This is a genomic window from Thalassovita gelatinovora (genome assembly GCF_001458355.1).
Classification (GTDB): domain Bacteria; phylum Pseudomonadota; class Alphaproteobacteria; order Rhodobacterales; family Rhodobacteraceae; genus Thalassobius; species Thalassobius gelatinovorus.
Genome location: NZ_CYSA01000005.1, coordinates 1 through 115,343 on the forward strand (window position 1 = coordinate 1; position 115,343 = coordinate 115,343).

Here is a 115,343-nt window from a genome sequence, read left to right on the forward strand (position 1 = left end):
CCGGCTGGACCTATTTTGGCTACAACCTGCCCTATCATACCACCGCCGGGCACTGTGCCAGCAAAGCTTCGACTGTTCGGCGAAAGCAGCTGCGGCGCTGGTACGGCATGGTGCGGCGCGTGCCTTGGTCACCAATGGCGCCAATCCGGCCAGTGACGGCTGTTCCCAAGGCGTGATCAGTGCACCTCCACCCGAGGTACTGGTCACACGCATCACGGGCGCCGGGGATACCTTCATGGCCGCTCATATGGCCGCAGAACGCGTTGGCTTGCCGCGTGAACAGGCCTTGCAACGCGCGCTTGTAATCGCCGCGACCTACGTTTCCGGAGAACAACCCGCATGACCCTTGTCCCCGTCCTGTCCCCCGAAGTGGCCGCAGCCAAACAAGCCGGTAGTGCCATCGTCGCGCTGGAAAGCACCATCATCACCCATGGAATGCCCTTTCCACAAAACCTGAAAACCGCCCGCCGGGTCGAAGCCGAACTGCGCGCGGCCGGGGCAACCCCGGCCACAATCGCCGTGATCGACGGGCAGCTTTGCGCGGGCCTGACCGATACTCAGCTGGAAACACTGGCCCAGGCTCAAGGCGTTGCCAAGCTCAGCCGCGCCGATCTGGCGGCCTGCATGGCCTTGGGGCATACCGGGGCAACAACCGTCGCCGCGACCATGATTGCGGCCCATCTGGCAGGCATCGCCGTATTTGCCACCGGCGGCATTGGCGGGGTGCATAAGGGGGCCGAGCACAGTTTCGATATATCTGCCGATTTACGCGAACTGTCGCAAACTCCGGTCACCGTGGTCGCCGCCGGGGCTAAAGCGATCCTCGATGTGCCCAAGACGCTGGAAGTGCTGGAAACCTATGGCGTGCCGGTGATCGCCTATGGTCAGCAATCCTTCCCCGCCTTCTGGTCGGCCACATCCGATCTGATCGCGCCGTTGCAGATGGACGATGCCGCCAATATTGCCGCCGCGCACAAGATGCGGGCGCGTCTGGGCCTGCCCGGTGGCCAGTTGGTCGCCAACCCGATCCCGATCGAAGCCGAAATCCCGCAATCGGTGATGGCCCCGGTGATTGCCCAAGCCACGGCCGAAGCAACGGCCAAGGGCATCAGCGGCAAGGCGGTCACGCCCTTCCTGCTGCAACGGATTTTCGACCTGACCGAAGGCCGGTCGCTGGACGCCAATATCGCATTGGTGCTGAACAATGCGCGCCTGGCCGCCGCAATCGCCCGCGAATTGATCTGATACCACATCAAGACCAATCCAAACGCCATCGGGTCATTGTGGTAACCGCCCAAAGCGCCTAGATAGGCGCAACGCCCTTGACCATGCGGTGCTTTCCAAATGACGACCCCTTTCGACGACGAAATTCCACCGCCCCACCGTCCGGGGATGTTTGCCCGTCTGCGGTCCAGTTTCCTGACCGGGATCGTCGTCATTGCGCCGGTCGGATTGACGATCTGGTTTATTTGGTCGTTTGCCGGCTGGGTAGACAGTTTCGTTCTGCCGCTGGTGCCCCAAAGGTTTCAGCCGGAAAAATATGTCGGCATCAACCTGCGTGGCGTCGGCATTTTCTTTTTCCTGTTCTTCACCATTCTGGTCGGTTGGGTTGCCAAGGGGTTGATGGGTCGATCGCTGATCCGGTTCGCGGAATCCTTGGTTCAGCGCATGCCGGTGGTCCGTTCGATCTATTCCGGTGTCAAACAGATTGCCGAAACCGTGTTCGCCCAGTCTGAACGCAGTTTCGAAAAGGCCTGCATGATCGAATATCCGCGCAAAGGCATCTGGGCCATCGGTTTTGTTTCGACCGAAGCAAAAGGCGAAGTTGCGGCTCGCGCTGGTCATCCCGATGACGATGATCTGCTCAGCGTTTTTGTTCCGACCACACCAAACCCAACCTCGGGTTTTTTACTGTATTTCCCGCGTGCGGATGTGATCGAACTCGACATGAGCGTCGAAGACGCCGCCAAATTGGTGATATCGGCCGGTCTGGTCTATCCCAGCGACAAGAAAAAATCCGGCGACAAGAAACCGCCGAAAACCGAGGTCGGCAAAGCCTAGCCGAACATCGCGTTCAGATCGACGCTGCTGCGGGTGTTCAGATCGTCGAAATGCGCTTTCAGGAACTGATCGGCCGCCTCGCGCCCCGCCGATTTCAGCTTGAGCAGGACGAACGGGCTGGGCAGCATTTTCGTGCTCACCGAAAGTTCATTCATCAACGCATCATCCGCGATCATGTGGATATTCAACCGTGCCATCCCGTGTTTCGGATTTCCGGTCTGGCTTTCCAGTTTCTGCGCATAGGAAATCACCCGCAATTCTCGCAACAGCGACGTGTTGAAACTGATTTCATTGATCCGGTTGTTGATCTGTTGCGGCGTGACCGGTATTTCGTCGCGTTGCAGCGGATTTATATTCACGATCAGAATGTCGTCGGGCAGATCATTTGAAAACAGCGGAAACAGCGCCGGATTACCAGTATAGCCGCCATCCCAATAGGCCTCGACCTTTCCGGTTTTGCGGTCTTCGATCTCGACCGCCTGAAAGATCGTCGGCAAACAGGACGACGCGAGCAGAACATCGGTCGAAATCTCCTGCCCCGAAAACACCCGCACCGCACCGCTGCGCACATTGGTGGCCCCGACAAACAAACGCGGCCCGCTGTCACCACAGACCTTGTCATAATCGAATTCCCGCGCCACCGGTTCCAACGGATTGCTGTAAAACGGTCCAAACCCATAGGGCGATGTCATCCGGGACAGGGATTCTGCAAATGTGTACGGAAAGGACAATTCCATCGCCGCATTCAGAAAACCGGCATCGGGAAACAGATCGGCCATCCAACCGGTCATCCGCATGTCCTGAATGGCCCCCAGCCGGGTCCAGAGCCAGTTCAGCCGCGCTGCAGCCCCTTTTGCCCCGTCTTCAACCCACCCCGCCTTCAACGCCGCCCCGTTCATCGCCCCGGCCGACGTGCCCGAGATCGCGGCGATTTCCAGATCAGGCTGCTCCAACAACCGTTCCAGCACGCCCCAGGTAAAGGCACCATGGGCCCCGCCCCCTTGCAAGGCCAGATTGATCCGTTTCTTTGCCATTTGATCTTCCTGCCCCTGGCTCTGCCAGTTTTATTTTATGCGATTGCACCCGGCCGGACCATTCCGCCGCCGGGTGCATCCATTCAAAGCGCGGTCCAGCCACCATCGACGCTGATCGTGGTGCCGGTGATCTGCGCAGCCGCGTCGGAACACAGGAACACCGTGGTGCCGCCCAACTGTTCCACCGTGGCAAATTCGCGGCTCGGCTGGCGTTCCAGCATGACCTTCTTGATCACCTCATCCCGACCCATGCCGTATTTTTCCATCGTGTCGGGAATTTGCGCTTCGACCAACGGTGTTAAAACATAGCCCGGACAGATCGCATTGCAGGTGATCGGATCTTCTGCGGTTTCCAGCGCGGTCACTTTGCTCAGCCCGACCACCCCGTGCTTGGCCGCAACATAGGCCGATTTGAACGGCGACGCAGTCAGCCCGTGCGCCGAGGCGATGTTGACCACCCTGCCCCAGCCCGCTTTGCGCATCATCGGCAAGGCTACGGCGGTGGTATGAAACACCGACGACATATTGATCGCAACGATCGCATCCCATTTTTCCACCGGGAAATCTTCGATCGGGGCTACATGCTGAATACCGGCGTTATTGACCAAGATATCGCAGGTCCCGGCCTGTTCGATCAGCGCCCGGCAGTCGGCGGATTTCGACATATCCGCCTGAATGTAGCGGGCCATCACACCGAATTCTTCTGCGACCTGCTGTGCCAGCGCATGATCTTCCTCCCGGTCGGTGAAGGAATTCAACATGATATCCGCCCCTGCCCGCGCCAGTTCCCGCGCCACGCCCAGACCGATGCCGGAATTCGACCCGGTGACAACCGCAGTCTTGCCTTTCAATGCCATGACCTTCAGATCCTCCTGTCATTATGCATCCGCAGCATACATGACCAAAACGGCGCTGGCGATTAGGTGAAACTACGAAAAAAAACGCCGGCACGAAGCCGGCGTTAAGTTATTGAGGCAGGTTTCATACAGGCAAGAAACCTATCGAGCAGTGATCCCTTTATAAGCCTTCCCGGCCTCGCTTCCAAGCTAAAAAATTGAATTGGGCTGAATCCACCGATAGGCTAAGTGATAAGAAACAAAGGGCTGAGCAGGATTGTTGCCAAAATGCGACCACTGATTTTCCAACCGCTGAGACGACTGGGTTGCGCTTTCGCGCTTGTTTTGCTGGGTTCCGCGCTTACCGCTGACCCGGTGCATGGAATCGCCATGTATGGCGAACCGGCGCTGGCAGCGAATTTTCAAAATTTACCCTACGCCAATCCCAATGCCCCCAAAGGCGGCCGCCTGATCGAAGGAACCACGGGAGGATTCGATTCGTTGAACCCGTTCATCCGCAAAGGCACCGCCCCCTGGATGCAGCGATTCCTTTGTTTCGAATCACTTATGGGGCGAAACTGGGACGAACCGTTTTCACTTTACGGGCTGCTCGCCGAATCGATCGAAGTGCCCGAGGACCGTTCTTGGGTCGCATTCACCCTGCGCCCCGAGGCCCGGTTTTCCGATGGCAGCCCGGTCACCATCGAAGACGTGATCTGGTCGTTTGAAACCCTCGGCACCGAAGGTCACCCCCGCTATCTTGGCTTTCACAACAAAATCGACAAGATCGAACAGACCGGGCCACAGTCGCTGAAGATCAGCTTCAACACCGAAGACCGTGAATTGGCGTTGATCGCGGGACTGCGCCCGATCCTGAAAAAAGCACAATGGCAGGATCGGGATTTCGCCGCCTCTTCCCTGCATGACATCCCGGTCGGGTCAGCCCCTTACGTGGTCGGTGATTACGAACAGGGCCGCTTCGTCAGCTTCCGCCGAAACCCTGATTACTGGGGCAAGGATCTGCCATTGCGCCGGGGCACTGCCAACCTTGATGAAATACGGTTGGAATTTTTTGGCGATGACAGCGTCATGTTCGAAGCGTTCAAGGCCGGTATCCTGACAGCCCATCGCGAATTCAACGCCGAAAAATGGGCCGCGCAGTATGATTTCCCTGCCATTACCTCCGGCAAGGTGGTGACGTCGGAAATCCGCCATCAGCGCCCCACCGGTATCACAGGTTACGCGATGAATGCCCGGCGCGGGCCGTTTTCCGATTGGCGGGTGCGGCAGGCGATGCTGCTGGCGTTCAATTTTCCCTATATCAACGCCACCGTGACCGGCGACCGTCAAAGCCGCATCACCTCGTATTTTTCCAATTCCGAACTGGGATTGCGACCGGGCCCGGCAGACGGCAAGGTCCGCGACCTGCTGCTGCCATTCGCAAACATCCTGCTGCCCGGCACACTGGAAGGCCTCGATCTGCCCAAGGGCGATGCCTCGCCGCGCAATCGTGGTGATCTGCGCAAGGCGGTAAAACTGCTGGAACAGGCGGGCTGGACGGTGCGGGACGGACAATTGGTCGATGCTGGCGGTGCCCCGCTGCGGTTCGAAATCCTGCTGCGCCAGGGTGATCATGGCGGTCAGGCGGTGATGTCGATCTATCGTCAAGCACTGCAACGACTCGGCATCGATATGACGATCACCACCGTCGACAACGCCCAATACGCCGCCCGCGAAAGAAATCAGGATTTCGACATGATCCCGATCCGCCGCGATCTGTCGCTGAGCCCGGGCAACGAACAACGTCTCTACTGGGGCAGCGCGGCGGCCGATGCCGAAGGGTCGCGCAATCTGCCCGGCATCAAACACCCCGCCATCGACGCGATGATCGACACCATGCTACAAGCAACTGATCGGCAGGATTTCATCGCCGCGACGCGTGCGCTGGATCGGCTGCTGACTGCCGGACGCTACGTGATCCCGATCTGGGGCTTCGGCCCCGACCGCATCGCCCATGACGCATCGCTCGCCTATCCCGATACCGTTCCGATCTATGGTGCACGCTATACTTGGATGCCGGAACTGTGGTGGTCGGACAACTAGGAATTCATCGTTCCCAAAATATTCAAACCGATGTCAATCCTGAGACAAAATCCGGGGCCGAAAATCAACTCAGTGACGTGACCCACAGGATCAACGCATCGTCCTGACTGACCGACACCACGTTGTGGCCCATGGTCGCGTCGTAATAGGCGCTGTCGCCACGGCGCATTTCGACCGGTTCATAAAATTCGGTATAAAGCCGTATCACCCCGGTCAGCACGTACAGAAACTCTTCGCCATCATGACGGACCCAGCCGTCGAATTCTTCCATCGATCGCGCCCGCACCCGGGCGCGATAGGGCAGCATCTGTTTCTTGGTCAAGGCCGAGGCCAGCAATTCATGCTCATAGGTGACGGTGGCCTGCGCAACGCCTTCCTCTGCCCGGGTCACCGCCATGCGACCGTTCACCTTTTCACGACTTGGCGGGGTGAACAGCTGCGGCACAGTAATTTCCAGCCCGGTCGCCAGCTTTTTCAGCGCCTCATAGGTTGGCGACATCTGGCCGTTTTCAATCTTCGACAGGGTGGAGCGCGCCAATCCCGCCTGACCTGCCGCCTGTTCCAAAGTCAGCCCGCGCGATTTGCGCAGCTCACGCACCCGCGTGGGCAGGTCCAGCGGTTCCGGTGCCGTCTCGGGCCCGCATTCGCGGGCAATACGGATCAGGGATTTTGGATCTCGATCTTCCGTCATACGGCTTTCATAGCAGCACCGCGATTTCTTGCAACGGGCGGCAGCTGTGTTTAAATCACCTCATGATCTCGATTTTTGACGAAGGCGCCCCCGCGCCCTGCCCCGACACGTTCAACCTGACCGCCCATGTTCTGGCCCATGCCGATGATCTGCCTGACAAGATCGCGCTTGCCGTGCTGTCACCAACCGGGTCGGACCGGTGGAGCTATGCCAAACTACAAGCTGCGGTGCTTGGCACCGGTACCGGGTTGCTGCAAAAGGGTTTCAATCCGGGCGATATCCTGTTGATGCGGCTTGGAAATACGGTTGAATTCCCGATTACCTATCTGGCTGCAATCGCGGTCGGTCTGGTGCCGGTGCCGACCTCGTCGATGTTGACCGCGCCGGAAGTTGCAAAAATGGTGGCGCAACTATCACCGGCAGGCATTTTACATGACGCCGGTGTCGCCTGTCCGAACGATACCGGGTTGCCGGTGATCGATACCGCTGAATTGCTGGCAATGCGCGATCTGCCGCCCGCCGATTACGCGATGGGTGATCCGAACCGGCTGGCCTATATCATCTACACTTCGGGCACCTCGGGCAATCCGCGCGCGGTCTGTCACGCACATCGCGCGATCTGGGCCAGGCAAATGATGCATGACGGCTGGTACGGGTTGCACCAATCCGACCGGCTGCTGCATGCAGGCGCGTTCAACTGGACCTTTACTTTGGGCACCGGGTTGATGGACCCGTGGAGCGTCGGCGCAACCGCTCTGATCCCCGCCAAGGACGTCCCGATCGAGGCATTACCGCTGCTGTTAAAACGTCATGATGCGACTATTTTTGCTGCAGCACCGGGTGTTTACAGAAAACTCCTAAACCATCACGAAAATCTCGATCTGCCCAAATTGCGGCATGGATTAGCCGCGGGGGAAAAGCTGTCCACTGCCCTTTGCGACCATTGGCGCAGAGCCACCGGCACAGAGATTTTCGAAGCCTACGGCATGTCGGAATGTTCCACGTTCATTTCCGCCAGCCCCGACCGGCCCGCCACGGACGGATCGCTGGGCCGCCCGCAAAAGGGCCGCCGCATCGCCATTCTGGGCCCCGATGGTCCCGTCGAACGCGGCGAGGAAGGCACCATCGCCATCGATCGCAACGATCCCGGTTTGATGCTGGGATATTACGGCGCCCAAGAAGAAACCGAAGCCCGTTTTCAAGGTGATTGGTTCATGACCGGCGATCACGGCACGATGCGCACTGACGGGCAGATCGATTATGCCGGGCGGGGGGATGATATGATGAATGCCGGCGGTTACCGTGTTTCCCCCTTGGAGGTCGAAACCGTGCTGCATCACTGCCCCGGCATCCGCGACATCGGTGTTACCGATGTCGAAATCAAGCAAGATACCAGTATCGTCGTGGCCTTCTATACCGCCGATGCCACCTTGCCCGAGGACGCACTGAACGCCTTCGCACAACAAAACCTGGCCCGGTATAAACAACCGCGCGCCTGGGTCCGGCTGGACAGCCTGCCGACCAATCCCAACGGCAAGCTGTCGCGCAAAGCCCTGAAACCGCTGTTTTTACCCACCAAGCAACCTGATTGAACCGCCTGCCCCTTTCCAAAGGCTGCAATTCGCCCTAGTTGAGGGCGCATAACAAAGGACGTGAATGATGGACAAAGCGGTCAAGCTCGATATTCTTTCCGACCCGATCTGCCCGTGGTGCTATATCGGCAAAACCTATCTCGATCGGGCATTGGAACAGCGCCCCAACCACCCCTTTGTTGTGGAATGGCATCCGTTTCAGCTCAATCCGGAAATGCCGCGCGACGGCATGGACCGGCGCGGCTATCTGGAAAGCAAGTTCGGTGGTAAGGATGGTGCGATCAAGGCTTATATGCCGGTGGTCGACCACGCCAAACAAGCCGGGTTGCAGATCAATTTCGACGCCATCGAAAAAACACCGAATACGCTCGATGCGCATCGCCTGATCCGTTGGGCAGGGATCGAAGGCATGCAGACGGCGGTGGTTTCTGCATTGTTCAAAGCCTATTTTCAGGATGGCCGCGATATAGGCGATCACGACACGCTGGCCGATATCGCCGACAGTTGCAGCATGGATGCTGCCGTCGTTCGGCGCCTGCTGGCCACTGATGCCGATGAACAGGAAATCCGTGACCGTGACACTGCCATGCGTGAAATGGGGATTAATTCAGTCCCCACCTTCATCGTGGCCAGCCAACACGCAGTCCCCGGCGCGCAGTCAACCGATCTGTGGCTGAAGGTGATCGACGAAATCATGTCCAGCGCCAACGACTGACTGAGCGACATACCACCAATTCAATTCGACAAGACACCAGCGATCAATCGGAAAGGATTGATCGTCAAAAGCGACTGATCCCGTCATAGAAAAAGACGCAAACATGCGCCTTATCGTCAGGCGGAATCATCTGCAAAATACCGTAATTGTCCCATCTGGCCCCTGTCTACCGGCTGTGATAGCGCCAGAGTGACTTAAAAACCGAAGGTTTTGCATGACACCCCGTGCCCCCCTGTCCCGCGTAGAATTCATTGCCCTGCTGGCGATGCTTTTTGCAACTGTCGCCTTTTCGATCGATTCGATGCTGCCCGCCCTGCCCCAGATCGCGCTGGAACTCAGCCCCGACAACGCCAACCAGGCGCAATTGGTGCTGACCAGCTTTGTATTCGGCATGGGGGTGGGGACGTTCTTTACCGGTCCGCTTTCGGACAGATTTGGACGTAAACCAGTGATCTTGGCCGGGGCCGGGCTGTATATTTTTGGGGCTTTGCTGTGCTTCGCAGCACAGGGGCTGGAACTTGTTCTGGCCGCACGGATCATTCAGGGGCTCGGTGCGGCCGCACCCCGGGTTGTCGGGCTGGCGATTGTCCGCGATCTTTATGCCGGGCGTGGCATGGCACGGATCATGTCCTTTGCAATGATGGTGTTCACCTTGGTTCCCGCCATCGCGCCGCTGATGGGGTCGTGGATCATAGCGCTGTCCGGTTGGCGCAGCATTTTCCTCGCCTTCATCCTGTTCGCGCTGTTTTCCGCTGGCTGGTTGGGCCTGCGGCAACCAGAATCCCTGCCCCGGGACGCCCGCCGGCCGCTGCATCTGCAAACCCTTTGGCAGGCGGTGCTGGAAATGTTCGCCCATCCGACGGTGCGGTATTCCATTCTGGCGCAAACGCTGAGCTTTTCGTTGCTCTTCATGGCGATCAGCCTTATTCAGCCGATTTTTTCCGATGTTTTCGATCAGTCGGAACATTTCGTCTACTGGTTTGCCGGCATCGCGTTGTTTTCCGGTTCGGCCAGCCTTCTCAACGCGGCTTTGGTGATGCGCTATGGGATGCGGGCACTGGCGACGCTGGCACTTGGCGTTCAAACGGTGTTGTCCGTGCTGATGACCGCGATCTGGCTTTTCGGCCTACGCGGTGACCCCATGTTCTATATCTTCCTGATCTGGATGACCTCGATCTTCTTCCAAGTCGGCCTGACACTGGGCAATCTCAACGCCATCACGATGGAACCGATGGGGCATATCGCTGGCACCGCAGCCAGCGTCAGCGGCGGTCTTGCCACCGTCTTCGGTGCCGCGATCGCTGCCCCTGTTGGTCTGGCCTTCAATGGCACACCTTTGCCGCTTTCGATCGGCATTGCCTTGGCGGCCGGCCTGGCCTTCATCACGTTGCAATATATGCGCAGACTCGAAATCCGCGGCTTTGCCTGATCGCTTGGGTAAACCCGATATAGCGGTTGCGCCAAAATGTATACATTTGTATACAACCCCAGGCCAATGCCATTGGCCGCCTAAAATTTGTATCCCTTTCTGAGACAGAGGCCCCAAATGTCCAAGATCAAGGTAGACAATCCCATCGTCGAAATGGACGGCGATGAAATGACCCGCATCATCTGGCAATTCATCAAGGACAAGTTGATCCTGCCCTATCTCGACATTGACCTGCTTTATTATGATCTGGGTATCGAAGAACGCGACCGGACCGATGATCAGATCACCATCGACGCCGCCCTGAAAACCAAGGAAGTCGGCGTCGCGGTCAAATGCGCCACCATCACCCCGGACGAAGCCCGGGTCGAAGAATTCGGCCTGAAACAGATGTGGAAATCGCCCAACGGCACCATCCGCAATATCCTTGGCGGGGTTGTGTTTCGCAAACCAATCATCTGCAGCAATGTACCGCGACTTGTACCGGGCTGGACCAAACCGGTCGTGGTGGGCCGTCATGCCTTTGGTGATCAGTACAAGGCCACCGATTTCCATTTCCCCGGCGCGGGCAAGCTGACGATGAAATTCGTCGGCGAAGACGGCACCGAAATCGAACGCGACGTCTATGACGCCCCGTCGGCGGGCGTGTTCATGGGGATGTATAACCTCGATAGTTCAATCATCGATTTCGCCCGTGCATCGCTCAATTACGGTTTGTCGGTGAAATGGCCGGTCTATTTGTCGACCAAGAACACCATCATCAAGGCCTATGACGGCCGCTTCAAAGACCTGTTCCAGCAGGTCTATGAAGAAGAATTCGAAGACCGGTTCAAAGAGGCCGGCATCTGGTACGAACACCGGCTGATCGATGATATGGTTGCGTGCTGCCTGAAATGGTCCGGCGGCTATGTCTGGGCGTGCAAGAATTACGACGGCGATGTGCAATCCGACACCGTGGCGCAGGGCTATGGGTCGCTGGGTCTGATGACGTCGCAGCTGATGACGCCCGATGGTAAAATCGTCGAAGCCGAAGCGGCCCATGGCACCGTGACCCGCCATTACCGCCAGCATCAGGCGGGCGAAGCGACGTCGACCAATTCGATCGCTTCGATCTATGCCTGGACCGGCGGGCTGAAACACCGCGCCAAGCTGGATGACAATGCCGCGCTGATGGGCTTTGCCGACACGTTGGAAAAGGTGATCGTCGATACGGTCGAAAGCGGCTTCATGACCAAGGATCTGGCGCTGCTGGTCGGACCCGATCAAGGTTGGCTGACCACGATGGGATTTCTGGAAAAGATTGACGAAAATCTCAGCAAAGCGCTGGCGGGCTGATCCCGCTGGCACGGTCGGATAGATATCCGAGATTGTTTTGCTTGCACTCGCACCGGTTTTCTGGTCGCTACTGGGTGCGCGATCCTGGCTGTCGGGATTGGTACTTTGTGCGTTAGAATTTTAGGACACCAATGCCCAAAACATATCTCATTCTATTGGCGGCAGTGGCCACCGAAACCATCGGCACAACCGCGTTGCAAGCGAGCCAGCAATTCAGCCGGCTTTTGCCGTCGCTGTTGGCGATCGCGGGCTATGGGTGCAGTTTCTGGCTGTTATCCCTGACCCTTAAGATACTTCCTGTCGGTGTCGTCTACGCGCTCTGGTCCGGCTTGGGCATCATCCTGATTGCCCTGATCGGTTTTGTGGTCTTCGGCCAGAAACTGGACCTTGCCGCAGTGCTGGGCATGGGCCTGATCCTGGCCGGGATCCTTGTCATTAACCTGTTTTCACATACAGGCCATTCCTGATCAGGATGGCGTACGAAGCCGTTTGATCAGGCTGGACGTGTCCCAACGCCCACCGCCAAGCGCCTGCACATCCTTGTAGAACTGATCGATCAGCGCGGTCACCGGCAGTGTGGCCCCAATTTCATCTGCCGTCGACAGGCAAATGCCCAGATCCTTGCGCATCCAGTCGACCGCGAAACCATGTTCAAACTGGTTTTCGATCATGGTTTCATAGCGGTTCACCATTTGCCAACTCCCGGCAGCGCCGCCGCCGATCACCTCGACCACCGCGCGCCCGTCCAGCCCCGCTTGTTCGGCAAAGTTCAGCCCTTCGGACAGGGCCTGCACCAAACCGGCAATACAGATTTGATTGACCATCTTGCACATCTGGCCAGCACCGCTTTCGCCCAACCGTTTGCACAGCTTGGCATAAGCGCCGATTACCGGTTCAGCCTTGGCATAGGCACCTTCTTCGCCGCCACACATCACCACCAGTTGACCGTTTTCGGCACCAGCCTGACCGCCTGAAACCGGCCCGTCGACAAAAGACACCCCCTGATCCTTGGCCACTGCGCTCAATTCAGTGGTCACCTTGGCCGACACAGTGGTGTGATCGACGAAAACCGTCCCCGCGGCCATGCCCGCGAAAGCCCCGTCATCGCCCAAACAGATGGCGCGCAAGTCGTTGTCATTGCCAACGCAGGCCATGACGAAATCGCAGCCTTCTGCGGCGTCTTTCGGCGTCTGCGCCATCTGGCCGCCAAATTCTGCCACCCATTTTTCCGCTTTTGCAGCCGTACGATTGTACACCGTGACCGTATGGCCGGAGTTTTGCAAATGCCCAGCCATGGGATAACCCATTACGCCCAGACCCAGAAAAGCAACTTTCGCCATATTTACCCCCAATTGTTTGTCTTTCCCCAAGTTTGTGGCTAGCTATCGGCGCGAAGGCAAGGGCGAACTGGATCAAATTATGACGATGCTATTCAAATGGCTGATGCGGCTGACAAGCGGGCTGATCGTGATCGCATTGCTGGTCCTGCTGGCGGTTTACTATCTGGCGTCGCGATCCTTGCCCGAATACAGCAAGGACCTGTCGGTTACGGGCCTGTCCGCCCCGGTCGAAATTGTCCGCGATCACGCCAATGTGCCGCATATTTTCGGGCAAAGCGATGCGGATGTGTTTTTCGCCCTCGGCTATGCCCATGCACAGGATCGGCTGTGGCAAATGGTGACGCTGCGCCGCACCGTGCAGGGCCGCCTGTCAGAAGTGTTCGGCCCCCGCACCTTGACCATCGACAAAACGATGCGACGTCTCGATCTTTACACGCTGGCACAGAAATCAGTGTCGGCACAGGACGCGCGCAGCCGAATGGCGCTTGATGCTTATGCCAACGGCGTCAATGCCCGGCTCGACGAAATCAACCGCGATGCGTTGGGGCGCGGTGCGCCTGAAATGTTCTTGTTCAATATGCCCGTCGCCCCTTGGCAACCCGCCGATTCCGTGGCGATGATCAAGCTGATGGCACTGCAATTGAGCGGCCATATGGATACCGAAGTGTTGCGCGCACGGGTGTCGCTGCTGCTCGACAATGCCGACCGGCTGTCTGATCTGCTGCCCGATGCGCCCGGCAGCGGCGTTGCCGCCTTGCCCCGCTATGCCAGCCTGTTCGATACGGCGCTGCCGAAATTCGCCGCAACCACCCCGTTACCAGAAAGCCCTTTGTCGCCCTTCCACCGGCGCGATTTCGCAGGCGCATCGAATGGTTGGGCAGCCGCCGCCAGCCGGTCAGCCGCTGGCGGGACACTGATCGCAAATGACCCGCATTTGAATTTCTCTGCCCCGGGCACCTGGTATCTGGCCCGGCTGCAACTGTCGCAGGGCGGTGTGATCGGCGCCACCATTCCCGGCATTCCCGCCATACTGACGGGCCGGTCCGGTGATCTGGGCTGGGGGATCACCGCGTCTTACCTCGACGATCAGGATGTTTTCATCGAAAAACTGAACCCGGACAATCCCGAAGAATACCTGACACCCGACGGTTACAAACCCTTCGTCACCCGCAAATCGATCATCGAAGTGGCCGATGCCAAACCGCTGACCCTGACCCTGCGCTGGACCGAAAACGGCCCCGTTCTGCCCGGCACGATGTTCGATCTGGGCACGATCACCCCCAAGGATCACGTGGCCACGCTGAGCTGGACCGCGCTCAGCCCGCAAGACAGCTCGATCAGTGCCGCAATCGGCCTGATGTATGCTCATTCCACGCAACAGGCGATCGAAACCGGCGCATTGATGATCGCGCCTTCGCTGAACCTGACCTTGGCGGATCACGATCAGATCGCTTTGAAAACGCTGGGCGCAATGCCGCGCCGCACGGCCCGCCACCAAAGCAAGGGCCGTCTGCCCTCGCCCGGCTGGATCGCGGAAAATCGCTGGCAGGGGCGGCATTCCTATGCTGCCAATCCTGAATTCGTCAATCCAATCGGCGGTATTGTCGGCAATACCAACAACAAGATCGTCGACCGACCGTTTCCCTTGCATATCTCCTATGACTGGGGCGACACCCAACGCATTCAGCGCTGGCAACGGCTGATGCAATCGCGTCAGGTCCATACCCGCGACAGCTTCATCGAAACCCAGCTCGACACGGTCAGCCCCGCTGCGCGCACCCTGCTACCGCTGATCGGGGCCGATCTGTGGTTCACCGGTCAGGCCGCCCCCGAAGGCACGGCGGAACGGCAACGACAACGGGCGCTTGCGCTGTTGGCCAATTGGAATGGCGAAATGAACGAACATCTGCCCGAACCGTTGATCTATGCGGCATGGGTCCGGGCATTGCAGGACCGCTTGATCCGCGATGATCTGGGACCACTGGCCGACAGTTTCAACCATGTCGAACCATTGTTCATCGAACGGGTGTTCCGCGATGTGAATGGGGCTGCCAAATGGTGTGACGTGATCCAAAGTGCGCCGACCGAAACCTGTACCGACATGGCACGGTTTGCGCTGGACGATGCGCTTTTGTGGATCGGTGAACGCTATGGCAGCGCCCTTGAAAGCCTGCGCTGGGGCGATGCGCATCAGGCCGCCCATGATCACCCGATCCTGGGCGAGGTGCCGGTTCTGAAAAGTTTCGTCAATATTCGCCAATCCACCAGCGGTGGCGACCAGACGTTGATGCGCGGCGTAAGTTCCGGCACCGGCGACACACCGTTTCAGAATGTGCATGGCGCAGGCTTCCGCGGGGTGTATGATTTTGCCGATCCCGACAGTTCGGTCTTCATCACCGCAACCGGCCAATCGGGCCATTTCCTGTCCAGCCATTACGACGATCTGGGCGAACTTTGGCGGCGCGGCGAATACATTCCGATGTCGCTTGATGAAAACCTTGCCCGCGCCGCCGCTGTGGGGATTACAAGGCTCAGCCCCAGATAGTCCCCGCAGACGCCATTGAACAGTCCTACCGATCTGTAGGTGAAACCCTGAAAGTGCCCACAGCGCCGCAGTTTGCCCAGATTGGAATTCTGCCTATGCTGATACTCCCGCCCCATGACAGGCCTTGTCACAGGTCGCGGAACCGCTTTTCCTGTCGCGCGGTCCAACGAACCGTCAGGTCGAACCCTGTTTCGGTCTGATTTTCCGTCTCGACGATGTCCTGATCAAACAGCCAGGCCCGCTTGCGCCCATCGGAAAACTTCAACGTAACCTCGCTCAGGTGGGTTTCGTTGGCCAGTTGATCGGTGATCGCCTGCATCAGTTCCGGGATGCCTTCGCCGGTGATCGCGGACAGAGTGAAGACCCTGTCTTCACGCGCCGCCCGCTGTTGCAACGCGCTGCGCTGATCCTCGGGCAACAGATCAATCTTGTTCCACAGTTCCAGCACCGGCACATCGGGATCGGTGCCAAGAGATTCCATGATCTCAAGCACGTTGCGGCATTGGTTTTCCGTTTCAGGATGTGAAATGTCGCGCACATGCAGTATCAGGTTGGCGCTCAGCACTTCCTCCAGCGTGGCGCGAAACGACGCGACCAGTTCGGTCGGAAGATCGCTGATGAAACCCACCGTGTCGGACAGGATCACCTCGGGGCCACCTTCGGGCAAGTCGACCCGCCGCATCGTTGGATCCAGCGTTGCGAACAGCATATCCTTGGCCATCACCTCGGCCCCGGTCAGCCGGTTGAACAGCGTTGATTTTCCCGCGTTGGTATAGCCCACCAGAGCAACCACAGGGAACGGCACCTTGGCCCGGGCAGACCGGTGCAGTTCTCGCGTTTTGACCACCTTGTCAAGCTGCCGACGCAGCCGCACCAATTGTTCATCAATGGCGCGCCGGTCGGCTTCGATCTGGGTTTCGCCGGGACCACCGACAAATCCCAAACCGCCGCGTTGACGTTCCAGGTGGGTCCAGGCCCGTACCAGCCGGGTGCGCTGATATTTCAGCGCCGCCATTTCGACTTGTAACACACCTTCACGCGTCCGCGCCCGGTCCGAAAAAATTTCCAGGATCAACCCGGTCCGGTCCAGCAGCTTGACGTCCCATTTCTTTTCCAGATTGCGCTGCTGCACCGGCGACACCGGGCCATCAATCAGTACCAGATCGACTTCGGCCGCTTGAATCCGCGCCTTCAGTTCTTCGATCTTGCCGGTTCCGAACAAAAGCCCCGGATGCGGTCGTTGCAGTCGCACGCTTTCTGCCCCGACCACTTCCAGATCGGGCAATGCCGCGGCCAGCGCAACAGCTTCCGCCAGCGCGTCAGGCGCAGGTCGGCGTTTCGCATCGGATTTCAGGTCGGGATGCAGAACCCAAGCGCGGGTCGCTTCCCGTTCATGCGTTTCCAATTAGCTCTCTTCACCATCGTAAAGGTTGATGGGTTGCGACGGCATAATAGTCGAAATCGCGTGTTTATAGACCAATTGAGATTGCCCGTCACGCCGCAGCAAGACACAGAAATTGTCAAACCAGGTGATAACACCCTGCAATTTGACACCGTTGATCAGGAATATCGTCACGGGAATCTTGGTCTTCCGCGTGTGATTCAAGAATGCGTCTTGCAAATTTTGCTTATCGGAAGCCATTCAAAGTTACCTTTGTTTTTTGTTTTTGGTGCCGCCGTCGGCGTCCCTTGTCAGCCGTCAATGATCACTATGTCGTGGCCTTTGACGAGTTTCCAGCCCAAAAACAGTCTGTTATCTATCTTTAACCCGACAAATGCCTATCGTCGCCACACATCGCTGCTGAGCAAAGCGATGATTGCAAGCATTTCCAGCCGTCCCAGAATCATGCCACCACAAAAAACAAGCTTGGCCGCCGGGGCCAGATCGGCCAGCACGATTTCGGTCTCTGGCGCGATTGAAATCAGCGGTCCGGTGGTGGAAAGCGCCGCCACCGCCAGCACGATCGCGTTTTCAAAGCTCGATCCGAAGCCTGCAAAAACCATTGCCAAGGCGGTCAGCGACAGCGCGAACAACATGAAGAAGATCCAGGCGATATAGGCCCCCTGTTTACGCACCCGCCGCGAATGGCCGACCGACCGGCCGACCGATGACGGATGCACCAGCCGTTCCATTTCCCGCAATCCATTGAGGTAAAGCGCCCAGACCCGCAGCAATTTGACACCGCCAGCAGTGGTGGCGACGCCGCCGCCGATCATCGCCAACCCCAGGAAAATCAAACCCGGCGTGTTGAGCCCCGACCAATCCCGCGCGGTTTCCCAATGAACGCTTTCAAACCCGGTCGTCGTCAAAAAGGACAAGGTGGTGAAAACCCCGCCCCACAGCGCCCGCAACGCCAGAACCAGATTGGATTCCTCCTCTGAAGAATAGGTCGCCAGCCAGTGGCGCAGGAACAGCAGCAGCGGAACCGCGACAACCAACATCAGGCCCAGCCGGAATTCCGGGTCTTGTCGAATGCTGCGCCGATTGGTGTTCAACGTGTCGGTGGAAAATGTCAGCCGCGACAGCGCAAACAGCATGAACAAACCCATCACCGCTTCCCCCGTGATGGCGGATGTGCCGTTCTGCACCCCGCCGATGGGGGAAATCCCGCTGGTCGCCATCACCGACATGGCATGACACAGCGCCACCAGCGCATGATCGCCGCTAACCACCAACATGATCCAAAGCGCCAGCGTCAAACCGGCATAAACCGGGAAAAGCTGCGCCGTCACCCGCAAAATACGACGCTGCGGGTCGGCGCGTTCAAAACGGCCATGCAGCAGATCACTTTGCCCCGGCGCCGCCGTCGCGGTCACTTCGAAACCGCCCAGGTTAAGTGGTGCCAGAATCGCCGCTGCCGAAACCCACATCAGCAGCCCCCCCATCCAGCCGACCAGCGCCCGCCACAGGTGCAGCGTCGGGCTAAGCCGTTCAGGGTCGAACAGTGTCGCCCCTGTCGTGGTCAGACTCGATACCATTTCGACATAGGCATTGAGATAGCTGGTGGTGCGCAACGCTTCATGAAATGGCAATGCAAGCATCAAGGGCAGCAGGCTGAACCCGGCAAACAGCGCCAGCAGATTACCCATCTCGCCCCGCCGCCGGGTCCGCGATGACATCGCCAGCCCCACCATCACCACCAACAGCAATCCCAATGTACCGGCGTAAAAGAAGCTGCGCGCTTCGAAATGGCTTCCCAGCAATCCCGCATGAATCGCGGGAAGGAACATCGAAAATGATCCGATTCCCATCAGCAGTAAAAACAGGGGCTGGCTGAGAATGCGCTCGGTCATCGGTCAGAAGAAATCGATCGAAACCTGAAGCAGGCGCTCGACCTCGGGCACGTCACTGGCCAAGGAAAACAATGCCACGACATCGCCTTCTTCGATCCGAGTGTCTGCACCGGGTTTGACCACCTTGCCATTTTTCAAAATTCCGCCCACCAACACGCCTTCAGGGAAAGCGATATCACGGATTTTCTGCCCCGCCAAAGGCGACGTCGATAACACCTCGGCCTCGATCATTTCGGCTTCGGCATCGCCTATCGAATAGACTTCCAGCACCTTACCGTGCCGGATATGGCGCAGGATCGAACTGACCGTGGTGGCGCGCGGATTGACGAACGCGTCGATCCCAAGCGGCGCCATCATCGGCACCAAGGTCGGATCGTTCACCAGCGCAATCGCCATCGGACAGCCTTCGGCCTTGGCGCGAACTGCGGCCAACATGTTTGTCTTGTCGTCATCGGTCACGCAAAGAACCGCATCGGCCTTATCTATATTCGCTTCGGCCAGCAGCGTTGCATCCAACCCATCACCATGCAGAACGATGGTTCTTTCCAGCGTATCGGCGGCTTTTTCGGCGATCTTTCGACTGCGTTCGATCACTTTGGCGCGAATCCGGTCGGTCTGTTCCTCCAGCGCCAGCGCAACCGACAAACCAACATTGCCGCCGCCGATGATCACGACGCGTTCCCGCTTCTTTGACACTTTTCCGAAAATTTCCATCGTACGCGGAATGTCTTCATTGACGACGAAGACATAACATTCATCGCCGACGAAAATCTGATCTTCGGGTTCGGGGGCAAACAACCGGCCTTCACGGCGTATCCCCACCACAATGGTGCGCAGGGTAGAAAACAGATCGCTCAGTTGTCGCAGCGGCGTGTTCACGACCGGGCATTCTTCCTTGATCGAAATGCCCAAAAGATGCGCCCGACCACCCAGAAATTTTTCCGTATCGAAGGCAGCAGGTGACGCGATCCGTTGCAGCGCCGCTTCGGCCACTTCGCGTTCCGGACTGATCACCACATCGATCGGCAAATGTTCGCGGCGGTAAAGGTCGGAATAGATCGCGGTCAGGTAACTTTGCGACCGCAGCCGGGCAATTTTGCGCGGAATCGAAAATACCGAATGCGCCACCTGGCAGGTCACCATATTGACTTCGTCCGAATAGGTGGCGGCGATGATCATGTCAGCGTCGCGCGCCCCGGCCTGTTCCAGAACATCCGGATAGCTGGCAAATCCCGCGATCCCCTGAACATCCAGCGTATCGGTGGCACGACGAACCAGTTCGGGATTGTTGTCGACAACGGTGACATCGTTTTTTTCGCCCGACAGGTGTCGCGCGATTTGCCAACCGACCTGTCCCGCCCCGCAGATAATGACTTTCATTGTCCCCGGTCCTCTGTTTTCAGAGGCATTGGATGGCACGCCCCCGAAGAATGGTCAATTGATTTGTCAATTTGTCCCGGCGGACGCACACTCATGCGGCTAACGGAGGTCACACATGACACGAATCGTCTTTTTCTCACTCGTCGCCGTGATGATGGCCGGCTGTGCGCCTCTCGGGCTTTATTACCAGGAAGGTGCCGCAGTGTCGCGGATGAACAGCGACGTGACCGATTGTCAGGTCAGCGCCCTGAACAAAGTGCCGGTGGTGCAGGAACTCCGCCACACACCGGTTCGGGTGGTCCCGATTCAGCAATGCGACGCCAAAGGTAAAAACTGCATCCGTGATTATGAAATCGTTGGCGGCGATCCCTATTCGGTCGATGTGAACAAGGACCTGCGCAAAAAAGTCGAAGCCCAGTGCATGGCCGGCAAAGGCTATCAATGGGTTGAATTGCCCGCCTGTTCGTCCTCTGTCGCCTCGGCCGCCCCGAAACAGGCAACCCGGGTTCTGCCTGCACTGTCGGATAAATCCTGCGCCATCAATCGCGGCGACGGCCATTGGCAGATCGTGACCCCCGGTTAGTCACCGCGCCGACTGGACCCCAATACGGCTTCTTGCGCCCCTTTGGGGCTTTATTGTCGTGAAGGTGTCTCTGTCACCCGCTACCAGCGCAATCCAGAATCCAATATTTCTGGGCCTTAACGATCCTACGCCCTTCGGTGATCGCTTCATCGCCGCGGTGGAATTCCAGAACCGTAATCCTGGAAAGGTCAGCATTCAGCAACGCATGCGGCGGCTCTCCTGCCAGGCGGGCGCGACGGATCTGTTCGGTCATCACATCGATGGCCGTCGATACCACCTCGGTATAGCCGGGCGGGCGGTCGCTGTCGGTGTCGGGCAGCAGTGCATTGCTCAGCCAGTCCGGCAGATCGCGCAGCTGGTGTTTCAGCGCCCTCGACGGTCGGTTCCACAACTTGCCATGCAGTTTGGCGTTGGGGTTGACTGCAACGATGACCTCGGCCCCCATTGCGCGGGCGGTCGACACCGGCACCGGGTTGGTCAGCCCGCCATCCAGCATCCAGTGCCCGTCGACTCGGTGCGGGCTGAACACCCCCGGAATAGAGACCGAGGCGCGCACCGCGTCCTTCAACCTGCCTTCGCGCAGCCAGATCTCGCGCCCGGTTTCCATGTCGGTAGCCACGGCAGTGAAAGGGATGTTCAAATCCTCGATCCGTTCGGGCAAGTCCAGTTCGTCCATCAGGGTCATGATTTCGCTGCCCGCGACGATGCCGCCGCTTCCGAGGCGGAAATCGACCAGTCCGACGATCCGCGCGGGCGTCAGATTGCGGACCCATGTCTCCAGCGCGTCAAGCCTGCCACCGGCATAGGCCGCGCCGACGAGCGCCCCCATGGAACAGCCAGCGATCAGTTCGGGATGCACACCGATGTCGTGCAATTCGCGGATCACACCTATATGGCACCAGCCACGTGCGCCGCCCGATCCCAATGCCAATCCAGTCTTTTGCATCGCCCCTACTCTGCCGCGACCTTGCCGCCCGGCAGCATGTCTTTCAGATAATGGCCGGTATGGCTTCGCGCTTCTCCGGCCACCTGTTCCGGTGTGCCCACGGCGACGATTTCACCACCGCCATCCCCGCCTTCAGGACCGATATCGATGATCCAGTCGGCGGTCTTGATCACATCAAGATTGTGTTCAATCACCACCACCGTATTGCCCTGATCGACCAATTCATGCAGGACTTCCAACAACTTGCGCACGTCTTCGAAATGCAACCCGGTGGTCGGTTCGTCAAGAATATACAAGGTCCGGCCGGTTGATCGCCGCGCCAGTTCCTTCGACAACTTGACCCGTTGTGCTTCGCCCCCCGACAGGGTCGTCGCCTGCTGACCGACCTTGATGTAACCAAGCCCGACCCGCATCAATGCATCCATCTTTTCCCGGATCGACGGCACAGCCTGGAAAAAGGACTGCGCATCTTCCACTGTCATATCAAGTACATCGGCGATGCTCTTGCCCTTGAACTTGATCTCCAGCGTTTCGCGGTTGTAGCGCGCGCCCTGACAGGTTTCACAGGTCACATAGACGTCAGGCAGGAAATGCATTTCGATCTTGATCAGACCGTCGCCCTGACAGGCTTCACAGCGCCCACCTTTCACGTTGAAGCTGAACCGCCCCGGTTTATAGCCGCGTGCCTTGGCCTCGGGCAGACCGGCGAACCAGTCGCGGATCGGGGTGAACGCCCCGGTATAAGTGGCCGGGTTCGACCGTGGTGTTCTTCCAATCGCGCGCTGGTCGATATCGATCACCTTGTCGAGATGCTCCAACCCCTTGATCGTTTCGCAAGGCGCCGGTGTCTGCCGCGCCCCGTTCAACCGCATCGAGGCGGTCTTGAACAGGGTTTCGATGGTCAGGGTGGACTTGCCCCCCCCCGACACGCCGGTGACGCAGACGAATTTGCCCAGCGGAAAGTCAGCAGTCACATCGCGCAGATTGTTGCCGCTGGCCTTGACCACGGTCAGGGTCTTGCCATTGCCGTCACGCCGTTCGACCGGGACGCTGATTTCGCGTGTCCCGCTCAGATACTGTCCGGTCAGACTGACCGGGTCGTTGGCGATTTCTTCGGGCGTGCCTTGCGCCACGATGTGCCCCCCATGCACCCCGGCGCCGGGTCCGATATCGAAAACGTAATCGGCTTCTCTGATCGCTTCTTCGTCATGTTCGACCACGATCACCGTATTTCCCTGGTCGCGCAGGTTCTTCAGCGTGCCAAGCAGCCGGTCATTGTCGCGCTGGTGCAACCCGATGGAAGGTTCGTCGAGCACATAGAGAACCCCGGTCAAGCCGCTGCCGATCTGGCTGGCCAATCGGATTCGTTGACTTTCGCCCCCCGACAAGGTGCCGCTGTTGCGGCTCAGCGTCAGGTATTGCAGACCGACATTGTTCAGGAACCCCAACCGTTCGCGGATTTCCTTCAGAATGGCGCGGGCGATTTCGTTTTTCTGAGCGGTCAGATGATCGGGAATGATCGTACACCAATCATAGGCTTCGCGGATCGACATCTGCACCACCTGACCGACATGCAGAAGCTTGTCGGGCCCGCCATTGGCGGGACCGATCTTGACCGCCAGCGCCTCTTGCCGCAGCCGGTAACCGCCGCAGGCGCCACAAGGGCGGTTGTTCTGGTAGCGTTCAAATTCTTCCCGCACCCAGTTGGAATCGGTTTCGCGGTAACGTCGCTCCATGTTCGGAATTACGCCTTCGAAAACGCGTTTGACCTGATACACCCGCCCACCTTCGTCATAGCGGAACTGGATTTCCTCGTCTCCCGAGCCGCGCAAGAATACTTGTTGAACCTTCTTTGGCAGGTCCTTCCAGCGGGTGTTGGTGTCGAAATCGTAATGCTTGGCTATGGCTTCGATGGTTTGCAGGAAATAGGGTGATTTCCCCTTGCGCCACGGGGCCAAGGCGCCGTCATAAACCTTCAGGTTCTGATCCGGCACCACGAGGCGTTCGTCGAAAAACAGCTCCATACCCAACCCGTCACAGTCCGGGCAAGCTCCGAACGGCGCGTTGAACGAAAACAGCCGCGGTTCAATTTCGGGAATGGTGAAGCCGCTGGTCGGACAGGCAAATTTTTCGCTGAAGGTGATCCGTTCGGGATCGCCTTCTTTTGGCGCGGTTTCCAAAACGGCGATACCGTCGGCCAGATCCAAAGCGGTCCTAACACTATCTGCCAGCCGGGTTTCCAGACCTTCGCGCACCACGATCCGGTCCACCACCACGTCGATGTCGTGGCGATATTTCTTATCCAGCGTCGGCGGAGTGTCGAGTTCGTGGAATTCCCCGTCCACCTTGACCCGTTGAAATCCTTGCTTCCGAAGCTCCAAAAATTCCTTTTTATATTCGCCCTTGCGGTCGCGCACGATCGGGGCCAGCAGATAGGCGCGGGTGCCCTCCTCCATCGCCATGACACGGTCGACCATGTCCTGCACCTGCTGCGCCTCGATCGGCAATCCGGTGGCCGGGCTGTAGGGCGTGCCGACCCGGGCGAACAACAACCGCATGTAATCGTAAATTTCCGTCACAGTGCCGACGGTGGAGCGGGGGTTTTTCGACGTGGTCTTCTGTTCGATGGAAATCGCCGGGCTCAAGCCGCTGATATGATCCACATCTGGTTTTTCCATCATGTCGAGGAATTGTCGCGCATAGGCTGACAGGCTTTCGACATAGCGCCGCTGCCCTTCGGCATAGATCGTGTCGAACGCCAGCGAAGATTTACCGGACCCAGAAAGCCCGGTAATCACCACCAGTTGATCGCGCGGAATATCCACATCGATATTTTTCAGATTGTGTTCGCGTGCGCCGCGTACTTCGATTTTCTTCAGCTCAGCCATTTCAGCCCCCGGTGTGCCCGGTCAAGAGATAGTTGAGCGTGACTGAGTCTCCAACACAAAAGTGCGAACATAACATGAACATACCGAAATCAATCTCCATGCGCTCTGGGGCAATGCGCTAAAAACCGTGCCAATACGGCCTGTATGCCCAAAAACAGAACAGTTTCGATCTTCGGACATGTTTGCAGGTGCAGCATCATTGCATTCCATTGTTTGAATGTTATATTCAGGCCAACGCCGCGCCAACGGCTGGACAAACTCGCAAGAAAGGGAACAGATGTTCTTTCAAAGAAAACAGACGCCTCGGGGCATGTCCGCATCTGAAGCGGTAGCCCAAGCGGCCAACGGGTCCATCACCGTTATTGATGTGCGTGAACATGGCGAACTGGCCGGATCAGGCAAAGCACAGGGTGCGATCCATATTCCCTTGATGCGATTGCGCGACATGGCCGATCCGCGCCATCCCGATTTCGTGATCGACCTGAAAGAATGTGGCACAATCGCCGTTTACTGCGCCTCGGGTGCCCGGTCACATAACGCGGAAATGCTGCTGCGTCAGATGGGGTATGACGATGTACATAACATCGGCGGGTTGGCCCATTGGGTGCAGGCCGGTGGCGCGGTTGAACGCGTCTGATAGTCCGGCACGAAATCAAAAACGGCGCGGAATTTTCCGCGCCGTTTCTCTTTGAGCAGGCTCTGCCGACCCCTTACATGTGAATGACCCGGTCAAAGGCATCCAGCACGCTTTCATGCATCATTTCGCTGAGCGTGGGATGCGGGAACACCGTGTTCATCAGATCTTCTTCGGTGGTTTCCAACTGACGGCCCACCACATAGCCTTGGATCAGTTCGGTCACTTCAGCCCCCACCATATGTGCGCCCAGCAATTCGCCGGTCTTGGCGTCAAACACCGTCTTGATCATCCCTTCGGCTTCGCCAAGGGCAATCGCCTTGCCATTGCCGATGAACGGAAAACGCCCGACCTTGATGTCGTATCCCAATTCCTTGGCCTTCGCTTCGGTATAGCCGACCGAAGCCACCTGCGGATGGCAATAGGTGCAGCCCGCGATGCTTTCGGGTTTGACCGGATGGGCGTGTTTGCCCGCGATCAGTTCGGCCACCATCACGCCTTCATGGCTGGCCTTGTGCGCCAACCACGGGGCCCCGGCGATATCGCCGATGGCATAAATCCCCTCGACACCGGTGCGGCAGAATTCATCCGTTACAACATGGGTACGGTCGATTTTGACCCCTAGGGTTTCCAAACCCAATCCTTCGACATTGCCAACGATGCCAACGGCCGAAATCACCGTGTCGAAATCTTCGGTAATCGTCTTGCCACCGACCTCGATATGAGCGGTCACCTTGCCCTGCCCCCGGTCAAGCTTCTTGACCATGGCTTTTTCCATGATCTTCATGCCTTGCTTGACGAATTGTTTTTTAGCGAAAGCGCTGATTTCCGCATCTTCCACCGGCAGCACCCGGTCCATCACCTCGACCACCGTCGTGTCAGACCCCAAAGTATTGTAGAAGCTGGCAAATTCGATCCCGATCGCCCCCGATCCGATGACCAGCAGTTTTTTCGGCATCCTTACCGGCTGCAACGCATGCCTATAAGTCCAGACCAGATCACCATCGGCTTCCAGCCCCGGCAATTCACGCGCCCGCGCGCCGGTGGCAAGGATGATGGTCTTGGCGCTCAGGTCCTCGCCCCCTGCATCGGTCTTGACGCTGACCTTGCCCTTGGCTGGAATGGTGGCGCTGCCCATGAAAACGGTGATCTTGTTTTTCTTCAGTAAACCTTTGACGCCCGCCGACAGCTGTTTCGCCACCCCGCGCGACCGTTTCACCACCGCGTCGAGGTCATAACCGATATTGTCGGCCTTCAACCCGAATTCCTTGGCTCGATGCATCAGGTGGAACACTTCCGACGACCGCAGCAGCGCCTTGGTCGGGATGCAGCCCCAATTCAGGCAGATCCCGCCCAGATGTTCGCGTTCCACCACCGCGACGTTCAATCCCAGCTGTGCCGCCCGGATCGCGGCCACATATCCACCGGGACCAGCCCCGATAACGACAACATCAAATGCTTTGGATGACATCAGCCCCTCCGTTTCAGAAATTAGTTTGATATTAAACTAATTTGAAATCCACATCAATGCAGACAAAAACATCCCGCCACATCATATCGCGCGGCGGGATCAAGGCATTGAAATGCCTAAAACTTAATCTCAGGAAACAGAACTGGAATCAGCTATTTTGCAATTCCCGCACCTTATTTCCGTATCCACCAGAGGCCAGAAATTCGCTTTCAGTCACCGTATCGTGCCGGTGCAAAGCCTGATTCCTGTAGGGAAAACGACCGAATTCCCGGATCACTTCGCGGTGGGCCTTGGCATGGACCAGATTTCCAGCCCCGGAGTCGGGCATCCGTGCGCACATCAGCCGGACACAGCGTTCCTGATCGCACAGGTTTTCCGAATGCATCAGCGGCATATAGAAAAACTGCCGCGCCGGTTCATCGATCTTCAGATCCCAACCGTGATCGATGGCGTTTTTCGCGGCCGCCAAGGCGGCGCTGTCGCTGGCAAAAGCCTCGGCGCTGCCACGGAACATATTGCGCGGAAACTGATCCATCAGGATGGTATAGGCCAACGCCCCGGACGGGTATGTCAACCACAGCGCATAAGTGCCATCACAGGCGGCACGCCATGCCTGTCCAAAACGTTCCCGTATGGTGTCGTCAATATTCTGATCGACAGCATACCACCCTGCCGGACCGACTTCGTCCAACCAATATGACAAAATTTCTTCTGCTCTTACCATTGGCTGCCTCCTGAATGGCCTTTGGTATCTATCTTACATGAAAATGTTACATTCAGATTCTTAGGAATGAACAGTAAAAAATTGCAACAAGACCGTAGTATTAGCTCTCATTGCCCGTTTCCTCATCTTCGTTAGCGCTGTCAAAGGCATATTCCCGCGCAAACTCCACCGCGACCGGCGTCGAGGACGGCATCACCGGGGTATAAGCAGTGGTATCTTCGCTGGGAATCGAAGGCCGTTGCGTCATCCTATAACCGGTATAGACCGACGTCGCGAACAATAGCACCGCGATCAAAGCGAAATACCCTTGCGGTCCGACCGCGGACATCATCCAACCGGTGATCAGCGGTCCGGCAATCGCCCCCACGCCATTGATAAAGATCATCCCCCCCGATGCCGCAGCCATGTCTTCGACATTCAGAAAATCGTTGGTATAGGCAATGAGCAGCGAATAGAGCGGGTTCGACGCCCCGCCGATCACGAAAGCGGAAATCAGCAGCAGGGTAAAGTTCCCACCCAGCAGCAGGCCCAGTATCCCCCCGGCCCCACCGATCGCCGCCACCACCATGATCAGCATACGGCGGTCCATCCGGTCGGACATCCATCCCAACGGATATTGCAGCAAAACCGCACCGATATAAAACGTCGCCACGAAGGTGGAAATTTGCACAAGGCTCAGCCCGACTTCGGCCCCGTAAACCGCAGCCATCCCGAATTGCGCCGCAAACACCCCGCCCAGCAGGAACATGCCGACACAGCCCAAAGGGGAAACATTCAGCAATTCGCGCAGGCTCATCGGTTTGGTGGAGTCAAAAGCGGGGGTCGGATTGACCGACAGAAGGATCGGCGCAAACGAAATCGAAACCAAAACCGACGGGATCACGAACAGAACAAATCCCGACGGATCGGCGGTCAGCAACAATCCCTGCGCCGCAACGATGCCGATCATCTGTACGATCATGTAAAGCGACAGCGCCTTGCCACGGTTTTCATTGGTTGCGGCATTGTTCAGCCAGCTTTCTGCGGTGACATAAACGCCGGAAAAGCAAAAACCGATCAGAATCCGCCCGGCGGTCCAAACCCATGGATCGGCAAAGGTCGGGTAAAGAATCAGAACGGCGGAAATCAGCGAACCAAGCGCCGCGAAAACCCGCACATGCCCCACCCGCCGGATCATTTCCGGTGCCATCCGTGATCCCCCGAGGAAGCCGACGAAATAGGCCGACATCACGACCGACATCTGGAAGGTCGAGAACCCTTCAATCTGTCCGCGCACCCCTAAAAGAGTCCCCTGAAGGCCGTTGCCGACCATCAACAGCATCAATCCCAAAAACAGGGGCCACGCACTGGACAGAATTTGTAACATTTGAACCTCGCTTCAAAGCAGAACCGCTGCATACGTTGTTTACCGCGCCAGACTGGTCGCTGAAAACGACATCCGCGTGTCAGTTTACGCCAAACTTCAATCTCTGTTCGGCGGGACAAGCAATGACGCATCCCCATAAGAAAAGAACCGATATCTTTCGCGCACCGCATGGTCGTAAATCTGCTTGATCCGGTCATGCCCGATCAAGGCGGAAACCAGCATCATCAATGTCGATTTCGGCAGGTGGAAATTGGTCATCAACGCGTCGGCCACATGAAATTCGAAACCGGGATAGATGAAGATATCGGTTTCGCCGCACCAAGCCTCGATATGCCCGCCGCGCGCCGCGCTTTCGATCAGCCGCAGCGCGGTAGTGCCGACCGGGATCACCCGCCCGCCTGCCGCTTTGGTCGCGGCGATCTCGGCGGCGGCGGCTTCGGATACTTCACCCCATTCGGCATGCATCTTGTGACTGGTCACGTCTTCGACCTTGACCGGCAGAAACGTCCCCGCCCCCACATGCAGCGTCACATGGGTGGTCTCGACCCCTTTGGCGCGGATCGCCGCCAGCAGATTTTCATCGAAATGCAACGATGCCGTGGGCGCGGCCACCGCACCGGGATGTCGGGCGAAAACGGTCTGATAATCTTGTTTGTCCTGTTCATCAGAAGCGCGTTTCGCCGCGATATAGGGCGGCAGCGGCATCATTCCGGCGGCGGTCAGCGCGGCATCGAAATCATCGCCCGCAAGGTTGAACCGCAACAGGCCCTGACCGTCCTCTTTGGCCTCCAGTCGGGCCGACAGCGCAGCAGAGAAGTGGATATCTTCGCCCTCGCGCACCTTCTTCAACGGCTTGAGCAGCGCCGCCCATGTGCCATCGGCGCGCGGTTCCAGTAACGTCACCTCGATCCGGGCGCGGGTTTCCCCCTCTGCCCCCTGCCGGCGCCGTTCCCCCGACAACCGTGCCGGGATCACCTTGGTATCGTTCAACACCAAACGATCCCCGGGGCGCAGCCAATCGGGCAGATCATAGACATGGGCATCGCTGATGCGATCCCCCTCCGACACCAGAAGCCGCGCCGACGGGCGCGGTTTGGCGGGCCGCGTCGCGATCAGATGATCCGGCAGTTCGAAATCAAAATCACTCAGTTTCATTGGCTGACCTCGGGGGCTGGGCGGCGGAATATCTCGCGGAACATCCCGGGTGTAAAGATCGACAGCGGATTGACCTGAACCTTGGGGTTGGCGGGATTGCCGCTCAGCCCGTAATTGAACCCGATCAACCCCTCGCCCTTGCGGGTCAGGATCGACCCGATGGCGTTGATCGCATAGATCGGTGACAAAACGCCCTGAAAATCCATCTGATTGCTGGCGAAATCATAAATCCCGTCCATCGACAACCCCATCGATGCCCCCACAGCGCTGCTGCGGCGCAGGATCAACTGGTCCGGGGTCAGCCGGAACCGGGCCTCGACCTCGCCGAACAGGATACCGGTGCCGCTCATCTGTTCCAACAGGCCGACCACGCTGATCGTATTCAGAAGCTCAGCCAGAGCTGGGGCTTCGCGGATGCGGATATTGCTGATATCCAAAGCGCCGTCATATTGGCCGGGTTGGGCCGCAGGGTTCAGCGTCAAATGGAATTTACCATTGTGACCTGTCTTCATCAGCCCCGCCGCCGCAACAACGGCTCCTGCATCGTCGGAATTAATTTCTATCCCACTGCGCCCCGAGACCGGGATCACCTTGCCCGATACCGGCGCTTTGCCATTCACCAGCCCGGTAAACACCCCGGAAAACCCATTTCCGGTGGTGAAATCGCCCCGAAATTGCGTCAGCGCGATGGATTTGGTGATCTGCACCCGGTCCAGAGCCGCGCTGATCGGGCTGCTGCCTGTTGATCCACCGCCATTGGCCACAGTATCCGGCCGCTTGGCCAGATCGACCCAACCGCCTGCGATCTGAACAGCCGGTGCCTGCCCCTTGCCGCGACCGATCAGCGTGACCGGCGCGTTCAGCCAATTGCCCGCTACGACCGAACTGAACCGCATCTGGTTCAGGCTGCCATCCTGTTTCAGCGACAATGCCCCTGCGGTGCGCAGCCCTGGGCCGGTCAGTGCCAGACGATCCACGACCGGTGGCGAAGACAACCGCCCGCTTGCTTCGAACAAACCCGTCGTATTCTGTGCCAATGCCCAACCGATTTCAGGCAGGCGCAACCCGATCCCCCGCAGATCACTGGACAGGCTGAACCGTGGCGGCTGATCCTTTTGCAAAGCGATCTCAAACACACCGTCACCACGCCCCGAAAGGCTGCCAGGTGGCAAAGCGATGGAAAATTCGTCCAAGAACGCGTTCGAGAGATCGGCCACGCCATAGACGCGGGATTTACCTTTGTCCTCTGGGCGCAGATCGTCTTCGAAAACCGCGTCGAAGCCGATCTGGCCGATCTGGCCGCGGCCGGAAATCGTCAGCATTTCATTGGTCGCTTTCAGATCGAGATGCCCCGCCCGCAAGACCCGCTGCGGCACCAGCGTGTCGCTACTGACATTGCTCAGGTCTGCGGCGATATCGAAACTGACCTCCTCCGGCAGCAGCTTTTTCTTCAACATAAGATCAAGCGTACCGCGCGCCTTGGCCCGTCCGTCAGCCAGATCGGCGGTACGACCGGCCTTGGTCATCAGATTGAGCGGTTCGCGGTCCAGCAGCGACAACGCCGCAGTGACCGTGCTGTCCGTGGACAAATTGACATGGGCCGGCGTCGGTTTTTCCGTGGTGTCGGGGATCACGATGGAACTGCCCGATATATCGATCCGCCCTCCCAGATCGGCCTGAATCACACCGTGATCTGCGGCGGCGGTGAAGGTCTTGCCGTTGATTTCGGCATGGCCCGACGCGTTCTTGATCGGTGGCATATGGCGGGAAAATTGGACCTCTGCTTCGTCATATTCGAAACCGGCATAGATATCATGAGGCTGGCCGGGCTGTTTGCGATAGGCCAGCTGGCCGCGCGTCAGGGTCACTTGATGGATATTTTCCTCGATCCATGTCCGGGTCTTGGTCTTCAACTTTTCCGGCCAAAGCGCCAACACCACGTCTGAATCCAGATGTTCCGCTTGCGCTGCCACCGACAATCGCCATCCTTCCGGCTCTGCCGCGGCTTCGCCGCTGACCACAACGATCTGTCCTTGTTCTTCCAGCGTTAACTCCCCCATCGTCATCACGAAAGGGTCCAGCGCCATGCGGAAACTCATCCGGGCCGCATCCAGCGTCAGCGGCACCTGCAACAGATCCTCGGGATTGGCGGTCAGGCCGGTCAGGGTGAATTGGCCCAGCAATTCCTGCGGCAGACCGGTTTCCATCCCGCCCAGGATCGCCTTGCCTTCGGCCCGCGCCGTGATCCATTCACTGCTGACCGACACTTCGTCAAAAACCAGCGTCTGATCGGTCGGGGAATAGGTGAAATAAGTCCGGGCCGAAGTGAACGGGATTGGTTTGGTTTGATCGGTCGGTTGGATTACCCCGTCCGCGATTTGCAACGTGCCGCTGATGTCACCGAACCCGGTTTCGTCCACCGATCCACGCAAAGCGCCGGAAATCGGGGCCCGCACCACGTCGAGCCAGGCAACAGCCGCACTTTGCACCGCGATGTCCTGCGCCGCCATGTCTTCGAAGATCATGCCGAACTGCGCCGCCGCAGACCCGATCAGGCTTTCGAAATTCAGCTCCACCGTGGTGGCGTAATCATAGCCCGCCAACAACGCCAGATCGCCACCAATGCGCAGATCGTCATCGTCCCGGGTCAGCCGCAACCTGCCGCCGTCGATGGTCCAGGCCCGGCCCGACCGCAAATCTTCATAGCGCACGATCATCGCATCGGCATCGACGCGGGACAGATTGGCGAATTGTTCCGATAGCAACAACCGATCAAGCCCGGCAACCAGTTCCTGAATGCTGGCGGATTGTTCGACCTGCGGCAAAGACGTCCCGAAGGACAGGTCGAACGATCCATCCTTGCGCCGGGTAACATTGATCTCTGCCCCCGACAGGCTGATCCGTCCCAGTTGCGCCTTGCCTTTCAACAGCGGCGCCAGCGCCAGGCCGGTTTCCAGATCCGACATCGTCAGGATCACCGGCCCGTCGGACTGCGAAATCTCTACATCGCGCAACTGAACCCGCGGGCGGCCGGTGTCGGTCAGCAGAACGCTCAACGCTCCGAATGTCACATCCATATCCGGCAACATCTGGCCCAGCCGGGTTTCGATTCGCTGTTGCAGCCATTCGGGGGCCCGGATCGGTCGTCCGATCGCAGAATAGACCAGCCACACAGCAAGCGCCAAAACGGCCAAAATCCCGCCGCCAACCCAAAGCGCTGCCCGGGCTTTGCGGCTCAGCCGCTTGCTTTGCTGTCCTTCTGGCTTGGGGGACATGCCCCGGTCTCCTGCTGCTCTGCCTGACGGTCTGTGACTCTTTATTCTTGCGTCCGCAACGCTATACCTAACCGGGACCAGAATCCACTCGATGAGGAAGTGCCGTGACAGATATCCAAGCCGCCCCCGATTTCACCTTGCCGCAAGATGGCGGTACAGCCGTCACATTGTCGGCGCTGCGCCCGGCCCCGGTGGTGCTGTTTTTCTACCCGCGCGACAATACCTCGGGCTGCACCAAAGAAGCCAAGGCTTTCACCGCGCTTTATCCGCAATTCGAAGCCGCCGGGGCCCATGTCTTCGGGATTTCCAAGGATGATATCGCGGCACATGAAAAATTCCGATTGAAACAGGAACTGGGCATTCCGTTACTCTCCGATGCCGAAGACACGACCTGCGAAGACTATGACGTGTGGAAAGAAAAATCCATGTACGGCAAAAAGTTCTGGGGCATCGTCCGGTCCACCTTCCTGATCGATGCCAACGGCAATATCGCCCGCGAATGGCGCAAGGTCAAAGTCGACGGCCATGCCGAAGACGTCTTAGACGCGGTCAAAGCCCTGTGACTCAGACCCTGACCGAAATGGCGGTGGAGGTTCTGACCACCGCCGATGGCCGCGAAAAAACCGCTCTGTCTCATAAACATGCCGCCACATGGTTCGCTGCGCGCAAGGCTGGTGAAACCTTGCCGGTCGGCACCGCCACCCCGCCGCTGCAACCGGCGCGACCGGACAAACCGGAATTGCTGGACCCGCGCGACGTACCACGCCGCCGCCCCGGCAGCCCGGCAGGCCGGATCGCAATCCTGCACGCGGTGGCGCATATCGAATTGAACGCCGTTGATCTGCATTGGGACATCATCGCCCGTTTCGGCCATGTTCCGATGCCGATCGGGTTTTATGACGATTGGGTGAAATCGGCGGACGAGGAATCCAAGCATTACAATCTGATCTGTGATTGCCTTGAAAAGATGGGCAGCCATTACGGGGCCCTGCCCGCCCATGCCGGCATGTGGCGCGCCGCCGAAGACACCGCCGAGGATCTGATGGGTCGGCTGGCGGTGGTGCCGATGGTGTTGGAAGCGCGCGGCTTGGACGTCACACCGGGCATGATCACGATTTTCGAAAAAGCCAAGGAAACCGATACGGTCGAGGCTCTGAAACTGATCTATGCCGAAGAAGTCGGCCACGTCGCCTATGGATCGAAATGGTTCCATTTCCTGTGCGGGCGTCACGATCTGGACCCCAAGGATGTGTTTCACGATCTGGTCCGCACCTATTTCCATGGCTTCCTGAAACCGCCCTTCAACGAAGAAAAACGTGCAGAGGCAGGTCTGCCGCCCGATTTCTATTGGCCTCTGGCTGACCAAACGCCGCCGAATGGCCGCTAACCCCTTCCTGAATCGGCAAGATTTCGCCAGTTCGGCGGTTTTTCACCGCCCGCTCCACCCCTGACCGTTAAAATTGTTGCTCTGTGGTCACGCTCTGGTAAACAAACGCTGCAGTAAATACGCCACCAGAGCGTATCGCTGCGATTGGGGACGGAAAACATAAAGGACGGACGCGTGAGAACACGTCTTACGGCACGTATCGACGCTATTTTGGAACCATGGTTTCCTGAACGGCGACTTTTCCTGAGATCGGATAGCGAAACGCGGTTCATACGCCTGCGTCCGTCAACTCAGGTTCTCGCCTTCGCTGGCAGTGCGGCCATTGTGGCGTGGGCAATTGTCGCGACCGCTGTGTTGCTGATGGACAGTATCGGATCGGGCAATTTCCGCGAACAGGCCCGCCGCGATCAACACACATATGAAAACCGCCTGAACCTGTTGGCCAGCGAACGTGACACCCGGTCCGAAGAAGCCTTGGCATCGCAGGCTCGGTTCAATCTGGCCCTGAACCAGATTTCAGACATGCAGACCGAACTGCTGGCCTCGGAAACCGCGCGGCGCGAATTAGAAACCGGGATCGAGGTGATCCAGACCAATCTGCGCAAAACGATGAAGCAACGCGATGCGGTGCGCAAGGAACTGGACACGCTGCAACAAGCAGCCACCCAAACCACCCCGTCTGATACTCTCGCCGATGCCGGTGAAAACGTCAGTGAAACCGTTGATTTCCTAGTCTCGGCCCTGTCTGATACCGCCTCCGAGCGTGACAAGATCCTCGCCGATGCGCAACAGGCCCTGACCGAAGCGGACGATCTCGCTTTCCAGATCAAGCTGATGCGCGACCAAAACGATGTGATTTTCCGCCAACTCGAAGACGCCATGACCGTTTCGGTCAAGCCGCTGGATAAAATGTTCCGCTCTGCCGGGTTGAACACCGACAGCCTGATCGATCAGGTCCGTCGCAGCTATTCCGGCCAAGGCGGCCCGCTGACACCACTGTCTTTCTCGACCAGCGGCGAAGAACCCAGCATGGACACGTCGCGCGCCAATCGCATTCTGAATCAGTTGGATGCGCTTAATCTCTACCGGATCGCCGCAACCAAAGCGCCCTTCGCCAAACCGGTGCATGCCGCCGTGCGTTATACCAGCGGCTTTGGGTATCGCCGCGATCCCAAGACCGGCGGCCGCCGCCTGCACAAGGGGTCGGATTTCGCCGGGCCGGTCGGCACAGCGATCTTTTCGACCGCCGATGGCGTGGTGACACATGCAGGCTGGCTCAGCGGCTATGGTCGGCTTATCAAGATACAGCATGAGTTCGGAATCGAAACCCGATACGCTCATCTGTCAAAAATTCGCGTGAAGGTCGGTCAAAGGGTCTCGCGCGGGGACCGTATCGGTGATATGGGAAACTCCGGACGTTCCACTGGCACCCATTTGCATTATGAGGTGCGCGTCGGCGGCAAGGCCGTCAATCCGATGATCTATATCAAGGCTGCAAACGATGTTTTCTAAAAGCAAAATCAACGAACCCGGCCCCAAGGCCGCAGACGCTGCAAAACCCGCAGCCCCTGAAACCCCTGCCGCACCGAAAAGCGACTTCAAAGCGCCCGCGCCCAAGGCCAAACCGCCCGCGTCGGTTTTGTCCTCGGATTTGCATGTCACCGGCAACATGAAAACCACCGGCGATATTCAGGTCGAAGGCACCGTCGAAGGTGACATTCGCGCCCATCTGCTGACCATCGGCGAAACCGCCACCATCAAGGGTGAAATCGTCGCCGATGACGTGGTGATCAATGGCCGTATCGTCGGTCGTGTGCGTGGTTTGAAAGTGCGCCTGACCTCGACCGCCCGGGTCGAAGGCGACATCATCCATAAAACCATCGCGATCGAATCCGGTGCCCATTTCGAAGGCTCGGTGCAGCGCCAGGACGATCCGCTGACCGGCGGCAAAGGCGGCGCCGCGAAACCTGCCGCTGCGGCACCGGCCGCAGCACCCAAAGCCGAAGGCTGAACAATCGCCTAGGACCGGAATTGGAAAAGCGCCCTGCGGGGCGCTTTTTTACAGGCATCAGATCAAAACGTTCTGATCAATTCCCTCAAGCGTCCAGTTCCGCATCCCAATACAGAAAATCCAGCCAGCTATCATGCAAATGGTTCGGCGGAAACTTCCGCCCCATATTGCGCAGTTCCTCCGACGTCGGGCGGCGCGGTGGTTTGCGAAGATGCATGCCGGTCCGGTGCAGGCTTTTCGACCCTTTTTTCAGATTGCAGGGCGAACAGGCCGCCACCACGTTTTCCCAACTGGTAATCCCGCCGCTGGCGCGTGGCACCACGTGATCAAAGGTCAGATCGCCCCTGCCACCGCAATACTGGCAACAAAATTCGTCCCTCAAGAATAAATTAAAGCGCGTGAAGGCCACGCGCTTTTGGGGTTTGACATAATCTTTCAGAACCACGACCGACGGTATCTTGATCCTTGTACTGGGGCTTCGCACCTCGAAATCATATTCGGCGACAATATTGACCCGGTCCAGCCAAACCGCCTTGATCGCCTCCTGCCAGGGCCAAAGCGACAGCGGATAATAGGACAAGGGCCGGTAATCCGCATTCAAAACAAGCGCAGGGTGATGCTTCAGCACCCCCTTTTCCCTCACAAAATCGTGCCTGAAATCTCCGTCCATTAGGTTCAAAATCTCCCGACCCTGTCTGCCCCATTGTGACACCAAGGCGGGACACCCCGCCCCAACTCAAATATAACTATATATCGTGTAGCCAATCCGGCAACCCCCACGATATGCAACATCTTCATCCAAAGCTTGCCGGAACATGATGACACTGAGGTGACGGAACTCTGCCTGAAATTCATGCAGTTTGTTCGAAACGGCAGATAGCCGTGCATTCCGAGCCGCCACAGTCTGGGCAATGCCGCGTCGAATGCCCCGGCAAAGGCATGAAATTTCGCGGCCTTACGGCCAGCCCGTGGCACGCCCCCCAAAATCAAATCTTGAAGGGTGTAATCCTCATCGCGCTCCGCCCGCAGCCTTATCACTAGGAATCTGCCGCCCTCCAAGCCCCGTACAGGTCTAAAACCATCGGTGCCTTACAGGCGCAAAAGCGCTGACGGGGATTTAACCCCGGCGCGTCTTCTTCTGTTCAAAAATATCCTCGGGTGAATTGGCGGCACGCCAAGAGGGGCAAAGCCCCTCCGACCTGCCCCGGCTCAAAGCCCCAGCTTGTCGCGCATGAACGCCAAAGCCACCGACAAACCGTCGGGGGCGATGCCGTGGGCGGTGCCCTTCATGATATGGGCATACACCTCTTTGAACCCGGCAGCCTGCAGGGCCTCTGCGGCTTCAGGCAGCGATTGCACCGGTACAACATCGTCCTGATCGCCATGTACCAACAGGATCGGCGGTTTCGACACCGCTTCGTCGGCCAACAATTCGGGCGCCATCAAACGGCCGGAAAACGCCACGATCCCGGCAATTTCGTCTTCGCGCCGTGGCGCGACATGCAACGACATCATGGTGCCCTGGGAAAATCCGAACAGCACCATCTGTTCCGGCAACAGGTCCTCGTCGACCAGGATCGCGTCTAGGAACGCGTTCAGATCCTCGGCCGCCTGCTGCATCCCGCGTTCGGCCTCTTCCTCGGACGAATTGTCAATCCAGGGGATCGGGAACCACTGGAACCCCATCGGTGCCCCGGCGCACATTTCCGGCGCATCGGGCGCGATGAACAAGGTATCGGGCAAATGATCCGATAACGGATCCGCCAAGCCCAGCAAATCGGCCCCATTGGCGCCATAGCCATGCAAAAACACCACGACCGACCGGGTCACACCCGATTTGGGCTCTTTCCGGCCCGCCTGCAAAACCCGTGTCATCTGATCCCTTCCCTGTCTTTTGCCACATGGTAATAGGCCCAAAGCTGGCGCGCCGCAACGGCCCGCCACGGGCTCCAATTTTCGGCCATCTGCCGCAGCGCCTTTTCCTTCGGACGCTCGTCCAAGTCATAGAGAATCCGCGCCGCTTCCTGCAACGCCAGATCGCCGGGGGCGAACACATCGGCCCGGCCCAGCGAAAACATCGCATAGATTTCCGCCGTCCAGACGCCAATGCCGGTGACGGCCGTCAAAGTCTTGATCACCTGTTCGGTCGGGGCTTCTCGCAGCGCGTGGTAATCGATATTTGCCTCGGCCAGCGCCAGCGCATAGCGCGCCTTCTGCCGGCTCAGCCCGATCTCGCGCAGCGCGTCATGGGTTTTTCCCGAAATCGCTTCGGCTGTCAGCAACCCGGCGGTTTCCAACCGCGCCCAGATCGCATTGGCCGAGGCGACACTGACCTGTTGTGACACGATGGCGCTGAGCAATTGCGCGAACCCATCTGGATTACGGCGCAGCGGCAGCGGCCCGGTGGCGGCAAAGGCTGCGGCCATTTTCGGATCGTTGGCGCAAAGCCAATCCACCCCTTCGGTGATGCAATCCTCGGTTTCAATGATCCGCCCGATCATAGCCCATCCACCCAGGCCAGCGCCGCCTCAACCGTTCCTACATGGGGCGTTTTGGGCTGCGGCGGTCGCTCGATCATCACCACCTTGATCCCCAATTCCCGCGCCGCGAGAAGCTTGGCGTAAGACGCTTCACCACCTGCATTTTTCACCACCAGCCAATCGATATTCAAATCCTGAAACAATGCAATTTCACTTTCCACGGTAAAGGGAGGACGTGCCACCAGGTATCGCCCGTTCGGCAATGGAAACGGATCTGGCTGCGGATCGACCACACGCAGGGTCAGATCGCAATCCGAAAGCGGCGCAAAACACCGCAGCGTCTGGCGCCCGGTTGCCAAAAACACCCGTCCCCCGGCGGGAATGACTCCCACCACCCCGGTTTCACCGATGACATGGGTCCAGTCATCCCCCGGTTCTGCCTGCCAGGCCGGACGCAGCAATTGGCAATACGGAATGCCCAGCTGACGCGCCACCTCGGCGCTGCGCAGACTGATCTGCATCGCAAAGGGATGTGTTACATCCAATACTGCCGATATATTTTTATATTCTAGGTAATGTTCGAACCCGCCGCGCCCGCCGAAACCGCCAACCCGGGTCGGAACGGCATAGGTTTCAGGGGATTTCGTTGCCCCTGCCAGTGAAGCTATTGCATCGACTCCCCGCAGCGAAAGCCCCCAGGCAACCTGACGCGCCTCGCCAGTGCCTGCCAATAACAGCAGCGTCATGCCGCGCCCTCAGCCCGGGCCAAAATGTTCCCGGCCCGGTCAATGACAACGATATCGGCCATACTGCTTGCGGGCAGCATGGTTTGAACCTGTTCCAACGCTTTGGTCGCAACTATTTCAGACATTTTTATTCCCGCAATTTCATAAGCTTGCAGCGCGGTATTGCAGTGTCGCATTCGGTCGTCATCCAGCCATCGCGCCAACAGATCGAAATCCACTTGGCTGCGGCCCGAATGCAAATCGCGCGCGCCCTGTGCCAGCTTGGTGATCTTGCCGATGCCACCGCCCACTGTCACCCGCTTTACCGGATGCTTGGCGATGTATTTCAACATGCCACCGACAAAATCACCCATATCCAGCATCGCACCAGCGGGCAGATCGTAAAGCCGCTGCACCACCTGTTCCGACGTCGCGCCGGTACAGCCCGCCACATGGTGCTGCCCTTCGGCCCGGGCCACATCGACGCCGCGATGGATCGATGCAATCCATGCAGAACAGGAAAACGGCCGCACGATGCCGGTGGTACCTAGGATCGATAACCCGCCCTTGATGCCCAGACGCGGATTCCATGTCTTCTCCGCCAACGCAGCGCCGCCCGGAACCGAAACGGTAATGCGAATATCGGGGCGCCGTCCCAATCTTGCGGCCATTTCCTCGACCGTGCCCCGCATCATCTGCCGTGGCACCGGGTTGATCGCTGGTTCACCAACCGCGATCGGCAGCCCCGGCTTGGTCACCGTTCCCACGCCTTCGCCGGCGGCGAATTCCACACCCCCGGCAGATGCTTCGACCCGCGCCCGGATCAGCGCACCATGGGTCACATCGGGATCATCCCCGGCATCCTTGATCACCGCTGCTTCGGCCCAGCCGATCCCTTGTTCCGCCTCGGTCACGGCGAATACAGGCCGTTCGCCGCGCGGCAGGGTAATCCGCACCTTGTCGGGCCGGGCTTCGCCCCAAAGCATCATCAGTGCCGCCCGCGTCGCCGCGGTGGCACAGGCCCCCGTGGTCCAGCCACGGCGCAATGGGGTGTTAGGCTTGCGATCCATCGGCGCGACTATAGGCTTCGCACTCAGCCGCGCCAATATGTCGTTTAGAGACTTCAATGCCGACAAAGAGAGCGGCATAAGGACTGCATGACTGATTCACTCACGATGCCCAAGGGCAAATGGCCGCAATTGGACCCCGGTTGGGTCTGGCTTTGTGGTGCGGGTCCGGGCGATCCGGGGCTGTTGACGCTGCATGCGATCAACGGGCTGCAACAGGCAGACGTGGTGATCTATGACGCGCTGGTCCAAGAATCGATCCTAGACTGGGCGCCGCAGGCTGAACATATCTATGCCGGCAAACGCGGCGGCAAACCCTCGGCGAACCAGCGCGACATTTCGCTGCGACTGGTCGATCTGGCCCAAGCGGGCCATCGGGTGCTCCGGCTGAAAGGTGGTGATCCTTTCGTATTCGGGCGCGGCGGCGAAGAAGCCCAGACCTTGATCCAACACGGAGTGCCGGTGCGGATCATTCCCGGGATCAGCGCCGGGATCGGTGGGCTGGCCTATGCCGGCATTCCGGTCACGCACCGCGACGTAAACCAATCCGTCACCTTCGTCACCGGCCATGATCAAACCGGCGAAACGCCGTCTTCGCTGAACTGGAAAGCAATCGCTGACGGTGCGCAGGTTCTGGTGATCTACATGGGCATGAAACATGCGGACCGGATCGCCAAGGCGCTACTCGACGCGGGGCGCCCCGCCGATGAACCCTGCGCGGTGGTCTGTTCTGCAACGACCGACAAGCAACAGGTGCTGGAAACCACGTTGGGTCAAATGGCCGCCGATATCGCCGCCAGCGGGCTGGAACCGCCCGCGATCCTTTGCGTTGGTCGGTCGGTGTTGATGCGGCAGGTGCTGGATTGGCAGGCGCTGATGCAGGGGGCAGAACCGCGCAACCTTGATCCACTCGGCCGGGGCAACCCCACCGGCGGGTCATGACCGGGCTGATTGTCGCCGCCCCCGCCTCCGGGGCTGGCAAAACCACGGTGACGCTGGCGCTTTTGCGGTTGCTGTCGCGCGAAGGGATCGCCGTGCGGGGTGCGAAATCCGGCCCCGACTATATCGACCCGCGGTTTCACGAAGCCGCCTGCGGCGCGCCTTGCCTCAATCTCGACGCTTGGGCGATGCCGCCCAACCGGTTGCGGTCCTTGGCCGCAGGGGATGGGCTGTTGATCGTCGAAGGTGCCATGGGCCTGTTCGATGGCGCCCCCCCCGATGGCAAGGGCGCGGTGGCCGATCTGGCCCGGTTGCTGCATTTGCCGGTGGTTCTCGTCGTCGATGCCGGACGGATGGCCGGATCGGTGGCAGCGTTGGTTGCGGGCTTTACCCATCACGACCCGGCGGTGCCAATCACCGGGATCATCCTCAACAATGTCGGCAGCGACCGGCATGAATCCATGCTGCGCCGGGCCTTGGCCCCACTAAACCTGCCCGTGCTGGCCGCATTGCACCGTGCGCCCGACCTGTCGCTTCCTTCACGGCATCTGGGGTTGGTACAGGCGGCGGAACGCGCCGATCTGGACGTTTTTTTGGACCGCGCCGCCGATGCGCTGGCGACAACGCTCGACCGCGCGGCCCTGCTGACACTTGCCCGCCCCTTGCCTGTGGCGACGCGCCAAACGCGCCTCGCCCCACCGGCGCAGGTGATCGCTCTGGCCCGCGACCGCGCCTTTGCCTTTTGTTACCCGCATATTCTGGACGATTGGCGCGCTCAGGGGGCCGAAGTGAAAGTCTTCTCGCCGCTGGCGGATGACCCGGTACCACGGGCCGATTTCATCTATCTGCCCGGCGGCTATCCCGAACTGCATGCCGCGCGGCTGGCGCAGAACTCATGCTTCAAAGCCAGCCTGAGAAAAGCCGCACAACAGACCCAGATTTACGGTGAATGCGGCGGCTACATGACCTTGGGCGAAGGCCTGATCGATGCCGATGGAGTACGCCACGAAATGCTTGGCCTGCTGCCGCTCGAAACCTCCTTTGCGACCCGCAAGCTGCATCTTGGCTACCGCGACCTGACTCCGTTGCGCGGCCCCTTCACCGCGCCATTCAAGGCGCATGAATTCCACTATGCCACCACCCTGCGCGCCGATGGTCCGGCGCTGTTCAGCGCCAAAGACGCCGAAGGGATGGCATTGCCGGATATGGGGCTGAGCCTGGGCCGGGTCAGCGGATCATTTGCGCATATTATCGACCCGGCCGGCTAACCCGATTTCTTCTTGGCCAAAATACTCCGGGGGTTTGGGGGCTGGCCCCCAATTGTGTCCGTCACAATTCACACCTTGCACCGCTGCACATCTGCCCTTAGCACTTCACATATGACCCAAACCGCATATGTCCCCGACGATAACCGCGCCCGACGCAACGTGTATATCCTGGTCCTGGCGCAAGCCATTCTGGGTGCGCAGATGCCGATGATTTTCACCATCGGCGGGCTGGCCGGGCAAGCACTGGCTTCCAACCTGTGTTTCGCCACTCTGCCGATTTCGCTGATCGTTCTGGGCAGCATGCTGGCCGCGACGCCGGTATCGCATATCATGCAGAAATATGGCCGCCGCACCGGGTTTTTCCTTGGCGCGGGGGCTGGGGCGATTGGTGGTGCGGTGGGGGCTTACGGGCTCTACCTTGCGTCTTTTCCGATCTTCCTGCTGGGCAGCCTGATCACCGGCATCTACATGTCGGCACAGGGGTTTTACCGCTTCGCCGCTGCCGACACCGCCAGCGACACGTTCCGCCCGAAAGCGATTTCCTACGTAATGGCGGGCGGGTTGGCTTCGGCAATCATCGGGCCGCAGATGGTCAAACTGACGGCCGATGCTTTCGTGGTGCCGTTCATGGGCACCTATCTGGCCGTGATCGCGGTAAACATTCTGGGATCGCTGCTGTTCTGGTTCCTCGACATTCCAAAACCCGCCGTGCCAAGCGCAGATGCCCCAAAGGGGCGGTCCCGGATGGAGCTTTTGAAAACGCCGCGTATCGCGGTCGCGGTGATCTGCGCCATGGTGTCTTATGCCTTGATGAACCTGGTGATGACCTCGACCCCGCTGGCCGTGGTCGGCTGCGGCTTTGAAAAGAACACCGCCGCCGACGTGGTCAGTGCCCACGTTCTGGCGATGTATATCCCATCCTTCTTCACCGGCCACCTGATCGCCCGCTTCGGGGTGGAAAAGATCGTCGCCACCGGGTTGGTGATCTTGGCCGGGGCCGGGGCGGTCGCGTTGCAGGGGGTCGAGTTGGAAAACTTCTTCATCGCACTGATCCTGCTGGGTCTGGGATGGAATTTCGGCTTCATCGGTGCCACCACCATGCTGGCCGGAGCGCATGAACCGAATGAACGCGGCAAGATGCAGGGGTTGAACGACCTGATGGTCTTTGGTGGCGTCACCCTGGCCTCGCTGGCCTCGGGTGGGTTGATGAACTGTTCGGGCGGCACCGCTCAGGCTGGCTGGACCAGCGTCAACCTGGCAATGGCACCGTTCTTGATGCTGGCAGGCGGTGCGCTGATCTGGCTGATTTTCCAGCCCAAGGAAGACTGACGCTTACGATCCATTGCGGACCTGAATTCCGATGACGGAGGCCCAAAGGGGGCGCAGCGCGCATTCACCCTTGGCATATTTTTGAACAGAAGAAGCGTAAAAGCCTACCAGCGCTGCGTTTGCGCACGCCAAAGCAGACCCAGATTCTTGCGAAACTCCGAAGCCCCCAAAGCACCGACCTTGACCCTTTGCGGGGTCTTGGCAGCCTGCGTCAGGATCGCCCCGGCCTGCCAAGCCGAAAGCAATGCCGGAGCGGCCGAAGGCGCGACCCGATCACGTTGCGCCCGCGCCCGCGCCAGCCGCGCCAGCCCGTCGTGGGCCAGTGCCGCGACAGCGCTATCGCGGCCGTCCAGAAATGGCACCCGCCCGGCCTTTTCCAATGCCGGAATCGCGCGCAGAAAATTGGCCAGCCCGCTGGCATAGCCGATATCGCGGATGATCGCTTCGTCGCCACCGCCAAGCGCCTGCACGGCGACCAGTAACAGGTTGGACGAGGTGTTTTGCAGATAGGTTTCGAACGCGGATTCATCTTCAAAAGGATCGCGGTAAATGTCCCAACGACGCGCCACGATCAGATCGTCGAACCATGTCGCCGCCTGAAGATCCAGCTTCTGTGCCAGTAACGTCACCGCCTGATGCCGCCGCGCCGCCTTGCCCGCCCCTATCTCTTCCACAGCGTCGCGCCACCATTGCAGCCGCATTTCCGCGATCATCGGTTCCTGCGTCACCCAAGGCGCGCGGGCAATTTCGACATTGGCGGCAAAGATCGGGAACAGCACCGCCCGCGCGGCCACCGGGGCGGCCATAACGGCGCGAAACCGATCCGGGTCGGCCTGTTCGACCAATTGCGCGCAGGACCGCAGATCGGGATCGTCAAATCCCATCGATGAAGTCCCCGATCGCTGACAACGTTTGCGGCGCGTCAACCACATCGAGATGCGACACCCCGTCGATCAGCACATAGCGCCCCTCTGGATTATGCTCTGACATCAGCGGTTCATACCGTTCTGCAAAGAAAGCTTCGTCCTCGCGGCCCGCAATCAGCAGAAATCGCGGCAGGGCGGCGATATCTTTTTCATAGCCCCGACGCGGCGCAAATGAGCTGTTGAGCCGATAAGAATAGGCCGTGGTCGCGGTCGCCCCAAGCGGCCCGTTCAGCACCGATTCCGGCATATTGAACTGGATCACCGTCAGAGCGTTCAGCGCCTTGATCCCGACCGTGTTCAACATGCTTAACCCGATGATCCGCCGGGTCAGCACATCGGCCCAGCCGCCGGAATTGGGCCGCGTGGTGGGGGCATTGTATTTCAGGAACGGCGCCATCAGCGCGGCCCCCTCGATCAGATCGCCATGCGCCCCACCGGCAAACCGCACCACCAAACCGCCGCCCGAACTGTGACCGGCCAGAACCACTTTCTGCCCCGGCTTGGCTTTGGCACGGATCAGGTCGGCCAGATCGTCTTCGAACTGGCCGATATAATCGACATCGCCGCGCCGTCCCGGATCAACGCCATGACCGCGCAGATCGGGCACCAGAACATCCGCCTTGTCGGCCAGTTGCCGCGCCAACCCGTCGAATTGCCCGCCATGCCAGCCCGATCCGTGGACCAGCACCACAAGCGGCCGATTTTGCGGCCCGGGCACCGACCGCACCGACAGGCCAAACCCATCGCGCATTGTCACTTTTTCGATCGGCAGCGGCGCAGTTTGGCGCGTGATCTGGCGGCTGAAATCCAACCCTTCGCTGCCGGTCATTTCCCCGGGCCGTTGCGATCCGATCAACCCAAGCGCAATCGCCAAAGGAACCGCCGCCGAAATAGCCGCCACCCGGACAAATCCCCATATCATGCGTGTTGTCCTTCGCGCAGCAATTTCCAGTTTATCGCATCCAGCAGCGCCTCGAAGGAGGCATCCACTATGTTCGGCGATACCCCGACGGTGGACCAACGCCGCCCCTGCCCGTCTTCGCTGTCGATGATGACGCGGGTCACGGCTTCGGTGCCCCCTTGGGTGATGCGCACCTTGAAATCGACCAGCCGCATATCTGCCAACTGGTCCGAATAGTGCCCCAGATCCTTCGACAGCGCCTTGGCCAGCGCGTTCACCGGCCCCCGATCACTGCCGGTTTCATCCAAAGATTCCGACACTGACAGTTTCTTTTCACCGTCGACCTTCACCACCACGACCGCTTCGGACAGGCTGATCATCCGGTCATACTTGTTCTTGCGCCGCTCCACCGTCACCTTGTAGCGCTTGACTTCGAAAAACGCCGGGGCCCGACCCAATTCGGCCCGCGCCAGCAGTTCGAAACTGGCTTGGGCGCTGTCATAGGTATAGCCCTCGGCCTCGCGCTGCTTGATGATGTCGAGGATCCGCGCCAGCGCTGGATCGCCCTTGTCGACCTGCAACCCGGCCTCGGCCAATCTGCGGCGCAGGTTCGACTGACCGGCCTGGTTCGACATTGGAATGATGCGGTCATTGCCGACAACACCCGGATCGATATGTTCATAGGTGCTGGGATCTTTCAGGATCGCGCTGGCATGCAGCCCGGCCTTGTGGGCAAAGGCCGACGCGCCGACATAGGGCGCTTGCCGGAACGGCACCCGGTTGAGGATATCATCCAACTGACGGCTCACCCGCACCAGGCCTTTCAACGCCTCAAGGCTGACACCCGTATCAAACCGGCTGGCATAAGGGTCCTTCAACAACAGCGTCGGGATCAGCGTGGTCAGGTTGGCGTTGCCACAGCGTTCGCCCAACCCGTTCAGCGTACCTTGAATTTGCCGCGCCCCGGCATCGACCGCCGCCAAGGACCCGGCCACCGCGTTTTCGGTATCGTTATGGGTGTGTATCCCCAGATGGGTGCCCGGAATGCCCGCATCGATCACCGCGCGGGTGATCGCGCCAATCTCGCCGGGCAAGGTACCACCATTGGTGTCGCACAGCACGATCCACCGCGCCCCGGCCGCATAGGCCGCCTTCACCGTTTCCAGCGCATAACCCGGATTCGCCTTGTAGCCGTCAAAGAAATGCTCGGCATCGAACAGCGCCTCGCGCCCCTGCGCCACCAGATATTCGATCGACCGCGCGATGTTTTCGGTGTTTTCCGCCAAGCTGATGCCAAGCGCGGTTTCGACATGGAAATCATGGGTTTTACCTACAAGGCAAACCGCGGGCGTTCCGGCATTCATCACCGCCGCCAGCACATCGTCGTTTTCCGCCGACCGCCCGGCCCGTTTGGTCATGCCAAAGGCGGTGAAGCGCGCCTTCAACTGCGGCTTGGCGTCGAAAAATTCGCTATCCGTGGGGTTCGCCCCGGGCCAGCCACCTTCGATGTAATCCACCCCCAACGCATCGAGAACCGCCGCGATCTGCATCTTTTCCGGGGTGGAAAACTGTACGCCCTGGGTCTGCTGCCCATCGCGCAACGTGGTGTCATAGATATAAAGACGTTCGCGGCTCATCCCCGGCCCTCATCTTCTTCTGTTCGAAAATATCCTCGGGGGGTGTAGACGTTCAAAATGCGCGCATTTTGAACGGAGAGGGGGGCAGACAGCCCCCCTTGACCCGCCCGCCGCAGGCGAAACCGTTCCATCACAGCCCCTCCAGCTTGGCCGGATCAATCTCGCTGATTGCAAGACTTGCCTGACCTCCATTCACACCATTTTTCGAACGATAGGCTCTTAATTCAAGACCAAGTGCAGCCGCTCTAGTCCGTAAATCATCAGCAGCCTCCCAGTTTTTATCTCTTCGAAATCCGAGCCACCTTCGAACAATCGAGAGAGCTGAATCACGCAACTCATCAGAGATTTCTCCCCAACCGACAACGCCAACGGAAGGTTGATAGTCTATACCTTCTTTAAACCATGTGCCGTCATCTACTTCAAATTCATATGGCTTCGCCCAGTCGGCGTTAACTATCGCTTCAAGATCAAAACCCAAGAACTTTGCGGAAGCGGACAAGGCAGTTCTATCGTCATTTTCGAACAGTTCATTCAATCGAACAAAAGCTTCCCAGACGTTCAAATCGTCAGCGACTGCGTCCAATACATCGCTATCAATGTCTTTCTGAGTGCTAGGTACAGCTACACTAGCCCATTTTCGAAGCGTTTCTTTTGCTGCAGCGGCCTTCTTGGCAGTCCAGTCCATCGGTTTGCCATAATGCGTCGACAGGAAAACAAACCGGATCACCTCGCCCGGAACCGGTGGCATCCCGTCATGCCCGTCCAGCAAATCCCGCACGGTGAAGAAATTGCCCAAGCTCTTGGACATTTTCTTGCCCTCGACCTGCAACATCTCGTTATGCAGCCAATAATTTGCAAAATGACCTTCGGGATGGGCGCAGCAGCTTTGCGCAATTTCATTCTCGTGATGCGGAAACATCAGGTCATTGCCGCCGCCATGAATGTCGAAGGTCGCCCCCAACAATTCGTAACTCATCGCCGAACATTCGATATGCCAGCCCGGTCGTCCACGCCCCCACGGGCTATCCCAGCCCGGCAGATCGTCGTTCGACGGTTTCCACAGCACGAAATCCATCGGGTTGCGCTTGTACGGCGCGACCTCGACCCTTGCCCCGGCGATCATGTCGTCGATCGACCGGCCCGACAAAGCGCCATAATCTTTATACGATTCCACCGAAAACAGCACATGGCCCTCGGCGGCATAGGCGTGCCCCTTGTCGATCAGGTCCGCGATCATCGCGATCATCGCGCCGATATAGGCAGTGGCGCGCGGCATATGGGTGGGTTCCAATGCCCCGAGCGCCGCCATGTCATCCAGATACCATTGCGTTGTCTCGGCGGTGATCTCGGCAATCGACCTGCCGCTTTCGGCGGCCCGCGCGTTGATCTTGTCATCCACGTCGGTAAAATTGCGCACGTAAGTCACGTGATCGGCCCCGTAGACATGGCGCAACAGCCGGAACAGGGTGTCGAACACCACCACTGGGCGCGCATTGCCGATATGGGCGCGGTCGTACACCGTGGGCCCACAGACATACATCCGTACATTGTCGGGATCGATGGGGGTAAAGACCTCTTTCTTGCGGGTCTTGGTATTGTGCAGCTTGATCGTCGTCATACGTCCTCACACGCGCAGCCGGGCTCGCGGCGGGCTTATCAACTTCGTCTTGTTTTTGGAAGCAAAGAACGGCCCGCGTGAAATGCTCAGCGGGGAATAATGCAGCAAATAATGCAGGTCATTGCGTTCATGACTGCGATCATAGCTGGTGATCGGCAGGGTCACAATCGCTGAATTGACAATTCCGGCAATCGCGGGCCTGCTGCGGCCAAACCAAACCGCATTGCGAATGCAATGTGGTGCGAAAACAAAGTGATGAGGTCTAACATGCGGCTGTCTTCCCGGGTGCGGAATATCAACGCTGGCGGTTCGGATGGCTGGGATGTGTTTTACCGCGCCCGGCAACTGAAAGCGGCAGGCGTGCCGGTGATCGAGCTGACCATCGGTGAACACGATACCCGCACCGCCGCCGACATCCTTGACGCAATGCATCGTTCGGCGCGCGGTGGCCATACCGGCTATGCCGAAGTGCCCGGCATCAAGGGGTTGCGCGACAAGGTGGCCGAACGCATCCGCATCCGCAGCGGGGTCGAAACCACGCGCGACAACGTGTTGATCACCGCCGGCGGACAAGCGGCGCTGTTTGCGGCGCATCTGGCTTGTTGCGATCCCGGCGACCGGGCGCTGTTCATCGATCCCTATTATGTCACCTATCCCGGCACCATTCGGTCGGGAGGTGCGCTCCCTGTCCCGGTAAAGGCACGGCCCGAAAACGGGTTTCAGCCGCTCGCCGCTGATATCGACGCGGTGGCCGGTGGTGCGAAATCACTGCTGATCAACACCCCGAACAACCCTGCTGGCGTGATCTATGCGCGCGAAACGCTGGACAATATCGCAGCGGTGGTGAAAACCCATGACATGTGGCTGATCTCGGACGAAGTCTATGACAGCCAGATCTGGCAAGGCACACATCTCAGCCCGCGCGCCTTGCCCGGCATGGCAGACCGCACGCTGGCGATTGGATCAATGTCGAAATCCCACGCCATGACCGGCAGCCGGCTGGGCTGGATCATCGGACCGCGCGACGCGATCACCGTATTGGCAGATTTGGCCACCAACACCAATTACGGCGTCGCCGGTTTCATTCAGGATGCCGCGCTTTATGCCCTGAATCAGGGCGATGCTGCAGAAACGGCCGTTGCCGCTCCGTTCCGACGCCGCCGCGACAAGGCGCTGAAAATCCTGTCCGGTCAAACCGCCGTCAAGCCGGTGCATCCCGATGGCGCGATGTATCTGCTGCTGGATATCCGCGCGACCGGCCTAAGCGGTGACGGCTTCGCCAACCGTCTGCTCGACGCGCACCACATCGCGGTGATGCCCGGCGAAAGCTTCGGTCAGGCGGCGGCGGGCCATGTCCGGGTGGCAATGACCGTGGCCGATGACATATTCTGCGATGCGCTGGAAACGCTGGTCGCATTTGCCAGGGATTTGGCGCGACAAGCTGCGGCCTGAGACGACACCCAATGAAAAAGCCCGGCGCAATGCCGGGCTTTCGCGTCACAGTGATCGGTCAACCGACCGATCATTCGGTGACAGTGACCGTTTTCATCATATCGGGCTGGCCCATCACTTCGCCATTGCGACCCTCGCCGCGCTTGATCTGGTCCACAATGTCCATGCCCGCCGTCACCTTGCCGATGACGGTGTAATCGCCGTTCAGGAAATAGCCCGGCGCGAACATGATGAAAAATTGCGAATTGGCCGAATCCGGGTCCTGCGACCGGGCCATACCCAGCACGCCGCGCTCAAACGGAACATCGGAAAATTCCGCCTTCAGATTGGGACGGTCCGACCCGCCACGCCCAGCCATGCGCATATCACCGCCCAGCTTGCCATATTGCACATCGCCGGTTTGCGCCATGAACCCGTCGATCACCCGGTGAAACGCCACGTTGTCATAGGCACCAGCTTCGGCCAAAGCGGTGATTTGCGCGACATGACCGGGGGCCACGTCTTCGAACAGATCGATGGTGACGGTGCCATTGGCACCTTCACCGGCCACTTCGATGCTGAGACCTGTCGCCGCAGCCGGACCGGCCAGAACCGCCATTACAGCGCCCGCAGCCAGCAGGGATTTCTTATCCATCGACATCGACTGCCACCTTCATGCTGATCATCCGGTCGGGGTTCGCGGGCGGTTCGCCCTTGGTGATATTGTCGACCAGATCCATCCCCGAAATCACCCGGCCATAAACCGTGTATTGGCCATTCAGGAAATGGTTGTCCTTGAAGTTGATGAAGAACTGCGAATTGGCCGAATTCGGGTTCTGCGACCGCGCCGCACCCAAGGTGCCGCGATCATGCGGCAGTTTGGAAAATTCCGCTGGCAAATCAGGCAGATCGGACCCGCCGGTGCCCGCACGGCCCGGGTTGTAATCCTTTTCCATATTGGCGTTCTGCACATCACCGGTTTGCGCCATGAAACCGTCGATCACACGGTGGAATGCGACGTTGTCATACTGCCCTGCCCGCGCCAGTTCCTTGATACGGTCACAATGTTTCGGTGCCACATCCGGCAACAGTTCAATGGCGACGGTGCCGTCTTTCAATTCGATTAGGATGGTGTTTTCCGGGTCTTTGATATCAGCCATGTCGGGCTCCTTCTTAATAGCTTTGGCAGATACCTAAGCTGCATGGCCCCCTTTGCCAAGCCGGTGCTTGACCCAAACCGCGCTTCGGGTCATGTGTTGCGCAAAATTTTGAGGAGGTCGCGATATGGCTTGGAAAACTCTGGACGACATGGATCTGAACGGCAAATGCGTGATGCTGCGCGTCGACATCAACGTGCCGGTCAAGGATGGTCAGGTTACGGATGCCACCCGGATCGAACGGATCGTGCCCACCATCAACGACATCCTTGCCAAAGGCGGCAAACCGATCCTGGTGGCACATTTCGGACGTCCCAAAGGCAAGGTCGTGCTGGAACTCAGCCTGCGGGTCACCCTGAAAGCCTTGGAAAAGGCGCTGGGCCGGACAGTCGCCTTTGTCGAAACACTGGAAGCGATCGAATCCCGCACCAGTGAAATCAGATCCGCCGATGTCGTATTGCTGGAAAACATCCGGTTTCATGCCGGCGAAGAAAAGAACGATCCCGAATTTGCCGCGCGTTTGGCGCGGATAGCCGATGTTTATTGCAATGACGCGTTTTCCGCCGCGCACCGGGCGCATGCGTCGACCGAAGGGGTGGCACATCACCTGCCGTCCTGCGCCGGACGTCTGATGCAGGCCGAACTCGAAGCGCTGGAAAATGCGCTGGGCCATCCGCAACGGCCGGTCGTCGCCGTGGTGGGCGGTGCCAAGGTGTCGACCAAGCTGGAACTGCTGGGCAATCTGGTCGAAAAGGTCGATTATCTGGTGATCGGCGGCGGCATGGCCAACACGTTTCTGGCCGCGCAAGGCATCGATGTGGGCAAATCGCTGTGCGAACACGACATGACCGACACCGCAGCCGAAATCTTTGGCAAAGCCAAGGCCGCAGGCTGTGAAATCGTTCTGCCCGTCGACGTTGTGGTCGCCGCCGAATTCAAGGCCGGGGCCGAAAACACGGTCGTCGCTGCGGATGCCTGCCCCGCCGATAAAATGATCCTCGATGCCGGGCCGCAGGCTGTCGCGCGGATTGTGACCATTCTGGAACAGGCCAAAACGCTGATCTGGAACGGACCATTGGGCGCGTTCGAAATCGCCCCCTTCGATACCGGCACCAATGCCGCCGCGCAAAAGGCGGCCGAACTGAGCCGTGCCGGATCGCTGATTTCCGTCGCCGGTGGCGGCGATACCGTGGCCGCGCTCAATCAAGCCGGGGCCGCCGACAGCTTCACCTATATTTCGACCGCAGGCGGCGCGTTCCTGGAATGGATGGAAGGCAAAACCCTGCCCGGCGTTGCCGCGCTCGAAGCTTCCGAACTCAGCCCGGTCTGATCGCACAGGTCGGGCCGATTCAGCGCTAAGAACGAGCAAATGCGAAAAAATCTGTGTGCGTTAGCGCCAACCGAATTGTATCCTTACGCCCGGTCGCCTATTGCCTTGGCCAGACCGGGCGCCAAGCGTCCAAAACGATTGCAGCAGGTGGATATTGATCATGACCGACCAGACACAAACCGAACAAATCAGATCGGGCAAAGGCTTTATCGCGGCGCTCGACCAAAGCGGTGGCTCGACTCCGAAGGCGCTGAAACTCTATGGCGTTGAGGAAAGCGCTTACAGCTCTGACGCGGAAATGTTCGGCCTGATCCACGACATGCGGGCACGCATCATCAAATCACGCGCCTTTGACGGCAACCGGGTTCTGGGTGCTATCCTGTTCGAACGCACCATGGACGGTGACATCGACGGCAAACCCACCGCCACCTATCTTTGGGAAGACTGCAAGGTTGTTCCCTTCCTCAAGGTCGACAGCGGTTTGGCCGACGAAGCAGACGGCGTGCGCCGGCTCAAACCGATGCCCAATCTGGACGCGCTGCTGAAAAAAGCCGTGTCCAAAGGCATTTTCGGCACCAAAATGCGTTCGGTCATCGATGCCGCCTCGGCGTCGGGAATCGCCGCCGTGGTTGCCCAGCAGTTTGAGATTGGCAAACAAATCCTGTCGCACGGCTTGATGCCGATCATCGAACCAGAAGTCACCATCACCATCGCCGACAAGGCCGAAGCCGAACAGATCCTTCTGGCCGAGATCAAGAAACACCTCGACGCGCTGCCCGAAGGCCAGCAGGTCATGCTGAAACTGACCCTGCCGGAAGTGGCCAACACCTACAAACCGCTGGTTGATCATCCCAATGTGCTGCGGGTTGTGGCGCTGTCGGGTGGGTATAGCCGAGAAGAAGCCAATACCCGCCTGTCGCAAAACACCGGCATGATCGCCAGTTTTTCGCGCGCCCTGACCGAAGGTCTGTCGGCCCAGCAAAGCGACGCGGATTTTGACAAAACGCTCGATACCAGCATCCAAAGCATCTTTGACGCGTCGGTCGCGGGCTGAACCGGTCGGTCCGCTTGACCGCGTAAAACCATCATCATTGGATCAGGGGCGGTACAAACCGCCCCTTTTTTATGCTGCCGCGCGTGCTTTGCCTTGCGCAATAGTGCCGATTGAATACTTTCGGCCCTGTCCCATCCTTTCCACCGGAACGCATTGACTATGGAACAACCGTGTCGGCCCTGAGGATTTCAAACCGCGACGCCAGGCATCTTTGGCTTGCTGCGCACGGTCTGGCCACCACGCCGACCGGGCAATTCGACCCAATCACGCTGGTTCGCAACCTCGGATTTGTTCAGCTCGATACCATACAGGTTGTGGCCCGTGCCCATCATCACATCTTGTGGAGCCGGAACCAGAATTACCGCGAACCGATGTTGGAAACATTATTGGCCAAAAATCGGTCGGTGTTCGAACATTTCACTCATGACGCCTCGGTCTTGCCGATGGAATTTCTGCCAATGTGGCAACGTCAGTTTCGACGGATGAAAGAAAAAATAGAACGGTCCTCGTGGTATGGCGGCAAGCCAAGCGCCACCCTGCGCGACGCCATCAAACGCCGCATCGCCGACGAAGGTCCTTTGTCCACCCATGCCTTTGACACCAAGATCGAAGGCCCCCGGGAAATGTGGCGGCGTCCGCCGCACAAACTGGCGCTTGATTACATGTGGTATTCTGGCGAACTTACCACTTCGCATCGGGACGGTTTCACCAAATATTACGACCTTTCGGACCGGGTCTTTCCTGCCGATCTGCGCGACCGGGACATGGCAGATCGTGATCAAATCGACTGGCTGTGCCGGGCCGCCCTTGACCGGATTGGTTTCGGCACGCTTGGAGAGGTGCGCAAATTCTGGGATGCGGTGGACGGGAAAGAAGTCACCGACTGGGCCGCTCGCGAAACCAAGGCGCTGATTTCCGTCGAAGTCCAGTCCGCCGATGGTCGTTGGACCAAGGCCAAAGCCTGTCCCGACATCGAAACGCGATTGCAAAACTGCCCCGCGCCGACTTCCAGATTGCGCATTCTCAACCCGTTCGACCCGGCGATCCGCGACCGGACCCGTCTGAAACGCCTGTTCGGTTTCGATTACACGGTTGAAATGTTCGTCCCGGCACAAAAACGTCAATGGGGCTATTACGTGTTCCCGGTGCTGGAAGGCAGCCGCTTTGTCGGGCGGCTCGAAGCAAAGGCGGATCGTTCCAGCGGGACGCTGAACGTGCTCAACTATTGGCCCGAACCAGAGGTTGCGCACACGGCAAAACGCGCTGAAAAACTGGATGCGGAACTTTCCCGATTTTCCCGGCTTGCGGGGTTGGACGCGGTGAGCTGGCTCTGCGCAGGCTAACACCCTTGTCCTGCTTGGCGCCGCGCCGATCAGAATGAGTGACGGCTTTGTTTTTAGGCACCTGTTTGCGCGGTTCTTTTTTCCAAACGGAACCCGACATTTTTGCGTTCGACCGTCCAAACTCAACTGGCAGGCAATCGGCCTATGGCCCTATGATATGGCCAGTCGCTTTACTTCAAATTTGGATGACCATGCAGATCAGAAATGCAACCGCCGGAGACGCCGCCGCCATCGCCGCGATCTATAACGACGCGGTGCTTCATACGACGGCGATCTGGAACGATGTGACGGTCGATGCCGCCAACCGCGCCGACTGGATCGTCCAGCGTCAGGCGCAGGGTTTCCCGGTGCTGGTCGCCTGTGATGCCGCAGCCGTTTTCGGCTATGCCAGCTATGGCCCGTTCCGTGCCTTTGACGGCTATCGGATGACGGTGGAACATTCCGTCTATGTCGATGCCACACGGCGCGGCAGCGGTACCGGGCGTCACTTGATGCAGGCACTGATCAAACAGGCACAAACAGACGGGCTGCATGTGATGGTGGCCGCGATCGAGGCCGGCAATGCGGCATCGATCCGGCTGCATCAACAGCTTGGCTTCCAACAGACCGGGCTGATGCCGCAGGTCGGGCAAAAATTCGGCCGCTGGCTGGATCTGGCGATGCTGCAATTACGGCTGAACGACCGCGCCACGCCGTAATTCCAAACCCGCAGCGTTAAATCCGCGCGATGATCGCGGCCACATCCAACCCCGATACAGCTCCTGCTGTGACCCCGCGGCCCCCAGCAATCCGGGACGTCACGAAACCATCCGCAACCGCATGGGGCGCGGTTTCGATCAGCATGGCCGCCGCCAACAACGTGGCAAGGCTTTCGGTGAACCAACGCGCCTCGGCTTCGGTCGGCAAAGCGGGCCAACGGTCCAGATGGGTTTTCAAAGCGGCATCAAAGCGCGCATCCGCGCCCGCAACCCGTTGCAACCGATCCATCAACGCCTCGGCCGCCAAAGGCGCTTTGGCCAGCGTGCGCAGGATATCCAGACAGATCACGTTGCCCGACCCTTCCCAGATCGAATTCAGCGGCGCTTCGCGGTACAGCATCGGCATCGGGGTTTCCTCGATATAGCCCATGCCGCCAAGCGCCTCCATCGCTTCGTAAATCACCCCCGGTGCCCGCTTGTTGGACAAGTATTTCGCCAACGCCACAGCGATCCGGGCAAAGGCGCGGTCTTCTGGCCGGTCGCTGTCAAACGCTTGGGCACACCCCATCGCCAGCGCCAACGCCGCTTCCCAATCCAGCGCCAGATCGGCGATCACCGCTTGCATCAGCGGCTGGTCGATCAATCGGCGCTGAAAGGCACTGCGGTGGCTGATCCACCATTTCGCCTCGGACAGGGCAGCCCGCATCAACCCCGCCGGGGCCATCGCGGTATCAAGCCGGGTGTGATGCACCATTTCGATAATGGTTTTCACCCCCTGACCTTCTTCGCCCAAACGATACGCCAGCGTATTGTGATATTCGATTTCCGACGACGCGTTGGCGCGATTGCCCAACTTGTCCTTCAACCGCTGCAAATGCATCGTGTTGCGGCTGCCATCTTCCAACCAGCGCGGCACCAGAAAACAGCTCAACCCTTCGGGGGCCTGTGCCAAGGTCAGAAACCCGTCGCACATCGGCGCGGAACAGAACCATTTATGCCCGGTCAACCGATAGGCATCGCCATCGCGCACCGCCATGGTGGCATTGGCGCGCACATCCGATCCACCCTGTTTTTCGGTCATCGCCATGCCCATGGTCACGCCCCGCTTGGCCGATAACGGCCTGACCGAGGGATCGTAATGCCGTGCGGTCAACTTCGGCCCCCATGCCGCAGCCAAAGCAGGATCATTCTGCAACGCGGGTACGGCGGCATAGGTCATCGTCAACGGGCAGGAAATTCCCGGCTCCAGTTGCGCCATGAAATAACACAGCGCCGCATGGGTAACATGACCGCCCGGCTTGCCTTCCCAAGCAGCAGCGGCATAGCCGTGGGTCACGCCCAGATCCATCACCTGATGATAGCCGGGGTGAAATTCCACCTCGTCCAACCGCCGCCCCGACCGGTCGAACAGCTTCAGCCGCGGCGCATCACGGCGGGCGTCTTCGGCGGCTTGCAACATGTCTTCGGTCCCAAAGGCGCGCCCGGCCTTGGCCAAAGCCCCGACATCCGCACGCATTGTCCCCGCCAGATCCATCAATGGCCGGTCTTCGGCCCACAGATCGCGCGCCCCGCGCGGGACGGGTTGATTGGTCACTTCATGGGTTGAAAATACGCTATGGCCCTCGGTCATCCCGGCTCCTCCTTCGGTTGACGGGACCACGATGGTCCGAATTTCCGTTTCGATCCAGCATGACGCCACGACGGACCAATTTAGCGCCGGTCCTGTTACCGATCAGACTTGGCTTGCCTCTGCCCGAATAAGTGTAAAAAAGGCAGATACATACTTTTGGGGGGGATTCCCAAAACGAGTCACTTGTGGCACAATGGTCCTACCGTCCTGCAAGAGGCGGAACACGAGGCAGAAAAATGCAACGCAGGAAACGACCCGCCATCGGCGCTTGGGCTTATTTCGCAGTGGCCTTCATGCTTGGCTCTTATTTTACCTTTGCCGCCGTTCAGGGCGGATACGGGTTATTCCGCCGCGTTGAAATTCAGGCCGAATCCGACATCTTGCAAAGTGACCTTGCCCTGCTCGACGCGCAGGTCGCGCGGATGGAAAACCTGACCCGTCGGTTGTCTGATGGCTATCTTGACCTTGATCTGCTGGATGAACAGGCGCGTTCGGTTCTGGGCATGATCCGCAGTGACGAAATCGTCATCCGCTGAAATCGCCCCAGCCGCAGGCAGGCCGGGCAATCCCGCCGAATCCTTGCATAACGCCCCTTCGTTGACCAATACTTGGCGCAGGCGCGGTCGTTTTCGACCTTGCGTCAATTTAGTCTCGCCCTGTGTGAAAAAATCCTTTATAAGATAGTTTAACGCTAAACTATTATTGGAAACGGGAGGAGGAAGCCCAATGGCAGCCAGAAAAACCCAAGCCAAAACAAATGTTTCCGCTGAAGAGCTGAAAACATATTACCGCGACATGTTGCTGATCCGGCGATTCGAAGAAAAGGCCGGGCAGCTGTATGGCATGGGCCTGATCGGTGGGTTCTGCCACCTCTATATCGGGCAAGAAGCGGTCGTGGTCGGGCTGGAAGCCGCGACCAAGGACGGCGACAAGCGCATCACATCTTACCGCGACCACGGCCACATGCTGGCCTGCGGCATGGACCCCAAGGGCGTGATGGCGGAATTGACCGGCCGGACCGGCGGGTATTCCAAGGGCAAGGGCGGCTCGATGCACATGTTCTCGAAAGAGAAGCATTTTTACGGCGGCCATGGCATCGTTGGCGCACAGGTGCCGCTGGGCGCGGGGTTGGCTTTTGCCGATAAATATCTCGAAAACGACAACGTCACTTTCACCTATTTCGGCGACGGGGCCGCGAACCAGGGCCAGGTTTATGAAACCTTCAACATGGCTGCCTTGTGGAAACTGCCGGTGATTTTCGTAATCGAAAACAACCAATACGCCATGGGCACCGCGCAGGCGCGGTCGACCTCGACCGCAGACATCCATACCCGCGGCGAACCGTTCGGCATTCCCGGCGAAATCGTCGATGGCATGGACGTGCTGGCGGTGAAAGCGGCCAGCGAAAAGGCCACCAAACACTGCCGCGACGGCAAAGGGCCTTATATCCTCGAAATCAAAACCTACCGCTATCGCGGTCATTCGATGTCGGACCCGGCGAAATACCGGACCCGCGAAGAAGTGCAGAAAATGCGCGAAGAACGTGATCCGATCGAACATGTGCGCGAATTGCTGCTGACCGGCAAACACGCCACCGAAGAAGATCTCAAGGCGATCGACAAGGACATCAAGGATATCGTGAACAAATCCGCCGAATTCGCCAAGGAAAGCCCGGAACCCGGTGTCGAAGAACTGTGGACCGATATCTATGCCGACGCGCAGGCATAAGGGGGAGATTTAGACCAATGGCAACCGAAATTCTCATGCCCGCCCTGTCACCGACCATGGAAGAAGGCACGCTGGCCAAATGGCTGGTCAAGGAAGGCGATACCGTTTCGTCGGGCGATATCCTCGCTGAAATCGAAACCGACAAGGCGACGATGGAATTCGAAGCCGTCGATGAAGGCATCGTCGGCAAGATCCTGATCACGGAAGGCACCGAAGGGGTCAAGGTCAACACCCCGATCGCGGTGCTGATCGAAGACGGCGAAAGCGCCGATGACGTGGCCGTTTCGGCCCCTGCGGCCGCAACCCCTGCCCCAGCCGCCCCGGCGGCGCCCGCTGCTGCGGCCCCGATCGCCAAACCTTCCGATCTGTCACCGGATTGGCCCGAAGGCACCGCGGTGAAACAACAAACCGTCCGCGAAGCGCTGCGCGACGCGATGGCCGAAGAAATGCGCCGCGACGACACCGTTTTCCTGATGGGCGAAGAAGTCGCCGAATATCAGGGCGCCTACAAGATCAGCCAGGGTCTGCTGGACGAATTCGGATCGAAGCGGGTGATCGACACCCCGATCACAGAACATGGCTTTGCCGGCATCGCCGTCGGTGCCTCCTTTGGCAGTCTGCGCCCGATTGTCGAATTCATGACCTTCAACTTCGCCATGCAAGCGATGGACCAGATCATCAACTCGGCGGCGAAAACGCTTTACATGTCGGGTGGTCAGATGGGGGCGCCGATGGTGTTCCGTGGTCCCAACGGTGCCGCCGCCCGCGTCGGTGCCCAGCACAGTCAGGATTACGCCGCGTGGTTCGCGCAGATCCCCGGCCTGAAGGTCGTGATGCCCTATTCGGCCTCGGACTACAAAGGCCTGATGAAAACCGCGATCCGCGATCCCAACCCGGTTATTTTTCTCGAAAACGAAATCCTTTACGGCAAATCCTTCGACGTGCCGGTGATGGATGATTTCACCGTACCCTTTGGCAAGGCCCGTATCTGGCGCGAAGGCAGCGACGTGACCATCGTCAGCTTCGGTATCGGCATGCAATACGCATTGGAAGCCGCCGACAAGCTGGCCGCAGATGGTATTTCCGCCGAAGTCATCGACCTGCGCACCCTGCGCCCGATCGATTACGACACGGTGCTCAATTCGGTGATGAAAACCAACCGCTGCGTCACCGTCGAAGAAGGCTTCCCGGTCGCATCCATCGGCAACCACCTGTCGGCCACGATCATGACCCGCGCCTTTGATTACCTCGACGCGCCGGTGATCAACTGCACCGGCAAGGACGTGCCGATGCCCTATGCCGCCAACCTGGAAAAGCTGGCGCTGGTCACCACCGACGAGGTGATCGCGGCGGTGAAACAAGTGACCTATCGCTGAGGAGACACGACAATGCCCACTGAAATCCTCATGCCCGCCCTGTCCCCCACGATGGAAGAAGGCACCCTAGCCAAATGGCTGGTCAAGGAAGGCGACACCGTCAGCTCGGGCGACCTGCTGGCTGAAATCGAAACCGACAAGGCGACGATGGAATTCGAAGCCGTCGATGAAGGCATCGTCGGCAAAATCCTGATCGCCGAAGGCACCGAAGGGGTCAAGGTCAACACCCCGATCGCGGTGATGATCGAAGACGGCGAAAGCGCCGATGACATCGCGACCGAACCCGCCGCAGCCCCGGCTGCTGCGGCCCCGGCTGACGCGGCGCCTGTGGCAAGCCCGGTTGCGGCCCCTGCCCCGGCTGCGCCTGCGGCAGCGGATGGCGGACGCCTCTTTGCCTCGCCTCTGGCCCGTCGCATTGCGGCCGACAAAGGTCTTGACCTGACTCAGATCACCGGCTCCGGCCCGCGGGGGCGCATCGTCAAGGCCGATGTCGAAACCGCCGCCGCCAAACCTGCGGCCGCCCCGGCAGCCGCGCCTGCGGCCTCTGCCCCGACCCCGGCAACGGCGGCCCCGACAGGACCATCCGCCGATATGGTGGCCCGCATGTATGAAGGCCGCGATTACCAGGAAATCAAGCTCGACGGCATGCGCAAAACCATCGCCGCGCGCCTGACCGAAGCAAAGCAGACCGTGCCGCATTTCTATCTGCGCCGTGACATCAAGCTTGATGCGCTATTGAAATTCCGCAGCCAGTTGAACAAGCAACTGGAACCGCGCGGCGTCAAACTTTCGGTCAACGATTTCATCATCAAGGCCGTCGCCAACGCGCTGCAAGCCGTGCCGCAGGCCAACGCCGTCTGGGCCGGTGATCGGGTGCTGCAACTGAAACCGTCGGATGTGGCCGTGGCCGTGGCCATCGAAGGCGGGTTGTTCACCCCGGTGTTGCAGGATGCCGACATGAAATCCCTGTCGGCGCTGTCGTCTGAAATGAAGGATCTGGCCAAACGCGCCCGCGACCGCAAATTGGCCCCGCATGAATATCAGGGCGGCAGTTTTGCAATTTCCAACCTCGGCATGTTCGGCATCGATAATTTCGACGCCATCGTGAACCCGCCGCATGCGGGCATTCTGGCCGTGGGATCGGGAGTCAAAAAACCGGTTGTCGGCGAAGATGGCGAACTGACCGTGGCAACCGTGATGTCGGTCACCATGTCGGTCGATCACCGGGTCATCGACGGCGCACTTGGTGCCAACCTGCTGAAAGCGATCGTTGATAATCTGGAAAACCCGATGGTGATGCTGGCCTGACGGAATTTTTCTGAACGAAAACAAAAGCGCCCGCAGCCAATCAGCGGGCGCTTTTTTCGTGCCGGATCACACCGCCTTGGCCAGTTGCACCGCAGCAATGACATAGCACGCCATCGTTCCGAAGGATGCCAACGTGCGCAAATGGTTCCAAAGCACCCAGGTTTTAACGTATTCCGGCCAATAAGCCTGCGCCGCCGCCCCGGCCTGCGGCATCGCTTCAAGCCGCATGTTCATCGGCACATTGCAAACCCCCGTAACCAGCATGACACCAACAATATACAGCACCGCCCCCGCGATCAGCCAAACCGCCACCGATCCCGGCAGATAGAAATGGCCCAACAACGCCATCGCGACCGAAACCGGAACCAGCCCCACCAACAGCACCATGAAGATCGATCCATAGACTTTGCGGTTGATGATCTGCATCGCTTCGGTTCCTGCAGCGGGTTTCGAATTGGCAAGCGAGGTCATGATGAAATCGGAAAAAGCCAGGAAAATCCCGGCAACAAGTCCAGCAGCCAAAGATAGGGCGACGATGCCCCAGACGATCCAATCCTCTGACATATTCGGTTCTCCTTTTGATAATCGCCACGAAAATATTGCGCTCAAATAGTCACTTGACATTATGTCAAGCCAACACCGGATAGCTCGCAACTTTACACAATGTCAAGCAATGAATTATCTGACAAATACGCGGATTTGTTGCGGTCACCGAAAAGGCAGGGACCGAACCGTACCACCAACGGCATATTCGGGCCTGACCGCACAGACCACAAAAACAGTCCGTGAATGATTTAGGTTTACCTCCTAACGCACTGAAAAATATTCAGTACCTTTTCCACCCGCCGGACGATTATCGTTTTGGAAAATGCATCTGACGCCCGGGGCCTCATCTGATCACCCGGCGCGGATCGCATCCTGCCCCCGGTTGAACCAAACGTTTCCGTCAGGCTAGCGCGTTCGCAATCCAACCGGCAAAGCGCAGCACCGGGTCGGCACTCTGCAGCCCCGCAGCGTGAATCAGGTAATACCCGATATCCCCACCGGTTTGCGGCTGCCATATTTCCCGCAGGTCGCCCCGGCGCAGCGGTTTTTCCACCAATAGCCGCGGGGCAATCGCCACGCCCTGCCCTTCGATCGCCGCATCAATCGCAAGGACGGTGTAGTTGTAACGTCGGATATCCCGGTCACGCCCCGGCAGAAACCGGTCCCAATACCCATGCGCATCCTGCAATAATACTGCACCCTTGAATTCTGGGGCTGACCCAACCCGTTCGGCATAGTCAGGCGTTGCCACCGCCACCAATTCAACCGTTTTCAGACGCGTAACCTCGCCCCCCTGGACCTTAGGGCATGGCCCCATGCGGATCGCTGCATCGACGATCCCTCGGCGCAGCGGTTGCACTTTTTCATCGGCACAAATGGCCAGACGCAAATCGGGATGCGCGGCTTCGAATTCAGGAACTGCGGCGACCAGCCAACGGGCAGCAAAACTGGGTGGAACACTTATTTGCAATGTTTTCTGGTCGGTTCCCAAGGCATCTACCGCCTGATCAATCAGGTCCAATGCCGTTCGGGACGCCTTGGCCAGATGCGCCCCCGAACCGGTCAGGGTCACCCCGCGCGGCAGCCGTTCGAACAATGGCAGGCCCAACTGATCCTCTAACGCGCGAATCTGCTGCGCCACTGCACCATGGGTCAGATTCAATTCCTCCGCCGCCAGCCTGAAATTTCCGTGACGGGCAACGGCATCGAAGGTACGGATCGGGGAAAGGCGCAAGCGGGGCATCGTCATCCTGTAGTTTTTCTACATAGTATGACCTGAAAGCATGAATAGTCAAACGCCCGCTGACACGGCATTAATCCGCCATAAGTCAGGAGAGATGAGATGCAAACAAGCCTGCCTCGGAATGTCAATTTCACCCATGCCGTAAAATGGACCGCCTCGGTCGCACAGATTTTCGGCTATGCCTTCACCGCCTTTGACATGGCGCCGTGGAACATCTACCTGTTCCTGATCGGCCTTGTCGGATGGTTTTCCGTGGGTGTGATGTGGAATGACCGCGCGATCATGTTGATCCACTTAGTCGCCCTTGGGTCGATGATCGCGGGATTACTCAGCCGCTGATCACTTGGTGCCCAGCAACTGATCCATCGTGATCGACGGGGTCGAACATCCGGCTTCGCCCACCACCTTGGCCGGCACCCCGGCAACGGTGGATTTCGGCGGCACTTCGTGCAGCACCACCGACCCGGCGGCGATGCGCGAACAATGTCCGACATGAATATTGCCCAAAACCTTGGCCCCGGCCCCGATCAGCACGCCATCGCCGATCTTGGGATGGCGGTCTTCTTCTTCCTTGCCGGTGCCGCCCAACGTTACAGAATGCAGCATCGACACGTTGTCACCGACCACGGCGGTTTCCCCGATCACGATAGAATGGGCGTGGTCGATCATGATGCCCTTGCCGATCCGGGCCGCGGGGTGGATATCGACCCCGAACTGTTCCGAAATCCGCATCTGGAAAAAATAGGCCATGTCGCGGCGGCCCTGCTGCCACAGCCAATGCGCGACGCGGTAAGATTGCAGTGCCTGAAACCCCTTGAAGAACATCAAGGGTTGCAAGAACCGATGGCAGGCCGGATCACGATCATATACGGCCGCGATATCGGCCCGTGCGGCCAAAGCCAAAGCCGGATCATCGGAATAAGCGGCGTCGCAAATTTCGCGGATCAACTGTTCCGACATTTCGCCCGAAGCCAATTTCAACGACGTCCGATAAGCCAGCGCGTTTTCAATGGTTTCGTGGTGCAGGATGCTGGAATGGATCAGCCCGCCCAGCAGAGGTTCCTTTTCAACGGCATCCTCAGCCTCGGTCCTGATCTGGTTCCAGACAGGATCGAGTTCGGCAAATTGTGTCTTCGTCTTGGCCATGGATAAGGTCCTCCGGTCGCGCTCACTATAGCAGATAAGCCGGTTTGGCAAAACGCAAAGCTGTGAAGGCTCCCATTTCAATATTTTATGGTTTCAGGACCGCCCGGGCCTGCTCGCATGGCCCCCGAACCGCCTATTCACTCAGCACCAGACGTGCCACAGCGCCTGCCCCGTAAACCGCTGAAACCTGCGCCACATCGGCCACCAGCCCCGCCAAGCCACCATCGGCGGCAATCGCCGCCGTGGAATAGTGCCATTCAGGCAGGTTCACCATTTCTTGCCGCACGATCTGGACCCCGCGCCGGAGTCGCACCAGATATAGTTCCTGTTCTTCGCCCAATGGCACGTCCAACCCGTCCCAACTGTCGCCGTCTACCCGCGTCCGCCGGATCCAAGAAAGATGCAGATCACCCGATATATCTATGTCCTGACGCAGATGCACCGGCGCAAACGGGCGCAAACCGATCCCGGCAAAGGCCTGTTGAGAGTGCCGGTAGGACGGGTCGTCATACCCGCGCCAGGCCGACCCGATCCGATAATGGCGCGCCTGGTTGCGACTGGTCGAGGCCAGATCCAACTGGCCCACCGCACTGTCCAACAGCACGAAATAGGATCCAACCGGCCAGGCATCGGGCATCACCGTTTCCGATCCCTGCTGCCCGCGCAGCAAGTGACTAAGCTGATAGGTATTTTCATCCACCAGCACCGCATCACGGAACTGGATCACTTCCCAGTTTTCCGCTGTTCCATCGCCGATCGCTGCCAGATTGCCACCGGCAAACACCGACGCTTCAGACCGGCTTTCCAGACTGCCATTGCTCAATTTCACCTGCAACAGGGCACCGCGATCCCACAGCCCCGGCTGCGCCCGCGACAGTTCCGTTTCGGTCACGCCGATAGTGGCCTTGGCTGTCACCGTCGCCAACAGAACGTAATCGCTGTCACTGGCCGAACTGTAAATCGCCACACTGCCGGGCCACGGATTGGCATTGACCGCCATATGCGGCGCATGGGGTATTTCATCTCCGGTCAGCAATGGCAGATCAAGAAACAGCGAAAACACCGGGGCCGGGGCTGCGAACGGGGCAACCGGGCTGGTTTCATCGACGAAATCCGCCGGGCTATAACTGGACTTGTCGATCCGCACCGCCTCAACGATCTGCGATGCGCCGTATTCGATCCGGTCGACCCGGAACGTGCCGGACATCCCCGGTTCGGACAGCGCGATCACATCGCCCGCCCCCACTTGCAACGCCGATGGCGGCAGCGCCAGCCTGATACTGTCGCGCGACAACCGCGCCTCTGCCAACCAGCGTTCGACAACCTGTCGCCCTTCGGCCCGGGTCATCACCAATGGCACTTCCGCCACCGATACCGCATGGCTGGCCTCATCCGGCAAAACGCTTTCTTCCGCTGCGGTTTCGAAATCGGCATCGGCTTCGACAAAACGCAGCCGCACCCGGCCCACCATGTCGCTTTCCGCCGCGCGAAGCGCCTCGGTCGAATAGGGCAAATCGTCATTCACCGCCAGGCTTTCACCCGGCAAATCCCAATCACGCTGCCCGGTGCGGCTACGAAACACCAAAACGCCATCGCGTTCTATCGCATCAAACCCATAGCGCAGCATCAACGGCTGCAAGGCGCTACGCGCATCGCCTGTTTCAGTCAGACAATACCCGCGCACATGGCCATGCAGCGCATCGGTATCGATGTCATTCACCCCGGCCTGACGGCAAATTTCCGTCACCACCGAAGCCAGCGACCGCGCCGATCCGCGACCGTTGATCCAATGCCCCCGGGCATAGTTATCACCATCGCTCCACACCTCGGAATTGCGCGGAAAACTGGGATAGGGCCGCGCATCCCAAGCCCAGACAAAGGCGCGTGACATGTCCAGCATCGGACCGCCATATTCTTCGGATACCGGGTTATGCGCCGCGTCGCCCCAATACCCCAGCATCGCCCGCAGATATTGCATCTGGATCAATTCATCGCGTCGCCCGTCGGAATATTTCGGCAACAGTGATTCCGATGATTTCGGGTCCAGGAACTTGTTCGGCTGATTGGTGCCCTTGTCGATGGCGCCACAGCCCAGTTCGGTGAACCAGATCGGTTTCGATTGCGGCCCCCAATCGGTCGCCTGCGCCGCCCGCTCTCCTGCAATGCGGTTGAAATGGTGCTGCGACCACCAGGCCCGAATATCCTTGTAGCGGTAAATCCAGGACTCGCCATAGGCACCATCGCTGATCGTGGTTCTGATCTGCGCGGCGTCGGCTTCGCTGGAATGGTAATACCAGTCAAAGCCTTCGCCGCCCTCGATATTCGAACGCAGATAGTCGAGGTTGTAAATCGCCCCCCAACCGGCATCGAGATGGTCTTCGCCTTCGCGCCAATCCGACAGCGGCATGTAATTGTCGATACCGATGAAATCGATCTCGTCATCGGCCCAAAGCGGATCAAGGTGGAAAAAAACGTCGCCCGATCCGTCTTGTGGGTGATAGCCGAAATATTCCGACCAATCGGCGGCATAGCCCAACTTGACCTCTGACCCCAGCAGCGCCCGCACCTCTGCTGCCAGCACCCGCATCTGCGCCACTGCGGGGAAGCTGTTGTTCACCCCCCGCAACTGGGTCAGCCCCCGCATTTCCGACCCGATGCAAAACGCCGCGACCCCGCCCGCTGCCGCACAAAGCGCGGCATTGTGCAAAATGAACCGGCGATAGCTCCATTCCTGCGGACCGGTATAGGCGACAGCCCCGTCGGTTACGGTGAAATCCGACGCCGTAACGGTGCCGAAGAACGCCGCCACCTGTGCCTCTGCCGCCGCGCTTTGGTCAGGTGATCCGTCCCCCCCGGGGGCTCGCGCCCCGGTGATCCGCCCGCGCCACGGCAGCACCGGCTGACCCACATCCCCGGTCCAGGGATCAAGCAGCGCATTGCCCGCCATCTGTTCCATCAAGATGAACGGATAAAACATCACCGCTTGCCCGGCGTCTTGCAATTTTGCAATCGCCTGCATCACCGAAGCATCGCTGGGCGTCCCGCCATATACCGGCCGCGCGTCTTGCATTGGCACCAATTGCGCCCCCGCCCGGGTCAGGCCCGACACCGACCACGGCATCCCTTCGGCATCCTGTTCACCCTGTTCGACCTTGGGGCGCAGCGTGCAGTTCCCACAGCGCAAATCGTCCCCGAACCAGCTGACGACCAACGACACCGCCGCGCAATTGGGCAATTCCTGTTCCAACTGGGCCAGCGAGGTCGACAGATCGCTTCGACCCGACGTCGAATTGATATTCGCCGTGCGGGTTTCACCCAACCCATAATCCAGCACCGCCGGATCGGTGGCCAGCGCATACTCCCCGGTCCCCGGCATCAGGGCGACGCCCCGGATCGCATGGCCGGGTTCCATATCCATCCCGCCGTCAAATTCGAAATCCGGCCGCAATACTTCAAAGGTAAACTGCGGCACCCGGTTGCCGAATTGCGCCAGATTCAGATCTTCCATCACCACATAAGCAGTGCCGCGATAGCCCGGCACCGCTCCGGCACCTTCGACCGCTTCCATCTTGGGATCGGGCAACTGATCGGCCGTGCCGCGATAAATCCGCATGTTCAGATCGTCTGGCGCCACTTCTTCGCCATCGGCCCAGACCCGGCAAACCCCGCCGATTTCACCTTCACACAGCGCAATCGCCAGGCTCAGACTGTAGCTATACTCGGTGCTGCGCCGCGCTCCGCCGCCCTTGCCAGCGCCAGAAGTCTGGCTGTGTTCGCTGAAATGGGTGGCCCAGATCACCTGCCCCCCGATCCGCATACGGCCATAGACCCGGCTGATCGGATCGCCTTCGCTGGCCCCGGTCAGGCGGAACCGGTCAACCCGGCCGGTTGCCACCGGGTCCGATCCCTGCCCCAGCAGCCGCTGGTCGATGGCCCGGCCCAAAGTCGCCCCGACAAACCGCCCGATCACCGCCGAAGACAGGCCCAGAACGGTGCCACCGACAGAACCGCCAATCGCTGCCCCCGCCGCAGATAAAAGAATGGTCGCCATCAGTAATCCCCCTCGGGCAAAGCAAATCGTGCTACGATGCGCCTGCGCCATGGCAGGCTCAGCGGGCTTTCCACCACCGCATGATCGCAATAGGCATGGATAAAACTGGCCCCCGCCCCAAGCTCTGCCGCCACGCCCAGATGTTTCGCCACGCTGCCCGCGCGCATACGAAACAGCAGGATATCGCCCGGTGCTTGCCCGCTTATTGGCTTGGCCAACAAATGCTGGCCTGCCGCGCGCCACAGCATTTCGTCGCCCTGTGGTTCGGACCAGTCGCGGCTATAGGCGGGCGGCAGGTCCGGTTCCGCCCCTTTCAGATCGCGCCAGATCCCCCTGAGCAACCCCAGACAATCGGTCCCCACCCCGCGGACCGATGCCTGATGCCGATAAGGCGTCCCGATCCATGCTCTTGCCGCGGCAACCACCCTTTGTCCGTCGATCGCCGTCATCGCCGGCTACCCCCGGACGTGACGCTGGCACTGGCCGGATAGGACACCGTCCAGTCATCACCGGGAATATCGGGGAAGCCCTGAAAATTCGCTATATTGTCGAATTTCAACCGGCAGGTTTCCAACCGCTTGTCACATCCCGCGATCAGCTGCAGCCCGTCGCCTGCCGACACATCTGCCCGCAGCGGTGCCCACAGTTCGATCACCCGCCTGCCGTCAGCGGCAAAATCATTCTTGATCACGCCACTTAGCCCGGTCGCGGCACCGTGGGTCACGTCCAGACGCCCGCGCCGGAACCAACCGGTTTCGAACCCCGCAATTGCGGCAAAGCGAAACATCCGGCTGTCTTCGACCTGCTCTGCCGCGATCTCGACCCCGTATCCCGCGGTTGTCAGATCGACCCCACAGGCGGTATCGCCCAGAACTGCCGCGCATGGTTTTTGATACACCCGCCCCAAAGGTTGATTCAGCCGGTCGGTCAGCCCGCGCAGTTCGGCCCGGAACGATCCGCCCGACCGCGTCAATTCCCCCAAGTACCCGTTGAATTGTAACGCCCGCTGGCCAGTATCGGCCCAATTGACCAGCCAGCACCGCACCGTTGCATCGTCAAACCGCCCGGCTTCGATATCCGCTTCGCGCACCCCTGCGTCGCTGAGTGCGCCAACCGCTTCGGTATTGTCCACCGACAGGCCGGTCGCCTGTTGCAATGCCGCCGCCGACAGCCCGCTATCAGCCTTGAAGATGATCCCGTCAAAGCCAAGATCGCAATCGTGATCGGTAAACCCAAAGGACACCCCATCGGCCCGCAACAGCAACCAACAGCGGCACAGCGTCGTTGCGCCGCTGGCCAGATGGGCCTGAAATTCCGCGTTCAACCGCATCAGACCCGCACCTCCAACACCGGCACATCGGGCACTTCACCGGCCTGAAAGCTGGCAACATTGGCATGGATATGGTCGGTGTCGAACCGCACCGGCACGTCGAATTCGAACCCGGCGGTCACATCTGCCCCGACATTGGGCGGCTCGGCCAAGGTCACCATGCCGGTCGTGGTGTCGACGCTGAAATGCACCCCCTCGTGCAGTTCGGTACCCGCGACCCCGATCACCACCGTGCCCAAAACCGGCTTCTTGATCGGCCTGGCATAGCTTTGTGCACCCGAACGGTAGGTTTTCATCAACGGGAACGTGACACGGTCGCCATCGCCGGTGGCGATGACCTGATCACCATGGGCGACCTTGGCCGACGGTGCGGCAGATTTGTAATCGGCCCAGTCTTTCCAACGAAACCCGTTCATCTGACCGCCCCGGGCCTCGAAAAACGCGATCAGCGTTTCGATATCGTCCAGTGACCGCAATCCCAGCCCGGCATCGTAGCGCCGCCGCGAATGCGCCCAGGGCGTGTTACGCTCCTCGAACCCGTTGGCCAAGGTGACGATATCGGTGCGCCGTTCCGGCCCTCCCACCGCGCCAAAGCTCAACGAGGCGGGAAATCTGACGTCGTGAAAATGCATCCTGTCCTCCTCACCTGATCCGCTGGCCGCGCGACAATGCGCGGCTCATCTGTGCCGCGATCTGGCTTTGCGACCGCTGAAACCCCTGCACATCCGGGGTGGTGATGTTCATCACCACCGTAGTGGCACCACCGCGGTCAGCCTTGACCCCCAACCGGCCATCGGCCCCGCGCGCCAATGGCATGATCGCTTCAGGCCCGGCTTCGCCCATCAATCCCGTACCGCCGCGCATCGGAAAATACATCGGTCCCGACACCACGCCGCCACTGGCAAAGGGCATCACCCGACCTTGGGCAAAACTGCCGCCCTTCTCGAAGGAAAACAGCCCCGACACCAAATTCCCCACCCCCTGCGCCAACAACGATCCAACCTGATCCGTGACCGGTCGCACCGCCGCCGAATAGGTGGCGTCGACCATCGACCGCGCCACCGTGCGCAGCGCCTCCGACAGGTTCTTCCCGTCCAGAACCACACCATCAAGCGCCCGCCGCAACCCGCGGCTCATACCGCGTTCCAACGCCGCCGCATCCAGCGCGGTTTCGTTGAACGCGGACCCGACCCGGCGCAGCTCGGCCTCGAAACTGTCTGCCATGGCCGTCGCCGTTCCCAGGCTCGTCTCCAGCGCATCGACCTGATCCTGAAGCGTGCCCAGCCCATCAATTTCACTCATTGTCCTGACCTCCTTTGTGATCCGGATAGATTCGCAGCAATTCGTCCAACCGGGCCCGACCCAGCGGGGCCGCGCCGGATCCATGCCCCAGCATTAGCGCCAATTCCGCCGGGGTCAGCGCCCAGAATTCCCACGGTCGCAGCCGCAACCCTTGCAGCCCCGCCCGCATCAAACCGGGCCAATCGAACCGGTTCACGCCGCCCCGTCGCCCGGCTGGGCAAAGGCCCGCGCCAGCAATTCCGCCGCTGCCCGCGCCGCCGCCACCGGGCCGCCCGCGATATCGGCCCGGACCAAATCGCCCGCCGCGCCTTGCCAACCGCCGCCGCGCAGACCGGCCACGATCAACATCAACACATCGCGGCTGGAATACCGCCCCGTCTCGAACCGCTCGACCAGTTCGATCAGCGATCCTTCCTGCAACCCGGCCTCCAACTCGGCCAATGCGCCCAGCGTCAGTTTCATCACATGGCGTTGCCCGTCGATGACCATTCCAACCTCACCGGCCCAAGGGTTCACCATCTCACAGCTCCGGCGTGAAGCTCAGCGCCCCGGCGGACGCCATCGAAACTTCGTAACTGGCCTCGCCATTATGGCTGCCGGCATATTCGATCGCGCTCATCTGAAAAGGCCCCTCAATGGTGCCAAAATCGGGGATGATGATCTGAAAATCGGGCACTTCGCCGTCGAAAAAGATCTGCCGCGCCCGTTCGTCGGTCGACGCATCCTTGAACACGCCCGATCCCGAAATCGCCGCTGATTTAACCCCGGCCCCGCCCAACAACTCACGCCATCCACCCGCCGATTCCAAACTGGTCACATCGACGCTTTCGGCGTTGAAACTGACCCGCGTGGCCCGCAGCCCCGCCATGGTTTCGAACTGGCCGTCACCGGTCAGATCTACCTTGATCAACAAATCCTTACCGTTCTGAGCCGCCATAGTCTTTCTCCGTTATTTGGGATTTCTCAGTTATCTTCCACGCGGGCGCGGAACCTCATGTCGATCCGGCGGGCATCGGTGCCGGTTTCGCGTTTCGCCACCGCCTTCACGAACCACAGCCCGATCAATTGCCCGCGACTCAGCACCAAATCGGCCCCGCTCAACGCATCACTGATCGCCACTGCAGCCTGTTTCGCCGATAAAAACCCCGCCGCAGCGCTGATGACGGAGACCACAAAATCATGTTCGGCCCCGCTGCCCGTCTTGTCCGACCTGTCCTTGACCGTTTCCGGCCCCAGACTGACATAGATCGAAGGTGGCTCCCCAACCGGCAGCGCATCGAACACGCCGCCGACCAAAGCGGTCACGCCCGCATCCCCGGAAAGGCGTTGAAAAACCGCCTGTTGCAACGCTGTTGTGACGCCATAACTCATGACACGACCTCCTCAGTGGCAAAGCAGGTCAGATAGCGACCTTCGGGATCGCGTTCGGATACCGCTTCGATACGAAACACCCGGTCGCCGTCGCGGAACCGCTGATCCGGACGCGGCCGCATTGTCGACCCTTGCGGTGTGGCGCGCACGACAATGCGAAAACGGCTTTTCGACAACCCGCCACTTTCGCGCCCGCTGCGAAGCGTCACCTCGGCCCATAGCTGGCCCAGAACGGTCCAGCTTTCGGCAAACCCTCCCGCCCCGTCGGCCACTCTGTCAGCGGTTTCCAGCGCCAACAGCCGGGTCAGCCGCGGTGGGGTCATGACAGGCTCCCGGCAGATATCCGCACCGGACGATAGCGTTCCAGCAGGCTGGTCACACCAAAGGGCATGCAGCCCCCACTCAGCGCGGTGTCAAAGCGGTATTCATAATAATGCGCCGCCAACATCAGCACCGCCTGGGCCAGATCGGCCGGAATATCGCCCCAACCGGCGCCATAGCCAGCGGTCATTTCGATCCGCACCGTTCCATCCGTCGGCACCATCGGCAACAACGTCGAGACCGGGCACAGAAGCGGGTGCTGGCTATCTTGCACTAACCGGTAACTGCTCGCTGACATCATCGTTTCAACGCCCATCCGGTCGATCAGAACCACCGCGCTGACCGCGCTGATCGGGGCCACCGGCAAGGCCTGCGCCTCGGCGTCGCGCCAATCCCCAAGAATCCAGCTGAACTCCCGTTCGATCAGGATCTTGCCGGTTCGCGCTTCCGCCGCCGCCATCGCCGCGCGCAGGAAACTTTCCAACACCGCGTTTTGCAAATCATCCTCGGCAAACCCGCTGCCCAGCCGCAGATGCGCTTTCAGCTCCGGCACCGGTAAAACCGCAATCGGTACCGAAGTTTCTTCGACTAACATCATGGATTCACTCCAATAAATTACCCATCATCCATCAGGCGCGCGCCACCAGCGTTGCTCGGACGGAGGGAGCAGCTAGACAACGCCTTCCCCGAAAGGGGCAGCGCGCGCCCCGGGACCGGTCATTCAACCGGCCCCAGCTTCACCGCCCCTCAGGAGACGGCGAACCGCAGCAGCTTGATCGCGGCAAAGTCACTGACATCGCCGCCGACGCGCTTGGTGGCGTAAAACAGAACATGCGGCTTGGCGCTGAACGGATCGCGCAGAATGCGCAGGTCGGGGCGTTCGGCAACGGTATAGCCGGACCCGAAATCACCAAAGGCGATGGCATCCGCCCCGGTGGCGATATCGGGCATGTCTTCGGCGACCAAGACCGGATAGCCCAACAACCGCGCCGGTTCGCCCGCCGCCAATCCATCCGACCACAAGAACCGGCCATCAGCATCTTTCAGCTTGCGCACCGCGCCTGCGGTTTTGGAATTCATCACGAAACTGGCATTGCCGCGATATTGCGCCCCCAACGCATAAACCAGGTCGATGATTTCCGTGGCATCGTTGAAATCGCCATCCACCCCGGTGGCGACATATCCCAGATTGCCCCAACTCCAACTGTCATTGGCCACCGTGCCGTGGGTCAGGAACCCGGTCGGTTTGTCCACCCCGTCACCATTGACGAAAGCCGCCGCTTCGGCGCGTGCGAACTTGTCGGCGATCCGCTCCGACAGCCATCCTTCGATATCAAAGGCGCTGTCATCCAGCAGCCGCTGGCTGGCTTTGGGCAGCGCCGACAATTCGTGCAGCGCGATGGTGATCCGGTCAATCGACGGCGTCCCGGTTTCCGACACCGACCCGGTTTCGGTGGCCCAGCCATGGCCGATATCTGAATGATCGATCAGCACATCGAAAGACGTTGCTTCAACCGACACCACATTGGCGATCTTGCGGATCGACGCGCCGGACTGCAGCACGCTCTTGATCGTTGCCGCGGTTTCGGGATCGACAAGGTAGCCGCCATCGCTGTTGACGGCGCTCGACATTGCCTTGCTGTCCAGTTCCAGCCCGCGCAGCGCGTCATCGTCGCCGCTGCGCAGATAGGCCGCAAACGCCTTTTGATGCGGCGCCCCGACTTCGATCGAGGCAGACAAAACCGGACGCGCCGGGGTAAATGTTTTACGATCAAGCATGGTAAGTCGCTCTTCCTGTGTTTCAAACCGTTTCTGAACATCGGCCCGAAAGCCTTTGAACTCTTTCAAGAAATCCGTCACGGCAGATTTCATTTCCGTGGCCGGAGACACATCTTCCCCGGCCCGAGACTGCATCTCGGTCATCAGCAACCCTTTCTGTTAATGTTCAGCCCGGACGCGTCAGGGACGCGCCATGTCTTGCCGCGCGGCCCGCAATGCGGCGGCCATGTCGCGCATATCCCGCGCCATGATGCTGTCGGTCTTCGCGCCGACGCGGGCACTGGTCAGCATTGGAAAGGTCACCAAAGACACTTCCCAAAGTTCCAGTTCGGTCAGCACCCGCTGCCCCTTGTCATTCTTCACCGCCCGCTTTGTGCGATACCCAATGGAAAGCCCGTCAATCGCTCCCGCAGCAATCAACGCCGCCGCCTCGCGCCCCTTGCCGATTGTTTCCAGTAACCGGCCCTTGACCCATAATCCCTTGCTGTCTTCGCGCACCACGTCCCAAACGCCGATCGGCTGCGCCGGATCATGCTGCCACAACATCTTGACCGCGCGGCCTTCGCGTTTTAACGCTGCCAATGACGCGGCATAGGCCCCTTGTTGAACGATGTCTCCGCCCTGATCCGGGCGTCCAAAATAACTGGCATAGCCTTCAATCATCGCATCACCTGCGACACTCAATGCACTGTCAAAGCTTACAAATTTACATTCCAAATTCATCTCGACCCCTTCATTGCACCTGCATCAGGGATTGTAGCCCCTGCGCCAAGATCACACCGACCACGCCATAAACGGTCAGCCATAAACGGCGTTCCAACCGCTCGATTTCCGCTTCCAACCGCTCGATGCGCCGGTTGAACCCATCCACATGCAGCTTGCTCACCCTTTCATGCGCCTCCAACCGCAATGCCGGCGCACAATCGAACGGCTCGAACCCGGACCGATCATCCCGCATCTTGGTCTTCGCTCACCGGCGGCAATCCCAGCAACACGCGCTTTTCGGCCTCGCTCAGAAACGCCGCGTCGCTGATCCGTTTCCACTGCGCATCGCGTTCCGCCGACAGCGCCGGCACCTGGTCCAGATCGGGGCGCAGATCCAACGCTTCACCCGCATGGCGCGACAACCATTCGGCTATCCGCGCCGTCACCTTGCCGACCAACGGCAACACCGTCAGGCGGTAAAACGCCCGGTTGGCTTCCTGATAATTGGCATAAGTGGCATCCCCCGGAATCCCCAACAGCATCGGCGGCACACCAAAGGCCAGCGCAATTTCACGCGCAGCGCTTTCCTTGGTTTTCTGGAATTCCATGTCCGAGGGCGAAAACCCCATCGGTTTCCAATCCAACCCCCCTTCCAGCAGCATCGGCCGCCCAGCATTGCGCGCGCCCTGATGATGGCTTTCCATTTCCGACACCAGCCGATCATATTGATCCGTACTCAGACTGCCTTGCCCCTCGGCCCCCTTGTAAACGATCGCCCCGGATGGCCTTGCCGCATTGTCCAGCAAAGCCTTGGACCAGCGCGACGCGCTGTTATGCACGTCGACCGCCTGCGCCGCCGCCTGCAAGGGTGAAAACCCGTAATGATCGTCCTGTGGATGAAACGCCCGGATATGACAGATCGGTGCGACCCCAAGCGCCATGTCGAACCGGTGCTTGCGCCCATTGACCACGTAATCATAGGCCACCGGCCAGCCATCGCTGCCCGGCACCAGGTTCATCCGGTCCGATCGCAGCACATGCAATTCCAGCGGCACCGCGGTTTCGCCGCCCACCGCCTCGACATACCCATTGCCGGTCAACAGCAGCTGCGCATACAGCGCCTCGAACAGTTCCGCCTTGCCCTGCGCCGGGTTGGGATGGTCGATCAACTGCAACATCGGATGCAGGTCATAGCGCTGCATCCGGTCCTGCAATACCAAGGGTAGCGATGCCGCCGCCTCGGCGATCATCTTGACACAGCGAAACCCGACCGGGTTGCCGGTGAACCCGGTGCGCGTCAGCGTCGCGGTATCACGCGGGCTCCAGGCCACCCGGCCCGCGCCTTGCACCGCGAATAACGGTCCGGTCGCGCTGGCCTTGGCCTCGGGGGCCGGACCTTTGTTTCCACCGCGGAAGAATTGAAAAACCATTCCCCTCTCGCTCCTCATTGCGGGCAAGGCTGATCCGCCTTTGCCATTGGTTGATCCCGCCAGGTTGCCCCGGCCTTGTGCAGACAATGTCGCCAAAGGTTTAACAATCTCGCATCATAGCGACCGCACATTCGGGCGTCGCCAATGCGCGCTTGGACCAACGATCAATTCATGCAGCGCCCAGACCAAGGCATCGACCCGGTCCGGGCTGCCCTTGCCCTGAAATCCCTGCGCGGTCATCGCGCACATCTGGTCTTCCAGTGCCCCCAGATCGCGGGCATGAAACACCCGTCCCTGGTCGTATAACGCGGCCACCGGTTCCGCCCGCGCCGCTTTCCCGCGCGCCGCGTGAACCTTTTGAAACGGCACCATCGGATCAATCTGCCGGATCACCGCCTCGACCAAATCACCGCCTTGATTGACCTCGGCCACCAATCGGTCGGCGCCCCATTTTTCCATCATCGCAATCGCCGCCCGCGCCCATTGCGCCGGGCTCGATGCACTTTGACTGGCATCTTCCAAAACATACCCGCACCAATCCTGTACCGGCCCGCGCGTCACCGCGCCGACCACCACGATGCCGCAGTCATCCGATCCCGCATGCCCGGTCACCGGCGGATCGACCGCCACCACGATCCGATCCAGATCCGGGATCAGATCGACCCGCTGCGCTTCGATCATCGCCGAAGACCACATCGCGCCCTCGTTGTCTTCCAGCAACACGCCGTCAAGTTCCTGCCGCCCCAACCGGGTCCCGGCATAGCGCGCCTGCACCTCTTGCAAGAAACTCTCGGCCAGATGCGCTCGGTTCGCTTCGGTCGACGCATGGGTGACGACCGTCGACGGCTGTTTCAAAATAGTCTTCAAAACCGGCACGTTGCGCGGCGTGGTTGTGACGCACACCCGTGGCGCATCGCCCAATCGCAACCCGAACTGCAACATGTCCCAAGTGTCCTGCGCCTTGGGCCATTTCGCCAACTCATCCACCCAGGCCGCATCGAATTGCGGCCCGCGCAGGCTTTCAGGATCATGCGCGGAAAAAATCTGCGCCGTGGCCCCGTTGGGCCAACTCAGCATCTTGCGCCCGGCCTGCCAGTCTGGCCGCCGGTCGGGCGGCGAAACCGCCAGAATGCCGCTTTCACCGAACACCATCACTTCGCGCGCCTGATCGATGGTTTCGCCGATAATCGCCAACCGCCGCGCTGGCCCCGGGTCCATTGGCCTGGCCCCTTCGACCATCGAACGCACCCATTCCGCCCCGGCCCGGGTCTTGCCCGCACCGCGCCCGCCCATGATCACCCAATTGCGCCACCCGCCTTCGGGCGGCAATTGATGATCCAGCGCCCAGAACTCGAACAGGTAAGGCAGCGCCAACAGCTCGCCTTCACTCAGACCGTCCAGAAATGCTTCTCTCGTAGCAGCATCGGCGGAGGCGATCCAACCGGCACCGGATCTGATCCCTTGCCTGGTCGAAATCGACGGCATATTCCCGCTCGATCCCGGCTTGCTTTCGTTGTCGTTCATGGAATGTAGCCTCCAGTTCATAGGCGATCCGCAACCATCCGCGAAGATCCGCAATCACCTTGCCGGCCTCTTTCACCGCCGCCAATTCGCCATCGCGCAACCGCGCTTGCAGCCGCTTCACATCCGCCTTCAGGTCAAAAAACACCTCTTCGATTTCGGCCAGGGTCTGGGCCAACGGAAAGCCGTCCTCATCGGGTCTGATCAATGTCATATCTGTTCGCTTTGCCTCATGCGTTGCCCCCGCACGACCGGCACCGGGCCGATGCACCGCCCGATGTCTTCCAGCAGTCACAGCCCTACCCCATCTCCATTCGCCAAAGCCTTAACACCGCGCACGTATCTTCTTTTGTTCGAAAACATCCTCGGGGGTGAATACGATAAAAACCCATCAGGTTTTCATCGTAGAGCGGGCAGACAGCCCCCTTTTTGCCGCCAGGCCCAAACCCGGCAACAGTTTTTCTTTGCCACACCGCCCTTCCACAGCTAAGGGAGGGCCGCGCGTGATTCCCCTGCGTCGCTTCTGTAAAAGGACCGCCGCCCGATGCTGCAAACCCCTTATTATCTGATCGACAAATCCCAACTGTTGCCGAACATGGAAAAAATCGCCTGGCTGCGGGAAAATTCCGGGGCCAAGGCGCTGTTGGCGCTGAAATGCTTCGCCAGCTGGGGGGTGTTCGATTTCATGTCGCACTACATGGACGGCACCACCTCTTCGTCGCTCTTTGAGGTCAAGCTGGGCCGGGAAAAATTCCCCGGCGAAACCCATGCCTATTCGGTGGCCTGGGCCGATCACGAAATAGACGAAGTTCTGGCCAACTCCGACAAGGTCATCTTCAACACGGTCGGCCAGTTAACCCGGTTCGAAGCCGCCAGCCGCAACCACATCCGCGGCCTGCGGGTCAATCCCGGCGTGTCGACCAGCGATTTTGACCTGGCCGATCCTGCCCGCCCGTTTTCACGCCTCGGCGAACATGATCCCAAAGACATCGAACCGGTGGCCGACCTGATCACCGGCTTCATGTTCCACAACAATTGCGAAAACGCAGATTTCGACCGTTTCGACGACATGTTGACCCTGATCGAAACCCGTTTCGGCCCGCTGATCAAACGGATGAACTGGGTCAGCCTTGGCGGCGGCATCCATTTCACCGGCGCGGATTACCCGCTCGACCGTTTGGCCGAACGGTTGAAACGGTTCGCCGGGGAAAACGAAATTCAGGTCTATCTGGAACCCGGCGAAGCGGCGATCACCAAATCCACCACGCTGGAAGTCACCGTTCTCGATACCATGTTCAACGGCAAGAACCTCGCCATTGTCGACAGTTCGATCGAGGCGCATATGCTCGATCTGCTGATCTACCGCGAAAGCGCCAAGATGGCCCCCAATGATGGCCCCGAGGATTGGATGATCTGCGGCAAATCCTGCCTCGCCGGTGACATTTTCGGTGAATTCAAATTCCCCAAACCACTGCAAGCCGGTGATCGGCTGTCTATTCAGGACGCCGCAGGCTATACCATGGTTAAGAAAAACTGGTTCAACGGCGTGAAAATGCCCGCCATTGCCATTCGGGAACTGAACGGCACGATCCGTCTGCAACGTGACTTTGGTTACGACGATTTTACCGCCGCGCTGTCCTAGCGCTTCTCAGCAACCAATGACACCCAAAGGGGGTTCTGACCGTTGAAAAAGAATGTTCTCATCATCGGCGCCGGTGGCGTCGCTCAGGTCGTTGCGCATAAATGCGCACAAAACAACGATGTGCTTGGCGATATCCATATCGCCAGCCGGACGCTTGCCAAATGCGAAGCGATCCTTGAGTCCGTCCGCGCAAAGGACGCAATGAAACAGGAGGGCGTTCTGCAGGCGCATGCGGTCGATGCGATGGACAGCGCCGCGGTGGCCGCCCTGATCCGCGACACCGGCGCGCAGATCGTCATCAACGTGGGCACCGCCTTCGTCAACATGACGGTGCTGGACGCCTGTATCGAAACCGGTGCCGCCTATATCGACACGGCCATTCACGAAGACCCCGACAAGATTTGCGAAACCCCGCCCTGGTACGGCAATTACGAATGGAAGAAACGCGATCTTTGCGCGCAAAAAGGCGTCACCGCCATCCTCGGCGCGGGGTTCGATCCGGGCGTGGTCAACGCCTTTGCCCGTTTCGCCATCGACATGATGGACGAGGTGAAATCGATCGACATCGTCGACATCAATGCGGGCAATCACGGCAAATATTTTGCCACCAATTTCGACCCCGAAATCAACTTCCGCGAATTCACCGGCACCGTCTATTACTGGGAAGACCAGCAATGGAAGGAACTGTCGATGTTTGAAAGCGGCAAATCGTGGGACCTGCCGGTGGTTGGCCCGTCGCAGGCCTATCAGTCGGGTCATGACGAGGTGCACAGCCTCGCCACCAATTACCCGCAGGCCGATGTGCGGTTCTGGATGGGGTTCGGCGATCACTATATCAACGTCTTCACCGTGCTGAAAAACCTCGGCCTCTTGTCCGAACACCCCGTCACCACCGCCGAAGGGTTGGAGGTCGTGCCGCTGAAAGTGGTCAAGGCCGTGCTGCCCGATCCGGCCTCGCTGGCGCCGAACTACACCGGCAAGACCTGCATCGGCGATCTGGTCAAGGGCGTGAAGGACGGCCAGGACTTCGAAGTCTTCGTCTACAACGTCGCCGACCACAAGGAAGCCTATGAGGAAGTCGGGTCACAGGGCATTTCCTACACCGCCGGCGTGCCCCCCGTCGCCGCCGCGATGCTGGTGGCCTCTGGTGAATGGGACGCCCATACGATGAAGAATGTCGAAGAACTCGACCCCAAACCCTTCTTCACCCTCCTCGACCGGATCGGCCTGCCCACCCGCGTGCAGATCGGCGGCCTGGGCGGCGAAGACAAGGCTTGGAACGCATAAACCGGCAGATTGCGCCATACCCGTAAATTTGCAAAGCCCGCCATTCGGCGGGCTTTTCTATTTTGGCCGCCTGCATCCCAAATTGACTATCTTCCAGTCGGAATTTAGACAAATGGCAGACCAATGTTTCTTCGCAAAGACGTTCAAATCAGAAATTGAATTCAAAGATGAAAGACTGTTCTCAATGAAACACCTGGCAACAGGAAGCTGCCTGTGCGGTACCGTCAGTTTTCACATCAACGGCGAGTTCGAAAGCTTTTTCCTTTGTCATTGTTCGCGCTGCCGAAAAGATACCGGTTCGGTTCACGCGGCCAATCTGTTTTCTTCCAAGGCGAAAGTACAATGGCTGGCGGGACAGGAAAGCATCAAGACATTTCAGCTGCCGGGAACCCAGCATGCAAAAAGCTTCTGCATGATATGCGGGTCTGCCCTGCCAACGGTTCAGATGAACGGCGCTTTGCTGGTCGTGCCTGCAGGATCTCTCGACAGTCAGATCAGCATTCGACCCAATGCGCATATTTGCTATACCGACCGCGCGGAATGGGCAGATGGGTTGGAAACCGTGGACAAAATCTGCGCCCTTCCCGACTAACCGAAGCTCTTTTGGCGCAGCTTGTCGCCCCTCGATCATGCCCAAGGCCGATATGCCCAAGTAGCAGTCTTTAGATATCAAAAAAAAACACCCGCCGAAGCGGGTGTCTCAAATCACTGATCGGCCTGTTCCGCCTCGATCCGCCGCCACTTGGCGACGTTGGCGTTATGCTCGGCCAGGGTTTCGGCGAAAGCATGGCCGCCCGACCCGTCCGCCACGAAGAACACGAACTTGGTCTCTGCCGGGTCCAGCGCCGCTTCGATGCTGGCCTTGCCGGGATTGGCGATCGGTGTCGGCGGCAGCCCGTCGATCACATAGGTGTTCCACGGCGTTTCCCCGCGCAGCTCGCTTTGCCGCAAACCACGGCCCAACACGCCCTGCCCCTTGGTGATGCCATAGATCACCGTCGGGTCGGTCTGCAACCGCATCCCCTGTTTCAGCCGGTTGATGAACACGCTCGCCACCTGGCGGCGTTCGTCAGGCACCCCGGTTTCCTTTTCGATGATCGACGCGAGGATCAGCGCCTCTTCTTTCGAATTCAACGGCAACCCGTCGACCCGGTTTTTCCACGCCTCGTCCAGAAGCGCCGCTTGCGCATCGACCATGCGGGCAACGATCTCGGCCCGGGTGTCGCCCGGCTTTATCTCGTAACTGTCGGGGGCCAACGTCCCTTCGGCGGGCAATTCGGCGATATCGCCGGTCAGAACCGAAACCTGTTTCAGTTCCTCGATCACCTGCCAACTGGTCACCCCTTCGGCCAATGCGATCCGGTGGCGGGTATCCGATTGCGTCAGCGGTTGCACGAAGGCCTCTGGTTGGTCTTCTGTCCCCGGCACGAAGGCGGCCTTTTCGACATAGCGATTGGTCGCAGGGTCCAGTTCGCGCAGCACGATTTCGCTGCGGGTGATGCCGACGCGGTAAACCACTTCGGTGCCGCAGGTGCTGGCACCGCCACGGGTCAGGATGTCGACGATCTGTTCCATCGACGCCCCTTCGGGCACCAGGAAACTGCCTGCCTTCAACTGATCGGCCTTGTCGGTATAATCCGCCCCCAGCCGAAACAGGGTGCCGTTCGAAACCGCGCCGTCCTGTTCCAGCCGCTGGCTGATCTTGGTCATGTTCGACCCGGGTTCGACCCGCACGCAAATCGCCTGCTGCAACGGCCCCACAGTGCGATAGCTGCGCTGCCCCCAAAGGATCAAACCGCCGCCGAGGAACATCATGACAATCAGCAAGGTCAATGCGTTAGACGCAATTGATCGCCACATCAGCCGACCTTCCCGAACAACACGCTGGCATTGGTGCCACCAAAGCCAAAGCTGTTAGACAGCGCCACGTTAATGTTGCGTTCACGTTTCTGGTTCGGGGCCAGATCCAATGCGCTTTCCACCGCCGGATTGTCTAGGTTGATCGTCGGCGGAGCCACCTGATCGCGGATCGCCAGGATCGAAAATATCGCCTCGATCGCCCCGGCCGCGCCCAGCAAATGCCCGGTCGCCGATTTGGTCGATGACATTGTGGCAGTCGATACGGCGTCGCCCAGAATGCGTTCCACCGCGCCCAACTCGATCGTATCCGCCATGGTCGAAGTGCCATGCGCATTGATGTAATCAATCGCAGAAGCGTCGATCTTGGCATCCTTCAGCGCCGCCCGCATCGCGCGTTCGCCACCATTGCCATCCTCCGACGGTGCGGTGATGTGATAGGCATCGCCCGACAATCCATAGCCCAGAACCTCGGCATAGATCTTGGCGCCGCGCGCCTTGGCGTGTTCGTATTCTTCCAACACAATGACGCCCGACCCTTCGCCCATGACGAACCCGTCGCGGTCGTTGTCATAGGGGCGGCTGGCCGCCTGCGGATCATCCTTGCGCTTGGTCGACAGCGCCTTGCAGGCATTGAACCCGGCAATCCCGATTTCGCAGATCGCGGCTTCGGCCCCGCCCGCGATCATCACATCGGCATCACCGTATTTGATCAGCCGGGTCGCATCGCCAATGGCGTGGGCGCCGGTCGAACAGGCGGTCACGACCGCGTGGTTCGGCCCCTTGAAGCCATATTTGATGCTGACCTGACCGGAAATCAGGTTGATCAACGCCCCGGGAATAAAGAACGGCGATACCCGGCGCGGACCCTTTTCCTTGATCACCAGCGCGGTTTCGGCAATCGATTGCAATCCGCCGATTCCCGACCCGATCATCACGCCGGTGCGTTCACGACTGTCTTCGTCCTGTGGAGCCCAGCCGGAATCTTCCACCGCCTGCGTTGCCGCCGCGATGCCGTAAAGGATGAAATCATCGACCTTGCGGCGCTCTTTCGGCAACATCCAGTCATCGGGATTGAAACTCCCGTCGCTGCCATCGCCATAAGGCACTTCACAAGCGTAATCCGTGGCCAGATGGCTTGCATCGAAACGGGTGATCGTGCCTGCGCCCGATTTCCCATCCAGAAGCCGCGACCAGCTTTCTTCGACACCACATGCCAGCGGTGTCACCAACCCCAGCCCGGTAACAACAACTCGACGCATTTTCTGCTCTCCTTTGCCTCGGCAGTTCGCGCCCTCAATAGCTTGGATCAAGCCGAAAGCGCAAGCATATGCGGCCCTTTATAGGCGGCACGGGCCGGTCCTTGCCAGAGGAAACGATGCTTATCCTTGCCCCAAGTCCTCAGCGGTTGGCCGATGGCTAAACTTGCTGCAACGCAGCACCTTTTTTTCAAAAATTTCCCAGTCGTCTCAAAGCAACAGGCGGATCACCGCCCTGGTCCTGCCCCGGCGTCGTCAATCACGACCACCGCATGAAAAAGCCCCCGCCAAAAATGGCAGGGGCTTAAAAACTCAGCGATGTGCAGTCGATTACGACGCTTGGCTGATGAACTTCACTGCGTCGCCAAAAGTCTGAATCGTTTCGGCGGCGTCATCGGGAATCTCGATGCCGAATTCTTCTTCGAACGCCATCACCAATTCTACGGTGTCCAGGCTGTCCGCGCCCAGGTCGTCGATGAACGAAGCGTTCTCGGTGACTTTGTCTTCTTCCACACCCAGGTGCTCAACAACGATTTTTTTGACGCGGTCTGCGATATCGCTCATTTTATGTCCTCATCTTTTGGGCCATCGGCCCGTATTGTCGCCCGTACCCGCAGGTTGGCTTGATTGATGCCCAAAATGCGGGCGGCTCCTCTCCCGCGACGCGGGCAGTTCCGAAGGGCGAAGATACCGCCCCCGGGAAAATCTGCGTGGCCTATAGCACATGGTGACGCCAACGCAAACGCTTTAGCAAGGGCCCATCGGGTTTCGTTCAGGTTTTTACGGCAATCCGCAATTCCCGTCCCGGTGGGCCTGTTGGCTTATAGCATCGCCATGCCGCCATTCACATGCAATGTGGCACCGGTAACATAGCCCGCTTCGGGGCTGGCCAGATACAGAACCGCCGCAGCGATTTCTTCCGGCGTTCCCATCCGGGCGGCGGGAATCTGCGCGTTGATTTTGGCCTTCTGATCATCGGTCAGCTTGTCGGTCATCGCGGTAGCAATGAAACCCGGCGCAACCGCATTGGCGGTGATGCCACGGCTGGCAACCTCATAGGCGATGGATTTGGTCATCCCGATCAACCCCGCCTTAGCGGCGGCATAATTCGCCTGCCCCGGGTTGCCGGTGGCCCCGACGATCGAACTGATATTGATGATCCGGCCCCAGCGGGATTTCATCATCGGGCGCATCACGCCGCGGCACAGCCGCATTGCCGATGTCAGGTTCACATCCAGAACCGATTGCCATTCGTCATCCGACATCCGCATGAAAATCTGGTCGCGGGTGATGCCGGCATTGTTGACCAGAATGTCCAGGCTCCCCATCGCGTCGATTGCCTGTTTGGGCAAAGCATTGACCGCTTCGGGATCGCTCAGGTCACAGGGCAGAACGAAAGCGCGATCGCCCAGCTCTGCCGCCAGTGCTTCCAGCGGGTCCACCCGTGTACCGCTCAAGCCCACCGTGGCCCCGGCCCCGTGCAGCGCCTTAGCGATGGCCCCGCCGATCCCACCAGACGCCCCGGTCACCAGGGCGCATTTTCCACTCAGATCAAACATACCAGTTTTTCCTCTTTGTCCCACCGGCCCGACCGCAGATCGAACCGGTTAAAGTCTTGCATGGCTCAGCTCAGGCTGGCCATGGCCTTGGTCACATCTTCGGGCGTGCCCACGGCGGTACAAACGATGGACCGCTCGATCCGGCGGATCATCCCCGACAGGGCCTTGCCCGCGCCGATTTCCCAAACCTCGGTCACGCCTTTACCGGCCATCCACAACACGCTTTCGCGCCAACGAACCGACCCGGTCACCTGATTCACCAGCAGCGACCGGATTGTCGCCGGATCGGTGATCGCTTCGGCCACCACATTGGCGACAATCGGCACCACCGGGCGGTTGATATCCACCTGTTGCAGCGCTTCTGCCATCACTCCGGCCGCCGGTTCCATCAAGGAACAATGGAACGGCGCGCTGACCGGCAGCATTACCGCCCGCTTGGCGCCTTTTTCCTTGGCCAGATCGACGGCGCGTTGCACCGCATCGGTATGGCCGGACACCACCACCTGTCCCGGATCATTGTCATTCGCAGCTTGGCAAACTTCACCCATCGCCGCCTCTGCCGCCACTGCCTTGGCCGTCGCGAAATCCAGCCCCAGTAAAGCCGCCATCGCGCCTTCGCCAACCGGAACCGCCTGCTGCATCGCCAAACCACGGGTACGCAGCAACCGCGCCGCATCGGTCACGCTCAACGCCCCCGCTGCGGCCAGTGCAGAATATTCGCCCAGCGAATGACCCGCGACATAAGCCGCCTGTTCCGCCAACACCACGCCCTCGGCTTCCAACGCCCGCATTGCCGCCAGCGATGTCGCCATCAAGGCCGGTTGCGCATTCTGCGTCAGGGTCAGCGCATCTTGCTCCCCCTCCCAGATCAATGCGCTCAGGTTTTCACCCAAAGCCTCGTCGACTTCGTCAAACACGGCCTTCGCGGCCGGATAGGCGTCAGCCAACGCTTTGCCCATGCCAATGGTCTGCGCCCCCTGACCGGGGAAAACGAATGCTTTTGTCATGACGGCCCTCATCCCGTTTGTTTTAGCCGATGTAAACGCCCACAGCGACGATCACAAGAGAAAGCCAAGCCCAAAACCATGGTGCCAATCTGCGCAGGGTCCCTGTGCGCAGGTTCCGATATTGCCCGCAGAGTTCCCGCGTTACATCTGACACGACATGGAATTCCCCAAAGGACCGCCCGATGCAGAACACACAAACGCGATATGGTGCCGTCGCGCGCAGCTTCCACTGGTTGACCGCCCTGCTGATCTTCGCCGCCTTCCCGCTAGGTTTTGTCGCTGAAAAAATGTCCCACTCCCTGACCAGCGGCGGCGTGACTGCCAACCTCGACACCGTTGTGGCACTGTTTTCACTGCATAAAACCATTGGCATAGCAATTTTCTTCACGGCTTCGGCGCGGGTGATCTGGGCCTTGATCCAACCCAAACCCAAACTCTTGAATGGCGATCACAAACCCGAAGCCCTGCTGGCCGAAACCGTGCATTGGCTGCTCTATGGATCGTTGATTATCGTGCCCCTCAGTGGCTGGATCCATCATGCCGCCACGACAGGATTCGCGCCGATCTGGTGGCCCTTCGGTCAGGGCCTGCCGCTGGTACCGCAATCGGAAACGCTGTCCGGGCTGGCCTCTGACCTGCATTTCCTGCTGATGCTGGTTCTGGCCGCTGCGATTGCCCTGCATGTCGCGGGGGCGCTAAAACATCACGTGGTTGACAAGGATGCCACCCTGCGCCGCATGATTTCAGGTCAGACAGACACCCAGCCCAGCAAAACCCAACCCTCTCACATCGCCGCTGCCGCCGCTGCGGTGCTGATCTGGGTCGGGGTTCTGGCCGCGGGCACCGCGTCGGGTCTGGTCGCCCTGCCCGACCGGGTTCAAAACAGCCCTGCGCCACAACACACCGCCGGGGCCTGGCAGGTCTCCACCGGAACGCTCGACCTGTCGGTCGTGCAGATGGGGGCAAAGGTGGCCGGAACCTTCACCGGCTGGAGCGCGCAAATTGACTATGATGAAACCGCCACAACCGCGCGCAAAGGCCAGATCGACGTCACCATCCCGATTGCCGGGCTGCGGCTTGGCACGGTTTCGGATCAGGCACAGGGACCGGATTATTTCGACGCCGACCAATTTCCCACCGCCCGGTATCAGGCCGCCCTGATCGCAGAAAACGGCACCCTGACCGCGCAGGGACAGCTCAGCATCAAGGGGCATACCGTCGCGCTGTCCTTTCCTGTCACCCTCGACCTCGATGGCGACACCGCACATGCACAAGCCGCTTTCCGCCTCGACCGCCGCGCTTTCGGCATTGGCGGCGGCATCGCAGACGCCTCGACGCTGGGCTTCGATGTCGATCTGTCCTTCGACCTGACGGCCATCCGATAACGCGCCCCATCGCGCACCCCGGCGTGGTGGCGACCAGCCACTAAAAAAACGCCGCCGGATTTTCCGGCGGCGTTTTTCTGGTCTCGGACTTGGCCTCGACTTAGTCGGCTTTCATCGCCTCGATCGAGATTTTCAGCTCAACTTCGTCGCTGATATAGGGCGCGAATTTGCCCAGATCGTAATCGCTGCGCATCAAGCTGGTGGTAGCGTCGAACCCGGCCCAAGGCTTGCCCGCCATCGGGTGATCACCCGACTGGTTCAGCTTGGCATCCAGAACCACCGGTTTGGTGATCCCGTTCAAGGTCAGATCACCGGAGATCTTGGCGGTAGTATCGCCGGTCACCTCGATTGCGGTCGAGGCAAAACTGACCATTTCGTCATCCGTCGCATCAAAGAAATCGGGCGACATGAAATGATCGAACCGTTCGGCCCAGCCGGTGATCATCGATGTCACCGGCATCGACACCGAAACCGAAGACGCCGCCGGATCGGCCGCGTCGAACTGGATTTCACCCTCGAACCCCGAAAACATGCCGTAGCCGGTTGAAAAGCCTAAGTGGTTATAGCTGAACAGAATCTGGCTATGGCTTGAGTCCAGAACATATTTTACCGGCTCTGCTGCGGCAAAGCCCGCGCTCAGGACAAGCGATGCTGCGCCTGCAAATAGGGTCGATTTCATGGGTGAGGTCTCCTTTGTTCATCACCAGACAAGATGATGCCAATGTGACCTCCCCGACCGGCTTGGCAATTCTGGACCACTCCACATAGTCTGTTGGAAAATGAACAACCTCAGGCCCGCGCCGCACCGAAGCATTCGGCGATACGGTTGCACGCTGCATCCGGGATATTCCCGGCAAGCGCCACCCGCAGGACTTCGCCGCCATGTGCGTGCGCAATCAAACGGTTGCCCTTCGCGTCCAGACTGTCCAACTCAGCCAGATCGAAACTGCCGCGCAGCCGCGCAATCCCGTCTGCGCCCCGCTCCATATACAGCAGCCTGCCCGCATTGAAATCGATGGCAAGCTCCTCGCGACCGTCTTGCCGCCCCATGCGAAACAGCAAGAACCCGACTCCGATGAACAGGAATGTCAGCGCCGCGCGGATCGGGATCGCGTCCGGCCCGGACAGGTTTGCCGGCACCAGCCACAGACCAAAGGCGGCCAGGCACAGCACCACACCGGCGAAGACGAACAAACCGCGCAGCAGATTGCCTGCTCGTCCGGCACGTTCGGCCACCTGCCCCAAATTCATGTTGTGATTGGTGATAACCATGTCGCATTCTCCATCCAGCGTTGTTTTACATATTGCCCGCAGCTTTCGGGCGAAAATACGGCGGGGATTGGGAACTTCCGGCACCGATGGCACCTGTGTGTTGTTTCGGTTGCAACAGACCCGGAACCGTCGTATACGCCCGCAACCTTCCGCATGAATGTTGAACCGCGCAGCCTCTCGTGGATGGGTCGCGGAAGGTTATGACCCGTTCTTTGAAATGCGCCTGAAAATGAACAGGAGTGCACATGCCGCTTTACGAGCATGTATTCATCTCGCGTCAGGACTTGTCCAACACGCAAGCTGAAGGCCTTATCGAACATTTCGGCACCGTACTTGCGGACAATGGCGGCAGCGTCGTTGACAGCGAATACTGGGGCGTCAAAACGATGGCCTACAAGATCAACAAGAACCGCAAAGGCCACTATGCCTTCCTGAAAACCGACGCTCCCGCGCCGGCCATTCAGGAAATGGAACGCCTGATGCGCCTGCATGACGATGTCATGCGCGTTCTCACCATCAAGGTCGACGGCCACGAAGATGGCCCTTCGGTCCAGATGCAGAAACGTGACGATCGTGGCGACCGCCGCGAACGCCGTTCGTAACCCCTAGAAAGGAAGCTAACCAATGGCAGCTAAACCGTTTTTCCGCCGCCGCAAAGTTTGCCCCTTCTCCGGGGACAATGCGCCGAAGATCGACTACAAAGATACCAAACTGCTGCAGCGCTATATTTCCGAGCGCGGCAAGATCGTGCCCTCGCGCATCACCGCAGTGTCGGCAAAAAAGCAGCGTGAACTGGCCCGTGCGATCAAACGCGCCCGCTTCCTCGCCCTGCTGCCCTACGCCGTGAAGTAAGGAGCAAACAGATGCAAGTTATCCTTCTCGAACGCGTGGCAAAGCTGGGCCAGATGGGCGACGTCGTCGACGTCAAATCCGGTTACGCCCGCAACTTCCTGCTGCCCCAGGGCAAAGCGCTGACCGCTTCGGAGGCCAACAAGGCCAATTTCGAAGCACAAAAAGCACAGCTCGAAGCCCGCAACCTGGAAACCCGCAAAGAAGCCGAAGCGCTTGGTGAAAAGCTGGATGGTCAGCAGTTCATCGTGATTCGTCAGGCCTCCGATGGCGGCAACCTGTACGGGTCTGTCACCACGCGTGACGTTGCCGATGTTGCCACCGCTGGTGGTTTCTCGGTCGACCGCAAACAGGTCGTCATCCCGACCCCGATCAAAGAACTGGGTCTGCACGGCATCGACATCACCCTGCACCCCGAAGTTCTGGTTCAGATCGAACTGAACGTTGCTCGTTCGCAAGAAGAAGCCGAACTGCAAGCCTCGGGCAAGTCGATTCAGGAACTGGCCGCCGAAGCCGAAGCCGAAGCGGAATTCGAAATCGCCGAACTGTTCGACGATATCGGGTCTGCTGCGGAAGACGACGATCTGGCCCCGGCCTCCGAAGAAGCTGACGAAGACAGCACCGAAAGCTAAGTCAGACCGACGGTCTGAAAGCAGGAACTGCGCGGATTTCCGCGCAGTTCTTTTTTTGTTCGGGGATGATTGCCTCAGGACCGAAATTGCGTCATGCTTAACTGGCGTAGCTTTTCGTTGTTGTCTTCTTATCGTAGCGCCAACCGTATCAAACACAGGCGATGCCAGGCTTCAGCCCAATGCCGAGTGTATTTTTGAGTGAAACAGAGGGTGAAAATTTCACCCAACGCATTGAGTTACCGCTGTCCTGGACACCGACCGGCACCGTAAGTGAACGACCATGGACCTGATCGACCTTAGTTCGGTTAATGACGACGACCGTTTTCTGGAATTTCTCGAAAGTCTCTGCCAGTCTCTTGGCTTTGACTTCGCGTCCTATGCGACCACCAACTTGGTCACCGGAGATGTGCAGGGGTTCGCCAATTACCCTGACGAATGGAAAAACCATTACGGCAAAAAGGGCTATCATCGGCTGGACCCGACGCTCTATGTTTCGATGCTGTCCATTGCGCCGGTGGATTGGGGCCGCTTTTCCCATGACGACAAATTCAACAAGGTGTTTTTCGACGCCTTCGATTTCGGCATCACCGATCGCGGCATCAGCGTCCCGGTCCGCGGCCCTTACGGCGATTGCGGATTGCTCAGCGTAACCCGAAAATGTTCCGACGGAGAATGGGAAAAATTTAAACCCAAGGTCATCGGTGATCTGCAATATGCCGCCGTTCACATGCATGACAACGTGATGAAATCGGGCCTGCTGCCCAAAGCGTTGTCATTGCCGTCTCTGTCAACGCGGGAAAAGGAAATCCTGCAATGGGTCGCTGCGGGCAAATCGCAGCAGGATATCGGGGACATTCTGTCTATATCCCACCGGACGGTCGAAGTTCATATCCGCTCGGGCCGTGAAAAACTTGGTGCTTTGACCACCGCTCAGGCGGTCGGTCGCGCCATTACATTCGGCATGATCCACCCCGGTTGACCCGCATTTCTCTGCGATTCCCCACCCTTCCGGACCATACGGGAAACCCCTAATGGTCGAACCCATGTCATTTGGTTCAAATTTAGTACAAATGACAAACGGTAGGGGAACCACAAATGATCATTGTAATTGACGCGCTGAACCGACACTTGTTTTCTGACGTCTTGGCAGAAATGCACGCATTGCGCGCCCGCGTGTTCGCCGGGCGGCTTGGCTGGGAAGTCGATGTGAAGAATGGGATGGAAATCGATCAATTCGATGCCCTGAACCCTGCACATGTAGTTTGCCTGGATGACGATGGGGATGTCGTCGGCTGCATGCGGCTGCTTCAAACCACCGGCCCGCACATGCTGGCGGATGTGTTTTACAACATCCTCGACGGCGAACCGCCGCTGCGCAGCGCCCGGATTTGGGAAGCCACCCGTTTTTGCGTGGATACCGAAAAGCTGAAAGGCACCACCAAGAACAATTCGATTTCCTACGTCACCAGCGAAGTGATGATCGGGGCCTTCGAATACGCCCAGCAGGCCGGCGTCCTGGATGCCATCGCGGTGATCGATCCGGTAATGGACCGGGTGATGAAACGGTCGCGCAACGCGCCCTACGACTACCTTGGCAGCGCCAAGCAGATGGGCAAGGTCAAGGCGATGGCGGCTTTGATGGATTGTTCGGACGAACGGATCGACGGCATCCGTGATTTCGCAGGCATCACCCAGAACGTGTTCGCCAGCAACGAAGACGCTTTGGCCCTGTTCAATTCCGGCGTCCATGCGCATACGCATCAGACCGCCGGTATCGCACTTGAATCGGCTTACGATTTCGATCCACAGCCGACGGAAATGCGCAAACCGACATTGGACGACCTGCGCCTCTATTGCGAAGATCAGATCGCCAGCGCCCACACCGCAGCAGACAAGGCCGCAGCGCACGCGCTCAAGCTCGAACTGTCTGGCCTGCTGACGACGACCCCGGCCGCCCGGCGCTGCGACGCCTGAGCCCCGGAAACACACCCGAAACCGCACTCACGGAACCGGAACGCGAACCAGCCCCCGCCTTTGGCACCGGGGCTGGTCGTTTCATGAACTGAAATCATCCCCAGCGGATAACGGTGCCAGTCGGATCAGCCGCGAATCCACCACCGCCGCCTGCCGATGCGCCATTGCGGTACGGTATTCGGGATCTTTCAGCATATCGATAAACGCCTGCGGTTCGGGATATTCGGCGATGAAACACAGATCCCACGCCTTGTCCTTCGGTCCGATCACCATCTGCTCCATCTGGCCGCGCCAAATGATACGCCCGCCCACACGCAGGAAAACCGGATGGCTTTGCTGGCCATAAGCCGCATAGGCTTCGGCCCCGGTCGCATCGCGCCCGTCGGGATAATCCGCCCGGTCGCGCAGTTTTACCAGATTGAGCATTTGAATAGGGCCGGGTCGGTCATTGGCCCGGAACGCGTCGAAATCGTCTTTTGAAAAACTGGTGTAATCCATGCTGTCCCCCCTGAAATCGGGATCAGCAAAGCCAACAAACGGCACCGGGTCAATCGCACATTCCGCGAAACGTCGCGTAGAAACAGAAAAGGCCGCCCACTGGGCGGCCTTTGTGACATTCGAAAACGTCTGAACTTATTCGTCTTCCAGTTCTTCAACGGCTTTTTGCAGATCGTCCTTGTTGATCTCCTTGTCCGTCACCTTGGCCTGATCGACCACGTGATCGACAACCTTGTCTTCAAAGATCGGCGCGCGCAGTTGCTGCTGCATCTGCTGGTTCTGTTGAACGAATTCAAAGAACTGACGTTCCTGACCCGGATATTGGCGGGCTTGGTTCATGATCGCCTGGGTCATTTCGGCATCGGTCACTTCGACCTCGGCCTTGCGGCCCAGCTCGGCCAGCAACAGGCCCAGACGCACCCGGCGCTCGGCCAGTTTGGTGTGTTCTTCGGTGGTTTCGACCTTACCGTGGTCGTGATCGTGGACCTCGGGGTTTTCTTCATGCCACAGTTGATGCGCGATCTGATCGGCTTCGGCGATCACCAGGCTCGGCGGCAGATCGAACGAAACCAGCTCGTCCAGAGTGTCCAGCAGCTTGCGCTTCAGCACCTGACGCGCGGCACCGGCATATTCGGCTTCCAGACGTTCCGAAATCTGCCCCTTCAGCGCGGTCAGATCCTCGGCGCCAAATTTCTTGGCCAGCTCATCATCGACTTCAGCCGTCTTGGGGGCTTTCACCGATTTGATGGTGCATTCGAACACGGCCTCTTTACCGGCCAGATTTTCCGCGCCGTATTCTGCGGGGAACGTCACATTGACCGCTTTTTCGTCACCGGCTTTCACACCGACCAGCTGTTCTTCGAATCCCGGAATGAACGATCCCGATCCCAGCACCAGCGGGTAATCTTCGGCGGCACCACCGTCAAAGGCTTCGCCATCGACCTTGCCAAGGAAATCGAACACGATCTGGTCGCCGTCCTGGGCTTCGGCCCCGTCTTCACGGTCGGCGAAATCCTGTGCGGTTTCGGCCAGCGATGCCAGCGCTTCGTCGACCGCTGCGTCATCGGCCTTGACCACCAGACGTTCCAGTTCAACACCCGAAAAATCGACATCGGGAATTTCCGGCAACGCTTCATAGGTCATGGTGACCTTCATGTCGTCGCCTTCTTTCCACTCTTCGGAATCGACCATCTGCACATCAGGCTGCAACGCCGGGCGGTCGCCGCTTTCTTCGAAATGCTTGTTCATCGCGCCGTCGATGGTTTCCTGCATCGCTTCGCCCAGCAAACGCTGACCAAATTGCTTTTTCAGCAGCGCCATCGGCACCTTGCCCTTGCGGAAGCCCTTCATTTCGACTTCGGGCTGCGCCTCGGCCAGCTTTTCGTTGACCTTCTGTTCCAGCTCGGCGGCCGCAACGGTGATTTCGTAACCGCGCTTCAGGCCTTCGTTCAGGGTCTCGGTGACTTGCATTGGATTCCTCACGAAAATAACAGGCCGCCCGCTGGCAGCCTGGTGAAATTTGCGTCTTACTAGAGGTGGCGCGGCGTGGGTTCAAGCCTGAAATGCCGTAATTTCAGCCGAAACCGGCTGCGCGGGCCCACAGCAGTGAAAAACCAACCCGCATTCCCCCGCCTGCGGCGCGCCGCCGCAGGTTTGCCACCGATGTTTGATCGTTCCTGATGTCTTGGTGCGGGCGGAGGGACTTGAACCCCCACGCCTTGCGGCGCTTGGACCTAAACCAAGTGCGTCTACCAATTTCGCCACGCCCGCACTGCCGTGGCTATTTAGAGGGCGCAACGACCATGGTCAAGCCACCATGCGTGTAAGGACCATCGGCATTCAAACCAGCTTGGCGCAGCGCGTGTCTGCGCCCATCGGATGGCTTTCCTCCCCTGTCCTTCGCCCGCCCAAGGCCCTGTCATGCCCCCCTCGGCAGCGGGCGCAACAAAAGCCGGCCATAGAGAACGGCAAACCCGCCGAACGCCGCAATCCAGACAGTCCCGGACAGGACCAACAAAATATCGGCCTGCATCGGCCAGCCCCCTGCGGCAAGCCGCAACAGCATGGCGGCAATAATGCAAAGGTAAATCATGGTGGTTCCCGGACCGGCATGCAGCGTCTGGCCGGTATGGCCCAATGTTGCGCGTGTCATCACAGCCAGCGTCATCACCCCAATGGTGCCAGCCATCCAGACATGTTGTGCCGCCGCAAACCCGACCCCCCCCGGACGCAACGCCTCAAGCGCCACCATGATCGCCCCCAGCGGCAGAAGCCCATAGCCAAGGTGAAGCACCCAAAGCAGCGGTTCGCTCAGGCACCGTTCCCCCGCCCAGCGGGAAAGCCGGATCAGGTGCAAAAGGCCCGCCAACAGCATAACAAACGCCGTTGCCCTGTTTTCCGGCGCTGCGATCCAGAACAGCAGCGCGATCAGCAGGACGATCAAAGCGGCTTTGTCAAAGGTCTTCATCGGCGCCACGGGCAGTTTGCCACTGCCCCGCCGCACCAGCCAATTGCGAGTGAAGGACGGCACAATCCGCCCCCCGATCACCGCGATCAACATCAACCCCGCCGCAAGACCGATCCGCAAACCATAGCCTTGGGCGGCATAGTCCCCCTGCGCCGCTTCCCAATGGAACACCCCATTGCCAAGGATCAACACCGCCAGCATGACCAGCACCATAAGGTTGCGCCAATTCTTGCCTGCAACGATTTCGCGGGTCAGCACGACCGCAAGCGTGACAAGCATGGATAGATCCGCGCAAACCACCAGCCAGACCGGCAATCCCGATGAAACAGCAACGGCCAGCCGCCCGGCCAGCCAAAGCACGAACAGCCCGCCCAACGGCCAGCCGACAATCGGCAACCGCCCGGTCCAGTTTGGCACCGATGTCAGCAAAAACCCGGCGACAACCGCCCCGAGATAGCCATAGAGAAATTCATGCGCGTGCCACGACACCGGGTCAAACCGGCTGGGCAATTCCAAATGGCCCGAAAGCATCGGCACCCAAAGCACCATGGCCAATGCCGCCCAAATCCCTGCCCCGAAAAAGAACGGCCGAAACCCATACGTCAACAATGCCGGCCCGGTCCAGGCGCGCATTTGTGCGGCAGTGCTCATGGCGAAATCCTTTTTGTTTGCACGCCCGCCTCGGTCAGAATGATATCAAGCGGGATATCATGCGGCTGAGGATGAATTGTCGTCAGATGCGCCGCCTGAAAACCGATCCCGATGGTTGTCGGGCGCGGGTCCAGATCGGCGAGGGTTCGATCGAAATAACCACCGCCATATCCCAACCGAAAGCCCCGAACGTCCCACCCCAGCAGCGGTGCAAGCGTGATGTCGGGGATCACCTGATCGGCCTCGGGCGGGGGCACCGGGATGTTCCAATCGCCCCGCACCATCTTTGTGTCCGGCGTCCAGCGGCGAAACACCAGCGGCGCAGCCTTGGTTTCCACAATCGGCAAGGCGATCATCACGCCAAGCCCGTGCAGATCGGTCATCAGCGGGCGCAGGTCGGGTTCCCCCTTGATCGGCCAATAGGCAGAAAATATCCGGCCTTTGGCACCGTTGAAACGGCGCTCCAACAGGGCGCGCAAATGACCTGTGATCGCCTGACCGATGGTCCGACGCGCGTCCACGCCAAGGGCCTGACGGGCCTCGCGTAGCCGGGTCCGCTCACCGCGTCGCCACGCCGCCACCGCACTGACAGGAACATCATGGTTTCGCGTGGTTTCAGTGTCGTCGGTCATGCACGGCCTCCGGTCTGTTCCATCGCCGCGCGGGTTGGTGATCTGGCCCATCCGCTGCGCTGGTGGCGTTGCGTCCGCCGCTGATCAGCGACGGTCATCCAAACCGAATTCTGCATTCGTTCCTCCAGTCTTAAAACAGCTTCTAACGTCTACCCAAAGGTAAGCTTCGCCACCTAAACACCTTATGCTAATGTCATTTTATTCCTTACATAGCGTGGACCGCTTCCAGCATTGTATCTTGAAAATGCGCCAGGCACGCATCGATTTCCGCACGCGTCTGGAACAAACAGGCAGCGGTCGACAAAGCATCGGCAAGCGCGGCCGACTTTGCAGAAACGGTTATTTCCCGCCAGTTCGCGCGGCTCGGCTCCCCCGTACGCGGATCAAGAATATGGCCAACCTCGGACGCGTCGTCAAAAGTGGTCCCAAGCGGTGCAGACGTGGCAAGCGCGCGCGCGGCAAGCGGCACCTCACCCCCGGCGGCAAGCCTGACAGGCCACGCCTTGCCATCGGGTTGCGATCCAAGCGCACGAAACTCGCCGGTATCGATCAAAATATTCGTCAGGCCCTCGGCTTGCAACATTTCGGCCACGCGGTCCGCGATATAGCCCTGCGCGATCCCGTTCAACGTCAACGCCATGCCGGTCCGCATAGTGATGGCCGAAGCGTTGAAAACGACGTTGTCCCAACCTGTTAAACCACGCGCTTCGTGCAAATCGCTTGCCGTGGGCCGCCCTCCAGTCGCGAAAGCCTCGGCATAACTGGCCCATAGCGTTTGTATGGTCGGGTCAAAACGACCACCGCTTGCAGCATGGACCGCGCCGGCCAGCGACAGACATTCCAGCAATTCAAACGGGGCCATTTGCAACGCCCCCGATCGGTTCAACCGCGCCAAAGCGCTGTCTTGGCGGTACAAGCTGAAAATGTCTTCAAGGCGGGAAATTTCCGCCGCGACCCGCGCGCTGATCTGCTTCGCATCGGGATGGTCCAGCCGCAGCGTCGCGCGCGCGCCCAAGGCCGTGCCTTTCCAAGTATAAATTGGCTTGGCGGTCAATGCCCCGGGAAGGGCAATCGCGGCGGCGCTAATGGCCAGAAAACGGCGTCGATTGGTCATGGTTTTACTCTCCGGATTTGCGCGACAAGGCGCGCAGACGATTTTCAAAATCTGTATCACTTGCGTCACCGTCCAGCGCGACAGGCGCCAGAACCGCGCTATCGGGTATGTCGGCCAACCGCATGACCTGCCCGCCATTGGTCTGGGCGAACTCTGCCGCCTTGCCCGGATCGGAAAACGGCACCACTTCCGGTGCGCCCATCCCGCCGATGCTGCGGCCGCCGACGACATAAAAAGCACCCTTGGCTGCGATCCAGTTATTCGGCCCGGGCGCGGCCCAATTCGCACCTGCGGCCCCCATATCGCTGACCCAGACGGTCAGGATGGCGTGGCTCTGTTCCGGCATCCGCATATAGGCAACAACGTCACGGACCTGACTGAAAAACAGTGGCGCGCCAGGCAAACCCGCCAAATGCGCCTGCGCTTTGGGGCCATCATGTTCCAGCAGGATCATCTGGCAGTAATGACCCGCCGCTTCTTCGCTAAGCGGCAACGGGGTGGTGTCTTGTACGACGTCGTCCTTGCAGGCGGTCAGACCCAATAACGCAAGTGTCAAAATCCAATATTTCATGGCTCTACCCTTCGGAAGGCCACCGCAGCCACCCCGATCGCGATCAATGGCCAGACCATGATCGACAAAAGGGATTGCCACGGCGCGATTGCGTTTGCCGCACCGCCAACACCCGAAGCAGCCACAGTGGCTTGCGACGCTGTCAGGTTGAACAAACGGAACGCATCAGCAGGATTGGCCAGCAAAGCCGCCGGAAAAACGGTTGTGGTGAAGCGGCCGCCATTGTCGGCAACAACCGCCGCCAGCAGCCCCAGATCATAAAGCACAACCAAACCCAGCCAAAGCCCGATAGCCAACCCGGCAGCCCCCGAAACGCGGCCCGCCAGCGATGACAGCGCATAACCGATCCCCAGGAACGTCGCGCCCAACAAGACCGATGTCCATGTCAGCCGCCACAACGCGATCAATCCCGATACCGCCGTCGGATCAGCGACGATGGCAACAGCCGCTGCCGCACCATATCCGGCGCAAATCGCAACGATCAAAATGGTCGTATGCGCCACAAGCTTGCCAGCCAGAATTTCCCAGCGTGCCACCGGATAGGTCAACAGCAATGGCAGCGTGCCCCGCTCGACTTCCCCCGCCACGGCATCAAACGACATCAAAAGAGCCACCAATGGCACCAGATAGACCGAAAGCGATGTCAGGGAAGCCACGAGAACGGACAAACGGTCAGCCCCCAACGCCCCCGTTGGGGCCGACCCAGCAGCCGACAGAACAAGCGAAAAGACCACCATCAACAGCACCGCAATCAGCACCCAGCGGTTGCGCCGTGCAATATGAATTTCCGTCTTGGCGGTGGCAAGGATACGGGCAATCATTGTCCGTCCCTCCGGCTGAAATGGCTGTATATGTCTTCCAGACTTGGCGGGATGACATCCAGATCGGCAACTTTGCCCTGCAATGCCGATATCTGGGCAAGCGTCGTCAGTTTCTCATCCTGGCCGCATGTCAGGTGAATCGCGTTGTTCATGCGAACGGCAGCTGGCAGCGCCGCCATGATCTCTGCTTCATGCGTTTCATGCGCATGGATCTGCATCGATACGGGCAACGCGGCTTCCCTGCGCAGCTCTGGCAATGTCCCCTTGGCCACCAAACGGCCACCAGACAGGATCAACAACCGGTCTGTGCGCGCTTCGACCTCTGTCAAAGCATGGCTCGACAACAAGATCGCGGCCCCGTCCGCCGCCAGACCATCCAGCAGTTCGTAAAAATCACGGCGCGACACAGGATCAAGACCGCTCGTTGGTTCATCCAGAACCAACAGGCTGGGATGTCCGATCAGGGCTTGGGCAAGCCCCACGCGCTGACGCATCCCTTTGGAATAAGTGCCGATCCGGCGGTTGGCGGCATGGGCCAGACCGACACGGTCCAACAGGGGCAGCGCCCCCGATATGTCTTCGTTGCGCAGGCGCATATAATAAGTGATCTGTTCCAAACCGGTCAAAGCAGAATGGAAAGCCGCATTCTCGGGCAGGTAAGCAACATGCGCGCGCGCCTGTGCATTTCCCGGGGCCGCACCGCACACCGAAATTTCGCCACCATCCGCCGCGATCAGACCTAAAATGACCTTCATCAAGGTCGATTTGCCCGCACCATTATGGCCCAGCAGCGCCACGCGTTCGCCCGGAGCCACGCTGAGAGACACATCGCTCAGCGCCTTGACCCCGCCAAACGCCTTAGTGAGATGAGAGATCGTTAATGTCGAAGTCATCAAGTTGTCTTTCGTTGCGTTTGGCGGCAGCTTCGGCCTCCATTGCGATATATTCAGGGGGAACCGTTATGATGGGCCCGGCCATCAACGGGGCGCTGTCAACCACGCCCCCCGGCAGCGTTGCAGGGAAGCTCGATTGCGCCCAACGGATCAGTTGCACGGCGGGCGCACCGATCAGCAAAGACGCGGCAGGTTGCGACCAAAGGATATGATCCATCAGGTCGTTGGGCCGAAACGGGCTGTCAGCGATGCCATCCCCGCCAAGGTCAAAACCGGGATGGTCTGACCAATAATTGCCTCGCCCTTCAAAGCTCCATTCGATGTCCCGCGTACCGACATATTTCACTTGCGTGCGGTTGCCGATAAACGCGTTTCCGGTCAGCACGTTGCGTTCTGATCCGGCGGTGAAGTGAATGCCGATCGTGCAGCCTTCAAAGCGGTTGTCATAGATGATGTTCTTGTGGGCATTATAGATAAACGTGCAGCGATCCGCCCCGCCGCGCACCAGATTGCCCGACACATCGGCATTGTTGGCAAAGTTGAGCATCACACCGTGACTGCCATCCGACAGGCTGAGATTGTTCTTCAACACTACGCGGTTGGAAAACATGATCGCGAAACCAAGATGGTTGCCGATCGACACATTCCCCGACACTTCGGAATTGTTGGTATACATGTAATGCACCGCAAAACGCAGATCGCGGAACAGGTTGTTGCGATAGGTTCCATCGCGCGAAGTGTTTGAAAAAATGCCGTCACGGCCCCAGCGGACAGAATTGTTTTCAACAACGGTGCCCGGCGAATTCCAGACATAAATCCCGTTCCCGCGGTCGTTCATGCGCGGGTTCTGGGTGCCTTCGATCGTGTTTGCACGCACAACGGCATTCAGCCCGCCATGCACGTCGATACCGTGCAGGTTGCCTAGCACATGATTGCCTTCCACCAGCGCACGGTCGGCCTTTTTCAATATCTTGATACCGGCATCCAAATCCTGACTGTTCAAACCCGACCCGGTGACGGTGATCCCTTTTACGGTCACATCCGGCGCGGCGATGGTGACGACAGTGCCCTGCCCCAAACCATCGATGATGGCCTCTTGCGGGCCGGTCAGTGTCAAAGGCCGATCGATGTAAACGGGGCCGGCATGGCGGCCCGCCTCCAGAACAAGCACATCGCCGGGGGTGGCCCCGGCGATGGCAAGGTCAAGCCCCCCTGACGCAGCTGGCACGCGCAGCTCTGCCGCCCAAAGCGGCAAAGCGACCAGTGCAGCCATCACATATGTCAGGGGGCGCAGCATGTTTACGCGTCTTTCGGTTCAACGAACATACGACCGCGCATTTCCATGTGCAGCGCATGGCAGAACCACTGGCAATAATACCAGAACACGCCCGGTGTCGCCGCCACAAACGTGACCGAAGATGTCGCTTGCGGCCCGATCTCCATTGCCACGCCATGGTTGCCCATGGTGAAACCGTGCGTCAGGTCGTCGATGTCATCAAGGTTGGTCACATAGACGGTCACTTCGTCACCCTGCTTCACGGTGAAGGATTCCAACGCAAAGTTTGGCGCTTGGCTCGACATATACACCCGCACCTTGTTGCCGTCGCGGATGACCGTGTCTTGCCAATCGTCCAGATCAACGCCATCCGCCTCGGCTTGCGCCCGGGCATCTGCCCACATCGGATCGTTACGATCCCAAACGGATTTCGGGTTCACCTTGCTTGGATCGACGATGATGCTGTCATGGGGCTCGGCAAAGGTCGGGCCGTCATGGATCAGGGTCATCTTGTCGCCGTCAATCGCGAACAACTGTTCGTTTTCTGGCTTCAGTGGTCCAACGTTGAGGAACCGATCCTTGGAGAACTTGTTCATCGTCAAATAATATTTGCCGCTGGCTTCCAGCGTTTCCCCCATCACGGTCGAATTGTGGCCGGGCTGGTAATGCACGTCCTGCTTGGTGATGATCGGGTCCACGTCTTCGCCATTGTAAAGCTGAACCGCTTTTTCGATGTTCCACTTGACCACCTGACTATCGAGGAACAGCGTGGTGAACGCGTTGCCTTCACCATCAAATGCGGTGTGAAGCGGTCCAAGACCCAGCTCGGGCTCCGCGACAACAGCGCTGCGCGGATCTGCATCCTCGTTGAACACCGCGTCAAGCTTGCGCACGTCGATCACCGACACGGTGGGCGACAGTTTGCCCGCAATGCACAGGTGAATCTTGTCCGGCGCCATGTTGCAGCCATGCGGGTTGTTCGGGATCGGGATATAGCGGGTGTATTTCTTGTTTTGCCCTTTACGTCCGTCCAGAACCTTGACGCCGTTGAGTTCGACAAAGTCACCGGCTTCGATGCCTTTTTCGATTTCCTTGATGTTGAAGACAACGACATGGTCCATATCGGCTTCTGTCATGTCGGGAAGCGTCATGCCCATTTCCGAATTGTAACATGTCGAGAAGGCGTATTTTCCGTCATAGTCACAATCGGTATTGTCAAGATTGCCCGAAACCATGACCTGCCATGCCACGGTCATTTCGTCAGCGTTTACAGCGGTATAGAAGTTTACATACTGCTCTGGCTCATCCAGAATCTTGCCGTCATTCACCATTGGCACTTCGTCTTCCCCATTGCAGAAGACATAGTTGGTGCGTGGCCATTTTTGCGGCCGCAACCCATGGATCGCCTTGGCGTTGGGGATCTCGATGATCTTGTCGCATTTCATCACGTCGCAACGAACACGGGCGACACGGGTGTTGGCCTTGTCGTTCATGAACAAGAAGCGCCCGTCATAGGTGCCTTCGGTGAAGGACATGTGAGGGTGGTGCAAATCGCCGTTTGGCGGGAATTCGTGGCCGTTGGCCGCCAGTTGCGCTTTGGTCTTTTCGGTCAAACCCTCGGTCAGGATTTTCTTGGATTCGTTGGTGATGCCCCACCCGGTCGCCGAACAGGTGTTGAACACGGGAATACGCATCAGCTCGCGCATGGACGGCACGCCCAGAATACGCATCTCGCCGCACTGCCCGGACGACCAGAACCCATAATATTCATCCAGCTGCCCCGGACCGACTTCCGCACCGGCGGCAGCGCGGGCGCTTGTCGTACTGGCCAGCGTGGCAGCACCGACCGCGGCCGTTCCCGTCAGCATGGCGCGCGACCCGAAAGCGCCGGCCAAAGCCGCTCCTCCAGCGGAAGCGCCAAGCAAGCTTCTGCGCGTAATTGGCAGTTTCGTTCCCTCTGACATGGTATTTCCTTTCATGTTACAGGTGGTTTGGGTTGTTGATTTGGGTGCCCGACAAAGCGCGAAAGATCTGGCCCCCCGGCATCTTTGGCCCGGCGCTTGATCTTTTTGATAACCACAGGGCACGTCGTTTCGGACTGATAAAGCACCTGACAATGCAGGCAGTTGATGCATTCGTTCGGGTTGATTTCGCCGGTTGGATGGATCGCCTGAACCGGGCATTGATGGGCGCAGGTCTGGCACGGGTTGCCACATTCCCGATACCGCTTGAGCCAATCAAACATCCGCAGCCGCGCCGGAATGGCCAGCGCCGCGCCCAACGGGCAAAGATAGCGGCAGAAGAACCGTTCGACGAACAGCCCGGCAATCAACAATGCGGCGACATAAGCCACGAACGGCCAGGCGCGGACGAAATTGAGGATGATCGCCGTCTTGAACGGCTCGACTTCGGCCAAATGCTCGGCCTGCTCGATGCTGGACAGCGACACGCCGAACAGCCCCAGGAAAATCATGTATTTCAGCGGCCACAGGCGTTCGTTCAGGCCCCAAGGCAGGGTCCATTGCGGAATATGCAAGGCACGGGCGACCTTGTTCAGCAGTTCTTGAAGCGCGCCAAACGGGCACAGCCAACCGCAATAGGCCCCGCGCCCCCAGAACAGCAAAGCCGCTGCAACCGCGAACCACAAGATGAAGGTCAGCGGATCAAGCAAGAAGGCCTGCCAACTGAACCCCGTCATCAGCGATCCGAACAAGGCCATGAGATTGACCACAGACAGTTGCGCATTCGCATACCAGCCCAGATAGACCAGCGTGACCGTCAGGAATGTCATCCGGAACCAAAAGAACCCACGTTCGTTGCGCGTCGCGATCCCCTGAAAGAAGAACACGACCGTCAGCACCGACAGCATCGTGACCAGAACAACGATTTCGGTTAATTTTCCTTCCCAAATCCGTTTCCAAAGGGCCTGTTGGGCATCCAGTTCAGACTGGCTGGCGACCCTTTCAACGGCTGCTGGAACTTCGGCGGTCGGTGCCGGGGCAATCGCCCGGATGTATTGATCCGGCAACTGATAGCCCAGATCAAAGGTGGTAAAGACCTTTTCGATCGCGCCAACCTCGCGCTGTACCAACAGCTGAATGCGAAACGGTTTCGTCGGGTCAAATTCGCTATCCGCAGGGATCTTGAACAAATCCGCCTCATTGAAGGCCGGTGCCCCTTCGGCAATGATCGTATTGATCCGCTTGTGCATACGGTCGCGGAACCGGACCGAAACATCATCCTGAATCAGCACGATCCGGTCAAAAATGCCGCCGCGCACATATCCAGAACCTTTGAAGGAATAAAGCCCGCGGCCAACGATGGCGATGGCGTGATCGCCCTCCTCCAGCCAGTCTTCCAGATTTTCGGCTACCGCGTCTCCCAACAACGCCCGCGCGATCGCGGGGTGCGACACCAACGCGGTCTGCATCTCGATGAAAGTGGTTTCGGGGGGATCGGTCAGGGCGCGCTTGGCGGCGCGTTCGTCTTCCATTGCGGCGAAGGCGGCATTGACCTGCCCCACATCCAACGACAAGCGCCGCAATGTGCCGTCGCCTTCCAACGTCATCCAATCGCTGGCGGCTGCCGCGTCCGGGTCGATTTCAAACTGCGGCCCGGTCCCTTTTTCTTCCACGACAAGCCCGCCCAGCCCAAGCTGCCGGGCGACTTTCAGACCTGCGCGAATAATGGAATCGTCGATCACCATGATCGTCACGGTCGCGCCCGATATGATATCAAGCTCATGCGCGGTGCCGCCTGATTCAGCTTCGGCAACCAAATCAAGCCCGGTATAGCCCGCCACCATCGCCTTGATTTTGGAATCTGGTATACCGATCAGGACAATCGGTTCAGAATGCTTGACCAACTGCACCCCGATAACCTGCGCCGCATCATCCACCGCGACCATGGTGTGAATTGGCTTGCCTGAATATCCGGTGGTCGAAACATAATCCGACGTCACAAAGGCCCAGCCAATGCGCTCCCCGTTTTTAAGGACTTGAACGGCAGGAATGTCCGAATTGACCGCGCCAAACGCATCGGCCCCTTCGACAAGCTCCCCGACCTGCACATCGGGCAACAATTTGGCAAGAACGGACTGGGCCGAAGCCGGAAACCCCCAAAGGAGCATCGTAACGGCCAGGGCGATAGCTTTCAGAAGGTAACGGAGGGATGTCATGCGTTGGCGTCCTTGAAAAGAGGTCGCCCGTCGCAGCGTGTTTTATGGCCGTAAAGAACCTGATCAACATGGATCGGAACCGGCGTGTTTTGCACTGTCTTGTGCATCACCGGAGGGCCGCGCGGCATCGGACGGATATTTGAAGTGTGAAGGAATGGGGTTTGGAAAGAGGATGGTTCTGCCGCTGCTACAGATAAGCAGAAAGGCAGGCCCACCCCGTTTGCAAGGTTCGGGTGACCGGCGAAAGTGTCACAACAAACGCAGCACTGGTGGCAGTCGTGACTGGGTTCGATAGGCGTTCCATCAAAGCCGACAAGCACGGTTTCCGCCACACCGTCGGCGCAGATTTCCATCTCCAGGAACGTGCCGTTACTGCTGGCCTCAGCCATGCCCAAAGGACCATACAAAGTAAGGGCAAAAGCAACCAAGCAGCTGAAAAGGATGGAGGCGGCGCGTTTCATAAAGACTCCTCTAGCAATAGAGAAGCACTCATTCATTGATCTAGCGCAAATGTTTTCATGTTGCCCAAAATACTCGCAACGCGCACATTTAATTTGCGGAATGTGTTCGCCACAAGACTGGCGATATTTGGGTGTGTCTTTTGGCAATAAATCGAAAAAAATAACTTTATTTCAACTAATTGAATTAAACCTGCACGATTTTTCAGGCTGAGAAAAAACGCCACCTCACAACATGTGATGGTCGCACTATGAAATAGAATATAATCAATATATTCAGATAGTTAAAAAATTTACAATATTTGGCAGTTCAATCTCATTAGAAGCAATTCCGACATTTCCACGACACAGTCGAACAAACGCATTCACATATATAAATATATAAAAATGGATTCTTAACTTCGCGTCTATTTCCTCATGAATGACGCCCCTTCACATGACCAGAAGAATACACACAGTAAACTGTCCATGTGCCGACCTTGATAATTCAAATTCAAGTACAAGAATACGAAATCTCCCAACTCTATTCGGGCTCCCGATCCCATCCGTTTTCCGCGACCGATTTCATCGGTTTCGGACAGGGTGGCGTGGTCCAATCATTTGAAGTTCACTCTGGTGCGTCTCGTCAAGCCATACCGCATTTGCGGCATGGTTGATCCTTGTTCGATCCGGCTGGCCCCCTTGATTTCGTGACGGACTACGTCTGCACCGGCCTAAACTGCCCCGCGCCGACATCTCGATCCATGGGCGTTACTTAGGGTCAAGCCACGGTTTTTACGGACAATTTTGACATAACTGAAGAAAAAGCTTCATCGAACTGTCACACCTCCCGACTACCTGAACACCGGTGCGCAACCGCTGCACATCACACGCAAAGGATGGCTGCCATCCTTTGTGTTTCGCTATCCGCAGGGGCCGTGGTCCCGAAACTTCTAGGGCGCAACGACGCCCTCTGCCCCCTACGGGCACCAATCGAACCGGAGTATCGAGATGAAGAATTTCAAGATCAGCGTGGCCGCTGCTGCCTTCGCCATGACGGCGAACGTGGCATTTGCCGAAACCAACATTACTTGGTGGCACGCTATGGGCGGTGCCTTGGGCGAAACCGTCAACAAAATTGCCGAGGATTTCAACGCCTCGCAAAACGATTACCAGATCACCCCAGTTTTCAAAGGCACCTACGAAGAAGCCCTGACTGCTGGCATCGCCGCGTTCCGCGCTGGCGAACAGCCCAACATCCTTCAGGTTTTTGACGCTGGCGCCGCCACTGTCATCGGTGCCAAAGGGGCAACTATTCCGGTTCAGGATCTGCTGACCGACAATGGCGCTGCCTTTGACATCAATGAATACATTTCCGGCGTGCGCTACTTCTACGCCGACAGCGAAGGAAAAATGATCGGCATGCCGTTCAATTCGTCCTCGCCGGTTATGTATTACAACGTGGACGCGCTGGAAAAAGCAGGCGTGACCGCGCCCAAGACCTGGGAAGAATTCCAGTCGATAACCGCTCCTGCCCTGAAAGAAGCGGGTTACACCGCGCTGTCGCAGTCGCACCTGCCGTGGATCTTCACCGAAAACTTCATGTCGCGTCACAACCTGCCATTTGCCACCAACGACAATGGGTATGACGGCGCCGAAGGCACCGAAATCCTGGTCAATAACGACGCGATCAAAGCCCATTTCACTGCCGTGACCGAATGGCAGAAGAATGGTTATTTCGAATGGTTCGGTACCGGCTGGGGCGACAACCAAACGCCTTTCGAAGACGGCAAAGTCGCGATCTGGCTCGGGTCTTCGGGGTCGTTCGGCGGCCTGTCGAAAAAAGACCTGCCATTTGAATTTTCGGCCACCTACCTGCCTTACTGGGAATCCGTGACATCCGAACCTAAACAAACCTTCATCGGCGGTGCATCGCTGTTCGCAATGGCGGGCAAAGACGCGGCTGAAAACAAAGCGACCGCTGCGTTCTTTGAATTCCTGACCAAGCCCGAAACCCAATATTTCTGGCACCAGGAAACCGGCTATGTGCCGATCACCAAAGCCGCTTACCAAATGGCCAAAGCAGACGGTCACTATGACCGCGCACCTGCCGCCGAAGTCGGCATCCTGCAACTGTCCTTGCCTGCCGGTGAAAACACCAAAGGCTATCGCATGGGGTTCTACGTTCAAATCCGTGACGTGATGAACCGTGAATACGGCCGCATCCTGACCGGTGAAACGTCGGTCGAAGACGCGTTCAACAACATCGAAAAAGAAGCCAACCAGCTGCTGGCGCGGTTCGCCAAGACTCAAAGCTGAACACGGACACTTATAACACCGACGGTCGCAGCTTCTGCGGCCGTCTTTTCGGTCCCGGAGATTCCATCATGAAGCGCGCAGGCTTTACCACCACTTGGCTGCCGATACTGCTGCTGGTTCCACAGCTGTTGATCATCGCGGTGTTTTTCTACTGGCCTGCAGTCCATGCTCTGCAGTCGTCATTCTACCTTCAGGATCCGTTTGGCTTTGGCTCCACCTATGTGGGTTTGGAAAACTACACCGACCTCGCCCAAAGCTCGGAATACCTGAAAATCACCCGATTCACCGTGGTATTCACCCTGTTGGTCACCTTCTTTTCTCTGGCGCTTGCCCTGCTGCTTGCGGTCAAGGCCGATACAGTGATCCGCGGGGCCCGAACCTATCGCACGCTTTTGATGTGGGTCTATGCCGTTGCGCCGCCGGTCGCGGGGTTCATCGGGTTGCTCATGTTCAACCAAAGCTGGGGGCCGCTGACGGACATTGCGCGCGCCATCGGCTGGGATTTCAAACTGGGGGTGAACTTCAACGATACCGCCACCGCCATGGTCATCGTGTCGGTCTGGAAACAGGTGCCGGTGAATTTCATCTTCTTCCTGTCCGGGCTGCAATCGATTCCGAAATCAGTGCGCGAAGCGGCGCTGATCGACAATCGGTCCGCCTCGGGTCGCTTTTGGGACGTGACTTTCCCACTGCTCGCACCCACCGGATTTTTCCTGTTGATCATCAACATCACATACGCGCTTTTCGACACGTTCGGCATCATCGACACGCTGGTAAAAGGCGAACCGGGCAACAACCCGATGACTCTTGTCTACAAAGTCTATGTCGACGGGTTCCGCGGCAATGATCTGGGCGGTAGCTCGGCACAATCCGTGGTTTTGATGGTGCTGGTTCTGGCACTGACGGTGTTTCAGTTCCGGCTGGTCGAACGCCGTATCCACTATACCTGAGGGACCGGAAATGACCAATCTATCGAACACCACAATCGCGGCACCCACCCGCCGGATCAGATGGTCCCGCCTGCTGGATCATGCGGTGCTGATTGCCGGCTCTCTGTTCCTGCTGATCCCTTTGCTGATCGTGCTGCAAACCACCACAACGACCGACGTTGAAACCATGAAAAACGGTCCCCAACTGGTGATCGGCAGTCAGTTCGACGACAACCTGAAAGACGCGATGGTCAAGGCGTCGGGATTTTCCGGCGAAAACACCGGCATGTCGATGCTGATCAATTCGATGATCCTCGGGCTGGGCTTTGCCCTGGGCAAAATCATCATCGGCATGATGGCGGCTTACGCGCTGGTCTATTTCCGACTGCGCTTTGCGACGCTGGCCTTTTGGCTGATCTTTACCACGCTGCTTTTGCCGCTCGAGGTGCGCATTCTGCCCTCCTACGAAATCGCGCAGAAACTGGGCTTGCTGAACACCTATACCGGGCTGATCGTGCCGCTGATCGCATCGGCCACCGCGACGTTTTTCTTCCGCCAGTTTTTCCGCTCCGTGCCCGAAGAACTGGTCGAAGCCGCCCGCATCGATGGCGCAGGCCCCGTCAAGTTTTTCATCGATATCCTGGCACCACTGTCGCAAACCATGATCGCCGCGATGTTCATCATCATGTTCGTCTATGGCTGGAACCAATACTTGTGGCCCACCATGATCACCACCGACGAAGACATGTATACGCTGGTGCGTGGTATCAAGCAGATCACTCAGGATCTGGAAGGGACCAACATCCCCGAATATGGCCGCGCCAATATGCTGGCCCTCATTGCGATCCTGCCCCCGGTAGCGGTCGTCATTTTCTTCCAAAGCTGGTTCGTCAAGGGCCTGACGGAATCTGATAAATAAGGACGTCCCATGGCTCAGGTCTCCCTGAACAATATCCGCAAAATTTACGCCAACGGGTACGAAGCCGTTACCCCCACCAGTTTCGACATCGCCGATGGCGAATTCGTGGTTCTGGTCGGCCCGTCGGGCTGTGGAAAATCCACCCTTCTGCGCATGGTCGCCGGGCTTGAAGACATCACCGAAGGCGTGTTGTCGATCAACGATCGGCAGGTCAATCACGTCGACCCGGCCGATCGCGACATCGCGATGGTGTTTCAAAACTACGCTTTGTATCCGCATATGACCGTGCGCAAAAACATCGGGTACGGGTTGAAGAACCGCAAGATACCGGCGGACATGATTGAATCCAAAGTGCAGGAAGCGGCGAAAATGCTGAACCTGACGGACTATCTCGATCGCAAACCCAGCCAATTGTCGGGGGGCCAACGCCAACGCGTCGCAATGGGCCGCGCGGTGGTACGCGATCCGGCCCTGTTCCTGTTCGATGAACCGCTGTCCAATCTCGATGCAAAGCTGCGCCACCAGATGCGGATCGAAATCAAAGCGCTGCAACGCCGTCTTGGCGTGACCTCGATCTATGTCACCCACGATCAGGTTGAAGCAATGACCATGGCGGATCGGATCATCGTGTTGAACGAAGGTCGGATCGAACAGATCGGTACCCCGGCCGAAATCTACCACGCGCCGGCCTCGACCTTCGTGGCAAGCTTCATGGGCGCTCCGCCGATGAACCTGATCGACGCGCGGCTAGCGGACGGTCAGATCATGATCAACGGCAATACCGCCCTCGCCCCGGCTCAGGGCACCGGTGCGATCACCTTGGGTATCCGCCCCGAAGACGTGGAAATACACGATGACGCCCCGATCCATTTCCACGTGGACATCGTCGAAGAACTCGGGGCGCATCGCTTGCTTCATGGCCAGCTGGCGGATCAGGATTTCACCATCCATGTCGGCAAAGATGTCGCGGCCACACCCGGTGCCACCCGCATTGCGATAAAACCCGACTGTTGTTGCCTGTTCGACCCCGAAACGGGGAAAGCCTTGTGATCACCAAAACCTGCACGACCCTGCCTGCCGTCGCCGCTACGGACAGAAATCGTAGTCTGACAGCGCCGCGAACCGCTGCGGCCCATCGCGGATTGCTGGCGGAAATCCCCGCGATGAACGCGGTTCAGGCCGCCGCCCTTCGCCACTTGATCAAACAGTCAGGCAATTCCGACATACGGAACATAGTTCCATTCATCTTGACCCCCATTGCCGCTGTGCGTTACCAACCCGTAACAGAGGGAGGATATGATGCACTGGCTAGACGACCTGATCAGCGGAAAACCGGCGGATACACGGGCGATCATCGATCACGATGGCACCGCAATCACCTTTGGGGCACTGAACGCGGCGATTGATGCCGCCGCAGATGCGATGCGCACCCACGGCGTGCAGCCCGGCGACCGGGTGCTGGTGGTGGCGGAAAACTGCGCCTTGCTGGCGGCAGCCTTCCTTGCCGCAATGCGGTTGCGGGCTTGGTGCGTGCCATTGAACGCGCGCGTCACCGCCCCTGAACTGGACGCGATCCGCGCTGACGCCGGGCCGCGCCTGACGCTGTTCACCGACGTGGCGTCGACCGCGGCGGACACTCATGCCACCCGGTTGGGCGCCGTGACAGGCCCCAAGGTTCTGGGCCACCCGCTGCGGCTGCAGGCCGATCCCGCCGCGCAGGCCGAAACGGTACAAGACAGCCCCGAAACCCAGGTGGCGGCACTGGTCTATACCTCCGGCAGCACCGGCGCGCCCAAAGGGGTGATGCTGTCGCATGCCAGCCTGATGTTCAACGCGCAAGTGATGGCGCAGGCCCGAAACTTTGCGCCCGACGACGTGATTTTGCTGGCGCTGCCCTGCACCCATATCATGGCCCTGTCCACCGCGTTGCTGGCCGGGCTGTCGGCTGGTGCGACGGTGCGACTGATGGCGCGGTTCAGCGTTGACGGGATGCTGGACGCGCTGGCCGAAGGCGGCTCGGTAGTGACCGGTGTGCCCGCGATGTTCGACCAGATCCTGCGCCGGACCGAAACGGGTGAAGCCGCCCTGGTGGCCCCCCGCCTGCGCATGGTTGGTTCGGGCGGGGCACCGCTGGACCCGGCGTTGAAGGCGCGGATCGAAGCGCAATTTGGGCTGCCCCTGAACAACGGCTACGGTCTGACCGAAGCCGGGCCGGGCGTCGCCTCGACGGTGTTCGGACCGCGGCGGACGGATGGCTCGATCGGCTATGTCTATCCGGATTGCGAAGCGCGCATCGACGATGCCGGTACCGATGGCGTGGGCGAGTTGCAATTTCGCGGGCCGGGCGTGATGCTGGGCTATTACCACAATCCGCAGGCCAGCGCCGAGGCAATGACCGCCGACGGGTTCCTGCGCACCGGCGATCTGGCGCGGATCGACCCGGATGGCGCACTGCATCTGGTGGGGCGTAGCAAGGAATTGATCATCCGCTCGGGCTTCAACGTCTACCCGCCCGAGGTCGAAGCGGCGCTGATGGCCTGCCCCGGTGTGCTACAGGCGGCGGTGGCCGGGCGCGCGATTGCGGGCAACGAAGAGGTGTTGGCCTTTGTCACCACCGACGGCAGCACCGACGCCGCCGCCATCGCCGCGCATCTGCGCAACCGGCTTGCAGCCTACAAGCAGCCGCAGCACATCATCGTGGTGCCGTCCATGCCGCTGACTTCGGCGGGCAAGCTACACAAGCCCGCGCTGGTCGCGCAATTCGCCCCGCCCGGCTGATCGGGCCAAAACGCCCTGGGTGTCTGATATCAGGCTTTGATGGTGCGATCCTGTCTCGGGCCTGTCTTCGGCTTGAAAGGACGCATTACGGGACAGGTTCGTCACCGGAGCGCCACGACCACGCACGCCGTCAGAGCTGCAATACAGCGATCACAAGCTTCGCTCGCGATCTTGTCGATGGCGACGATCCCCGCAATTGCGACAAACGGTCCACAGCCGTTGCATTTCCCACTCGGCCCTACCACCTCTTGAGGACATCGGGGGGAACACATGCTTTCACTGAACTTGCGCAGCTTGGCGGTGGTCGTCGCCCTGTTGGTTCCAACGTCTGGCTTTGCCGAGGATGACATGATCCACTTTTCGGTGTCTGACCCCACCCGTTGGAATTACTTCAGCGATCAGGTCATGGGCGGCGTCTCCGAGGGCAGAGTGACCTTCGAGACAGTTGATGAGGCGCCCGTCCTGCGGTTAACCGGTCGCGTCAGCACCGCCAATCGCGGCGGCTTCATTCAGGCCCGCATGATGCTGGATGCACCATTGTCCAACACGTCGCAAGGCATCGTTTTGACGGTGCGCGGCAACGATCAACCCTATTACGTGCACCTCAGGACAAGGTGGACCATCTTGCCATGGCAATTGTATCAAGGTGAATTCGA

The 115,343-nt window shown here is 59.1% G+C and carries 110 protein-coding genes and 1 tRNA gene (1 of these 111 running past the window's edge); 44 read left to right on the plus strand and 67 right to left on the minus strand.

The window, feature by feature from the left end; all coding sequences use genetic code 11:
* From TG4357_RS01760 to TG4357_RS01770, 3 genes are all read left to right on the plus strand, one after another.
* A partial coding sequence (locus tag TG4357_RS01760; RefSeq protein WP_144433913.1) for a PfkB family carbohydrate kinase occupies window positions 1-343 on the plus strand: 343 nt, incomplete at its 5' end.
* Window positions 340-1,245 carry a pseudouridine-5'-phosphate glycosidase gene (locus TG4357_RS01765; protein ID WP_058261163.1) on the plus strand — a complete coding sequence of 302 codons (906 nt, stop codon included), beginning with the start codon at window positions 340-342 and terminating at the stop codon, window positions 1,243-1,245. The genes TG4357_RS01760 and TG4357_RS01765, both read left to right, overlap by 4 nt.
* Window positions 1,246-1,344: 99 nt before the next feature.
* Window positions 1,345-2,061, plus strand: coding sequence for a DUF502 domain-containing protein (locus tag TG4357_RS01770; protein ID WP_058261164.1), 717 nt, complete (start codon window positions 1,345-1,347; stop codon window positions 2,059-2,061).
* On the opposite strand, the gene TG4357_RS01775 is transcribed toward TG4357_RS01770, so the two are convergent.
* Both TG4357_RS01775 and TG4357_RS01780 read right to left on the minus strand, forming a co-directional pair.
* Entirely contained in the window at window positions 2,058-3,095 is a 1,038-nt protein-coding gene (locus tag TG4357_RS01775) for a patatin-like phospholipase family protein (RefSeq protein ID WP_058261165.1), read from the minus strand. The two genes, TG4357_RS01770 and TG4357_RS01775, sit on opposite strands and share 4 nt — an antisense overlap.
* Before the next feature lie 83 nt (window positions 3,096-3,178).
* On the minus strand, window positions 3,179-3,952 hold the full coding sequence (locus TG4357_RS01780) for a 3-hydroxybutyrate dehydrogenase (protein WP_058261166.1): 774 nt from the start codon (window positions 3,950-3,952) through the stop codon (window positions 3,179-3,181).
* Window positions 3,953-4,219: 267 nt separating this feature from the next.
* On the opposite strand from TG4357_RS01780, the gene TG4357_RS01785 reads away from it, so the two are divergent.
* A complete protein-coding gene (locus TG4357_RS01785) occupies window positions 4,220-6,034 on the plus strand; it encodes an extracellular solute-binding protein (protein ID WP_082644044.1) in 1,815 nt (604 codons plus the stop codon).
* 64 nt (window positions 6,035-6,098) lie between these two features.
* Here TG4357_RS01785 and TG4357_RS01790 read toward each other — a convergent pair whose 3' ends face one another.
* Window positions 6,099-6,725 carry a helix-turn-helix domain-containing protein gene (locus TG4357_RS01790; protein WP_058261167.1) on the minus strand — a complete coding sequence of 209 codons (627 nt, stop codon included), beginning with the start codon at window positions 6,723-6,725 and terminating at the stop codon, window positions 6,099-6,101.
* Window positions 6,726-6,787: 62 nt separating this feature from the next.
* Here TG4357_RS01790 and TG4357_RS01795 point away from each other — a divergent pair, with 62 nt between their 5' ends.
* The 5 genes from TG4357_RS01795 to TG4357_RS01815 all read left to right on the plus strand — a co-directional run bounded on the left by TG4357_RS01795 (window position 6,788) and on the right by TG4357_RS01815 (window position 12,260).
* Window positions 6,788-8,317, plus strand: coding sequence for a class I adenylate-forming enzyme family protein (locus TG4357_RS01795; RefSeq protein ID WP_058261168.1), 1,530 nt, complete (start codon window positions 6,788-6,790; stop codon window positions 8,315-8,317).
* A gap of 67 nt (window positions 8,318-8,384) precedes the next feature.
* On the plus strand, window positions 8,385-9,032 hold the full coding sequence (locus tag TG4357_RS01800) for a DsbA family oxidoreductase (protein WP_058261169.1): 648 nt from the start codon (window positions 8,385-8,387) through the stop codon (window positions 9,030-9,032).
* A 214-nt stretch (window positions 9,033-9,246) separates the two neighbouring features.
* Window positions 9,247-10,461, plus strand: a complete 1,215-nt coding sequence (locus TG4357_RS01805; protein WP_058261170.1) for a multidrug effflux MFS transporter — start codon at window positions 9,247-9,249, stop codon at window positions 10,459-10,461.
* Between the two features lie 117 nt (window positions 10,462-10,578).
* Window positions 10,579-11,793, plus strand: a complete 1,215-nt coding sequence (locus TG4357_RS01810; RefSeq protein WP_058261171.1) for an NADP-dependent isocitrate dehydrogenase — start codon at window positions 10,579-10,581, stop codon at window positions 11,791-11,793.
* Window positions 11,794-11,924: 131 nt separating this feature from the next.
* On the plus strand, window positions 11,925-12,260 hold the full coding sequence (locus TG4357_RS01815) for a DMT family transporter (protein ID WP_058261172.1): 336 nt from the start codon (window positions 11,925-11,927) through the stop codon (window positions 12,258-12,260).
* Here the strand turns inward: TG4357_RS01815 and TG4357_RS01820 are convergent, their stop codons facing one another.
* The gene (locus TG4357_RS01820; protein WP_058261173.1) at window positions 12,261-13,133 is read right to left on the minus strand and encodes an NAD(P)-dependent oxidoreductase; all 873 of its coding nucleotides are present in this window, start codon (window positions 13,131-13,133) and stop codon (window positions 12,261-12,263) included.
* A 79-nt stretch (window positions 13,134-13,212) separates the two neighbouring features.
* On the opposite strand from TG4357_RS01820, the gene TG4357_RS01825 reads away from it, so the two are divergent.
* A complete protein-coding gene (locus TG4357_RS01825) occupies window positions 13,213-15,678 on the plus strand; it encodes a penicillin acylase family protein (protein WP_058261289.1) in 2,466 nt (821 codons plus the stop codon).
* Window positions 15,679-15,805: 127 nt separating this feature from the next.
* On the opposite strand, the gene hflX is transcribed toward TG4357_RS01825, so the two are convergent.
* The 4 genes from hflX to trkA all read right to left on the minus strand — a co-directional run bounded on the left by hflX (window position 15,806) and on the right by trkA (window position 20,352).
* A complete protein-coding gene (gene hflX, locus TG4357_RS01830) occupies window positions 15,806-17,083 on the minus strand; it encodes a GTPase HflX (protein ID WP_058261174.1) in 1,278 nt (425 codons plus the stop codon).
* Window positions 17,084-17,320, minus strand: a complete 237-nt coding sequence (gene hfq, locus TG4357_RS01835; RefSeq protein ID WP_058261175.1) for an RNA chaperone Hfq — start codon at window positions 17,318-17,320, stop codon at window positions 17,084-17,086.
* Between the two features lie 137 nt (window positions 17,321-17,457).
* Window positions 17,458-18,972 (minus strand): TrkH family potassium uptake protein, encoded by a 1,515-nt coding sequence (locus TG4357_RS01840; RefSeq protein ID WP_058261176.1) that lies wholly within the window; start codon window positions 18,970-18,972, stop codon window positions 17,458-17,460.
* A 3-nt stretch (window positions 18,973-18,975) separates the two neighbouring features.
* Window positions 18,976-20,352, minus strand: coding sequence for a Trk system potassium transporter TrkA (gene trkA, locus TG4357_RS01845; RefSeq protein WP_058261177.1), 1,377 nt, complete (start codon window positions 20,350-20,352; stop codon window positions 18,976-18,978).
* A 115-nt stretch (window positions 20,353-20,467) separates the two neighbouring features.
* On the opposite strand from trkA, the gene TG4357_RS01850 reads away from it, so the two are divergent.
* Entirely contained in the window at window positions 20,468-20,935 is a 468-nt protein-coding gene (locus TG4357_RS01850) for a hypothetical protein (RefSeq protein ID WP_058261178.1), read from the plus strand.
* Between the two features lie 73 nt (window positions 20,936-21,008).
* Here the strand turns inward: TG4357_RS01850 and TG4357_RS01855 are convergent, their stop codons facing one another.
* A complete protein-coding gene (locus TG4357_RS01855) occupies window positions 21,009-21,881 on the minus strand; it encodes a patatin-like phospholipase family protein (protein WP_058261179.1) in 873 nt (290 codons plus the stop codon).
* A 5-nt stretch (window positions 21,882-21,886) separates the two neighbouring features.
* Entirely contained in the window at window positions 21,887-24,769 is a 2,883-nt protein-coding gene (uvrA, locus tag TG4357_RS01860) for an excinuclease ABC subunit UvrA (RefSeq protein ID WP_058261180.1), read from the minus strand.
* A gap of 310 nt (window positions 24,770-25,079) precedes the next feature.
* Between uvrA and TG4357_RS01865 the strand changes: the two genes are divergently transcribed.
* The gene (locus tag TG4357_RS01865) at window positions 25,080-25,406 is read left to right on the plus strand and encodes a rhodanese-like domain-containing protein (RefSeq protein ID WP_233487409.1); all 327 of its coding nucleotides are present in this window, start codon (window positions 25,080-25,082) and stop codon (window positions 25,404-25,406) included.
* A 73-nt stretch (window positions 25,407-25,479) separates the two neighbouring features.
* Here the strand turns inward: TG4357_RS01865 and lpdA are convergent, their stop codons facing one another.
* The 5 genes from lpdA to TG4357_RS01890 form a co-directional block, all read right to left on the minus strand.
* Window positions 25,480-26,874, minus strand: a complete 1,395-nt coding sequence (gene lpdA, locus TG4357_RS01870; RefSeq protein ID WP_058261182.1) for a dihydrolipoyl dehydrogenase — start codon at window positions 26,872-26,874, stop codon at window positions 25,480-25,482.
* Between the two features lie 148 nt (window positions 26,875-27,022).
* Window positions 27,023-27,598, minus strand: a complete 576-nt coding sequence (locus TG4357_RS01875) for a DUF924 family protein (protein ID WP_058261183.1) — start codon at window positions 27,596-27,598, stop codon at window positions 27,023-27,025.
* Window positions 27,599-27,698: 100 nt separating this feature from the next.
* Window positions 27,699-28,964 (minus strand): MFS transporter, encoded by a 1,266-nt coding sequence (locus tag TG4357_RS01880; protein ID WP_058261184.1) that lies wholly within the window; start codon window positions 28,962-28,964, stop codon window positions 27,699-27,701.
* Between the two features lie 96 nt (window positions 28,965-29,060).
* Window positions 29,061-30,119 carry a tRNA preQ1(34) S-adenosylmethionine ribosyltransferase-isomerase QueA gene (queA, locus tag TG4357_RS01885; protein ID WP_058261185.1) on the minus strand — a complete coding sequence of 353 codons (1,059 nt, stop codon included), beginning with the start codon at window positions 30,117-30,119 and terminating at the stop codon, window positions 29,061-29,063.
* A complete protein-coding gene (locus tag TG4357_RS01890; RefSeq protein ID WP_058261186.1) occupies window positions 30,116-33,394 on the minus strand; it encodes a YhdP family protein in 3,279 nt (1,092 codons plus the stop codon). The genes queA and TG4357_RS01890 overlap by 4 nt, the downstream gene beginning before the upstream one ends.
* A 104-nt stretch (window positions 33,395-33,498) precedes the next feature.
* Here TG4357_RS01890 and TG4357_RS01895 point away from each other — a divergent pair, with 104 nt between their 5' ends.
* The 4 genes from TG4357_RS01895 to TG4357_RS01910 all read left to right on the plus strand — a co-directional run bounded on the left by TG4357_RS01895 (window position 33,499) and on the right by TG4357_RS01910 (window position 36,792).
* The gene (locus TG4357_RS01895) at window positions 33,499-33,957 is read left to right on the plus strand and encodes a peroxiredoxin (protein ID WP_058261187.1); all 459 of its coding nucleotides are present in this window, start codon (window positions 33,499-33,501) and stop codon (window positions 33,955-33,957) included.
* 17 nt (window positions 33,958-33,974) lie between these two features.
* Window positions 33,975-34,781, plus strand: coding sequence for a ferritin-like domain-containing protein (locus TG4357_RS01900; RefSeq protein WP_058261290.1), 807 nt, complete (start codon window positions 33,975-33,977; stop codon window positions 34,779-34,781).
* Window positions 34,782-34,955: 174 nt separating this feature from the next.
* On the plus strand, window positions 34,956-36,293 hold the full coding sequence (locus TG4357_RS01905; RefSeq protein ID WP_058261188.1) for a M23 family metallopeptidase: 1,338 nt from the start codon (window positions 34,956-34,958) through the stop codon (window positions 36,291-36,293).
* Window positions 36,283-36,792, plus strand: coding sequence for a bactofilin family protein (locus TG4357_RS01910; RefSeq protein WP_058261189.1), 510 nt, complete (start codon window positions 36,283-36,285; stop codon window positions 36,790-36,792). Before TG4357_RS01905 ends, TG4357_RS01910 begins: the two co-directional genes overlap by 11 nt.
* An 85-nt stretch (window positions 36,793-36,877) precedes the next feature.
* On the opposite strand, the gene TG4357_RS01915 is transcribed toward TG4357_RS01910, so the two are convergent.
* From TG4357_RS01915 to TG4357_RS01935, 5 genes are all read right to left on the minus strand, one after another.
* Window positions 36,878-37,462 carry an HNH endonuclease gene (locus TG4357_RS01915; protein WP_058261190.1) on the minus strand — a complete coding sequence of 195 codons (585 nt, stop codon included), beginning with the start codon at window positions 37,460-37,462 and terminating at the stop codon, window positions 36,878-36,880.
* A gap of 539 nt (window positions 37,463-38,001) precedes the next feature.
* Window positions 38,002-38,667 carry an alpha/beta hydrolase gene (locus TG4357_RS01920; RefSeq protein WP_058261191.1) on the minus strand — a complete coding sequence of 222 codons (666 nt, stop codon included), beginning with the start codon at window positions 38,665-38,667 and terminating at the stop codon, window positions 38,002-38,004.
* Window positions 38,664-39,293, minus strand: a complete 630-nt coding sequence (locus tag TG4357_RS01925) for a DNA-3-methyladenine glycosylase family protein (RefSeq protein ID WP_058261192.1) — start codon at window positions 39,291-39,293, stop codon at window positions 38,664-38,666. Before TG4357_RS01925 ends, TG4357_RS01920 begins: the two co-directional genes overlap by 4 nt.
* Window positions 39,290-40,018: a cobalt-precorrin-6A reductase gene (locus TG4357_RS01930; RefSeq protein ID WP_058261193.1), complete on the minus strand. Its 729-nt coding sequence runs from the start codon at window positions 40,016-40,018 to the stop codon at window positions 39,290-39,292. Before TG4357_RS01930 ends, TG4357_RS01925 begins: the two co-directional genes overlap by 4 nt.
* Entirely contained in the window at window positions 40,015-41,067 is a 1,053-nt protein-coding gene (locus TG4357_RS01935; protein WP_058261194.1) for a cobalt-precorrin-5B (C(1))-methyltransferase, read from the minus strand. Before TG4357_RS01935 ends, TG4357_RS01930 begins: the two co-directional genes overlap by 4 nt.
* A gap of 87 nt (window positions 41,068-41,154) precedes the next feature.
* Here TG4357_RS01935 and cobA point away from each other — a divergent pair, with 87 nt between their 5' ends.
* The 3 genes from cobA to TG4357_RS01950 all read left to right on the plus strand — a co-directional run bounded on the left by cobA (window position 41,155) and on the right by TG4357_RS01950 (window position 44,600).
* Window positions 41,155-42,006, plus strand: coding sequence for a uroporphyrinogen-III C-methyltransferase (gene cobA / locus TG4357_RS01940; RefSeq protein ID WP_058261195.1), 852 nt, complete (start codon window positions 41,155-41,157; stop codon window positions 42,004-42,006).
* Window positions 42,003-43,271, plus strand: coding sequence for a cobyrinic acid a,c-diamide synthase CobB (locus TG4357_RS01945; RefSeq protein ID WP_058261196.1), 1,269 nt, complete (start codon window positions 42,003-42,005; stop codon window positions 43,269-43,271). Before cobA ends, TG4357_RS01945 begins: the two co-directional genes overlap by 4 nt.
* Window positions 43,272-43,382: 111 nt before the next feature.
* Complete coding sequence (locus TG4357_RS01950; protein ID WP_058261197.1) at window positions 43,383-44,600, plus strand: MFS transporter; 1,218 nt, start codon at window positions 43,383-43,385, stop codon at window positions 44,598-44,600.
* Window positions 44,601-44,704: 104 nt separating this feature from the next.
* Here the strand turns inward: TG4357_RS01950 and TG4357_RS01955 are convergent, their stop codons facing one another.
* From TG4357_RS01955 to cysS, 4 genes are all read right to left on the minus strand, one after another.
* The gene (locus TG4357_RS01955; RefSeq protein ID WP_058261198.1) at window positions 44,705-45,484 is read right to left on the minus strand and encodes a squalene/phytoene synthase family protein; all 780 of its coding nucleotides are present in this window, start codon (window positions 45,482-45,484) and stop codon (window positions 44,705-44,707) included.
* Window positions 45,474-46,448 (minus strand): alpha/beta hydrolase, encoded by a 975-nt coding sequence (locus tag TG4357_RS01960; protein ID WP_058261199.1) that lies wholly within the window; start codon window positions 46,446-46,448, stop codon window positions 45,474-45,476. Before TG4357_RS01960 ends, TG4357_RS01955 begins: the two co-directional genes overlap by 11 nt.
* Complete coding sequence (gene cimA, locus TG4357_RS01965; RefSeq protein WP_058261200.1) at window positions 46,445-48,064, minus strand: citramalate synthase; 1,620 nt, start codon at window positions 48,062-48,064, stop codon at window positions 46,445-46,447. Before cimA ends, TG4357_RS01960 begins: the two co-directional genes overlap by 4 nt.
* A gap of 130 nt (window positions 48,065-48,194) precedes the next feature.
* Complete coding sequence (gene cysS, locus TG4357_RS01970) at window positions 48,195-49,682, minus strand: cysteine--tRNA ligase (RefSeq protein WP_058261201.1); 1,488 nt, start codon at window positions 49,680-49,682, stop codon at window positions 48,195-48,197.
* 267 nt (window positions 49,683-49,949) lie between these two features.
* Between cysS and TG4357_RS01975 the strand changes: the two genes are divergently transcribed.
* Window positions 49,950-51,134: a pyridoxal phosphate-dependent aminotransferase gene (locus tag TG4357_RS01975; RefSeq protein ID WP_058261202.1), complete on the plus strand. Its 1,185-nt coding sequence runs from the start codon at window positions 49,950-49,952 to the stop codon at window positions 51,132-51,134.
* Window positions 51,135-51,204: 70 nt separating this feature from the next.
* Here TG4357_RS01975 and TG4357_RS01980 read toward each other — a convergent pair whose 3' ends face one another.
* Complete coding sequence (locus TG4357_RS01980) at window positions 51,205-51,774, minus strand: peptidylprolyl isomerase (RefSeq protein WP_233487410.1); 570 nt, start codon at window positions 51,772-51,774, stop codon at window positions 51,205-51,207.
* A complete protein-coding gene (locus TG4357_RS01985) occupies window positions 51,761-52,273 on the minus strand; it encodes a peptidylprolyl isomerase (RefSeq protein WP_058261203.1) in 513 nt (170 codons plus the stop codon). Before TG4357_RS01985 ends, TG4357_RS01980 begins: the two co-directional genes overlap by 14 nt.
* A gap of 124 nt (window positions 52,274-52,397) precedes the next feature.
* On the opposite strand from TG4357_RS01985, the gene TG4357_RS01990 reads away from it, so the two are divergent.
* From TG4357_RS01990 to TG4357_RS02005, 4 genes are all read left to right on the plus strand, one after another.
* Entirely contained in the window at window positions 52,398-53,600 is a 1,203-nt protein-coding gene (locus tag TG4357_RS01990) for a phosphoglycerate kinase (protein WP_058261204.1), read from the plus strand.
* Window positions 53,601-53,760: 160 nt separating this feature from the next.
* Entirely contained in the window at window positions 53,761-54,654 is an 894-nt protein-coding gene (locus TG4357_RS01995; RefSeq protein WP_058261205.1) for a fructose bisphosphate aldolase, read from the plus strand.
* Between the two features lie 170 nt (window positions 54,655-54,824).
* Window positions 54,825-55,997 carry a winged helix-turn-helix domain-containing protein gene (locus tag TG4357_RS02000; RefSeq protein WP_058261206.1) on the plus strand — a complete coding sequence of 391 codons (1,173 nt, stop codon included), beginning with the start codon at window positions 54,825-54,827 and terminating at the stop codon, window positions 55,995-55,997.
* A 191-nt stretch (window positions 55,998-56,188) separates the two neighbouring features.
* Window positions 56,189-56,695, plus strand: coding sequence for a GNAT family N-acetyltransferase (locus tag TG4357_RS02005; protein ID WP_058261292.1), 507 nt, complete (start codon window positions 56,189-56,191; stop codon window positions 56,693-56,695).
* Window positions 56,696-56,711: 16 nt separating this feature from the next.
* Here TG4357_RS02005 and TG4357_RS02010 read toward each other — a convergent pair whose 3' ends face one another.
* Window positions 56,712-58,325, minus strand: coding sequence for an acyl-CoA dehydrogenase family protein (locus TG4357_RS02010; protein WP_058261207.1), 1,614 nt, complete (start codon window positions 58,323-58,325; stop codon window positions 56,712-56,714).
* Window positions 58,326-58,561: 236 nt separating this feature from the next.
* Between TG4357_RS02010 and TG4357_RS02015 the strand changes: the two genes are divergently transcribed.
* The 4 genes from TG4357_RS02015 (at window position 58,562) to TG4357_RS02030 (ending at window position 62,737) form a co-directional block, all read left to right on the plus strand.
* Window positions 58,562-58,861 carry an FtsB family cell division protein gene (locus TG4357_RS02015; protein WP_058261208.1) on the plus strand — a complete coding sequence of 100 codons (300 nt, stop codon included), beginning with the start codon at window positions 58,562-58,564 and terminating at the stop codon, window positions 58,859-58,861.
* Between the two features lie 190 nt (window positions 58,862-59,051).
* Window positions 59,052-60,053 (plus strand): pyruvate dehydrogenase (acetyl-transferring) E1 component subunit alpha, encoded by a 1,002-nt coding sequence (pdhA, locus tag TG4357_RS02020; protein ID WP_058261209.1) that lies wholly within the window; start codon window positions 59,052-59,054, stop codon window positions 60,051-60,053.
* Window positions 60,054-60,070: 17 nt separating this feature from the next.
* Window positions 60,071-61,429, plus strand: coding sequence for a pyruvate dehydrogenase complex E1 component subunit beta (locus TG4357_RS02025; protein WP_058261210.1), 1,359 nt, complete (start codon window positions 60,071-60,073; stop codon window positions 61,427-61,429).
* A gap of 12 nt (window positions 61,430-61,441) precedes the next feature.
* Entirely contained in the window at window positions 61,442-62,737 is a 1,296-nt protein-coding gene (locus tag TG4357_RS02030; RefSeq protein WP_058261211.1) for a pyruvate dehydrogenase complex dihydrolipoamide acetyltransferase, read from the plus strand.
* Window positions 62,738-62,803: 66 nt separating this feature from the next.
* Here TG4357_RS02030 and TG4357_RS02035 read toward each other — a convergent pair whose 3' ends face one another.
* Complete coding sequence (locus tag TG4357_RS02035) at window positions 62,804-63,301, minus strand: anthrone oxygenase family protein (RefSeq protein WP_058261212.1); 498 nt, start codon at window positions 63,299-63,301, stop codon at window positions 62,804-62,806.
* 382 nt (window positions 63,302-63,683) lie between these two features.
* On the minus strand, window positions 63,684-64,526 hold the full coding sequence (locus TG4357_RS02040) for a LysR family transcriptional regulator (RefSeq protein ID WP_158509042.1): 843 nt from the start codon (window positions 64,524-64,526) through the stop codon (window positions 63,684-63,686).
* A gap of 99 nt (window positions 64,527-64,625) precedes the next feature.
* Here TG4357_RS02040 and TG4357_RS02045 point away from each other — a divergent pair, with 99 nt between their 5' ends.
* Window positions 64,626-64,865: a DUF6552 family protein gene (locus tag TG4357_RS02045; protein ID WP_058261214.1), complete on the plus strand. Its 240-nt coding sequence runs from the start codon at window positions 64,626-64,628 to the stop codon at window positions 64,863-64,865.
* On the opposite strand, the gene cysE is transcribed toward TG4357_RS02045, so the two are convergent.
* The 18 genes from cysE to TG4357_RS19435 form a co-directional block, all read right to left on the minus strand.
* Entirely contained in the window at window positions 64,866-65,672 is an 807-nt protein-coding gene (cysE, locus tag TG4357_RS02050) for a serine O-acetyltransferase (protein ID WP_058261215.1), read from the minus strand.
* 133 nt (window positions 65,673-65,805) lie between these two features.
* Entirely contained in the window at window positions 65,806-69,723 is a 3,918-nt protein-coding gene (locus TG4357_RS02055) for a baseplate multidomain protein megatron (protein ID WP_058261216.1), read from the minus strand.
* Window positions 69,723-70,172 carry a C40 family peptidase gene (locus TG4357_RS02060; RefSeq protein WP_058261217.1) on the minus strand — a complete coding sequence of 150 codons (450 nt, stop codon included), beginning with the start codon at window positions 70,170-70,172 and terminating at the stop codon, window positions 69,723-69,725. Before TG4357_RS02060 ends, TG4357_RS02055 begins: the two co-directional genes overlap by 1 nt.
* Window positions 70,169-71,053 carry a phage/gene transfer agent baseplate hub protein gene (locus TG4357_RS02065; protein WP_058261218.1) on the minus strand — a complete coding sequence of 295 codons (885 nt, stop codon included), beginning with the start codon at window positions 71,051-71,053 and terminating at the stop codon, window positions 70,169-70,171. The genes TG4357_RS02060 and TG4357_RS02065 overlap by 4 nt, the downstream gene beginning before the upstream one ends.
* Window positions 71,053-71,685, minus strand: coding sequence for a DUF2460 domain-containing protein (locus tag TG4357_RS02070; protein ID WP_058261219.1), 633 nt, complete (start codon window positions 71,683-71,685; stop codon window positions 71,053-71,055). Before TG4357_RS02070 ends, TG4357_RS02065 begins: the two co-directional genes overlap by 1 nt.
* A 10-nt stretch (window positions 71,686-71,695) precedes the next feature.
* On the minus strand, window positions 71,696-72,355 hold the full coding sequence (locus TG4357_RS02075) for an RcGTA-type gene transfer agent tail tape measure protein (RefSeq protein ID WP_058261220.1): 660 nt from the start codon (window positions 72,353-72,355) through the stop codon (window positions 71,696-71,698).
* Window positions 72,348-72,551, minus strand: a complete 204-nt coding sequence (locus tag TG4357_RS02080; protein WP_058261221.1) for a rcc01693 family protein — start codon at window positions 72,549-72,551, stop codon at window positions 72,348-72,350. The genes TG4357_RS02075 and TG4357_RS02080 overlap by 8 nt, the downstream gene beginning before the upstream one ends.
* Entirely contained in the window at window positions 72,548-72,874 is a 327-nt protein-coding gene (locus TG4357_RS02085; protein ID WP_058261222.1) for a gene transfer agent family protein, read from the minus strand. The genes TG4357_RS02080 and TG4357_RS02085 overlap by 4 nt, the downstream gene beginning before the upstream one ends.
* A 1-nt stretch (window position 72,875) precedes the next feature.
* Window positions 72,876-73,292, minus strand: a complete 417-nt coding sequence (locus TG4357_RS02090) for a phage major tail protein, TP901-1 family (RefSeq protein WP_058261223.1) — start codon at window positions 73,290-73,292, stop codon at window positions 72,876-72,878.
* A gap of 26 nt (window positions 73,293-73,318) precedes the next feature.
* Window positions 73,319-73,726, minus strand: coding sequence for a DUF3168 domain-containing protein (locus TG4357_RS02095; RefSeq protein ID WP_058261224.1), 408 nt, complete (start codon window positions 73,724-73,726; stop codon window positions 73,319-73,321).
* Complete coding sequence (locus TG4357_RS02100; protein ID WP_058261225.1) at window positions 73,723-74,049, minus strand: head-tail adaptor protein; 327 nt, start codon at window positions 74,047-74,049, stop codon at window positions 73,723-73,725. The genes TG4357_RS02095 and TG4357_RS02100 overlap by 4 nt, the downstream gene beginning before the upstream one ends.
* On the minus strand, window positions 74,046-74,645 hold the full coding sequence (locus TG4357_RS02105) for a head-tail connector protein (protein ID WP_058261226.1): 600 nt from the start codon (window positions 74,643-74,645) through the stop codon (window positions 74,046-74,048). Before TG4357_RS02105 ends, TG4357_RS02100 begins: the two co-directional genes overlap by 4 nt.
* A gap of 149 nt (window positions 74,646-74,794) precedes the next feature.
* Window positions 74,795-75,970 carry a phage major capsid protein gene (locus TG4357_RS02110; RefSeq protein WP_058261227.1) on the minus strand — a complete coding sequence of 392 codons (1,176 nt, stop codon included), beginning with the start codon at window positions 75,968-75,970 and terminating at the stop codon, window positions 74,795-74,797.
* Between the two features lie 36 nt (window positions 75,971-76,006).
* Complete coding sequence (locus TG4357_RS02115) at window positions 76,007-76,549, minus strand: HK97 family phage prohead protease (RefSeq protein WP_058261228.1); 543 nt, start codon at window positions 76,547-76,549, stop codon at window positions 76,007-76,009.
* 10 nt (window positions 76,550-76,559) lie between these two features.
* Window positions 76,560-76,784 (minus strand): GTA head formation protein, RCAP_rcc01685 family, encoded by a 225-nt coding sequence (locus TG4357_RS02120; protein WP_058261229.1) that lies wholly within the window; start codon window positions 76,782-76,784, stop codon window positions 76,560-76,562.
* Window positions 76,774-77,961: a phage portal protein gene (locus TG4357_RS02125; protein ID WP_058261230.1), complete on the minus strand. Its 1,188-nt coding sequence runs from the start codon at window positions 77,959-77,961 to the stop codon at window positions 76,774-76,776. The genes TG4357_RS02120 and TG4357_RS02125 overlap by 11 nt, the downstream gene beginning before the upstream one ends.
* A 114-nt stretch (window positions 77,962-78,075) precedes the next feature.
* On the minus strand, window positions 78,076-79,446 hold the full coding sequence (locus TG4357_RS02130) for a DNA-packaging protein (protein ID WP_175473923.1): 1,371 nt from the start codon (window positions 79,444-79,446) through the stop codon (window positions 78,076-78,078).
* A complete protein-coding gene (locus TG4357_RS19435) occupies window positions 79,346-79,696 on the minus strand; it encodes a hypothetical protein (RefSeq protein ID WP_058261231.1) in 351 nt (116 codons plus the stop codon). The genes TG4357_RS02130 and TG4357_RS19435 overlap by 101 nt, the downstream gene beginning before the upstream one ends.
* Window positions 79,697-80,029: 333 nt before the next feature.
* On the opposite strand from TG4357_RS19435, the gene TG4357_RS02140 reads away from it, so the two are divergent.
* From TG4357_RS02140 to TG4357_RS02150, 3 genes are read left to right on the plus strand one after another with little or no spacing between them, the layout of a single operon-like run.
* Entirely contained in the window at window positions 80,030-81,124 is a 1,095-nt protein-coding gene (locus tag TG4357_RS02140; RefSeq protein WP_058261294.1) for a carboxynorspermidine decarboxylase, read from the plus strand.
* 42 nt (window positions 81,125-81,166) lie between these two features.
* The gene (locus TG4357_RS02145) at window positions 81,167-82,411 is read left to right on the plus strand and encodes a saccharopine dehydrogenase family protein (protein WP_058261232.1); all 1,245 of its coding nucleotides are present in this window, start codon (window positions 81,167-81,169) and stop codon (window positions 82,409-82,411) included.
* A gap of 28 nt (window positions 82,412-82,439) precedes the next feature.
* Window positions 82,440-83,003 (plus strand): GFA family protein, encoded by a 564-nt coding sequence (locus tag TG4357_RS02150; RefSeq protein WP_233487412.1) that lies wholly within the window; start codon window positions 82,440-82,442, stop codon window positions 83,001-83,003.
* A gap of 113 nt (window positions 83,004-83,116) precedes the next feature.
* On the opposite strand, the gene mltG is transcribed toward TG4357_RS02150, so the two are convergent.
* From mltG to fabD, 5 genes are all read right to left on the minus strand, one after another.
* A complete protein-coding gene (gene mltG, locus TG4357_RS02155; protein ID WP_058261233.1) occupies window positions 83,117-84,271 on the minus strand; it encodes an endolytic transglycosylase MltG in 1,155 nt (384 codons plus the stop codon).
* Window positions 84,271-85,530, minus strand: coding sequence for a beta-ketoacyl-ACP synthase II (fabF, locus tag TG4357_RS02160; protein WP_058261234.1), 1,260 nt, complete (start codon window positions 85,528-85,530; stop codon window positions 84,271-84,273). Before fabF ends, mltG begins: the two co-directional genes overlap by 1 nt.
* A 327-nt stretch (window positions 85,531-85,857) precedes the next feature.
* The gene (locus tag TG4357_RS02165; protein WP_058261235.1) at window positions 85,858-86,091 is read right to left on the minus strand and encodes an acyl carrier protein; all 234 of its coding nucleotides are present in this window, start codon (window positions 86,089-86,091) and stop codon (window positions 85,858-85,860) included.
* A gap of 257 nt (window positions 86,092-86,348) precedes the next feature.
* Window positions 86,349-87,086, minus strand: a complete 738-nt coding sequence (gene fabG, locus TG4357_RS02170) for a 3-oxoacyl-[acyl-carrier-protein] reductase (protein WP_058261236.1) — start codon at window positions 87,084-87,086, stop codon at window positions 86,349-86,351.
* Window positions 87,087-87,151: 65 nt separating this feature from the next.
* Window positions 87,152-88,093, minus strand: a complete 942-nt coding sequence (gene fabD / locus TG4357_RS02175) for an ACP S-malonyltransferase (RefSeq protein ID WP_058261237.1) — start codon at window positions 88,091-88,093, stop codon at window positions 87,152-87,154.
* A gap of 182 nt (window positions 88,094-88,275) precedes the next feature.
* Here fabD and TG4357_RS02180 point away from each other — a divergent pair, with 182 nt between their 5' ends.
* Window positions 88,276-89,478 carry a cytochrome b/b6 domain-containing protein gene (locus TG4357_RS02180; RefSeq protein ID WP_058261238.1) on the plus strand — a complete coding sequence of 401 codons (1,203 nt, stop codon included), beginning with the start codon at window positions 88,276-88,278 and terminating at the stop codon, window positions 89,476-89,478.
* Between the two features lie 100 nt (window positions 89,479-89,578).
* On the opposite strand, the gene TG4357_RS02185 is transcribed toward TG4357_RS02180, so the two are convergent.
* Window positions 89,579-90,157 (minus strand): YceI family protein, encoded by a 579-nt coding sequence (locus TG4357_RS02185; RefSeq protein ID WP_058261239.1) that lies wholly within the window; start codon window positions 90,155-90,157, stop codon window positions 89,579-89,581.
* A gap of 110 nt (window positions 90,158-90,267) precedes the next feature.
* Window positions 90,268-90,750, minus strand: a complete 483-nt coding sequence (locus TG4357_RS02190) for a hypothetical protein (RefSeq protein WP_058261240.1) — start codon at window positions 90,748-90,750, stop codon at window positions 90,268-90,270.
* Between the two features lie 245 nt (window positions 90,751-90,995).
* Between TG4357_RS02190 and rpsF the strand changes: the two genes are divergently transcribed.
* The 5 genes from rpsF (at window position 90,996) to TG4357_RS02215 (ending at window position 94,205) form a co-directional block, all read left to right on the plus strand.
* On the plus strand, window positions 90,996-91,352 hold the full coding sequence (rpsF, locus tag TG4357_RS02195; protein ID WP_058261241.1) for a 30S ribosomal protein S6: 357 nt from the start codon (window positions 90,996-90,998) through the stop codon (window positions 91,350-91,352).
* Between the two features lie 22 nt (window positions 91,353-91,374).
* Window positions 91,375-91,602 (plus strand): 30S ribosomal protein S18, encoded by a 228-nt coding sequence (rpsR, locus tag TG4357_RS02200; protein ID WP_008328567.1) that lies wholly within the window; start codon window positions 91,375-91,377, stop codon window positions 91,600-91,602.
* A gap of 11 nt (window positions 91,603-91,613) precedes the next feature.
* A complete protein-coding gene (rplI, locus tag TG4357_RS02205; RefSeq protein WP_058261242.1) occupies window positions 91,614-92,231 on the plus strand; it encodes a 50S ribosomal protein L9 in 618 nt (205 codons plus the stop codon).
* Between the two features lie 280 nt (window positions 92,232-92,511).
* Entirely contained in the window at window positions 92,512-93,210 is a 699-nt protein-coding gene (locus tag TG4357_RS02210) for a helix-turn-helix transcriptional regulator (RefSeq protein ID WP_058261243.1), read from the plus strand.
* Window positions 93,211-93,326: 116 nt separating this feature from the next.
* Window positions 93,327-94,205, plus strand: a complete 879-nt coding sequence (locus TG4357_RS02215) for an acyl-homoserine-lactone synthase (RefSeq protein ID WP_058261244.1) — start codon at window positions 93,327-93,329, stop codon at window positions 94,203-94,205.
* Between the two features lie 81 nt (window positions 94,206-94,286).
* On the opposite strand, the gene TG4357_RS02220 is transcribed toward TG4357_RS02215, so the two are convergent.
* The 13 genes from TG4357_RS02220 to TG4357_RS02280 all read right to left on the minus strand — a co-directional run bounded on the left by TG4357_RS02220 (window position 94,287) and on the right by TG4357_RS02280 (window position 107,766).
* Window positions 94,287-94,703, minus strand: a complete 417-nt coding sequence (locus TG4357_RS02220; protein WP_058261245.1) for a DUF1330 domain-containing protein — start codon at window positions 94,701-94,703, stop codon at window positions 94,287-94,289.
* 135 nt (window positions 94,704-94,838) lie between these two features.
* Window positions 94,839-96,173, minus strand: coding sequence for a trigger factor (gene tig, locus TG4357_RS02225; RefSeq protein ID WP_058261246.1), 1,335 nt, complete (start codon window positions 96,171-96,173; stop codon window positions 94,839-94,841).
* 215 nt (window positions 96,174-96,388) lie between these two features.
* A tRNA-Leu gene (locus TG4357_RS02230) sits at window positions 96,389-96,473 on the minus strand.
* Window positions 96,474-96,621: 148 nt separating this feature from the next.
* Entirely contained in the window at window positions 96,622-97,821 is a 1,200-nt protein-coding gene (locus TG4357_RS02235) for an NnrS family protein (RefSeq protein WP_058261247.1), read from the minus strand.
* Complete coding sequence (locus TG4357_RS02240; protein ID WP_233487413.1) at window positions 97,818-98,453, minus strand: 5-formyltetrahydrofolate cyclo-ligase; 636 nt, start codon at window positions 98,451-98,453, stop codon at window positions 97,818-97,820. Before TG4357_RS02240 ends, TG4357_RS02235 begins: the two co-directional genes overlap by 4 nt.
* A gap of 205 nt (window positions 98,454-98,658) precedes the next feature.
* The gene (locus tag TG4357_RS02245) at window positions 98,659-99,567 is read right to left on the minus strand and encodes an FAD:protein FMN transferase (RefSeq protein WP_058261248.1); all 909 of its coding nucleotides are present in this window, start codon (window positions 99,565-99,567) and stop codon (window positions 98,659-98,661) included.
* 4 nt (window positions 99,568-99,571) lie between these two features.
* Entirely contained in the window at window positions 99,572-100,138 is a 567-nt protein-coding gene (locus tag TG4357_RS02250; RefSeq protein ID WP_058261249.1) for a nitrous oxide reductase accessory protein NosL, read from the minus strand.
* A complete protein-coding gene (locus TG4357_RS02255; RefSeq protein WP_058261250.1) occupies window positions 100,135-100,959 on the minus strand; it encodes an ABC transporter permease in 825 nt (274 codons plus the stop codon). The genes TG4357_RS02250 and TG4357_RS02255 overlap by 4 nt, the downstream gene beginning before the upstream one ends.
* Window positions 100,956-101,852 (minus strand): ABC transporter ATP-binding protein, encoded by an 897-nt coding sequence (locus TG4357_RS02260; RefSeq protein WP_058261251.1) that lies wholly within the window; start codon window positions 101,850-101,852, stop codon window positions 100,956-100,958. The genes TG4357_RS02255 and TG4357_RS02260 overlap by 4 nt, the downstream gene beginning before the upstream one ends.
* Window positions 101,818-103,149 carry a nitrous oxide reductase family maturation protein NosD gene (locus tag TG4357_RS02265; protein ID WP_058261252.1) on the minus strand — a complete coding sequence of 444 codons (1,332 nt, stop codon included), beginning with the start codon at window positions 103,147-103,149 and terminating at the stop codon, window positions 101,818-101,820. Before TG4357_RS02265 ends, TG4357_RS02260 begins: the two co-directional genes overlap by 35 nt.
* 2 nt (window positions 103,150-103,151) lie before the next feature.
* A complete protein-coding gene (gene nosZ, locus TG4357_RS02270; protein ID WP_058261253.1) occupies window positions 103,152-105,092 on the minus strand; it encodes a TAT-dependent nitrous-oxide reductase in 1,941 nt (646 codons plus the stop codon).
* 11 nt (window positions 105,093-105,103) lie between these two features.
* A complete protein-coding gene (locus TG4357_RS02275; protein ID WP_058261254.1) occupies window positions 105,104-107,305 on the minus strand; it encodes a NosR/NirI family protein in 2,202 nt (733 codons plus the stop codon).
* Window positions 107,302-107,766: a DUF2946 family protein gene (locus TG4357_RS02280; RefSeq protein WP_139193590.1), complete on the minus strand. Its 465-nt coding sequence runs from the start codon at window positions 107,764-107,766 to the stop codon at window positions 107,302-107,304. The genes TG4357_RS02275 and TG4357_RS02280 overlap by 4 nt, the downstream gene beginning before the upstream one ends.
* 987 nt (window positions 107,767-108,753) lie before the next feature.
* Here TG4357_RS02280 and TG4357_RS02285 point away from each other — a divergent pair.
* From TG4357_RS02285 to TG4357_RS02310, 6 genes are all read left to right on the plus strand, one after another.
* Complete coding sequence (locus tag TG4357_RS02285; RefSeq protein WP_058261256.1) at window positions 108,754-110,061, plus strand: extracellular solute-binding protein; 1,308 nt, start codon at window positions 108,754-108,756, stop codon at window positions 110,059-110,061.
* A gap of 68 nt (window positions 110,062-110,129) precedes the next feature.
* The gene (locus TG4357_RS02290) at window positions 110,130-111,011 is read left to right on the plus strand and encodes an ABC transporter permease subunit (RefSeq protein WP_058261257.1); all 882 of its coding nucleotides are present in this window, start codon (window positions 110,130-110,132) and stop codon (window positions 111,009-111,011) included.
* Between the two features lie 10 nt (window positions 111,012-111,021).
* A complete protein-coding gene (locus tag TG4357_RS02295) occupies window positions 111,022-111,909 on the plus strand; it encodes an ABC transporter permease subunit (protein ID WP_058261258.1) in 888 nt (295 codons plus the stop codon).
* Between the two features lie 9 nt (window positions 111,910-111,918).
* Complete coding sequence (locus TG4357_RS02300) at window positions 111,919-112,959, plus strand: ABC transporter ATP-binding protein (RefSeq protein WP_058261259.1); 1,041 nt, start codon at window positions 111,919-111,921, stop codon at window positions 112,957-112,959.
* Window positions 112,960-113,208: 249 nt separating this feature from the next.
* Window positions 113,209-114,687, plus strand: coding sequence for a class I adenylate-forming enzyme family protein (locus TG4357_RS02305; RefSeq protein WP_074646812.1), 1,479 nt, complete (start codon window positions 113,209-113,211; stop codon window positions 114,685-114,687).
* 270 nt (window positions 114,688-114,957) lie between these two features.
* A protein-coding gene (locus TG4357_RS02310) for a CIA30 family protein (RefSeq protein WP_058261261.1) crosses the window boundary here: on the plus strand, window positions 114,958-115,343 show its 5' portion. The gene runs 169 nt beyond the window's last position; the window shows 386 of its 555 coding nt (coding positions 1-386); its start codon is at window positions 114,958-114,960; the stop codon falls past the right edge of the window.

Bases quoted from the DNA above. Each gene is read 5' to 3' on its own strand.
- TG4357_RS01765 (WP_058261163.1), top strand. From the start codon at position 340: ATGACCCTTGTCCCCGTCCTGTCCCCCGAAGTGGCCGCAGCCAAACAA.
- TG4357_RS01770 (WP_058261164.1), top strand. From the start codon at position 1,345: ATGACGACCCCTTTCGACGACGAAATTCCACCGCCCCACCGTCCGGGG.
- TG4357_RS01775 (WP_058261165.1), bottom strand. From the start codon at position 3,095: ATGGCAAAGAAACGGATCAATCTGGCCTTGCAAGGGGGCGGGGCCCAT.
- TG4357_RS01780 (WP_058261166.1), bottom strand. From the start codon at position 3,952: ATGGCATTGAAAGGCAAGACTGCGGTTGTCACCGGGTCGAATTCCGGC.
- TG4357_RS01785 (WP_082644044.1), top strand. From the start codon at position 4,220: ATGCGACCACTGATTTTCCAACCGCTGAGACGACTGGGTTGCGCTTTC.
- TG4357_RS01790 (WP_058261167.1), bottom strand. From the start codon at position 6,725: ATGACGGAAGATCGAGATCCAAAATCCCTGATCCGTATTGCCCGCGAA.
- TG4357_RS01795 (WP_058261168.1), top strand. From the start codon at position 6,788: ATGATCTCGATTTTTGACGAAGGCGCCCCCGCGCCCTGCCCCGACACG.
- TG4357_RS01800 (WP_058261169.1), top strand. From the start codon at position 8,385: ATGGACAAAGCGGTCAAGCTCGATATTCTTTCCGACCCGATCTGCCCG.
- TG4357_RS01805 (WP_058261170.1), top strand. From the start codon at position 9,247: ATGACACCCCGTGCCCCCCTGTCCCGCGTAGAATTCATTGCCCTGCTG.
- TG4357_RS01810 (WP_058261171.1), top strand. From the start codon at position 10,579: ATGTCCAAGATCAAGGTAGACAATCCCATCGTCGAAATGGACGGCGAT.
- TG4357_RS01815 (WP_058261172.1), top strand. From the start codon at position 11,925: ATGCCCAAAACATATCTCATTCTATTGGCGGCAGTGGCCACCGAAACC.
- TG4357_RS01820 (WP_058261173.1), bottom strand. From the start codon at position 13,133: ATGGCGAAAGTTGCTTTTCTGGGTCTGGGCGTAATGGGTTATCCCATG.
- TG4357_RS01825 (WP_058261289.1), top strand. From the start codon at position 13,213: ATGACGATGCTATTCAAATGGCTGATGCGGCTGACAAGCGGGCTGATC.
- hfq (WP_058261175.1), bottom strand. From the start codon at position 17,320: ATGGCTTCCGATAAGCAAAATTTGCAAGACGCATTCTTGAATCACACG.
- TG4357_RS01840 (WP_058261176.1), bottom strand. From the start codon at position 18,972: ATGACCGAGCGCATTCTCAGCCAGCCCCTGTTTTTACTGCTGATGGGA.
- trkA (WP_058261177.1), bottom strand. From the start codon at position 20,352: ATGAAAGTCATTATCTGCGGGGCGGGACAGGTCGGTTGGCAAATCGCG.
- TG4357_RS01850 (WP_058261178.1), top strand. From the start codon at position 20,468: ATGACACGAATCGTCTTTTTCTCACTCGTCGCCGTGATGATGGCCGGC.
- TG4357_RS01855 (WP_058261179.1), bottom strand. From the start codon at position 21,881: ATGCAAAAGACTGGATTGGCATTGGGATCGGGCGGCGCACGTGGCTGG.
- uvrA (WP_058261180.1), bottom strand. From the start codon at position 24,769: ATGGCTGAGCTGAAGAAAATCGAAGTACGCGGCGCACGCGAACACAAT.
- TG4357_RS01865 (WP_233487409.1), top strand. From the start codon at position 25,080: ATGTCCGCATCTGAAGCGGTAGCCCAAGCGGCCAACGGGTCCATCACC.
- lpdA (WP_058261182.1), bottom strand. From the start codon at position 26,874: ATGTCATCCAAAGCATTTGATGTTGTCGTTATCGGGGCTGGTCCCGGT.
- TG4357_RS01875 (WP_058261183.1), bottom strand. From the start codon at position 27,598: ATGGTAAGAGCAGAAGAAATTTTGTCATATTGGTTGGACGAAGTCGGT.
- TG4357_RS01880 (WP_058261184.1), bottom strand. From the start codon at position 28,964: ATGTTACAAATTCTGTCCAGTGCGTGGCCCCTGTTTTTGGGATTGATG.
- queA (WP_058261185.1), bottom strand. From the start codon at position 30,119: ATGAAACTGAGTGATTTTGATTTCGAACTGCCGGATCATCTGATCGCG.
- TG4357_RS01890 (WP_058261186.1), bottom strand. From the start codon at position 33,394: ATGTCCCCCAAGCCAGAAGGACAGCAAAGCAAGCGGCTGAGCCGCAAA.
- TG4357_RS01900 (WP_058261290.1), top strand. From the start codon at position 33,975: ATGGCGGTGGAGGTTCTGACCACCGCCGATGGCCGCGAAAAAACCGCT.
- TG4357_RS01910 (WP_058261189.1), top strand. From the start codon at position 36,283: ATGTTTTCTAAAAGCAAAATCAACGAACCCGGCCCCAAGGCCGCAGAC.
- TG4357_RS01915 (WP_058261190.1), bottom strand. From the start codon at position 37,462: ATGGACGGAGATTTCAGGCACGATTTTGTGAGGGAAAAGGGGGTGCTG.
- TG4357_RS01920 (WP_058261191.1), bottom strand. From the start codon at position 38,667: ATGACACGGGTTTTGCAGGCGGGCCGGAAAGAGCCCAAATCGGGTGTG.
- TG4357_RS01925 (WP_058261192.1), bottom strand. From the start codon at position 39,293: ATGATCGGGCGGATCATTGAAACCGAGGATTGCATCACCGAAGGGGTG.
- TG4357_RS01930 (WP_058261193.1), bottom strand. From the start codon at position 40,018: ATGACGCTGCTGTTATTGGCAGGCACTGGCGAGGCGCGTCAGGTTGCC.
- TG4357_RS01935 (WP_058261194.1), bottom strand. From the start codon at position 41,067: ATGGATCGCAAGCCTAACACCCCATTGCGCCGTGGCTGGACCACGGGG.
- cobA (WP_058261195.1), top strand. From the start codon at position 41,155: ATGACTGATTCACTCACGATGCCCAAGGGCAAATGGCCGCAATTGGAC.
- TG4357_RS01945 (WP_058261196.1), top strand. From the start codon at position 42,003: ATGACCGGGCTGATTGTCGCCGCCCCCGCCTCCGGGGCTGGCAAAACC.
- TG4357_RS01950 (WP_058261197.1), top strand. From the start codon at position 43,383: ATGACCCAAACCGCATATGTCCCCGACGATAACCGCGCCCGACGCAAC.
- TG4357_RS01955 (WP_058261198.1), bottom strand. From the start codon at position 45,484: ATGGGATTTGACGATCCCGATCTGCGGTCCTGCGCGCAATTGGTCGAA.
- TG4357_RS01960 (WP_058261199.1), bottom strand. From the start codon at position 46,448: ATGATATGGGGATTTGTCCGGGTGGCGGCTATTTCGGCGGCGGTTCCT.
- cimA (WP_058261200.1), bottom strand. From the start codon at position 48,064: ATGAGCCGCGAACGTCTTTATATCTATGACACCACGTTGCGCGATGGG.
- cysS (WP_058261201.1), bottom strand. From the start codon at position 49,682: ATGACGACGATCAAGCTGCACAATACCAAGACCCGCAAGAAAGAGGTC.
- TG4357_RS01975 (WP_058261202.1), top strand. From the start codon at position 49,950: ATGCGGCTGTCTTCCCGGGTGCGGAATATCAACGCTGGCGGTTCGGAT.
- TG4357_RS01980 (WP_233487410.1), bottom strand. From the start codon at position 51,774: ATGTCGATGGATAAGAAATCCCTGCTGGCTGCGGGCGCTGTAATGGCG.
- TG4357_RS01985 (WP_058261203.1), bottom strand. From the start codon at position 52,273: ATGGCTGATATCAAAGACCCGGAAAACACCATCCTAATCGAATTGAAA.
- TG4357_RS01990 (WP_058261204.1), top strand. From the start codon at position 52,398: ATGGCTTGGAAAACTCTGGACGACATGGATCTGAACGGCAAATGCGTG.
- TG4357_RS01995 (WP_058261205.1), top strand. From the start codon at position 53,761: ATGACCGACCAGACACAAACCGAACAAATCAGATCGGGCAAAGGCTTT.
- TG4357_RS02005 (WP_058261292.1), top strand. From the start codon at position 56,189: ATGCAGATCAGAAATGCAACCGCCGGAGACGCCGCCGCCATCGCCGCG.
- TG4357_RS02010 (WP_058261207.1), bottom strand. From the start codon at position 58,325: ATGACCGAGGGCCATAGCGTATTTTCAACCCATGAAGTGACCAATCAA.
- TG4357_RS02015 (WP_058261208.1), top strand. From the start codon at position 58,562: ATGCAACGCAGGAAACGACCCGCCATCGGCGCTTGGGCTTATTTCGCA.
- pdhA (WP_058261209.1), top strand. From the start codon at position 59,052: ATGGCAGCCAGAAAAACCCAAGCCAAAACAAATGTTTCCGCTGAAGAG.
- TG4357_RS02025 (WP_058261210.1), top strand. From the start codon at position 60,071: ATGGCAACCGAAATTCTCATGCCCGCCCTGTCACCGACCATGGAAGAA.
- TG4357_RS02030 (WP_058261211.1), top strand. From the start codon at position 61,442: ATGCCCACTGAAATCCTCATGCCCGCCCTGTCCCCCACGATGGAAGAA.
- TG4357_RS02035 (WP_058261212.1), bottom strand. From the start codon at position 63,301: ATGTCAGAGGATTGGATCGTCTGGGGCATCGTCGCCCTATCTTTGGCT.
- TG4357_RS02040 (WP_158509042.1), bottom strand. From the start codon at position 64,526: ATGCCCCGCTTGCGCCTTTCCCCGATCCGTACCTTCGATGCCGTTGCC.
- TG4357_RS02045 (WP_058261214.1), top strand. From the start codon at position 64,626: ATGCAAACAAGCCTGCCTCGGAATGTCAATTTCACCCATGCCGTAAAA.
- cysE (WP_058261215.1), bottom strand. From the start codon at position 65,672: ATGGCCAAGACGAAGACACAATTTGCCGAACTCGATCCTGTCTGGAAC.
- TG4357_RS02055 (WP_058261216.1), bottom strand. From the start codon at position 69,723: ATGGCGACCATTCTTTTATCTGCGGCGGGGGCAGCGATTGGCGGTTCT.
- TG4357_RS02060 (WP_058261217.1), bottom strand. From the start codon at position 70,172: ATGACGGCGATCGACGGACAAAGGGTGGTTGCCGCGGCAAGAGCATGG.
- TG4357_RS02065 (WP_058261218.1), bottom strand. From the start codon at position 71,053: ATGCGGTTGAACGCGGAATTTCAGGCCCATCTGGCCAGCGGCGCAACG.
- TG4357_RS02070 (WP_058261219.1), bottom strand. From the start codon at position 71,685: ATGCATTTTCACGACGTCAGATTTCCCGCCTCGTTGAGCTTTGGCGCG.
- TG4357_RS02075 (WP_058261220.1), bottom strand. From the start codon at position 72,355: ATGAGTGAAATTGATGGGCTGGGCACGCTTCAGGATCAGGTCGATGCG.
- TG4357_RS02085 (WP_058261222.1), bottom strand. From the start codon at position 72,874: ATGGTGAACCCTTGGGCCGGTGAGGTTGGAATGGTCATCGACGGGCAA.
- TG4357_RS02090 (WP_058261223.1), bottom strand. From the start codon at position 73,292: ATGGCGGCTCAGAACGGTAAGGATTTGTTGATCAAGGTAGATCTGACC.
- TG4357_RS02095 (WP_058261224.1), bottom strand. From the start codon at position 73,726: ATGAGTTATGGCGTCACAACAGCGTTGCAACAGGCGGTTTTTCAACGC.
- TG4357_RS02100 (WP_058261225.1), bottom strand. From the start codon at position 74,049: ATGACCCCACCGCGGCTGACCCGGCTGTTGGCGCTGGAAACCGCTGAC.
- TG4357_RS02105 (WP_058261226.1), bottom strand. From the start codon at position 74,645: ATGATGTTAGTCGAAGAAACTTCGGTACCGATTGCGGTTTTACCGGTG.
- TG4357_RS02110 (WP_058261227.1), bottom strand. From the start codon at position 75,970: ATGACCGAGATGCAGTCTCGGGCCGGGGAAGATGTGTCTCCGGCCACG.
- TG4357_RS02115 (WP_058261228.1), bottom strand. From the start codon at position 76,549: ATGAATTTGGAATGTAAATTTGTAAGCTTTGACAGTGCATTGAGTGTC.
- TG4357_RS02120 (WP_058261229.1), bottom strand. From the start codon at position 76,784: ATGCGGGATGATCGGTCCGGGTTCGAGCCGTTCGATTGTGCGCCGGCA.
- TG4357_RS02125 (WP_058261230.1), bottom strand. From the start codon at position 77,961: ATGGTTTTTCAATTCTTCCGCGGTGGAAACAAAGGTCCGGCCCCCGAG.
- TG4357_RS02130 (WP_175473923.1), bottom strand. From the start codon at position 79,446: ATGCCGTCGATTTCGACCAGGCAAGGGATCAGATCCGGTGCCGGTTGG.
- TG4357_RS19435 (WP_058261231.1), bottom strand. From the start codon at position 79,696: ATGACATTGATCAGACCCGATGAGGACGGCTTTCCGTTGGCCCAGACC.
- mltG (WP_058261233.1), bottom strand. From the start codon at position 84,271: ATGTGGCGATCAATTGCGTCTAACGCATTGACCTTGCTGATTGTCATG.
- fabF (WP_058261234.1), bottom strand. From the start codon at position 85,530: ATGCGTCGAGTTGTTGTTACCGGGCTGGGGTTGGTGACACCGCTGGCA.
- TG4357_RS02165 (WP_058261235.1), bottom strand. From the start codon at position 86,091: ATGAGCGATATCGCAGACCGCGTCAAAAAAATCGTTGTTGAGCACCTG.
- fabG (WP_058261236.1), bottom strand. From the start codon at position 87,086: ATGTTTGATCTGAGTGGAAAATGCGCCCTGGTGACCGGGGCGTCTGGT.
- fabD (WP_058261237.1), bottom strand. From the start codon at position 88,093: ATGACAAAAGCATTCGTTTTCCCCGGTCAGGGGGCGCAGACCATTGGC.
- TG4357_RS02180 (WP_058261238.1), top strand. From the start codon at position 88,276: ATGCAGAACACACAAACGCGATATGGTGCCGTCGCGCGCAGCTTCCAC.
- TG4357_RS02185 (WP_058261239.1), bottom strand. From the start codon at position 90,157: ATGAAATCGACCCTATTTGCAGGCGCAGCATCGCTTGTCCTGAGCGCG.
- TG4357_RS02190 (WP_058261240.1), bottom strand. From the start codon at position 90,750: ATGGTTATCACCAATCACAACATGAATTTGGGGCAGGTGGCCGAACGT.
- rpsF (WP_058261241.1), top strand. From the start codon at position 90,996: ATGCCGCTTTACGAGCATGTATTCATCTCGCGTCAGGACTTGTCCAAC.
- rpsR (WP_008328567.1), top strand. From the start codon at position 91,375: ATGGCAGCTAAACCGTTTTTCCGCCGCCGCAAAGTTTGCCCCTTCTCC.
- rplI (WP_058261242.1), top strand. From the start codon at position 91,614: ATGCAAGTTATCCTTCTCGAACGCGTGGCAAAGCTGGGCCAGATGGGC.
- TG4357_RS02210 (WP_058261243.1), top strand. From the start codon at position 92,512: ATGGACCTGATCGACCTTAGTTCGGTTAATGACGACGACCGTTTTCTG.
- TG4357_RS02215 (WP_058261244.1), top strand. From the start codon at position 93,327: ATGATCATTGTAATTGACGCGCTGAACCGACACTTGTTTTCTGACGTC.
- TG4357_RS02220 (WP_058261245.1), bottom strand. From the start codon at position 94,703: ATGGATTACACCAGTTTTTCAAAAGACGATTTCGACGCGTTCCGGGCC.
- tig (WP_058261246.1), bottom strand. From the start codon at position 96,173: ATGCAAGTCACCGAGACCCTGAACGAAGGCCTGAAGCGCGGTTACGAA.
- TG4357_RS02235 (WP_058261247.1), bottom strand. From the start codon at position 97,821: ATGAGCACTGCCGCACAAATGCGCGCCTGGACCGGGCCGGCATTGTTG.
- TG4357_RS02240 (WP_233487413.1), bottom strand. From the start codon at position 98,453: ATGACCGACGACACTGAAACCACGCGAAACCATGATGTTCCTGTCAGT.
- TG4357_RS02245 (WP_058261248.1), bottom strand. From the start codon at position 99,567: ATGACCAATCGACGCCGTTTTCTGGCCATTAGCGCCGCCGCGATTGCC.
- TG4357_RS02250 (WP_058261249.1), bottom strand. From the start codon at position 100,138: ATGAAATATTGGATTTTGACACTTGCGTTATTGGGTCTGACCGCCTGC.
- TG4357_RS02255 (WP_058261250.1), bottom strand. From the start codon at position 100,959: ATGATTGCCCGTATCCTTGCCACCGCCAAGACGGAAATTCATATTGCA.
- TG4357_RS02260 (WP_058261251.1), bottom strand. From the start codon at position 101,852: ATGACTTCGACATTAACGATCTCTCATCTCACTAAGGCGTTTGGCGGG.
- TG4357_RS02265 (WP_058261252.1), bottom strand. From the start codon at position 103,149: ATGCTGCGCCCCCTGACATATGTGATGGCTGCACTGGTCGCTTTGCCG.
- nosZ (WP_058261253.1), bottom strand. From the start codon at position 105,092: ATGTCAGAGGGAACGAAACTGCCAATTACGCGCAGAAGCTTGCTTGGC.
- TG4357_RS02275 (WP_058261254.1), bottom strand. From the start codon at position 107,305: ATGACATCCCTCCGTTACCTTCTGAAAGCTATCGCCCTGGCCGTTACG.
- TG4357_RS02280 (WP_139193590.1), bottom strand. From the start codon at position 107,766: ATGAAACGCGCCGCCTCCATCCTTTTCAGCTGCTTGGTTGCTTTTGCC.
- TG4357_RS02285 (WP_058261256.1), top strand. From the start codon at position 108,754: ATGAAGAATTTCAAGATCAGCGTGGCCGCTGCTGCCTTCGCCATGACG.
- TG4357_RS02290 (WP_058261257.1), top strand. From the start codon at position 110,130: ATGAAGCGCGCAGGCTTTACCACCACTTGGCTGCCGATACTGCTGCTG.
- TG4357_RS02295 (WP_058261258.1), top strand. From the start codon at position 111,022: ATGACCAATCTATCGAACACCACAATCGCGGCACCCACCCGCCGGATC.
- TG4357_RS02300 (WP_058261259.1), top strand. From the start codon at position 111,919: ATGGCTCAGGTCTCCCTGAACAATATCCGCAAAATTTACGCCAACGGG.
- TG4357_RS02305 (WP_074646812.1), top strand. From the start codon at position 113,209: ATGCACTGGCTAGACGACCTGATCAGCGGAAAACCGGCGGATACACGG.